The 115,343-nt window shown below is 66.6% G+C and carries 99 protein-coding genes and 2 tRNA genes (2 of these 101 cut by a window edge); 58 read left to right on the top strand and 43 right to left on the bottom strand.

All coding sequences use genetic code 11. From position 1 onward, the window contains the following. The 11 genes from IEX33_RS11750 to IEX33_RS11700 all read left to right on the top strand — a co-directional run. Nucleotides 1–77 carry the end of an adenosine deaminase gene (locus IEX33_RS11750; RefSeq protein ID WP_188730387.1) on the top strand. 1,054 nt of this gene lie to the left of the window's left edge, so only the last 77 of its 1,131 coding nucleotides appear in the window; the start codon falls outside the window, past its left edge; the stop codon is at nucleotides 75–77. Continuing rightward, entirely contained in the window at nucleotides 70–795 is a 726-nt protein-coding gene (locus tag IEX33_RS11745) for a MazG nucleotide pyrophosphohydrolase domain-containing protein (protein WP_377089604.1), read from the top strand. Before IEX33_RS11750 ends, IEX33_RS11745 begins: the two co-directional genes overlap by 8 nt. Nucleotides 796–928: 133 nt before the next feature. Then, the gene (gene eno / locus IEX33_RS11740; protein WP_104185398.1) at nucleotides 929–2,209 is read left to right on the top strand and encodes a phosphopyruvate hydratase; all 1,281 of its coding nucleotides are present in this window, start codon (nucleotides 929–931) and stop codon (nucleotides 2,207–2,209) included. Between the two features lie 140 nt (nucleotides 2,210–2,349). Then, a complete protein-coding gene (locus tag IEX33_RS11735) occupies nucleotides 2,350–3,036 on the top strand; it encodes an FtsB family cell division protein (protein WP_188730386.1) in 687 nt (228 codons plus the stop codon). A 28-nt stretch (nucleotides 3,037–3,064) separates the two neighbouring features. Beyond that, nucleotides 3,065–3,736 (top strand): DUF501 domain-containing protein, encoded by a 672-nt coding sequence (locus IEX33_RS11730; protein WP_188730384.1) that lies wholly within the window; start codon nucleotides 3,065–3,067, stop codon nucleotides 3,734–3,736. Continuing rightward, the gene (locus IEX33_RS11725; RefSeq protein WP_188730382.1) at nucleotides 3,733–4,680 is read left to right on the top strand and encodes a Ppx/GppA phosphatase family protein; all 948 of its coding nucleotides are present in this window, start codon (nucleotides 3,733–3,735) and stop codon (nucleotides 4,678–4,680) included. The genes IEX33_RS11730 and IEX33_RS11725 overlap by 4 nt, the downstream gene beginning before the upstream one ends. A 4-nt stretch (nucleotides 4,681–4,684) precedes the next feature. Next, complete coding sequence (locus IEX33_RS11720; RefSeq protein WP_188730380.1) at nucleotides 4,685–6,082, top strand: S8 family serine peptidase; 1,398 nt, start codon at nucleotides 4,685–4,687, stop codon at nucleotides 6,080–6,082. Between the two features lie 59 nt (nucleotides 6,083–6,141). After that, nucleotides 6,142–7,623: an NAD(P)/FAD-dependent oxidoreductase gene (locus IEX33_RS11715; protein ID WP_188730379.1), complete on the top strand. Its 1,482-nt coding sequence runs from the start codon at nucleotides 6,142–6,144 to the stop codon at nucleotides 7,621–7,623. Between the two features lie 156 nt (nucleotides 7,624–7,779). Next, nucleotides 7,780–8,724, top strand: a complete 945-nt coding sequence (locus IEX33_RS11710; protein ID WP_188730376.1) for an N-acetyltransferase — start codon at nucleotides 7,780–7,782, stop codon at nucleotides 8,722–8,724. A gap of 20 nt (nucleotides 8,725–8,744) precedes the next feature. Next, a tRNA-Leu gene (locus tag IEX33_RS11705) sits at nucleotides 8,745–8,818 on the top strand. Nucleotides 8,819–9,027: 209 nt separating this feature from the next. Next, nucleotides 9,028–10,383 (top strand): ABC transporter substrate-binding protein, encoded by a 1,356-nt coding sequence (locus IEX33_RS11700; RefSeq protein ID WP_188730375.1) that lies wholly within the window; start codon nucleotides 9,028–9,030, stop codon nucleotides 10,381–10,383. Nucleotides 10,384–10,453: 70 nt separating this feature from the next. On the opposite strand, the gene IEX33_RS11695 is transcribed toward IEX33_RS11700, so the two are convergent. The 4 genes from IEX33_RS11695 to IEX33_RS11680 are packed head-to-tail and all read right to left on the bottom strand — an operon-like array spanning nucleotide 10,454 to nucleotide 14,585. Next, entirely contained in the window at nucleotides 10,454–11,227 is a 774-nt protein-coding gene (locus IEX33_RS11695; RefSeq protein WP_188730373.1) for an ABC transporter ATP-binding protein, read from the bottom strand. Then, a complete protein-coding gene (locus IEX33_RS11690) occupies nucleotides 11,224–12,315 on the bottom strand; it encodes an ABC transporter ATP-binding protein (RefSeq protein ID WP_188730371.1) in 1,092 nt (363 codons plus the stop codon). The genes IEX33_RS11695 and IEX33_RS11690 overlap by 4 nt, the downstream gene beginning before the upstream one ends. After that, nucleotides 12,312–13,280: a branched-chain amino acid ABC transporter permease gene (locus IEX33_RS11685; protein ID WP_188730369.1), complete on the bottom strand. Its 969-nt coding sequence runs from the start codon at nucleotides 13,278–13,280 to the stop codon at nucleotides 12,312–12,314. Before IEX33_RS11685 ends, IEX33_RS11690 begins: the two co-directional genes overlap by 4 nt. A gap of 9 nt (nucleotides 13,281–13,289) precedes the next feature. Then, nucleotides 13,290–14,585 carry a branched-chain amino acid ABC transporter permease gene (locus IEX33_RS11680; protein ID WP_238340449.1) on the bottom strand — a complete coding sequence of 432 codons (1,296 nt, stop codon included), beginning with the start codon at nucleotides 14,583–14,585 and terminating at the stop codon, nucleotides 13,290–13,292. 347 nt (nucleotides 14,586–14,932) lie between these two features. Between IEX33_RS11680 and IEX33_RS11675 the strand changes: the two genes are divergently transcribed. Continuing rightward, nucleotides 14,933–15,832 (top strand): Bax inhibitor-1/YccA family protein, encoded by a 900-nt coding sequence (locus IEX33_RS11675; RefSeq protein WP_188730367.1) that lies wholly within the window; start codon nucleotides 14,933–14,935, stop codon nucleotides 15,830–15,832. 97 nt (nucleotides 15,833–15,929) lie between these two features. Here the strand turns inward: IEX33_RS11675 and galK are convergent, their stop codons facing one another. Next, the gene (galK, locus tag IEX33_RS11670; protein ID WP_188730365.1) at nucleotides 15,930–17,117 is read right to left on the bottom strand and encodes a galactokinase; all 1,188 of its coding nucleotides are present in this window, start codon (nucleotides 17,115–17,117) and stop codon (nucleotides 15,930–15,932) included. Then, complete coding sequence (gene galT / locus IEX33_RS11665) at nucleotides 17,114–18,271, bottom strand: galactose-1-phosphate uridylyltransferase (protein WP_188730363.1); 1,158 nt, start codon at nucleotides 18,269–18,271, stop codon at nucleotides 17,114–17,116. Before galT ends, galK begins: the two co-directional genes overlap by 4 nt. 100 nt (nucleotides 18,272–18,371) lie before the next feature. Between galT and IEX33_RS11660 the strand changes: the two genes are divergently transcribed. The 5 genes from IEX33_RS11660 (at nucleotide 18,372) to IEX33_RS11640 (ending at nucleotide 24,003) form a co-directional block, all read left to right on the top strand. Further along, a complete protein-coding gene (locus IEX33_RS11660; protein WP_188730360.1) occupies nucleotides 18,372–19,325 on the top strand; it encodes an aldose 1-epimerase family protein in 954 nt (317 codons plus the stop codon). A gap of 39 nt (nucleotides 19,326–19,364) precedes the next feature. Then, nucleotides 19,365–20,699, top strand: coding sequence for an AI-2E family transporter (locus IEX33_RS11655; RefSeq protein WP_188730358.1), 1,335 nt, complete (start codon nucleotides 19,365–19,367; stop codon nucleotides 20,697–20,699). Between the two features lie 3 nt (nucleotides 20,700–20,702). After that, on the top strand, nucleotides 20,703–21,941 hold the full coding sequence (gene ilvA / locus IEX33_RS11650) for a threonine ammonia-lyase (protein ID WP_104185384.1): 1,239 nt from the start codon (nucleotides 20,703–20,705) through the stop codon (nucleotides 21,939–21,941). A gap of 8 nt (nucleotides 21,942–21,949) precedes the next feature. Further along, the gene (locus tag IEX33_RS11645) at nucleotides 21,950–22,570 is read left to right on the top strand and encodes a rhomboid family intramembrane serine protease (protein WP_188730356.1); all 621 of its coding nucleotides are present in this window, start codon (nucleotides 21,950–21,952) and stop codon (nucleotides 22,568–22,570) included. 311 nt (nucleotides 22,571–22,881) lie between these two features. Continuing rightward, nucleotides 22,882–24,003, top strand: coding sequence for an IS110 family RNA-guided transposase (locus IEX33_RS11640; protein ID WP_188730354.1), 1,122 nt, complete (start codon nucleotides 22,882–22,884; stop codon nucleotides 24,001–24,003). A 20-nt stretch (nucleotides 24,004–24,023) separates the two neighbouring features. Here IEX33_RS11640 and IEX33_RS11635 read toward each other — a convergent pair whose 3' ends face one another. The 3 genes from IEX33_RS11635 to IEX33_RS11625 all read right to left on the bottom strand — a co-directional run bounded on the left by IEX33_RS11635 (nucleotide 24,024) and on the right by IEX33_RS11625 (nucleotide 26,140). Beyond that, nucleotides 24,024–24,506: a suppressor of fused domain protein gene (locus IEX33_RS11635; protein WP_188730352.1), complete on the bottom strand. Its 483-nt coding sequence runs from the start codon at nucleotides 24,504–24,506 to the stop codon at nucleotides 24,024–24,026. Nucleotides 24,507–25,010: 504 nt separating this feature from the next. Next, nucleotides 25,011–25,505 carry a transcription elongation factor GreA gene (gene greA / locus IEX33_RS11630; RefSeq protein ID WP_174175518.1) on the bottom strand — a complete coding sequence of 165 codons (495 nt, stop codon included), beginning with the start codon at nucleotides 25,503–25,505 and terminating at the stop codon, nucleotides 25,011–25,013. A 182-nt stretch (nucleotides 25,506–25,687) separates the two neighbouring features. Continuing rightward, nucleotides 25,688–26,140, bottom strand: coding sequence for a DUF4307 domain-containing protein (locus IEX33_RS11625; RefSeq protein ID WP_188730350.1), 453 nt, complete (start codon nucleotides 26,138–26,140; stop codon nucleotides 25,688–25,690). Between the two features lie 118 nt (nucleotides 26,141–26,258). On the opposite strand from IEX33_RS11625, the gene mca reads away from it, so the two are divergent. Further along, a complete protein-coding gene (gene mca / locus IEX33_RS11620) occupies nucleotides 26,259–27,164 on the top strand; it encodes a mycothiol conjugate amidase Mca (protein WP_188730348.1) in 906 nt (301 codons plus the stop codon). A 100-nt stretch (nucleotides 27,165–27,264) separates the two neighbouring features. Next, nucleotides 27,265–27,615 carry a hypothetical protein gene (locus IEX33_RS11615; protein WP_188730346.1) on the top strand — a complete coding sequence of 117 codons (351 nt, stop codon included), beginning with the start codon at nucleotides 27,265–27,267 and terminating at the stop codon, nucleotides 27,613–27,615. Between the two features lie 64 nt (nucleotides 27,616–27,679). Here the strand turns inward: IEX33_RS11615 and trhA are convergent, their stop codons facing one another. Continuing rightward, nucleotides 27,680–28,342, bottom strand: coding sequence for a PAQR family membrane homeostasis protein TrhA (trhA, locus tag IEX33_RS11610; protein ID WP_188730879.1), 663 nt, complete (start codon nucleotides 28,340–28,342; stop codon nucleotides 27,680–27,682). 234 nt (nucleotides 28,343–28,576) lie between these two features. Between trhA and IEX33_RS11605 the strand changes: the two genes are divergently transcribed. Both IEX33_RS11605 and IEX33_RS11600 read left to right on the top strand, forming a co-directional pair. Beyond that, nucleotides 28,577–29,338, top strand: coding sequence for an isoprenyl transferase (locus tag IEX33_RS11605; RefSeq protein WP_229675373.1), 762 nt, complete (start codon nucleotides 28,577–28,579; stop codon nucleotides 29,336–29,338). A gap of 239 nt (nucleotides 29,339–29,577) precedes the next feature. Further along, entirely contained in the window at nucleotides 29,578–30,996 is a 1,419-nt protein-coding gene (locus IEX33_RS11600) for a PhoH family protein (RefSeq protein ID WP_188730342.1), read from the top strand. 97 nt (nucleotides 30,997–31,093) lie between these two features. Here the strand turns inward: IEX33_RS11600 and IEX33_RS11595 are convergent, their stop codons facing one another. Both IEX33_RS11595 and IEX33_RS11590 read right to left on the bottom strand, forming a co-directional pair. Next, entirely contained in the window at nucleotides 31,094–31,741 is a 648-nt protein-coding gene (locus IEX33_RS11595; protein ID WP_188730340.1) for a GNAT family N-acetyltransferase, read from the bottom strand. Between the two features lie 43 nt (nucleotides 31,742–31,784). Next, entirely contained in the window at nucleotides 31,785–32,579 is a 795-nt protein-coding gene (locus IEX33_RS11590; protein WP_188730339.1) for a hypothetical protein, read from the bottom strand. A gap of 58 nt (nucleotides 32,580–32,637) precedes the next feature. On the opposite strand from IEX33_RS11590, the gene IEX33_RS11585 reads away from it, so the two are divergent. Then, on the top strand, nucleotides 32,638–33,186 hold the full coding sequence (locus IEX33_RS11585; protein WP_188730337.1) for a prepilin peptidase: 549 nt from the start codon (nucleotides 32,638–32,640) through the stop codon (nucleotides 33,184–33,186). A gap of 67 nt (nucleotides 33,187–33,253) precedes the next feature. Continuing rightward, the gene (locus tag IEX33_RS11580) at nucleotides 33,254–33,724 is read left to right on the top strand and encodes an NUDIX hydrolase (RefSeq protein ID WP_188730335.1); all 471 of its coding nucleotides are present in this window, start codon (nucleotides 33,254–33,256) and stop codon (nucleotides 33,722–33,724) included. A 121-nt stretch (nucleotides 33,725–33,845) separates the two neighbouring features. Here the strand turns inward: IEX33_RS11580 and IEX33_RS11575 are convergent, their stop codons facing one another. From IEX33_RS11575 to IEX33_RS11555, 5 genes are all read right to left on the bottom strand, one after another. Beyond that, complete coding sequence (locus tag IEX33_RS11575) at nucleotides 33,846–35,549, bottom strand: MDR family MFS transporter (RefSeq protein ID WP_188730333.1); 1,704 nt, start codon at nucleotides 35,547–35,549, stop codon at nucleotides 33,846–33,848. Beyond that, on the bottom strand, nucleotides 35,546–36,211 hold the full coding sequence (locus IEX33_RS11570; protein WP_188730332.1) for a TetR/AcrR family transcriptional regulator: 666 nt from the start codon (nucleotides 36,209–36,211) through the stop codon (nucleotides 35,546–35,548). Before IEX33_RS11570 ends, IEX33_RS11575 begins: the two co-directional genes overlap by 4 nt. Nucleotides 36,212–36,360: 149 nt before the next feature. Beyond that, nucleotides 36,361–37,788: a class II fumarate hydratase gene (locus IEX33_RS11565; protein WP_104185371.1), complete on the bottom strand. Its 1,428-nt coding sequence runs from the start codon at nucleotides 37,786–37,788 to the stop codon at nucleotides 36,361–36,363. Nucleotides 37,789–37,875: 87 nt separating this feature from the next. Further along, on the bottom strand, nucleotides 37,876–38,490 hold the full coding sequence (locus IEX33_RS11560) for a carbonic anhydrase (RefSeq protein WP_104185370.1): 615 nt from the start codon (nucleotides 38,488–38,490) through the stop codon (nucleotides 37,876–37,878). Nucleotides 38,491–38,499: 9 nt separating this feature from the next. Continuing rightward, the gene (locus IEX33_RS11555; protein WP_377089631.1) at nucleotides 38,500–39,180 is read right to left on the bottom strand and encodes a DUF4245 domain-containing protein; all 681 of its coding nucleotides are present in this window, start codon (nucleotides 39,178–39,180) and stop codon (nucleotides 38,500–38,502) included. A 224-nt stretch (nucleotides 39,181–39,404) separates the two neighbouring features. Between IEX33_RS11555 and glpX the strand changes: the two genes are divergently transcribed. Beyond that, nucleotides 39,405–40,427: a class II fructose-bisphosphatase gene (glpX, locus tag IEX33_RS11550; RefSeq protein ID WP_181038053.1), complete on the top strand. Its 1,023-nt coding sequence runs from the start codon at nucleotides 39,405–39,407 to the stop codon at nucleotides 40,425–40,427. A gap of 90 nt (nucleotides 40,428–40,517) precedes the next feature. Beyond that, nucleotides 40,518–41,573: a lipid II:glycine glycyltransferase FemX gene (locus IEX33_RS11545; protein ID WP_188730330.1), complete on the top strand. Its 1,056-nt coding sequence runs from the start codon at nucleotides 40,518–40,520 to the stop codon at nucleotides 41,571–41,573. Between the two features lie 96 nt (nucleotides 41,574–41,669). Here the strand turns inward: IEX33_RS11545 and manA are convergent, their stop codons facing one another. From manA to IEX33_RS11525, 4 genes are read right to left on the bottom strand one after another with little or no spacing between them, the layout of a single operon-like run. Further along, nucleotides 41,670–42,920 (bottom strand): mannose-6-phosphate isomerase, class I, encoded by a 1,251-nt coding sequence (gene manA, locus IEX33_RS11540; protein WP_188730327.1) that lies wholly within the window; start codon nucleotides 42,918–42,920, stop codon nucleotides 41,670–41,672. 41 nt (nucleotides 42,921–42,961) lie between these two features. Further along, on the bottom strand, nucleotides 42,962–44,614 hold the full coding sequence (locus IEX33_RS11535; protein WP_188730325.1) for an LCP family protein: 1,653 nt from the start codon (nucleotides 44,612–44,614) through the stop codon (nucleotides 42,962–42,964). Between the two features lie 9 nt (nucleotides 44,615–44,623). Further along, nucleotides 44,624–45,208 (bottom strand): 5-(carboxyamino)imidazole ribonucleotide mutase, encoded by a 585-nt coding sequence (purE, locus tag IEX33_RS11530; RefSeq protein ID WP_188730323.1) that lies wholly within the window; start codon nucleotides 45,206–45,208, stop codon nucleotides 44,624–44,626. Continuing rightward, nucleotides 45,205–46,401 carry a 5-(carboxyamino)imidazole ribonucleotide synthase gene (locus IEX33_RS11525; protein ID WP_188730321.1) on the bottom strand — a complete coding sequence of 399 codons (1,197 nt, stop codon included), beginning with the start codon at nucleotides 46,399–46,401 and terminating at the stop codon, nucleotides 45,205–45,207. The genes purE and IEX33_RS11525 overlap by 4 nt, the downstream gene beginning before the upstream one ends. A 173-nt stretch (nucleotides 46,402–46,574) precedes the next feature. Here IEX33_RS11525 and IEX33_RS11520 point away from each other — a divergent pair, with 173 nt between their 5' ends. After that, nucleotides 46,575–47,144: a GtrA family protein gene (locus tag IEX33_RS11520; protein ID WP_104185362.1), complete on the top strand. Its 570-nt coding sequence runs from the start codon at nucleotides 46,575–46,577 to the stop codon at nucleotides 47,142–47,144. 43 nt (nucleotides 47,145–47,187) lie between these two features. On the opposite strand, the gene IEX33_RS11515 is transcribed toward IEX33_RS11520, so the two are convergent. Next, complete coding sequence (locus tag IEX33_RS11515; protein ID WP_188730319.1) at nucleotides 47,188–47,886, bottom strand: TIGR03089 family protein; 699 nt, start codon at nucleotides 47,884–47,886, stop codon at nucleotides 47,188–47,190. Between the two features lie 417 nt (nucleotides 47,887–48,303). Between IEX33_RS11515 and IEX33_RS11510 the strand changes: the two genes are divergently transcribed. The 3 genes from IEX33_RS11510 to IEX33_RS11500 are packed head-to-tail and all read left to right on the top strand — an operon-like array spanning nucleotide 48,304 to nucleotide 53,931. Further along, nucleotides 48,304–48,837: a WhiB family transcriptional regulator gene (locus IEX33_RS11510; RefSeq protein WP_188730316.1), complete on the top strand. Its 534-nt coding sequence runs from the start codon at nucleotides 48,304–48,306 to the stop codon at nucleotides 48,835–48,837. A 29-nt stretch (nucleotides 48,838–48,866) separates the two neighbouring features. Continuing rightward, nucleotides 48,867–52,244, top strand: coding sequence for a glycosyltransferase family 2 protein (locus IEX33_RS11505; RefSeq protein WP_188730314.1), 3,378 nt, complete (start codon nucleotides 48,867–48,869; stop codon nucleotides 52,242–52,244). Next, nucleotides 52,237–53,931, top strand: a complete 1,695-nt coding sequence (locus tag IEX33_RS11500; RefSeq protein WP_188730312.1) for a DUF5719 family protein — start codon at nucleotides 52,237–52,239, stop codon at nucleotides 53,929–53,931. Before IEX33_RS11505 ends, IEX33_RS11500 begins: the two co-directional genes overlap by 8 nt. 43 nt (nucleotides 53,932–53,974) lie before the next feature. On the opposite strand, the gene IEX33_RS11495 is transcribed toward IEX33_RS11500, so the two are convergent. Beyond that, nucleotides 53,975–54,487: a metallopeptidase family protein gene (locus IEX33_RS11495; RefSeq protein ID WP_188730310.1), complete on the bottom strand. Its 513-nt coding sequence runs from the start codon at nucleotides 54,485–54,487 to the stop codon at nucleotides 53,975–53,977. Between the two features lie 118 nt (nucleotides 54,488–54,605). Between IEX33_RS11495 and IEX33_RS11490 the strand changes: the two genes are divergently transcribed. From IEX33_RS11490 to IEX33_RS11475, 4 genes are all read left to right on the top strand, one after another. Next, complete coding sequence (locus IEX33_RS11490; protein ID WP_188730308.1) at nucleotides 54,606–54,995, top strand: DUF3499 domain-containing protein; 390 nt, start codon at nucleotides 54,606–54,608, stop codon at nucleotides 54,993–54,995. 76 nt (nucleotides 54,996–55,071) lie between these two features. Next, nucleotides 55,072–55,308: a hypothetical protein gene (locus IEX33_RS11485; protein WP_188730305.1), complete on the top strand. Its 237-nt coding sequence runs from the start codon at nucleotides 55,072–55,074 to the stop codon at nucleotides 55,306–55,308. Nucleotides 55,309–55,409: 101 nt separating this feature from the next. Further along, a complete protein-coding gene (ahcY, locus tag IEX33_RS11480; protein ID WP_104185354.1) occupies nucleotides 55,410–56,888 on the top strand; it encodes an adenosylhomocysteinase in 1,479 nt (492 codons plus the stop codon). A 63-nt stretch (nucleotides 56,889–56,951) separates the two neighbouring features. Then, nucleotides 56,952–58,190 (top strand): L,D-transpeptidase, encoded by a 1,239-nt coding sequence (locus tag IEX33_RS11475; protein WP_188730303.1) that lies wholly within the window; start codon nucleotides 56,952–56,954, stop codon nucleotides 58,188–58,190. A 2-nt stretch (nucleotides 58,191–58,192) separates the two neighbouring features. Here IEX33_RS11475 and IEX33_RS11470 read toward each other — a convergent pair whose 3' ends face one another. Then, a complete protein-coding gene (locus IEX33_RS11470; RefSeq protein ID WP_188730301.1) occupies nucleotides 58,193–58,993 on the bottom strand; it encodes an RDD family protein in 801 nt (266 codons plus the stop codon). A 72-nt stretch (nucleotides 58,994–59,065) separates the two neighbouring features. On the opposite strand from IEX33_RS11470, the gene IEX33_RS11465 reads away from it, so the two are divergent. Next, on the top strand, nucleotides 59,066–60,058 hold the full coding sequence (locus tag IEX33_RS11465) for a stage II sporulation protein M (protein WP_188730299.1): 993 nt from the start codon (nucleotides 59,066–59,068) through the stop codon (nucleotides 60,056–60,058). Between the two features lie 124 nt (nucleotides 60,059–60,182). Next, on the top strand, nucleotides 60,183–61,385 hold the full coding sequence (locus IEX33_RS11460; protein WP_188730298.1) for a TIGR01906 family membrane protein: 1,203 nt from the start codon (nucleotides 60,183–60,185) through the stop codon (nucleotides 61,383–61,385). Nucleotides 61,386–61,423: 38 nt separating this feature from the next. Here IEX33_RS11460 and IEX33_RS11455 read toward each other — a convergent pair whose 3' ends face one another. Continuing rightward, entirely contained in the window at nucleotides 61,424–63,253 is a 1,830-nt protein-coding gene (locus IEX33_RS11455; protein ID WP_188730296.1) for an AMP-dependent synthetase/ligase, read from the bottom strand. A 66-nt stretch (nucleotides 63,254–63,319) separates the two neighbouring features. Next, nucleotides 63,320–65,038, bottom strand: coding sequence for a dolichyl-phosphate-mannose--protein mannosyltransferase (locus IEX33_RS11450; protein ID WP_188730293.1), 1,719 nt, complete (start codon nucleotides 65,036–65,038; stop codon nucleotides 63,320–63,322). 54 nt (nucleotides 65,039–65,092) lie between these two features. Between IEX33_RS11450 and rsmI the strand changes: the two genes are divergently transcribed. Both rsmI and IEX33_RS11440 read left to right on the top strand, forming a co-directional pair. After that, nucleotides 65,093–65,968, top strand: coding sequence for a 16S rRNA (cytidine(1402)-2'-O)-methyltransferase (gene rsmI / locus IEX33_RS11445; RefSeq protein ID WP_104185347.1), 876 nt, complete (start codon nucleotides 65,093–65,095; stop codon nucleotides 65,966–65,968). Nucleotides 65,969–66,152: 184 nt separating this feature from the next. Next, a complete protein-coding gene (locus IEX33_RS11440; RefSeq protein ID WP_188730291.1) occupies nucleotides 66,153–67,652 on the top strand; it encodes an NAD-dependent succinate-semialdehyde dehydrogenase in 1,500 nt (499 codons plus the stop codon). Between the two features lie 25 nt (nucleotides 67,653–67,677). Here the strand turns inward: IEX33_RS11440 and IEX33_RS11435 are convergent, their stop codons facing one another. Genes IEX33_RS11435 through IEX33_RS11425 form a run of 3 tightly spaced genes read right to left on the bottom strand, consistent with a single transcriptional unit; the run spans nucleotide 67,678 to nucleotide 72,778 of the window. After that, nucleotides 67,678–70,200 carry a transglutaminase TgpA family protein gene (locus tag IEX33_RS11435; protein ID WP_188730289.1) on the bottom strand — a complete coding sequence of 841 codons (2,523 nt, stop codon included), beginning with the start codon at nucleotides 70,198–70,200 and terminating at the stop codon, nucleotides 67,678–67,680. Further along, entirely contained in the window at nucleotides 70,197–71,642 is a 1,446-nt protein-coding gene (locus IEX33_RS11430; RefSeq protein ID WP_188730286.1) for a DUF58 domain-containing protein, read from the bottom strand. The genes IEX33_RS11435 and IEX33_RS11430 overlap by 4 nt, the downstream gene beginning before the upstream one ends. An 8-nt stretch (nucleotides 71,643–71,650) precedes the next feature. Next, nucleotides 71,651–72,778 carry an AAA family ATPase gene (locus IEX33_RS11425; RefSeq protein WP_188730284.1) on the bottom strand — a complete coding sequence of 376 codons (1,128 nt, stop codon included), beginning with the start codon at nucleotides 72,776–72,778 and terminating at the stop codon, nucleotides 71,651–71,653. Between the two features lie 164 nt (nucleotides 72,779–72,942). Between IEX33_RS11425 and IEX33_RS11420 the strand changes: the two genes are divergently transcribed. From IEX33_RS11420 to IEX33_RS11400, 5 genes are all read left to right on the top strand, one after another. Beyond that, nucleotides 72,943–73,848: a TatD family hydrolase gene (locus IEX33_RS11420; protein ID WP_188730283.1), complete on the top strand. Its 906-nt coding sequence runs from the start codon at nucleotides 72,943–72,945 to the stop codon at nucleotides 73,846–73,848. Between the two features lie 280 nt (nucleotides 73,849–74,128). Then, the gene (locus tag IEX33_RS11415; RefSeq protein ID WP_188730281.1) at nucleotides 74,129–75,316 is read left to right on the top strand and encodes a resuscitation-promoting factor; all 1,188 of its coding nucleotides are present in this window, start codon (nucleotides 74,129–74,131) and stop codon (nucleotides 75,314–75,316) included. 138 nt (nucleotides 75,317–75,454) lie between these two features. Continuing rightward, nucleotides 75,455–76,324 carry a 16S rRNA (adenine(1518)-N(6)/adenine(1519)-N(6))-dimethyltransferase RsmA gene (gene rsmA, locus IEX33_RS11410; protein ID WP_188730279.1) on the top strand — a complete coding sequence of 290 codons (870 nt, stop codon included), beginning with the start codon at nucleotides 75,455–75,457 and terminating at the stop codon, nucleotides 76,322–76,324. Beyond that, nucleotides 76,321–77,283 (top strand): 4-(cytidine 5'-diphospho)-2-C-methyl-D-erythritol kinase, encoded by a 963-nt coding sequence (locus tag IEX33_RS11405; protein WP_188730277.1) that lies wholly within the window; start codon nucleotides 76,321–76,323, stop codon nucleotides 77,281–77,283. The genes rsmA and IEX33_RS11405 overlap by 4 nt, the downstream gene beginning before the upstream one ends. 40 nt (nucleotides 77,284–77,323) lie before the next feature. Next, nucleotides 77,324–79,153, top strand: coding sequence for an ABC-F family ATP-binding cassette domain-containing protein (locus IEX33_RS11400; protein WP_188730275.1), 1,830 nt, complete (start codon nucleotides 77,324–77,326; stop codon nucleotides 79,151–79,153). Between the two features lie 526 nt (nucleotides 79,154–79,679). On the opposite strand, the gene IEX33_RS11395 is transcribed toward IEX33_RS11400, so the two are convergent. Further along, nucleotides 79,680–80,306, bottom strand: coding sequence for a TetR/AcrR family transcriptional regulator (locus IEX33_RS11395; protein WP_188730273.1), 627 nt, complete (start codon nucleotides 80,304–80,306; stop codon nucleotides 79,680–79,682). A gap of 166 nt (nucleotides 80,307–80,472) precedes the next feature. Between IEX33_RS11395 and IEX33_RS11390 the strand changes: the two genes are divergently transcribed. From IEX33_RS11390 to sufU, 9 genes are all read left to right on the top strand, one after another. Beyond that, nucleotides 80,473–80,544, top strand: a tRNA-Gln gene (locus tag IEX33_RS11390). A 100-nt stretch (nucleotides 80,545–80,644) separates the two neighbouring features. After that, nucleotides 80,645–82,129, top strand: a complete 1,485-nt coding sequence (glmU, locus tag IEX33_RS11385; RefSeq protein ID WP_188730272.1) for a bifunctional UDP-N-acetylglucosamine diphosphorylase/glucosamine-1-phosphate N-acetyltransferase GlmU — start codon at nucleotides 80,645–80,647, stop codon at nucleotides 82,127–82,129. Further along, the gene (locus IEX33_RS11380; protein WP_104185336.1) at nucleotides 82,126–83,106 is read left to right on the top strand and encodes a ribose-phosphate diphosphokinase; all 981 of its coding nucleotides are present in this window, start codon (nucleotides 82,126–82,128) and stop codon (nucleotides 83,104–83,106) included. Before glmU ends, IEX33_RS11380 begins: the two co-directional genes overlap by 4 nt. 244 nt (nucleotides 83,107–83,350) lie before the next feature. Beyond that, the gene (locus tag IEX33_RS11375; RefSeq protein ID WP_188730270.1) at nucleotides 83,351–83,959 is read left to right on the top strand and encodes a 50S ribosomal protein L25/general stress protein Ctc; all 609 of its coding nucleotides are present in this window, start codon (nucleotides 83,351–83,353) and stop codon (nucleotides 83,957–83,959) included. Between the two features lie 112 nt (nucleotides 83,960–84,071). Then, nucleotides 84,072–84,662: an aminoacyl-tRNA hydrolase gene (gene pth / locus IEX33_RS11370; RefSeq protein ID WP_188730268.1), complete on the top strand. Its 591-nt coding sequence runs from the start codon at nucleotides 84,072–84,074 to the stop codon at nucleotides 84,660–84,662. A gap of 123 nt (nucleotides 84,663–84,785) precedes the next feature. Continuing rightward, nucleotides 84,786–87,521, top strand: coding sequence for a LuxR C-terminal-related transcriptional regulator (locus tag IEX33_RS11365; RefSeq protein ID WP_188730265.1), 2,736 nt, complete (start codon nucleotides 84,786–84,788; stop codon nucleotides 87,519–87,521). A 1-nt stretch (nucleotide 87,522) separates the two neighbouring features. Further along, a complete protein-coding gene (locus IEX33_RS11360) occupies nucleotides 87,523–90,168 on the top strand; it encodes a helix-turn-helix transcriptional regulator (RefSeq protein ID WP_229675346.1) in 2,646 nt (881 codons plus the stop codon). 471 nt (nucleotides 90,169–90,639) lie between these two features. Further along, a complete protein-coding gene (locus IEX33_RS11355) occupies nucleotides 90,640–91,965 on the top strand; it encodes an aminotransferase class V-fold PLP-dependent enzyme (RefSeq protein ID WP_188730263.1) in 1,326 nt (441 codons plus the stop codon). Nucleotides 91,966–91,988: 23 nt separating this feature from the next. Further along, entirely contained in the window at nucleotides 91,989–92,438 is a 450-nt protein-coding gene (sufU, locus tag IEX33_RS11350) for a Fe-S cluster assembly sulfur transfer protein SufU (RefSeq protein WP_104185331.1), read from the top strand. Between the two features lie 116 nt (nucleotides 92,439–92,554). Here the strand turns inward: sufU and IEX33_RS11345 are convergent, their stop codons facing one another. The 3 genes from IEX33_RS11345 to IEX33_RS11335 are packed head-to-tail and all read right to left on the bottom strand — an operon-like array spanning nucleotide 92,555 to nucleotide 94,829. Continuing rightward, nucleotides 92,555–92,776 (bottom strand): SCO4848 family membrane protein, encoded by a 222-nt coding sequence (locus tag IEX33_RS11345; RefSeq protein ID WP_188730261.1) that lies wholly within the window; start codon nucleotides 92,774–92,776, stop codon nucleotides 92,555–92,557. A gap of 3 nt (nucleotides 92,777–92,779) precedes the next feature. After that, nucleotides 92,780–93,277, bottom strand: coding sequence for a DUF2505 domain-containing protein (locus IEX33_RS11340; RefSeq protein WP_188730259.1), 498 nt, complete (start codon nucleotides 93,275–93,277; stop codon nucleotides 92,780–92,782). 43 nt (nucleotides 93,278–93,320) lie between these two features. Continuing rightward, nucleotides 93,321–94,829, bottom strand: a complete 1,509-nt coding sequence (locus tag IEX33_RS11335) for an SDR family oxidoreductase (protein ID WP_188730257.1) — start codon at nucleotides 94,827–94,829, stop codon at nucleotides 93,321–93,323. A gap of 269 nt (nucleotides 94,830–95,098) precedes the next feature. Here IEX33_RS11335 and mfd point away from each other — a divergent pair, with 269 nt between their 5' ends. Both mfd and IEX33_RS11325 read left to right on the top strand, forming a co-directional pair. Then, nucleotides 95,099–98,779: a transcription-repair coupling factor gene (gene mfd / locus IEX33_RS11330; protein WP_188730255.1), complete on the top strand. Its 3,681-nt coding sequence runs from the start codon at nucleotides 95,099–95,101 to the stop codon at nucleotides 98,777–98,779. Between the two features lie 4 nt (nucleotides 98,780–98,783). Next, entirely contained in the window at nucleotides 98,784–99,599 is an 816-nt protein-coding gene (locus IEX33_RS11325; RefSeq protein WP_188730253.1) for a metal-dependent hydrolase, read from the top strand. Between the two features lie 127 nt (nucleotides 99,600–99,726). Here IEX33_RS11325 and IEX33_RS11320 read toward each other — a convergent pair whose 3' ends face one another. The 6 genes from IEX33_RS11320 to nirB all read right to left on the bottom strand — a co-directional run bounded on the left by IEX33_RS11320 (nucleotide 99,727) and on the right by nirB (nucleotide 106,818). Beyond that, entirely contained in the window at nucleotides 99,727–99,990 is a 264-nt protein-coding gene (locus IEX33_RS11320) for a hypothetical protein (RefSeq protein WP_188730251.1), read from the bottom strand. Between the two features lie 50 nt (nucleotides 99,991–100,040). Continuing rightward, a complete protein-coding gene (gene deoC / locus IEX33_RS11315) occupies nucleotides 100,041–100,766 on the bottom strand; it encodes a deoxyribose-phosphate aldolase (protein ID WP_188730249.1) in 726 nt (241 codons plus the stop codon). A gap of 112 nt (nucleotides 100,767–100,878) precedes the next feature. Beyond that, nucleotides 100,879–101,748 (bottom strand): FAD-dependent oxidoreductase, encoded by an 870-nt coding sequence (locus IEX33_RS11310; protein ID WP_188730247.1) that lies wholly within the window; start codon nucleotides 101,746–101,748, stop codon nucleotides 100,879–100,881. A 227-nt stretch (nucleotides 101,749–101,975) separates the two neighbouring features. Further along, complete coding sequence (locus IEX33_RS11305) at nucleotides 101,976–103,136, bottom strand: uroporphyrinogen-III synthase (protein WP_104185324.1); 1,161 nt, start codon at nucleotides 103,134–103,136, stop codon at nucleotides 101,976–101,978. Between the two features lie 14 nt (nucleotides 103,137–103,150). After that, nucleotides 103,151–104,185, bottom strand: a complete 1,035-nt coding sequence (gene cobA, locus IEX33_RS11300) for a uroporphyrinogen-III C-methyltransferase (RefSeq protein WP_188730245.1) — start codon at nucleotides 104,183–104,185, stop codon at nucleotides 103,151–103,153. 2 nt (nucleotides 104,186–104,187) lie between these two features. After that, nucleotides 104,188–106,818, bottom strand: a complete 2,631-nt coding sequence (gene nirB, locus IEX33_RS11295) for a nitrite reductase large subunit NirB (protein WP_188730242.1) — start codon at nucleotides 106,816–106,818, stop codon at nucleotides 104,188–104,190. A 270-nt stretch (nucleotides 106,819–107,088) separates the two neighbouring features. On the opposite strand from nirB, the gene nirD reads away from it, so the two are divergent. Continuing rightward, a complete protein-coding gene (gene nirD / locus IEX33_RS11290; RefSeq protein WP_188730241.1) occupies nucleotides 107,089–107,475 on the top strand; it encodes a nitrite reductase small subunit NirD in 387 nt (128 codons plus the stop codon). 3 nt (nucleotides 107,476–107,478) lie between these two features. Here the strand turns inward: nirD and IEX33_RS11285 are convergent, their stop codons facing one another. Beyond that, nucleotides 107,479–109,239 carry a phospho-sugar mutase gene (locus tag IEX33_RS11285; RefSeq protein ID WP_188730239.1) on the bottom strand — a complete coding sequence of 587 codons (1,761 nt, stop codon included), beginning with the start codon at nucleotides 109,237–109,239 and terminating at the stop codon, nucleotides 107,479–107,481. Between the two features lie 93 nt (nucleotides 109,240–109,332). Beyond that, nucleotides 109,333–110,151: a purine-nucleoside phosphorylase gene (locus IEX33_RS11280; protein ID WP_188730237.1), complete on the bottom strand. Its 819-nt coding sequence runs from the start codon at nucleotides 110,149–110,151 to the stop codon at nucleotides 109,333–109,335. A 106-nt stretch (nucleotides 110,152–110,257) separates the two neighbouring features. Between IEX33_RS11280 and IEX33_RS11275 the strand changes: the two genes are divergently transcribed. The 4 genes from IEX33_RS11275 (at nucleotide 110,258) to IEX33_RS11260 (ending at nucleotide 113,234) form a co-directional block, all read left to right on the top strand. Continuing rightward, the gene (locus IEX33_RS11275; protein WP_174175643.1) at nucleotides 110,258–111,673 is read left to right on the top strand and encodes an NAD(P)H-quinone dehydrogenase; all 1,416 of its coding nucleotides are present in this window, start codon (nucleotides 110,258–110,260) and stop codon (nucleotides 111,671–111,673) included. 152 nt (nucleotides 111,674–111,825) lie between these two features. Next, nucleotides 111,826–112,011, top strand: coding sequence for a PspC domain-containing protein (locus IEX33_RS11270; protein ID WP_104185318.1), 186 nt, complete (start codon nucleotides 111,826–111,828; stop codon nucleotides 112,009–112,011). 63 nt (nucleotides 112,012–112,074) lie between these two features. Then, nucleotides 112,075–112,626, top strand: a complete 552-nt coding sequence (locus IEX33_RS11265; RefSeq protein ID WP_188730236.1) for a flavodoxin domain-containing protein — start codon at nucleotides 112,075–112,077, stop codon at nucleotides 112,624–112,626. Further along, nucleotides 112,623–113,234 (top strand): hypothetical protein, encoded by a 612-nt coding sequence (locus tag IEX33_RS11260; RefSeq protein ID WP_188730233.1) that lies wholly within the window; start codon nucleotides 112,623–112,625, stop codon nucleotides 113,232–113,234. The genes IEX33_RS11265 and IEX33_RS11260 overlap by 4 nt, the downstream gene beginning before the upstream one ends. Here IEX33_RS11260 and IEX33_RS11255 read toward each other — a convergent pair whose 3' ends face one another. Together IEX33_RS11255 and IEX33_RS11250 are read right to left on the bottom strand one after the other, a co-directional pair. Then, nucleotides 113,235–114,794 carry an FAD-dependent oxidoreductase gene (locus IEX33_RS11255; protein ID WP_188730232.1) on the bottom strand — a complete coding sequence of 520 codons (1,560 nt, stop codon included), beginning with the start codon at nucleotides 114,792–114,794 and terminating at the stop codon, nucleotides 113,235–113,237. Next, nucleotides 114,791–115,343, bottom strand: the 3' portion of a protein-coding gene (locus tag IEX33_RS11250; RefSeq protein ID WP_188730230.1) for a molybdopterin oxidoreductase family protein. 1,667 nt of this gene lie beyond the right edge of the window; only the last 553 of its 2,220 coding nucleotides appear in the window; the start codon falls outside the window, past its right edge — the gene reads right to left on this strand; the stop codon is at nucleotides 114,791–114,793. The genes IEX33_RS11255 and IEX33_RS11250 overlap by 4 nt, the downstream gene beginning before the upstream one ends.

Below are 115,343 nucleotides of genomic sequence, written 5' to 3'. Positions count from 1 at the left end.
AGGCATCCTTCCTGCCGCTTGAGGAAAAGGAAGCCCTGGTGGAGTACATCAACGACGCTTACGCCAACCTTGGCTAGCCAGCCGGACGCGGGCAGCATCCCGGCAGGGGAGGTGCAGGAGCTTCTCTATGTGATTGCTGCCCTGCGGGAGCACTGCCCCTGGATGGGGGCGCTCACCCACGCATCCCTGGTGGAGTACCTGCTCGAAGAGGCCTTTGAAGTGGCCGAAACGATCGAGGCCGCCGCGCCCGCCGAAGAGCAGGACGCGGCCGGGCCGGTAAATGTCCAGGGAATCGACGACGCCGAGCTGCTGGGTGAGCTGGGCGACGTCCTGCTGCAGGTGGTGCTGCACGCCCGGCTCGCCGAGGAACGCGGCGCTTTCACGTTCGACGACGTCGCACGCGGCCTGAGTGCCAAAATGGTCCGCCGGAACCCCCATGTCTTCCATCCGGACGGCTCACTGCAGGACACCTTCCCCGCAACCGTCCAGGAGATTGTGCAGAAGTGGGACGCCGTGAAGCGGGCCGAGCGGCCTGAACGGCGGGACCCGTTCGCAGGGATTCCCCAGGCGCTCCCGGCGCTCGCCCGGGCACAAAAATCCATCGACCGGGCAGCACGGGCCGGAGTTGCCTTGCCGCCTGCGGTTCCCGTCCCCGGCACGGAAGAAGAGCTCGGGGAGCTGCTGCTCGCCGTCGTGCATTCCGCCCGGACCAGCGGATTCGATGCGGAGCGTGCCCTGCGCGGCGCCGTCCGGCGCTACCAGCAGCGCGTCCCCCAGCCGCACCACCAGGGATAGCCGCGCCATCATGACGTCCGGGCGCTGGATAGGTTTCCGTAACCCGGACCACTCTCGACTACGCTGGTCTCTGACGAGTACGTCGAGTCTTTCTGTTAGATCCCCCCGTTAATCGCCCATAAGGAGCAAATTCATGGCGCTTATCGATGCCATCCACGCCCGCGAGATCCTCGATTCCCGTGGCAACCCGACCGTAGAAGTTGAGGTCCTGCTCTCCGACGGCCAGATCGGCCGCGCAGCAGTTCCCTCCGGTGCCTCCACCGGCGAGCACGAGGCCGTTGAACTGCGCGACGGCGACAAGGGCCGTTACCTCGGCAAGGGTGTGCAGAAGGCCGTTGACGCGATCATCGACCAGATCGCCCCGGCCCTGACCGGCTTCGACGCCACCGACCAGCGCAGCATCGACCAGGCCATGCTGGACCTGGACGGCACCCCGAACAAGGGCAAGCTGGGCGCCAACGCCATCCTGGGCGTGTCCCTGGCCGTTGCCAACGCAGCCGCCGCGTCCGCCGACCTGCCGCTGTACAAGTACCTCGGCGGCCCGAACGCCCACGTGCTGCCCGTCCCGCTGATGAACATCCTCAACGGTGGCAGCCACGCCGATTCCGACGTCGACATCCAGGAATTCATGGTTGTCCCGCTGGGTGCCGAGACCTTCTCCGAGGGCCTCCGCTGGGGCGTTGAGGTCTACCACGCCCTCAAGTCCGTCCTCAAGGAAAAGGGCCTCGCCACCGGCCTGGGCGATGAAGGCGGCTTCGCGCCGAACCTGCCGTCCAACCGTGCGGCACTGGACCTCATCCAGGAAGCCATCAAGAACGCCGGCTACACCCCGGGCAAGGACATTGCCCTGGCATTGGACGTTGCCTCCTCCGAGTTCTTCACCGACGGTGCGTACCAGTTCGAAGGCAAGTCCCTGACCTCGGCCGAGATGAGCGCCTACTACGCCGAGCTCGTGGCCGACTACCCGCTGGTGTCCATCGAGGACCCACTGGACGAGAACGACTGGGACGGCTGGAAGACCCTCACCGATTCCATCGGCGACAAGGTCCAGCTCGTTGGCGACGACCTGTTCGTCACCAACCCCTCCATCCTGCAGCGCGGCATCGATACCAAGACCGCCAACTCGCTGCTGGTCAAGGTCAACCAGATCGGCTCGTTGACCGAGACGCTGGACGCCGTCAGCCTGGCCCAGCGTGCCGGCTACACCACCATCACCTCGCACCGCTCCGGCGAAACCGAGGACACCACCATCGCCGACATCTCGGTGGCCACCAACGCCGGCCAGATCAAGACCGGCGCTCCGGCCCGCTCCGAGCGCGTCGCCAAGTACAACCAGCTGCTGCGCATCGAAGAGGAACTCGACGACGCCGCACGCTACGCCGGCCGCGCTGCCTTCCCGCGTTTCAAGGGCTAGTAGCCGCGTAAAACAATCAGCGGTGGCTATGGTTGAAAGACCATAGCCACCGTTGCTGTTTGAGCAGCACGTGTCATAGCAGTACGTGTTCCAGCCCCGATAGTGGCGGCCCCAGGCAGGCTGCGCGTTTCAGGAGTATCATGGCTACCCGCCGTCCCAAAGTCCCCAAGGTTGCCCCAGCCCGTTCCGCACAGGAAGCTTCCGGCGACGCGGACGTCATCCGCGCAGACTTCGGCCCGGGCAAGGACATCAGTTCCGGCGGGACACCACGGGAATCCGCCGGTGCGCGGTCCGCCGCATCACCGGCAGGACGCCGGGAGCCGCACGGCCGCAAGGACGCCGGGCAGGCAACCCGCCGCAAGGGGAGCAGCGCCACCTCGGGCACGGCACAACGTGCCGGCACCGGAGCCGCAGACGAAACAGCAGAAGACCAGCAGCCCGTTCCGGCCAAGGCGTTCTCCGGACGGATGCTCGCACTGGCCGTGGTGATGGTTGCCATCACCATCATGCTCGCGCCCACAGTCAAGATCTTTTTCGACAAAAAGGCTGAGATCGACGCGCTGAACGCCGACATCGCCGCCCGCCAGGCCGAGGGCGACGCCCTCCGGCAGCAGGTCTCGCGCTGGCAGGACCCCAACTACGTGAAACAGCAGGCACGCGACCGCATTAACATGGTTATGCCGGGAGAAACCGGCTACTGGGTTTTCGGCAGCGACCTGCCGGCCGGAGAAACCAGCAGCCAGCCCGGTGCAGCAGCACAAGACCCCGCCGATCTGCCGTGGGTGGATTCCCTGTGGGAGTCCATCACGCGCGCGGCTACAGACTGAACCGCAACAGGAAGGACGGCCCGCCACAGTGGAACACAACACGGCAGCCGCCCGGGACGAATCCCGCCAGCCATCAGCACACGACCTTGAAGTACTGAGCCGCCAGCTGGGACGGCCGGTCCGTGACGTGGTGGAGATTCCTGCACGCTGCATCTGCGGCAATCCGCTGGTGGCCGCCACCGCTCCGCGCCTCAGCAACGGAACACCGTTCCCCACCACGTTCTACCTGACGCATCCGGTCATCACCTCAGCGGTCTCGCGGCTCGAAGCCGCGGGCGTCATGAACGAGATGAATGACCAGCTGGCCGCCGACGACGACTTGTCTGCTGCCTACCGCTCGGCCCACGACGCCTACCTGGAAGCCCGCAACGCCATCGGCGAACGCTCGGGGATCGGGCCCGTCCCGGAGATCGACGGCATCTCTGCCGGAGGCATGCCCACCCGCGTCAAATGCCTGCATGTCCTGGTGGGCCATTCGCTGGCCGCCGGCCCGGGGGTCAACCCCCTGGGGGACGAAAGCCTGGACCGGATCAAGGAATGGTGGACCGCTGACAGGTGCTACTGCGAGGGAGCCTGGGACACCTCCGGTGAAGCCCCCTCGCGGGACCTCAGCCGCCATGGACCCCAGGGCCTGCCGGACATCGTCGGCCGGCCCGCTCCCATCCGGAAATCCGCAGCCACGGCGGAGGCCCCGGAATGACGCGCGTTGCAGCCATCGACTGCGGCACCAACTCCATCCGCCTCCTGATCGCAGACATCGAACGCAGCAACGGGACCACCGCACTCCATGACGTGGTGCGTGAGATGCGCGTGGTCCGGCTGGGCCAGGGAGTGGACGCCACAGGGGAACTCGCGCCGGAGGCCCTGGAGCGCACCTTCGCCGCCACCGCGGATTATGTGCGGCTGATCCGGGACCATGGGGCAACTAAGGTCCGCTTCGTGGCAACCTCCGCCAGCCGGGATGCACGGAACAGGCACGTTTTCGTGGACGGAATCCGGAACCTGCTGGGCGTGGAACCGGAGGTGATTTCCGGCGACGAGGAAGCAGCCCTGTCCTTTGCCGGCGCCAGCAGCGTCCTCCCCATCCTGGATGGCCAGGAAGTGCTGGTGGTGGACCTGGGCGGCGGCAGCACCGAATTCGTGCTGGGCACGGCCAGCGGGGTCACGGCCGCAAAGTCCGTGGACATCGGATGCGTCCGCCTTACCGAACGGCACCTCCGGGACGATCCGCCCACTGCCCAGCAGATAGCAGCCGCGGAAGCCGACGTCGACGCAGCCATCACCCGCGCCGGCCAGGACGTTCCGCTGGAACGCGCCACCGCCGTCGTCGGTGTTGCCGGCTCCATCACCACCATTACCGCGCATGCGCTCGGACTGGCCGAATACTCGCCCGACGCGATTCACGGCGCCGAACTGCCCCTGGACACTGTCCGTGCCGCCTCGACGGGCCTCTTGGAAATGCCCCGGTCCCGGCGGGCCGCCCTGCCCTACATGCACCCCGGACGGGTGGACGTCATCGGCGCCGGCGGGCTCGTGTGGCGGCGCATCCTTGAACACATGGGTGAGCTCACCGGCGGCCGCATCACCACCGCCACCGCCAGCGAGCACGACATTCTCGACGGCATCGCCCTGAGCATCGGCTGACCGGATGTACCCCGCTCTTCTCCGGACGGCCCGCCTGCCCCGCGCCGCAGCCTCAGCCCTCCTGGCACTGGTCCTTGCGGCGTCCTGCCTGGGCTTCGGCCTCTACTCCGCGCCCGCCGCGCAGGCGGACGAGTGGCGGGACAAACAGTACTGGCTTGCCGAGTCCGGCATCACCAAGGCCTGGGAGGTCTCCAAGGGAGCGGGCGTCAAGGTGGCCGTCATCGACAGCGGTGTGGACGCGGAGCACCCGGACCTGTTGGGCGCAGTGGCCGGGGGCTATGACGCGTCCGGTGCGGGCCGGCCGGACGGACAACAGGGCGTGGGCATCAAGCCGGAACACGGCACCCTCGTGGCCACCATGCTGGCAGGACGCGGCCACCAGCCGGCCAGCCCCAGCCCGAGTCCCAGCGCCAGCCCCACAACTGCCCCCTCCAATCCGGCGCCCGACGGCATCGTGGGTGTTGCCCCGGAAGCCCAGATCCTCTCCGTCTCCACCTGGCTGGGTTCAGCCAATCCCTCGGGCAAGAGCGACCAGGACCAGATCCCCGAAGCCGTCCGCTGGGCTGTGGACAACGGCGCCAGGGTCATCAACATTTCATTGGGCAGCACCACTCCGCAGTGGCCGCAAAGCTGGGACGCGGCGTTCCTCTACGCGGAGCAGAAGGATGTGGTCATCGTTGCCGCTGCCGGAAACCGGGTGGGCGGCAATATCCAGGTGGGGGCTCCGGCCACCATCCCAGGGGTCCTCACCGTTGCAGGGCTGGACCGGCAAGGTGCAGCAAGCGTTGACGCGTCCTCGCAAGGCATCAGCATCGGCGTGGCCGCTCCGGCAGAAAACCTGCTGGGCGGCCTTCCGGGCGGCGGCTACGCCGAATGGGCCGGAACTTCCGGCAGCGCTCCGATCGTTTCCGGCGTGGCTGCGCTCATCCGCTCCAAGTGGCCGTCCATGAGCGCGGAACAGGTGATCAACCGCATCGTTTCCACCGCCAAGGATGCCGGTGCCCCCGGCAAGGACCCGCTGTACGGCTTTGGCGTGCTGAACGCCGAAGCAGCCCTGAAGGACACGGTCCCGGAGGCTGCCGGCAACCCGCTGGGCTCCATCGCGGAATGGATCCGGGTACACCGCAGGGGAAACCTCGCCACTCCCGCCCCGCTCCCCACCACGGACGTACCCAGCGCCGTCCCCACGCTGCCCGAAGCAACGGTGCCCGCAGCGGAGCCGCCGTCCCAGCGCGACAGCGCCATTGGCGCCTCCGTCGTCATCGGCTTTGGTGTGCTGTTCGTCGCCATTGTCGGGGCAGCAGCGGTCCAGCTGCGGCGGGCCGCCAGGAACCCTGCACTCCCCGGGGAGGACGCTGAGACCGGTGCCACGGAGACGGTGGAAACCGGCCCTAAAACGTAGCGTGCGGGCCTCCCAGCCAGTTAGTGAAGATTTTCACAAACTGTTGTATCCTTAAACCCATGGCAACCACCCCAGAGCTCCAGGACCGTCCCAGGGTACTCGTCGTCGGCGGCGGGTACGTCGGCCTGTACGTAGCACTCAAACTGCAGAAGAAGATCGCGAATGCCGGTGGCATCGTCACCCTCGTGGATCCACTGCCCTACATGACGTACCAGCCCTTCCTCCCCGAGGTAGCAGGCGGCAACATCGAGGCCCGCCACGCCGTGGTATCCCACCGCCAGCACCTCAAGCAGACCGAACTGATCCAGGGCCGCGTCACCTCGATCGACCACGCCAACCGGACGGCCGTCGTGGCGCCCGCTGACGGCGGCGCTCACTTTGAGGTTCCCTACTTCGACGTCGTGATGGCCGCAGGTGCCATCACCCGCACCTTCCCCATCAAGGGACTCGCGGACAAGGGCATCGGCCTGAAGACCATCGAGGAAGCCGTTGCGCTGCGCAACAAGGTCCTCGAGCGCATCGAGGTCGCCTCCACCATGACCGATCCTGCCGCCCGTGCACGTGCCCTCACCTTCGTGGTGGTGGGCGGCGGCTTCGCCGGCATCGAGTGCATCACCGAAATGGAAGACCTCGCCCGGGCCGCCGTCCGGAACAACCCGCGCATCAAGCAGGAGGAAGTCCGCTTCGTCCTGGTGGAGGCCATGGGCCGGATCATGCCGGAAGTTACCGCAAAGCAGGCGGAATGGGTTGTGGAGCACCTCCGCAGCCGCGGCATTGAGGTCCTCCTCAACACGTCCCTGGACAACGCCGAGGGCAGCCTGAAGCTCATCAACCTTCCGGACAAGACCCCCGCGCAGGAGTTCGAAACGGACACCCTCGTGTGGACCGCCGGCGTGCAGGCCAACCCCATGGTCCGCTCCACCGACTTCCCGCTGGAGCCGCGTGGCCGCGTCCGCGTCCTGCCGGACCTCCGGGTTGCCGGCGACGAAGGCATCATCGACAACGCCTGGGCAGCCGGCGACGTCGCCGCGGTGCCCGACCTGACCGGGAAGGGCCTCCCGGACGGCACCTGCGTCCCCAACGCCCAGCACGCGCTGCGCCAGGCCAAGCGCCTCGCCAAGAACCTGTGGGCCTCCCGCTGGGACAAGCCGCTGAAGGACTACAAGCACAAGAACCTGGGTGCTGTGGCCGGCTTCGGCCAGTGGAAGGGCGTTGCCAACATCAACCTGGTGGGCAGCATCGGACTCAAGGGTGCACTCGCCTGGCTGGCACACCGCGGCTACCACGGCATGGCGATGCCTACCTTCGAGCGCAAGTTCCGCGTGATCTTCAACTGGATCATCAGCTTCTTCACCGGCCGCGACACCACACAGCTGATGGACCTGGACAACCCCCGCGGTGCTTTCGTAGCAGCAGCCACCCCGGCCCCCAAGCCGGCTGCCGCTCCGGCGCCGGCCCCGGTGGGCAGCGGTTCCGGTTCCTCTGCGATGTCCCCGGCCACTGCTGAGGCCAAGGAAACGGTCTCGGCGAAGGCCAAGTAAAGGGCTGTACCGCCCCTGCGCTGCAATATACGACGGCGGCTGTCCCCTCTGCGGGGCGGCCGCCGTTTGCGTTCCCAGGCGTGTGCATCTTCAGCAGGGTGGCTTCCTGTTGCGGCGCTCCGGCCGAGGCCGACCGGCGCCTTCTAGACTGGCACCATGACTGGCGAAAAGAACCTCGAGGTGCTGCTGGCCGCGATGCATCCGGTGCAGCGCGGCGGCGAGTACGTCTATGCCATGTGGCCTGACGGAAGGCCGCTGGTGCCGGGCGTCGAGGCGGCGGTCCGCGAAGCCGAAGGCCTGACGGTGGTGCTGCCCCGGGCGGTGGCTGACAGGGAAGGCCTTGCCTATGACTTCGTGGGCGCCTGGATCACCCTGGAGGTCCACTCCGCACTGGAGGCGGTGGGCCTGACGGCCGGCGTCAGCAAGGCGCTTGCCGAGGCCAGGATCAGCTGCAACGTGCTCGCCGGATTCCACCACGACCATCTGCTGGTTCCCGTCGCTGACGCGCCCCGGGCACTGGAGGTCCTGGCCGGGCTGTCGGCAGACAGCAGGCAGCTGCCGCGGCCCGAGTTGCTGGTTCGCAGCGAGGCGCCGGAGGACCGCAAGGCCATCCTGGCCGTGACGGCCGGCGCCTTCGCGGTCTCCCCGGCCACCGGCCTGAAGGTGGAGGGCGAACCTGTGGAGGTGAGAGTGCTCCGCGGTCTCTTCGGGTCCAAGGACTACCTGCCCGAATTCAGCGTGGTGGCTGTCCTGGACGGCGAAGTGGTGGGCCACGTCATCAGTACCCGCGGCTGGGTGGGCGGCCATGGACTGCTGGGGCTGGGTCCCCTGGGCGTCACGCCCAGGCACCAGCGGCACGGTATCGGGTCAGCGCTGATGAAGGAGACCATTCAGCGGGCAAACGCGGCGGGGGAGAGCGGCATTGCCCTCCTGGGCAGCCCCGGCTACTACTCGCGTTTTGGTTTTGTGCCTGCCACTTCGCTGGGGGTACTTCCACCTGACGATGCCTGGGGCGACTACTTCCAACTGCTGCCCCTGGCCCTCTGGCCCGGCGGCGTCCACGGCACATTCCGGTATGCCGAACCCTTCGCACTCGCCTGACGGGATACCATTGACCGGGCGCCCCAGTAGCCCAATTGGCAGAGGCAGCGGACTTAAAATCCGCGTGTTGTGGGTTCGAGTCCCACCTGGGGTACTAAGCATCGTGAACAAGGCCAGGATCGGAAGCCGTCCGCACAGCGGGCGGCTTCTTCCATTTAATTCCACATATGCAACTACTGTTATAAGGATGTGACCTCAGTCACTTATCTTCGGCTCCGATTTGCATTAGCTTGAAGCTAAATCAGGAACACCTGATTTTTCGCGTCAAAGGCCGTTCGCACCTTTAGATCGAGGAGCTCGTAAATGACTTTATTCCCCCAGGCGGGAACCCGTGTTGCCAAGCTGACAGCGCTTGGCATCGGCGTCGCCTTTATGGCAACGGCTTGCGGCGGTTCGTCCACACCCACGGCAACCGAATCCTCTGCCACCGCAGAAGCGGCAGGAATTGCTTGCCCAGCAACCGAGGGCAGTGGAGGCGCTGCCGCCAGCCAGCCTGCGGAGACCCCCTCGGTGCCGCCGTCAACCGGCTCGACTGAAACGCCGCTGCGGATTGGTTCGCTCCTTCCCACCACCGGTTCCCTGGCATTCCTCGGCCCGCCCGAAATCGCCGGCGTCAACCTTGGCATCGACGAAGTCAACAAGGCGGGCGGCGTCCTGGGCAAGCCGGTCGAAGTGATCCACCGCGACTCCGGTGACACGAAGACGGACATTGCCACCCAGTCCACGTCCGCGTTGCTGGGCCAGGGGGTCAGTGCCATCATCGGTGCGGCGTCCTCAGGCGTTTCCAAGACGGTCATCAACCAGATCACCGGCGCCGGCGTCATCCAGTTCTCACCCGCCAACACGTCCCCGGACTTCACCACCTGGGACGACAATGGCCTGTACTGGCGTACAGCACCCTCCGATGTCCTGCAGGGCAAGGTGCTCGGCAACTACATGGCCACCTGCGGCGCGCAGACCGTGGGCATGATCGTCCTGAATGACGCGTACGGTACCGGCCTTGCGTCCAACATCAAGTCGGCCTTTGAGGCGGCCGGCGGCCAGGTTGTGGCGGAGGAACTTTTCAACGAGGGCGACAGCCAGTTCAGCAGCCAGGTGGACAAGGTCATTGCTGCCCAGCCGGATGCCATTGCGCTGATCACCTTTGACCAGGCGAAGAGCATCGTTCCGCTGATGACCGGCAAGGGGGTAAAGCCCACCCAAATGTTCCTGGTGGACGGCAACACCTCCGATTACAGCAAGGACTTCCAGCCGGGCACCCTGAAGGGCGCACGCGGCACGATCCCGGGCACGTTTGCGCAGGACGAGTTCAAGAAGAAGCTGCTGGCCATCGACCCGGCACTCAAGGACTACAGCTACGCCGGCGAGTCCTACGACGCCGTGAACCTCATCGCGCTGGCCGCAGAGGCGGCACAGAGCACCAAGGGCGTGGACATCGCGGCCAAGCTCAAGGAAGTCTCTGAGGGCGGCGAGAAGTGCACGTCCTACGCTGCCTGCGTCACGTTGATCAGGGAAGGCAAGGATGCGGACTACGACGGCCAGTCCGGCCCCGTGACCTTCTCCGACGCCGGTGACCCGACCGAGGCCTACATTGGCATCTACGAGTACCAGGATGACAACAAGTACACCGCAGTGAAGGAAGAGTTCGGCCAGCTGTAACCGCCGTACCTGAACCACAAGGGAAGCCCCCGTCCAGCCGGACGGGGGCTTCCTTGTGTTTGCCCTGGCTTTACTCGGCGGTGTCGGCCAGGGTGCCCAGGTAGAGCTGGATGACCTTGGGGTCCTTCATCAGTTCACGCCCCGTGCCGGTGTACGCGTCCCGTCCCTGGTCCAGGACGTAGGCGCGGTCACAGATCTGCAGGCAGCGGCGGGCGTTCTGCTCCACCATGATGACGGAGACGCCCGCACGGTTGATTTCGTGGACGCGCAGGAAGGTCTCATCCTGCTTGACGGGGGAGAGGCCGGCGGACGGCTCGTCGAGGAGCAGTACGGCAGGGTCCATCATCAGCGCCCGGCCCATGGCCACCATCTGGCGTTCGCCGCCGGAGAGCGAGCCGGCGCGCTGCGCGCGCCGCTTGCCCAGTTCCGGGAACAGGCCGGCCACGAAATCGAACCGTTCGGCGAAGTCCTTGGGCCGCTGGAACATGCCCATCTGCAGGTTTTCCTCGATGGTCAGCGTGGCGAAGACGTTGTTCGTTTGCGGGACGAAACCCACTCCCCGGGACACCAGCTTGTTCGCTTTCAGTCCGGTGATGTCCTGGCCGCGGACCACCACCGTCCCGGAATGGACTTTGACCAAACCGAACATGGCCTTCAGGAGGGTCGACTTACCGGCACCGTTGGGGCCGATGATGCCGATCAGCTCGCCCTTGCGGGCTTCGATGCTGCAGCCATTGAGGATGTTCACTCCCGGCAGGTAGCCCGCCACGAGGTCGGTGACCTTGACCACCGAGCCATCGTCGGTGACTGGCTGTGCGGCCGGTGCCGCGCTGGTGCTGCTCATTGCCTGTCCTTGTCTGTGGTGCCTGTGTCCGTGCTTCCGTGGCGGCCATGCGGGCTCTCGCCCTGGTGCCGGCCGCCGCTCCGGCGTTCCGGTTCCGCTTCTCCCGCCACAACGTCCAGCGAGATGATTCCGGCGTTCTCGGTTCCCACAATCGATTCCTCGTCCGCCACGAGTTCGGCCGCGAGCTCCTTCAGGCCCTCGGAATCTCCCAGGTCGACGTCGTGGTGGGCGCCGAGGTAGGCGTCGATGACCGCAGGGTTCTTCATGACCTCGCCCGGCGGGCCTTCCGCCACCACCTTGCCTTCAGCCATGACCACCACCCAGTCGGCAATATGCCGGACCATGTGCATGTCGTGCTCGACGAACAGCACCGTCATGCCCTCGGCCTTAAGGTTTTTGATGTGGTCAAGGAGGGACTGGGTCAACGCGGGGTTGACGCCTGCCATGGGTTCGTCCAGCATGACCAGTTTGGGCCGGACCATCAGGGACCGGGCCATCTCCAGGAGCTTGCGCTGGCCCCCTGAGAGGGACGCCGCATAGTCGTCCTTTTTGGCGTCAAGCTTGAACTTTTCCAGCAGGACGTTGGCCTCGTCGGTGATCTGTTTTTCCCGGCCGCCCCACATGCCCTTGAAGAGCGCTTTGGACAGCCGCTCGCCGGGCTGGTTTGATGCGCCGAGGCGCATGTTTTCCATGACGGTCAGCTTGCCCATGACCTTGGTGAGCTGGAAGGTGCGCACCATTCCCATCCGCGCCACCTTGTAGGGGGACACGCCTGCGAGGCTCTTGCCTTCGAACTGCCACTTGCCCGTGTTCGGTGTGTCAAAACCGGTCAGCAGGTTGAAGAGGGTGGTCTTCCCTGCGCCGTTGGGGCCGATCAGTGCCGTGATTTTGTGCCGGGGGATCTCGAGGTACTCCACGTCCACGGCGTTGATGCCGCCGAAGCTGCGCGTCACGTTCTCCGCCACGACGATAGGGTCGCGCTTCTTGCAGCCGGGTACTGCTTCGCCCGCTGCTATGGGCCGGGTGTCGGTCATGTAGTCCACGCCAACCTCGCCTGGGGTTGCGGGTACTTCGCTGTGCATGCTCATGCGAACGCCAGCTCCTTCTTGTTTCCAAAGACGCCCTGGGGCCTGAAGATCATCAGCAGCATCAGGGCGACGCCAACCAGGATGTAGCGCAGCTGCCCGGCCTGAACCGTATTCAGCCACGTGATGGCTCCTGACTCGATCAGGCCGTACAGGATGCCCTGGGTCAGGGACAGGACAACCCAGAAGATCATGGCGCCGATGACCGGACCAAGCACGGTGCCCAGGCCGCCGAGCAGGAGGCAGGTATACAGGAAGAACGTCAGCTCCGTACCGTAGTTGGCCGGCTGCACCGCTCCACGCGGAAGCGTGAAGATCATGCCGGCGAGTGCTCCGAGAACGCCGCCGATAATGAGGGCCTGCATCTTGTAGGCGTAAACGTTCTTTCCCAGGGACCGGACGGCGTTCTCATCCTCGCGGATGCCTTTGAGGACACGCCCCCACGGGCTGCGCATCAGCAGCCATACCAGGGTGCAGCAGAGGGCGACCAGCGCCCAGCCCACCACGCGGATGAAGAAATCGCGGTTGTTCATGCCGAAGTAGGAGCCTTCAGGGAAGGGGTTCATGCTGTAGAACCCGCCCTCGAAGGCTGCCAGGCCGTTTGCCGATCCCGTCACGGACGTGAGCTGGTTGGTGGTCACGATGTAGCGGACAATTTCCGCTGCGGCGATGGTCACGATGGCCAGGTAGTCCGCGCGGAGCCGCAGGGTGGGTATACCCAGCAGCAGGGCGAAGACGGCAGAGGCAAGGATGGCGATCAGGAGCCCTACGAAGAAGGGGACACCAAAGGTGAGGGTGGAGATGGCGAAGCCGTAGGCCCCCACCGCCATGAAGCCGGCCTGCCCGAAGTTCAGCAGGCCGGAGTAGCCGAAGTGCACGGCCAGGCCAAGCGCGGCCAAGGCGTACGCCGCCGTGGTCGGGCTGAAAATTTCACTGGCAGCGCTGGAAAGAATGAATCCAAAGTCCACGGCTGTCTCCTAACCCACGCGCTCGCGCCGGCCCAGGATTCCCTGGGGCCGAAACAGAAGGACAACGATCATGATGAAGAGGGCGCCCACGTACTTCAGGTCCGCGGCGAGGCCGAACACGGTGGTCAGCTCCACGAAGATGCCCACGATGATGGAACCGATCAGGGCGCCGAAGACTGTGCCAAGGCCGCCCAGGGTAACGCCGGCGAAGATGAGCAGCAGGATGGCGGAGCCCATGTCGAACGTTACGCCGGGACGGTAGTAGGCCCACAGGATGCCGCCGAGGGAGGCCAGCATGCCGCCCGTGATCCACACAATCCGGATGACGGAGTCAACGTCGATGCCCGAGGCCGCCGCAAGGGCCGGGTTGTCGGCTACCGCGCGGGTGGCCTTGCCCAGCCTGGTCTTCAGCAGCACGATGCCGATCAGGGCGATCACCACGGCGCTGATGCCCAGGGACCAGAGGTTGTTCGGTGAGATGGAGACAGGTCCCAGCTGGATTTCGGGGCTCTGCGCGTACGGCAGCTGCTGTGTGGCGCCCCCGAAATAGAACTGGATGACGTAGCGGACTGCCAGTGCCAGGCCGATGCTGACGATCATCATGGGGACGAGCCCGGTGCCGCGGCGGCGCAGCGGCCGCCACAGCCCTCTGTCCTGGGCGTACCCGAAGAGGCCGCCGCCGAGCAGTGCCAGCAGGATGGCGAGCCAGAAGGGAAGGCCCAGGGCGTTGAAGGCAAACACCAGGACCGCGCCCAGCGTCACCATCTCGCCATGGGCGAAATTGGTGAGCCCGGTGGTGCCGAAGATCAGGGACAGCCCTACCGAGGCCAACGCCAGGAGGAGGCCGAAGCTCAGTCCTGCGACGAGCCGGTTCAGCAGGTTTTGCCCGAAGTCCTGCTGCTGCACCACGATGCCTTCGCCGAACGCGAAGATGACCGAGAGGTTCGAGGTCTGGCTGAAGGTGACGTCGCGGGGGTTTTCCTGGCCCTCAGCCAGGGCGATTCCCTCAGGCAGGGTGGACTCGTCCAACTCCACGGTGTAGGTGCCTTGTTCGGGCACCCCGATGTTCCAGGCTCCGTTCGCGGAGGACGTGGCCGTGCCGGTGAAGTCATCCTTCGTGGCAGTGATGGTCACGCCCGCCAAGGGTGCGCGGCTGTCATCACGAAGGAATCCGCTGATGTTGTTTTGGAAGGTCTGGTTCGACGGGGATGGTGTCGGAGACGGGGAAGTGGCCTGGGAAGCCGGTGCTGCCACGAGGAGGATTGCCAGGATGGAAGCGCTGATGGCTCCCAGTAATCTCAGCAACCCTCGCCGTGCGCCGGCCGGCGGGCCTTGGGGTGTACTTCTCAATTGGTAAACCTCCACTTGGGGGCGGTCTCGGCTGCGCCATTGCAGCCGTTGCGAACGGATGCAGGGGTAGGATGGTGCCATCAGGCCGGCCCCGCCACATATGTGAGTTCCGTCACCCTGCTTGGCTTATGCTACAGCGCGGAAGTACCGGTAAATGCCGAGGTCCAGGCGCCGATGGTAGCGATCGGATAACAACTCCAGGCTCCTGTTTCCACCGGGGAACTATTGCGGGTGCAATTACGTGAGAATTGGTAGCGTAAACCTTAAGGTTCACAACACATCCCATATGGAGGAATCCCGCAATGGCACTTGGCGGCAACCCGATCTTCAACGGAAAGAGCTTCCGTGGAGCCACCCAGGCACCGCCTGTTCCGCAGGCTCCCTACGGACACCAGCCCTACGGCCAGCAGCCGTATGGCCAGGCACCTTACGGTCAGGCCCCGTACGGCCAGCAGGCTTACGGTCAGCCCCAGAACATGACTGACGAGCAGCTGCGGCAGATGTACAACCAGCCCGCTGCAGGTCCCGCTGACACAGGCCGGATGACCTACGACGACGTCATCGTCAAGACTGCCGCCTGCCTCGGCGTGCTGCTCGTTGGTGCCGGCGTGACAATGTTTGTCGGCCTGGGGCTCGCCTCCATGCTGATGATCGTCGGTGCGCTGGGCGGCTTTGTGCTGGCGCTCGTGAACACGTTCAAGAAGCAGCCGTCGCCGGCGCTGATTCTTGCCTACGCAGGCCTCGAGGGCCTCTTCCTCGGTGGCCTCACCCGCGTTCTGGACACCATGTACCCGGGCGTAGGGCTTCAGGCCGTGATTGGCACGCTGTCCGTCTTCACCGTGACGCTGCTCCTGTTCAAGAGCGGCAAGGTACGCGCCACCCCCAAGGCCATGAAGTTCTTCATGATCGCTTTGGTCGGCTATGCGCTCTTCTCCGTCGTGAACCTTGTCATGATGCTGACCGGCCTGACCTCGGAACCCTTCGGGCTGCGCAGCGGCATCATCGGTGTTGTCATCGGCATCCTTGCAATCGGCCTGGCCGCATTCTCCCTGGTTATGGACTTCACCAGCATTGAGGCGGGCGTCCAGAGCGGCGCCCCGCAGCGCTTCTCCTGGACGGCAGCCTTTGGCCTGACGGTGACGCTGGTATGGCTCTACGTGGAAATCATCCGCCTGCTGGCCATCCTGCGCGGGGACGAATAACCCCCACGCCGGCTCCCGCCGTCGGACCTTTTTAACAACTAAGGGCCCCACCTCGCGGTGGGGCCCTTAGTTGTTAAGGCCGCAACTCAGGAGCGTGCTACGCGATCCGGCGGGCTCCGGCCGCCGGGGACACCGTGAAGATGTCCGGCGCCTTGTAGCCGGCCTCTGCGAATGCCTTGACGACGGCGTCACGCACCGCCTGTTCCTGCCCCACCGACGTCAGCGCGATGGCTGCACCGCCAAAACCGCCGCCGGTCATGCGGGCCCCGATGGCGCCGCTGCCACGGGCAGTGCCGACCGCCAGGTCCAGTTCGGGGCAGGAGATCTCGAAGTCGTCGCGCATGGAAGCGTGGCTGGCGTCCAGCAGGGCGCCAATGGCGGCCGGTCCCTCGCTTGCCAGGAGCTCCACGGTCTGGAGCACGCGGTCGTTCTCGGTCACCACGTGCCGGACGCGCCGGAAGGTGACTTCATCCAGGAGGCCGCTGGCTTCCTCCAGGTCACCCACCTGTACGTCCCGAAGCGCCTTGACTCCAAGCACCTCGGCGCCCAGTTCGCAGGATGCCCGCCGGGACGCGTAGCCGCCGTCGGCATGTGAATGCGAGACCTTGGTGTCAATCACCAGCATCACCAGATCCGCAGGCTGGGTCTCAAACGGAACAAGGCGGGCGTTCTGGTCCCGGCAGTCCAGGAAGACAGCGTGGCCTTCAGAGCCCCGGAGCGACGCGGACTGGTCCATGATGCCTGTGGGGGCACCGACAAACTCGTTCTCCGCCCGCTGCGTGGCCAGCACCATTTCCTCCGCGTCGAGGCCGGCGCCCGTCAGTTCGTTCAGCGCAGAGATGACCGCACACTCAATGGCATGCGATGACGAAAGCCCGGCTCCGAGGGGAACGTTTGAATCGAGCAGGAGGTCCACGCCCGGAACCTCGATGCCGCGCTGCTTCAGCGCCCACATCACGCCGAGGGGGTACTTGGTCCAGCCCTTGGCGGAGCCCGGCCGCAGGGAGTCAAGTGTTGTGCCAACGACGCCCTGATCCCCGTAGGTGGAGAGCAGCCGGACAGCGGAATCCGGGCGGACCCGGACGGCAACCCGGGCGGTCCGGTCAATGGCGAAAGGCAGGACGAAACCCTCGTTGTAGTCCGTGTGCTCGCCAATGAGGTTCACCCGTCCCGGCGCCTGCCAGATACCGTCCGGGGCGCCGCCGAACTCCTTCGCGAACCGGGCGGCAAGGTCCTCAGTCCCTGCCGGCGCACGGGTGGCCAGGGGGTCGGGTGCGGCGTTCAAGCGTGGGCTCCTTCGGGTGTGGCCGCCAGGGCGGCGGGGTGTGCGGCGGGGGACGGAAGGGTGACTTCCCGGAGGCGCTCCGCCACACTCTCCGGGGTTGTGTCGTTGATGAAAGCGCCCATGGCTGCCTCCGATCCTGCCAGGTACTTGAGTTTATCGGCAGCCCGCCGCGGGGACGTCAGCTGGAGATGAAGGTATCCGGAGGGCCGCAGGACCGGGTCCAGGGGGGCCTGGTGCCAGGCCGAGATATAGGGCGTGGGCGTGGGGTAAAGGGCGTCAACCCGCTGGAGAAGGTTGAGGTAGACGGACGCGAGCTCATCCTTCTCCTCGCCGCTCAGCGCCGCCAGGTCCGGGACCTGGCGGTGCGGCACCAGGTGGATTTCCAGCGGCCAGCGGGCAGCAAAGGGAACGTAGGCGCTGAAGTTTGCGCCCTCCAGGACCATCCTGCTGCCGTCTTCCCTTTCAGAGCGCAACAAGGACCCGGTGAGTGTATCCCGGCCCTCGTGGGCGTCATGGAACTTGCGGGCCGCGGCCCCCAGGACTCCCGCGCGGGGCGTGACGTAGGGGTAGGCGTAAATTTGCCCGTGGGGGTGGTGGAGCGTGACGCCGATGTCGGCACCGCGGTTCTCGAACGGAAAGACCTGCTTGATTCCGGGGAGGGCACTCAAAGCCTCCGTGCGGTGCGCCCACGCCTCGATGACGGTGCGAGCACGGGCTTCCCCCAGTTCACTGAAGGAACCGGTGTGGGACGGGGTGAACGCCACTACCTCGCAGCGGCCGTACGCGGGTCCCTTCGTTCCCCATGCTGTTTCCTCCGGAATCGGGCCCAACGCCGGCCCCAGCGACGGGAACCGGTTCTCGAACACCACCACGTCATAGTCCGACGCAGGAATCTCGGAAGTATTGCCTGCGGTGGTGGGGCATATCGGGCACTGGTCCGCCGGGGGAAGGTGCGTGCGGGTTTGGCGGTGCGCGGCCACGGCCACCCACTCGTCGGTCAGCGCGTCGTAGCGGACCTCGCCGGGTTCACCCCTCGGGGGAAGGCCCCGCTGGTCCGTGGTGAGTTCGGCGATGCGCGACTTGGGCGCTGCAGCATCGTCGAAATAGATCAGCTCCCTGCCGTCGGAGAGTCTGGTGCTCGTGATACCTGTCATGAAAAAAGTGTGGCACAGTCGATCAAAAAAGAATAGTTAACAACAAAAAGTCACAAAGCGGTGCTGCGTGTGAGGACCGCCCCGGGGTACGGTATTGCTCATGACTTCACGTTCACCCCAGGAACCCGGGCCGGCCATGCAGGGCTATGCCACCGGCAGGCAGTATGAACTCCGCCGCGGCGACGCCTCGGCCGTGGTTACGGAGCTGGCCGCCGGCCTCCGTTCCTTCAGCAGGGGAGGAACCCTCCTGACGGAGACCTACGGCGACGACGAGATTGCCCCCGGTGCCGCCGGCATCACGCTGGCGCCCTGGGCCAACCGCGTGGAGGACGGAATCTGGTTCCTGGACGGCAAGAAACAGCAGCTGGACATCACCGAGGTTGCCCGGAATAACGCCAGCCACGGCCTGCTCCGCAATTCCGCCTACGCGCTGGTGGATGAGTCGGAGCACTCCGTGACGCTGGAGGCCACCATCTTCCCGCAGCACGGTTATCCCTTCCTGGCCCGGCACCAGGTGCAGTACGGGATCGACGGCGGCCTCGGGCTGGTGGTCCGCCAGACCCTGCTGAACGACGCCAGGGAGCCCGCACCATTCGTCCTGGGCGCCCATCCCTACTTGAGGCTGGGCGATGTTCCCATCGAAGAGCTGGTCCTGACGGTAGCGGCCGAGACACGCCTGGTGGCCGATGACCGCCTGATTCCGCGCAGCTCCGCCCCGGTGCAGGGGGATTCGGACTTCAGGACAGGGCTGAACATCGCTGCGCTGGACGTGGACGTCGCGTTGACGGACCTGCGGTACGAGGAAGGCAAGGCCCGCCACACACTGTCGGCCCCGGATGGCAGGCGGGTAAGCCTGTGGCAGGATGAAGCTTGCCGCTACGTCCACGTCTTTGTCAGCACCCAGTATCCGGGCCGCAGCCGGGCCGTGGCCGTTGAGCCCATGACCGGCCCGGCCAACGCCTTCAACTCCGGTGACGGCCTGCGCTGGCTAAGCCCTGGCGGTTCCTTCACCATCGAGTGGGGCATCGACTACACCCCGGGCGACGGCGGGTAGCGGTTTCCGAATCAGCTTCCGCTGGGGAAGTATTGGGCTATGACGCCAGCAGAGGATGCCGTTACCTCCACCAGCCTTAACGCAGGCCCGCAACGGCCTGACTCCAGCCAGCCTGTCCGGGTCCTCGCGGACCGTGAACTGGACCGGGACATACCCTACGGCGTACGCATCGCAGCCTCCTGGGCCTGGCGCGTGGGGCTGATCCTCCTCGTGGGAGGCGCGCTCGTCTGGCTGCTGAGCCGGATCAGCTTCCTCATCATCCCCGTCATGGTGGCTGCGCTCCTCGCCGGGCTCCTCAGCCCGGTGGTGCGGTGGCTTAAGCAGTACAGGCTGCCTGCCGGAGCGGCCGTCGCCGTCACCGTTGTGGCCTTCATCGGCCTGATCGGCGGGTCGCTTGCCCTGGTGGGACGGCAGCTGGTTTCAGGCTTCGGCGAACTGTGGTCGGAGGCGCTGGCAGGGGTCAAGCAGATCCAGGACTGGCTGTCCGACGGGCCGCTGCACCTGACCGCCGCCCAGATGGACCAGTACCTGCAGGAAGCAACCACCGCGCTGCAGGACAACACCAGCAGCATCGTCAGCGGGGCGCTGTCCTTTGGCAGCACGGCCGGGCACTTTGCGGCCGGGCTCATCCTGGCGCTGTTTATCCTGATCTTCTTCCTGCTGGAAGGGGACCGGATCTGGACGTTTCTTGTCCGGCTGCTTCCCAGGAAAGCCAGGGCGGCAGCGTTCGGCGCCGGGCGCAAGGGCTGGACATCCATGGTCAGCTACGCGCGCATCCAGATGTTTGTGGCCTTTGTGGACGCGGTGGGAATCGGCGCGGGCGCCGCCATTATCGGGGTACCCCTGGCGCTGCCGCTGAGCGTGCTCGTCTTCATTGGTTCGTTCATCCCCATCGTCGGCGCCCTGGTGACGGGTGCTATCGCCGTCCTGCTGGCACTGGTGGCGAACGGCCCCATCAACGCCCTGATCATGCTGGGCATCGTGCTCCTCGTCCAGCAGCTGGAGAGCCACATCCTGCAGCCGCTGATCATGGGCAAGGCCGTGGCCCTGCACCCGGTGGCGGTGATCCTATCGGTGGCGGCAGGATCCTACCTCGCAGGCATCCCCGGCGCCCTGTTCTCGGTGCCCATCCTCGCCGTCGCAAATTCCTCCATTCGCTACATCGCCGCCAGAACGTGGGAACATGAACAAGTGCCGGCTTTAGCCGGAGGACCCACGACGGCGGGCGCCGGACCGGACAACACCTTCCGGGACGTCCGGCCGCCAGCGGCACTCAAACGCGGCAAGGGCGCCGCCGCCGGCACCACAGCAGAACTGCCTGATGCCCCTCCCACTGCGGAACCGGGCGCAGGGGCCGAATCCAGAGGAGAATAGTCCGTGAACATCCTTGAAACCCTTCCCGTCACGCTGGACGATGTCCTGGAGGCGCAGAAGCTGCTCGACGGGATTATTGCGCGTACACCGGTGGAATCGTCCCGCGCCCTCGGGAAGATGGCCGGCGGGGATGTCTACTTCAAGTGCGAAAACCTCCAGCGGGCCGGATCGTTCAAGGTGCGCGGCGCCTACGTCCGCATGGCAAAGCTTTCCCCCGAGGAGAAAAAGCGCGGCGTGGTGGCAGCCTCCGCAGGCAACCACGCCCAGGGCGTCGCCGTGGCCGCCAAGAGCCTCGGCATCAAAGCCCGCATCTACATGCCGCTGGGCGTTGCGCTGCCCAAGCTGGCCGCCACCCGCAGCCACGGTGCGGAGGTCATCCTGCATGGCCACAACGTTGACGAGGCGCTCGCCGAAGCCCAGCGGTACAGCAACGAGACGGGAACCGTCTTTGTGCACCCTTTCGACAACGTGGACGTCGTGGCAGGCCAGGGAACCCTGGGGCTTGAGATCCTTGAACAGGTACCCACTGTGGACACCATCCTCATGGGCGTGGGAGGCGGCGGGCTCCTGGCGGGGGTCGCCGTCGCCATCAAGGCCCGGGCCAAAGAACTGGGGCGGGAGATCCGCATCATCGGGGTCCAGGCGGAGAACGCTGCTGCCTACCCGCCCTCGCTGGCCGCTGACGCGCTGGTGCCCCTGAAGAAGGTGTCCACCATGGCGGACGGCATCGCCGTCGGCCGTCCCGGGCAGCTCCCCTTCAGCATCATCCGGGAACTCGTGGATGACGTCGTGACAGTCAGCGAAGACTCGCTGGCACGTGCCCTGATCTTCCTGCTGGAGCGGGCCAAGATGGTGGTGGAACCGGCCGGTGCCGTTGGCGTGGCGGCGCTGATGGACGGCAAGATCGAAAACCCGGGAACCACCGTGGTGGTCCTCTCAGGCGGCAACATCGACCCCATGCTGATGCTCAAGGTCATCCAGCGGGGCCTTTCCGCTGCCGGGCGCTACATGACCGTCCGCATGATGCTCGATGACCGGCCCGGTTCACTGGCCACCATCGCCAGGATCATCGCCGAGAACGATGCCAACGTCACCGGCCTGGACCATACCCGGGTGGGCGGCTCCATCAGCATGGGCGACGTGTCCATCACCGTGAACCTGGAAACCAAAGGCCACCAGCACGGCGAACAGGTCCTCAGCGCCCTGCGCGCCGAAGGCTTCCAGCCCATCGTGGTGCACTAGGAAAAGCCATGTCCGGACTGACGGGAAACGGAAACCTAGGGCAGCGCAGGACCGTGGCCGCGCGGGCCAAGGGAGGCCTGCTGGTGCTGGGGACCTTTGTGGTTCTCCTCTTTGTTATCGAGCTGTTCAACATGGTGATGTTGCGCTCGCTCAATGCGACGTTCGGGCTCCGGCCCAGGAGCGCTGACGGGCTGCTGGACATCTTCACTTTCCCGCTCCTGCACGCGAACCTGAACCATCTGCTGTCCAACAGCCTGCCGCTGATCATCTTCGGGTTCCTGGTGTTCCTTTCGGGCCTCAGGGTGTTCCTGACCGCCCTGGCGTTCAGCTGGCTGGGGTCCGGCCTCACGGTCTGGCTGATTGGCGACGGCGGCGTCACTGTGGGTGCCTCGGGACTGGTTTTCGGGCTGTTTTCGTTCCTGCTGGTCCGCGGGTTCATCAATCGGAGCTGGCGCCAGATCCTCCTGGCGGTTGTCCTCTTCATGGGCTACGGGAGCATCCTGCTGGGCGTCCTGCCTATCGCAGCCGGCTACATTTCCTGGCAGGCCCATCTGGGCGGCGCAGCCGGTGGGGTGGTGGCGGCCCTGCTGCTGCGGCGCCGCAGCCGCGCCCCCGGTGCGGCGCTGTAGGTATCTGGCCCTTAACGGCTGTAAGGATTACCAAGGCTGGTCTGGGACTAGCTGGCAGAGTAGGTCCTGGCCGTTCCGCGCCCCGTCGTGACTCATTAACGAGCTGGCCCCTTGGGTGCCTTCCGTTTGACCTGTCCGGCGAGGAGCGGGCGGCCGGGTCCTGCCCGGCCCACCCGGTAACTTGATTAGAAGGTTGTCCGCCCGTGTGGGCGTGGCTCATTACAGTGCTGTTCCGAGGTGACCTCTTCCCGGGCTGGTTCCGGCCGAACGCGGCCTGACCACATTTGTAGAAGAGGAAGGTGCCAAGCTCTATGCCGGTCGTCGCGCATTCATATCCATATGTCATAGGTGTCGATACGCACGCGAAGAACCACGTATACGCCGTTGTTTCCACGGCAACGGGCGAACTGCTTGAGACCAGGGACTTTCCCACAACAAGCGCCGGCATCAGCCGGGCTATCGCGTGGGTGGCTCGTCGCACCGACGGGGACCTCGCCGCGTTGTGGGTGGTTGAGGGTGCCGGCTCTTATGGTGCCATTCTGGCCGGCGCCGTAGGAGCTGCCGGCTATGAGGTTGTGGAAGCGCCGCGGATGGATGCGCGTGGGCGTCGTGGATTGGGCAAGTCAGATCCCTTGGACGCTCATCGAATTGCAGCGGCCGTGCTGCCGTTGGAGGAACAGCAGCTGCGCAGACCAAGACTGAATGAAGGCGTTAGAGCAGCTTTGCGGGTACTCGTCGCAGCCAGGCAGTCCATGGCCACTGACCGCACCCGATCAGTAAACGCGCTGACGGCACTGCTCCGATCCTTTGACCTTGGGATGGATGCCCGTAAGGCCATAGTGAGCACTCAAATTGACGAGATTTCCCGGTGGCGTTTCCGTGAAGAGCCTCTGGCGCTTTCCACTGCACGATCTGAAGCGGTTCGGCTGGCACGTCGCATCAACGAGCTTGATGCCGACATCAAATCCAACAGCCGCCAGATGACCGATCTCATCGAGATTAGTGAAGCGGCCCCGCTGCTGCGGGAAAACGGTATCGGTCCCGTAACAGCAGCAGTCTGCCTTGCGGCATGGTCTCACCATGGTCGTCTTCGTTCAGAGGCGGCTTTTGCCTCCTTGGCGGGCGTCAACCCGATACCGGCATCATCTGGCAACACGGTCAGACACAGGCTCAACCGGGGTGGTGACAGAAGCTTGAACAGAGTCCTGCACATGGTAGCGATGAGCAGAATGGCCTTCGACCCAGAAACGATTACATACGTCGGGAAGCGCCAATCCGAAGGACGAACAAAAAAGGAAATTCGTCGGTGCGTAAAGCGCTATCTCGCACGACGGATCTATAGAACACTCAACGCGTCAAACCTGCTTGCTGGCCAAAGAGCGACACCTGTAAAAGGGTCAAGCGCTCCCGAGTGCAACTCTGAAGTAGCGTAAGCGTAGCTGTAGCCGTCCTCTCAGGGGTGCTCGGAAACAAGCGCGTGCGGCACGGGCCGTGTATGGACCCAGACTTCCGTTCCTTCCGAGTTCCAAAGCTCCAGCAACGCGTCTACTCCGTTCGCTCGGGAGTACTCAACTTCTTCGGGGAAAACCGGGGCAATATCGAGGTACTTGATATGGCATCCGTTGCTAAGGGCCAGATCTGGCAAAACTTGGTCCGAGCGGTCAAAAAAGATCCAGCCGGTGAATGTTCGTCCAGGGATCACGGCCGCTTGCGCGTCGAGGATTTCGCAGTCTCGGAAGATGGTCCCGGAGTCTCTGGCATTGCTCGCCAAAGCCGCCATTGCATCACGCAACTCGTCCGACTTTTGGTCTACACCCGAGTAGAGTTCCACTCCATGGGAAACGGATCCCCTGAGCGCTGCCAGCGACATCCCGTAGGTCGCATAGAAGTGGACGCCCATCCGGTTTGAAGAGGCATTCCACTCGTGAAGGGACACGGGAGGAGGCCACGTCTCCCGATTGCCCCAACGGATAGGGTCTGGCCCTACATGCGCTCGATAGTGCGCGTCCAGCTCTTCCCCTAAAGACACCTTCCGCCCTCCAATTCTCTGTCTCATACGGACTTACCACAGGTTATCGGAGCGAAAGACTTGGCTCGGCCAAGCGGAAGCCAACACCAGGCTTACAAGCATGAGACGAGCGTGTGAGCCCTGAGAATGGCGCCAAAACACACGATCCTCATAACCGAACTGAGGCAAGATAACTGGGCGTGTGGCGCATCGGGGCCAACTACGTCGAAGACATCGCCGATGCATACCGGCGGGTAGCTGAGCGCATGCAATCGATGAGTGAAAGGGGAAGGGAACCGGGCGCCAAGTAGGCAGCGCACTACCTCAAACCTGCTCGCTGGCCAAGCTTGACAACTATAGAAGGGTCAAACGCTGGCCGCCCCTTTCCGGGGCGGCCAGCGTTATATGTGTGCCACTGCGGGCTGGAAGCAATCAGGCGGCGTACGGCTTGGCGGAGAGGATCTCCACCTTGATGTCCTTGCCGTTGGGTGCCGCGTAGCTGAGGGTGTCGCCTTCCTTGTGGCCAAGGATGGCCGCACCCAGCGGCGACTTCTCGCTGAAGACGTCCAGGTCCGAGTCGCCGGCAATTTCACGGGAACCGAGCAGGAAGGTCTCTTCGTCGCCGGCGATCCTGGCCACGACGATCATGCCGGGCTCCACGATTCCGTCGTCTGCAGGAGCCTCGCCCACGTGGGCGTCGCGGAGCAGTGCAGTGAGCTGGCGGATGCGGGCCTCAATCTTGCCCTGCTCCTCCTTGGCTGCGTGGTAGCCACCGTTCTCCTTGAGGTCGCCCTCCTGCCGGGCTGCTTCAATCTTCTGGACGATCTCTGCCCGGCCAGCGCCGGAAAGGTGGTCCAGCTCTGCCTTCAGGCGGTCAAAAGCTTCCTGGGTGAGCCAGGCTGCAGCTGCGCTGTTGGTGGTAGACACGGACTTCTCCTCTGGTGGTCCTACATGCAAAAGACCCCGCCACGGTGGCCACTTGTGGAACAGTAACCAGCTCAGCGGGGTAAAGGTATTGCTCCATTGTAGTCAATCCCTTGGACATAACCCAACAGGGAAGCGGCGCACGTCACAGGCCCAGGCCTGTTTCCGGGCCCGCGCTTCAGGTGCTACGTGCCTGCCGCCCAGCAGCTGTCCACCACGCCGGACACCGGCAGTGATTCGGTGCGCACGGTTACGCGCTGGGCAACCGTGCGGCCGCCGTCGGCTGTTTCCGTGGCCTCGGCGGGAGGAATGTCCACAACCTTCCATCCCACCACCGCAAACTTCGAGTCCAGTGCCTTGACCGCGCACTTGACGGCGGTTCCCGGCTCGCGGGTGACCTGGAAGTCCACCTCCGCCAGCGTGGCGTCCGTGGTGCTGTAGCCAATGTCTTTGAACGTCACGTCGGACAAGGACTGGGACGTGGAAACCCACGCCAGGAATCCGATTCCTGCGGCCAGCGCCGCCCCGCCAATAACGCGTTTGGCTGTTGGCGTAAGCGTGCGCTTTTTAGCCCCATATCGATTGGCTAGGCTAGTGTCTGCGGGCGCGGGTTGGGCCGGCTGGTCCGGGGAAGTCACCTCACCAGTTTAGTGCCCTTTCCGGAGGCGGCCTGTCAGCAGCCCCGCCAGGCATCCGCCCGTTCAAGCCATCCGATCAGCAGCCACAGGCAGCAGAAGAATAAGGAGCCGTCCTTCGATGACAGCGTCCAGCACCACCCCGGCGCCGCTACGGCTGCTCGCAGTCCATGCCCATCCGGATGACGAGTCCAGCAAGGGCGCTGCGACGATGGCCAAGTATGCAGCCGCCGGCGTCGACGTCCTGGTGGCCACGTGCACCGACGGCTCCAGGGGGGACATCCAGAACCCGGCCGTTGAGGGGGAGCCGCACCCCAAAAGGGATATGGCCGGCGCCAGGCGCCTGGAGATGGAACGGGCGGCGGCCATCCTCGGCGTCAGCCAGCGGTGGCTGGGTTTCGTGGATTCCGGGCTGCCTGAAGGTGATCCGCTTCCTCCCCTTCCTGCGGGTTCGTTCGCCACCCTGCCCCTGCAACGCGCTGCGGCGCCCCTGGTGCGGCTGGTCCGGTCCTTCAAGCCGCACGTCATCCTCAGTTATGACGAAAACGGCGGCTACCCCCATCCGGACCACATCATGGCGCACCGCGTTGCCGTGGAAGCCTTCGAGTCCGCCGGTGACGGGTCGCGCTACCCGGACGCCGGGGAGCCGTGGGAACCCAGCAAGCTCTACTACGACAGGGCCTTCAGCCCGGAGCGCTTCCGGGCCCTCCATTTCGCCCTGGAGGAAGCCGGGCTCCAGTCCCCGTACGCCGAGCGGCTCGCTGCATGGCTCGAAGCGGACGCCGAGGGCCACACGCCGCCGCCCGCCACGCATCCCACCACCACGCAGGTGGACTGCGGCGACTTTTTCGAAGTGCGCGACGACGCGCTCCGGGCCCACCGCACCCAAGTGGATCCCCTGGGGTTCTTTTTTGCCGTGTCCCCGGAGATGCAGCGGCGGGCCTGGCCGTGGGAAGACTACTCACTCATCCGCTCCCGGGTTCCCTCCGAACTCCCGGAGCGGGATCTGTTCGCAGGGCTAAGATAGAAGCAGCCGGCAATTTCTATGTCGCGTAGAAGTTAGGGTCTGGCGCTTTCGCCGTCCCGTCCGCGACCCCTGCCATCCGCTCCACAGAAGGTATATAACCGTGCATCACCTGCTCCTCAGTTTGGCCACCACCCCGACGCCCCTGCCGACGCCAACGCTGCGTGAGGGGATTTCCGAGGACCAGGTGACACCCGGCCTGCTGGGCTTCATTATGACGGCGTTCTTCGTGGTTGCCACTGCGCTGCTGATCGTGGATATGGTGCGGCGCATCCGGCGCGTGCGTTACCGGGCGCAGGTGGAGGAGGACCGCATGGCTGCCGCTGCCGCGGCGGACGTTGAGGCAGCGGAGGCTGCTGATGCGGGGGCGCCCGGCCAGCAGGCCCGCGGTGGCGTCGTGCAGGGAACGGCCGACGGCGGGACGGACCCCGCGCAGGGCGACCAGCGGCACTGACACATTGACGACGTCGGACTTGCGCGGCTGCGCCGGCTGAGGACGTCCGGGGCGTGCGGCCCCGTCAGCTGAGGACGGCCGTGGCGATCGCCACGAAATGCGCAGCGAAAGCCACCACGGTCAGGGCATGGAACAGTTCGTGGAACCCAAAGTGGTGGTAGCTGAAATTCGGTTTCTTGAGGGCGTAGAAGACTGCCCCGGTGATGTACAGGATGCCGCCCACGCAGATCAGGACAGCTGCCAGGACGCTTGCCTGGAAGAACTGCGGTAGGTAAAACAGCGCGCCGCAGCCCAGGGCGATGTAGATGGGTACGTAGAGCCAGCGGGGGGCGTCCGTCCACAGCAGCCGGAACAGGACACCGAGGATGGCCCCGGACCAGATGACCCACAGCAGCAGGACTGCCTGGGGCCTTTCCAGGAGGGTCCAGGCAAGTGGGGTGTAGCTGCCGGCGATCACCAGCATGATGTTGGTGTGGTCCAGCCGTTTGAGGACGATCTTGACCCCGGGTGACCAGTTGCCCCGGTGGTAGACGGCACTGACTCCGAAAAGCAGGACGCCCGTGGCCGCGTAAATGGCGGACGTGATTTTGCGGTCCGCCGTCGGCGCAAGGGCCACCAGGATGATCCCTGCCGCCAGGGCAAGGGGGGCTGTGACGGTGTGGATCCAGCCGCGCCACTTCGGCTTGATCATCAGGAGTTCGGCCAGCCGGACCGCGGCCTCGTCCATGGCCTTGTTGCCGGCGCCGTTTTCGGTGCCGGGACCGTCCTTCGGCTGCGGCGTCCGGGGGGCCTCCGGGGTGTCGCTGTTCATGGTCCCAGAATAACTTACGGATCGGTAAGTTACCGAAGGGTAGGTTTCTGGCGACCGCTGGTCCTGGCAGGTGGAGCGGGCCCTGGGCGCTTCGGACGGTAGCCTAGGATGTGCAAGTACGTACAGCGAGGAAGTCAGGTGAGTGGACGCGTGGAGTTGCCCGGGTTCCTCTATGGCTTCTATGAGCGCAGGCTGCTGAAGGACCTGGCCCGCGACCGCATTCCCCGCCACATCGGCGTGATGGTGGACGGCAACCGCCGCTGGGCCAAGCAGTTCAACGCCCCCACCAGCCAGGGCCACCAGGCCGGCGCCGACAAAATCCACGAGTTCCTTGGCTGGTGCCAGGAGCTGGGGGTCAAAGTGGTCACCCTGTACATGCTCTCCACGGACAACATGAACAGGTCCAGCGAGGAACTGGACCTGCTGATGGGCATCATCGCCAACACCCTGGACCGGCTGGACGAGGACGCCAACATCTCCGTCCACGCGATGGGTGCTCCGGAACTACTTCCGGACTACCTTGCCGAGCGCCTCAACAAGCTGACGGCGCGCACCCCCGTCCTGGAGAAGATCCATGTCAACGTGGCGGTGGGATACGGCGGCCGCCGGGAAATCGTGGACGCGGTGCGCGAGCTCCTCCATGACGCCGTGGCCAGGAACAAGGACATCGGCAAGCTTGCGGACGAGCTCTGCGTGGATGACATCTCCCGCTTCCTCTACACCCGCGGCCAGCCGGACCCGGACCTGGTGATCCGGACGTCGGGGGAGCAGCGCCTCTCCGGGTTCCTGATGTGGCAAAGCGCCTACAGCGAGTTCTACTTCTGCGAGGCACTGTGGCCCGCGTTCCGGAAAGTGGACTTCCTGCGGGCCCTCCGCGACTACGCGGGAAGGCAGCGCCGCTTCGGCTCCTGACAACTCCGGTTCATCACAAGTTCACACCACTGCAACACGAATCGCCGCCTAATGGTTGCGGAAACTACCTGGGGTGGATTTACGTTATATCCATCAGCTGGCAAAACCGCCGGCTGATCGGGGAGGCCAGTACATGGAGCGAATCATCGCACCGGTTGTATGGGAGGCCGGACCCGGCCTCCCGGCCGAGCCGCCTCACCACTAACAATTCCGGGCTGGTGCCCGGGGCTGGAGTCGATGTGGCTACTTCTGAACAACTGCCCGAGGTCGTTTTTGACCAGGGAGGGAAAGCTACCTCTCGCGCCACGCGAGCCACCTCACAAACCGGTTCAGCAGCGGATGCTGCGGCCGGTTTTGCTGTCTCCGGAAGGGAAGCCGCCATTAACACCTTTGTCATCGACACCTCCGTCCTGCTGTCAGACCCCCGCGCCCTGCTGCGCTTTGCGGAGCACGAGGTCATCGTGCCGATCGTGGTGATCACCGAACTGGAGTCCAAACGGCACGACCCCGAGCTGGGCTACTTCGCACGGAAAGCGCTGCGGCTCCTCGACGACCTCAGGGTCAAACACGGCGGACTGAACCAGCCCATTCCCATCGGGGACGACGGCGGCTCCCTCATGGTGGAGCTGAACCACATCTCCTCGGAGGTGCTGCCGCTGGGCTTCCGGAGCGGGGACAACGACAGCCGCATCCTCGCCGTCGCCAAGAACCTCGCCAACGAGGGCAGGAACGTCACGGTGGTATCCAAGGACCTGCCCATGCGGGTCAAGGCCTCGGCCATGGGGCTCACCGCCGACGAATACCGCAACGAACTGGTCAAGGACTCCGGCTGGACCGGTGTGGCCGAGGTCGAAGCCAACGAGCAGGAGATCTCAACCCTCTACGGCCACGAGCCGGTGTTTATCCCGGCGGCAGCGGAAATGCCGGTCAACACCGGCCTGGTCCTGCTGTCCAACCGGGGGTCTGCCCTGGGCCGGGTGGGCCCGGACAAGCAGGTCCGCCTGGTCAAGGGCGACCGTGACGTGTTCGGCCTGCACGGGCGCTCCGCCGAGCAGCGGCTGGCCATCGACATGCTGATGGATCCCGCCGTCGGCATCGTGTCCATCGGCGGCCGGGCCGGCACCGGCAAGTCGGCCCTGGCGCTGTGCGCCGGCCTGGAAGCCGTCCTGGAACGGCGCGAGCACCGCAAGGTGATCGTGTTCCGGCCCCTCTACGCCGTGGGCGGCCAGGAACTCGGCTACCTTCCCGGCTCCGAGTCCGAAAAAATGAACCCCTGGGCGCAGGCCGTGTTCGACACGCTCGGTGCCCTGGTCAGCCAGGAAGTGGTGGAGGAGGTCATGGACCGCGGCATGCTCGAGGTCATGCCCCTCACCCACATCCGCGGACGGTCGCTCCACGATGCCTTCGTGATCGTTGACGAGGCCCAATCGCTCGAGAAGAACGTCCTGCTGACCGTCATGAGCAGGATCGGCCAAAACTCGAAGATCGTCCTCACCCACGACGTCGCCCAGCGCGACAACCTCCGCGTCGGCCGCCACGACGGGATAGCCGCCGTCGTCGAAACCCTGAAAGGACACCCGCTCTTCGGCCACATCACCCTGACCCGTTCCGAAAGGTCTCCGATCGCAGCGCTGGTCACCGAGCTGCTCGAAGGCTAAGCGGGGGTGCCCGGGTGCCCCTTCCTCTGCGTGCTGGCTCCTCCGTCGCCTTTGACGCACGCTGCCGGAAGGCGCACCCGGGCACGAAGTCCCGGCACTAGCTGATGTTCAGGAAGTTCGCTGCAGCCTCGTGGCCCCCTACCTTGAGGGTCCAGTCAGGGCGTTTGAAGGAGTCCGGCGTGAGGCGGACGTGCTGGACCGTTTCCACCTTGGTGCCCCAGGCTTTTCGGGTGGTTCCGTTCAGCTCGTAGCCGAGGGAGCGGGAGACGCCCAGGGAGGCCGCGTTCCAGTCCGCGGCTTCGGACTCGGCGACTTCTGCACCCAGCCAGTCGAATGCGTAAAGCGCGACGGCGGCGCGCATCTCCCTGCCAAGGCCGCGGCCCTGCGCGGACTGCTTGAGCCAGGATCCGGTGGAGACGGTTTTCAACAGCGCAAAGTTCTTCGCGCCCAGGTCCTGGCAGCCGATGAACTCCTCCTCGTGCCAGATGCCCAGGAGCAGTGTCCAGGACTCGGGGGTGCATTCGGCGCGGAGACGCCACTGCCACTGGGCCATCCGCGGCCCCATTTCCTTCAGGGGAGCCTCTGCCCATGCCGTGCTGAAGGGGTTCCGGCCGGGTTCATGGATTCCGCTGCGGGCGGCGTCGACAGCTGCCGGGATGTCCTGTTCGGTGACGGGCCGGAGCTTCAGCCGGGGAGTGGTCAGTTTCAGGTCGTACAACGGCCAGATGGAGCTCATGCTAATCATCCGCGAAGCCTAGCCGATGGGCCCCGATTGTGGCCTGTCACAGTCAGGCGGGAACGTCCCAGCTGATGTGGCGGCGGACGTCGGTGAGGTTCATGGATTCGGCCAGGAAAAGGTCGTCCAGCATGTATTCGTCCACGGCAATAATCCGCAGCCAGTGGCCGTACCGGTCCGTTTCAGGTTCCAGTGAGCGGCTGGACACACAGACGCCGGTCCCCAGGTCCACCCTGATCATGGAGCGGCCCGGCATGCACAGGGGAGCGGCGGGATCCGCGGGATGGTAGGCGGCGGTCGGGGCCACCACCGCCTCAAGCGCCGGCCGGCCCTCATGCTCAACACGGCGGACATCCTGGACCTCCACCGGGTTGCTGCCGGGGAACTCGAGGGGCACGGGCGCGTTGCCGGAAAGCTCCACCGGATCCAGCGCCGCGGAGAAGCGTCCGTTGCCGAAGCCGGGCTCCCCGTAGGCCGCCTCGGGCCGCCGCCGCACCAGGCCGAGGTCGTCATAAACGGGCGTCACCAGGTGGGGCGGCAGGAGCCAGGATTTCCGCGTGGAGCTGATGTAGAGCCCGTCCCTGGAGTCGTTGATCCCCGTGGTGCTGTGGAGGACCAGTCCTTCAGGGCTTTCCAGGCGGAGGGCTCCGGGGCGCCGCAGCCAGGCGCGGACCAGGGGAGCTGCAGGGCTGGGAGCTTCCGCGAACGGTTCGTTCCAGTACTCGAAGCGCAGCGACTGCCATTTCCAGGGGGAGGACCGGCACAGGTTCCGGAACATCGCTGCAAGGTCCGTGGGGGCAGCTCCACTGTCCGGATCCGGCCGGTGCCGGAAGTCCCACGTCGCCATATCCACAGTTTACGCGCGGGCCGTGCGTGGGCGGGTGGAAATCCAGTAGCATCCGAGGGTGATCCATCGACTGGGCGAACTATGGCAGCACACTCCGCCGGCCTTCTGGCTGCTGCTTGCCGCGTGCGCCTATTTCACGGTGATGGCCGTCCGGCTCACGGTGATCGACGTCCGGCACCACCTGCTGCCGAACAGGATCGTTTTTCCGTCGTATGCCGTGGCCGGCGTCCTGCTCCTTGCGGCGGCGGCCTTGGCCGGGGCGGGCTCCGGCCAAGGGCCCGCCGGTCCACTCGCAGGCCTTGCGTCCCAGCCGGTGCTCCGGGTCGTGGCCGGGGCGGCCATCCTGTGGCTCTTCTACTTCCTCCTGCGGCTGGTGTACCCGCCGGGTATGGGCTTCGGGGACGTGAAACTCGCCGGAGTCCTGGGAATGTACCTCGGCTACCTCGGGTGGGGGCATCTGTTTGCAGGCACGTTCCTGGCCTTCCTTTTGGGCGGTCTCTGGTCCGTCGCACTCCTGGCGGCCCGCAAGGGAACGCTTAAATCGTCCATCCCCTTCGGCCCGTTCATGCTCGCCGGAACCGCCGCAGCGATGCTGCTGCCGGCCTGACTTTCAGCGGCCGGGATCGGGGAGTTCAGGCAGCCGACGTGGAGAAACAGTTCGATAGGCTGGCTCAATGCCTGCGCCTGACTATGTCCTGAAGCTCCGCAAGAAAATCGGCAACGATCCGCTGTGGGTCCCGGGGGTGCGGGGCGTGGTGGTGGATGCCGCGGGCCGCGTGCTGCTGGCCCAACGGGCAGATAACAGGCAGTGGGCCCTGGTGAGCGGCATGCTTGAGCCGGGCGAACAGCCGGCCCGCGGGCTGGTGCGGGAAATCTTTGAGGAAACGGCGGTGGTGGCCGAACCGGAGCGCGTGGTGTCTGTGGGGGCCGTGGGGCCCTTCACCTACCCCAACGGCGATGTGTGCGAGTTCCTGGACGTCGTGTTCCTCTGCCGCTACGTCTCCGGGACTGCCCGGGTGAATGATGACGAGTCGGTGGCCGTCGGCTGGTTTGGAATCGATGAACTGCCCGAACTCATGGCCGGACACCTCACCAGCATCCACCGTGCCCTTGCATCCGCCGAAGCCGCGCACTTCGAACCCTGATCGAACCATCGCGGCCTCATCATAAGGAAGCACAACAGGGGCGCCGCAACCCCAAGATTGCGGCGCCCCTGCCCACGTGCCCGGCAGCCCTGCAGAGTGATTGCCGGCAGGACGACGGCGGTCAGTTGCGCTGGGAGACCAGCTCGCCGTCGTCGTCCTTGACGCTCTCCACAGCCCCGGCATCCGGTGCCCTGTCCGCACCTGCTGTTGCTGGTGCCGGCCCGGGAAGCCCCGCGGCGAGCCGCTCGGCTTCCTCGCCGCCCACGGCCTCGCCGCGGGCCACCATGCCCGCAGTGTCCGAGAGCGGGATCTGCTTCAGCGTGATGGCCAGGACCAGGGCCGCCGCAATAAAGGGGATCAGGTACCAGAACACCGGGGCAAGGGACTCGGCGTAGGTGTTGACGATGGCGCCGCGCAGCTGCTCCGGAAGCTGGCTCAGGGCCTGCGGATCCAGCGTGCTGGTGGACTGGGCCGCCTGGTCTGCCGACGCGCCGGCGCCGGTAAAGGCACTGGTGAGGGACTCCGAGAGCCGGTTGGTGAAGATCGCGCCGAAGACGGCCACACCCATGGCGGCGCCCACTTCGCGGAAGTAGTTGTTGGTGCTGGTCGCGGTGCCGATCTGGTCGGCCGGGACAGAGTTCTGCACCACCAGGACCACAACCTGCATGATCAGGCCCAGGCCGGAGCCGAAGATGAACAGCTGGACGCAAATGACCCAGATGGGGGTGCTGGCGGCGAGGGTGGTCATCCAGAGCATGGCGGCCATGGTGAGCGCCGCGCCGAGGATCGGGAACATCTTGTACTTGCCGGTCTTGGAGATCCGGATGCCGGAGTAGATGGATGTGCCCATCAGGCCGGCCATCATGGGCAGCATCAGCAGGCCGGATTCAGCCGCGGAGGTGCCCGAGGACATCTGCAGGAAGGTGGGCACGAACGCAATCGCGGAGAACATGCCCAGCCCAAGGGTGAAGCCGATGGCCGTAGCGTTGACGAAGATGCGGTTGCGGAACAGGCTCAGGGGAATGATGGGATCTTCGGCCCGGCGTTCCACCATGATAAAGGCGGCCGCGGATAGGACCATGCCTGCACCGAAGGCCCATGTGAGGGGGGAGTCCCAGCCTTCGTCCTTCTTTCCGCCGAAGTCCGTGAAGAAGATGAGGCACGTGGTGGCGGCGGACAGCAGGACGACGCCCAGGATGTCGATCCGCTTGTCTGCCTTCTTGTTCGGCAGCGTCAGGGTGAACCACGCAACGGCGAACGCTGCGATGCCGATGGGGATGTTGATGTAGAAGGCCCATTCCCAGGTCAGGTGGTCCACAAAGAAGCCGCCAAGCAGGGGGCCGGCCACGGCGGAGAGGCCGAAGACGGCGCCCAGCGGGCCCATGTATTTGCCGCGGTCCTTTGCCGGCACAATGTCGGCGATGATGGCCTGCGAGAGGATCATGAGGCCGCCGCCGCCCAGGCCCTGGATGGCACGGAAGATGACGAAGCCCCAGAAGTCGGTGGCCAGGGCGCAGCCCACAGAGGCCAGGGTGAAGAGGGCGATGGCTGTCAGGAACAGGTTGCGCCGGCCCAGCACGTCACCGAATTTGCCGTAGATGGGCATCACGATGGTGGTGGCCAGCAGGTATGCGGTGGTGATCCAGGCCTGGTGTTCCACGCCGCCCAGCTTGCCCACGATGGTGGGCATGGCGGTGGAGACGATGGTCTGGTCCAGGCTGGAGAGCAGCATGCCGGCAATGAGGGCGGAGAAGATGATCCAGATGCGTTTCTGCGTCAGCAGCAGCGGGCCGGCTGCTGCCTTGGCACTGGCGGCGGTGCTCATGAGTGTCCTTCTGCGGGTACCGGGAGTTCGAATGGCTGTGAAAAGAGCTCGCTGGCGGCAGAGATGTTCTCCATCAGCAGCTCGGCGTACGGGCGGGTGTTGCCTTCGGAGAAGTAGGCCATGCTGCTTTTCCGGGCGATGGTCCCCAGCAGGACCACAGCCATCTGGACCACGGGGTGGTCCGGGGCCACGCCTTCGCGAAGTGCGACATCCCGGGCGAACTGGGCTTCCCGCTGCTCGGTTACTCCGATGATCCGGAGGATCAGCTGCGGCTCCTTCTTAATGACGCCGATCAGCTGGCGGGTTTCCTCTTCCGAGGCGGCCATGTGCTCGGACAGTTTCAGGGAAAGCCGGACGAGGTCCTGGAACAGCGTGGGGGAGATTTCGCCGGCGGGCGATGCGTGCCCGCCCGCGATGAATTCCTCCAGGACACCTGCGGGAATGTCATCGTCGATGTGGCCGAGGACGGCATCTTCCTTGGTGGGGAAGTAGTTGAAGAACGTCCGGCGGGAAATGTCGGCCTGCTCGCAGACCTCCTCCACGGTGTAGCCGTTGAGGCCGCGTTCGGCGGTCAGCTTCCGGGCGATCGAGGTGATTGCGGAGCGCGTTGCTGCCCGTTTGCGCTCGCGGAGGCCGCCCGCTATTGCTGCACTTTCATTCACAAAGTACAGTTTTGCACTCCATGCCACTTAGTGCAAGTTTCTGGAACTCCTCAGCACGACGTCGGCCGCCCGCCTTCGCTGGGAAGGTGGGCGGCCGCCGTCGTGCTTTGGCAGGGGCCTTTCGCCGGTGGACCGGCGGTGAAAGGAGACTAAGCCTTGTGCGCCGGAGCCGTCATGGTGGTGACATCCAGTGCCTTGTCCAGGTCCGCTTCGGAGACCTGGCCCTCGCCGTCACCGACGAAGCCCAGCTTCTCGGTGGCCTGGCGGACGGTCAGGCCCTCCGCGACGGCGGTCTTGGCGATCTTGGCCGCGTTCTCGTAGCCGATGTACTTGTTCAGCGGAGTCACGATCGACGGGGATGCCTCGGCCAGGAAGCGGGCACGCTCCACGTTCGCGGTGATGCCGTCGATCATCTTGTCTGCCATGACCCGGCTGGTGTTGGCGAGCAGGCGGATGGATTCCAGCAGGTTGGACGCCATAACCGGGATGCCGACGTTCAGCTCGAACGCGCCATTGGTGCCGGACCAGGCGATGGCGGTGTCGTTGCCGATGACCTGGGCTGCCACCATGATGGAGGCTTCGCAGATGACCGGGTTGACCTTGCCGGGCATGATGGATGAGCCGGGCTGCAGGTCCGGGATGGCGATCTCGCCAAGGCCCGTGTTGGGGCCGGACCCCATCCAGCGGAGGTCGTTGTTGATCTTCATGAAGGAGATGGCGATGTTGCGCAGCTGGCTGGACGCCTCGATCAGGCCGTCGCGGTTGGCCTGCGCCTCGAAGTGGTCGCGTGCCTCGGTCAGCGGCAGGCCCGTGTCCGTGGCCAGCAGTTCGATGACGCGCTCCGGGAACCCGGCCGGGGTGTTGATGCCGGTGCCCACCGCCGTGCCGCCAAGGGGAACTTCGGCCACGCGGGGGAGCGAGGCGTTAATGCGCTCGATGCCGTAGCGGACCTGGGCCGCGTAGCCGCCGAACTCCTGGCCCAGGGTCACCGGCGTGGCATCCATCAGGTGGGTGCGGCCGGACTTGACCACGTCCTTGAATTCAACAGCCTTGCGCTCCAGCGATTCGGCCAGGTAGCCGAGTGCGGGAATGAGGTCGTTGATCAGGGCGGAGGTTGCAGCAACGTGCACCGACGTGGGGAAAACGTCGTTGGAGGACTGCGAGGCGTTGACGTGGTCGTTCGGGTGGACAACCTTGTCGCTGCCGGCCGCCTTGAGGGCACGGGTGGCCAGCTCGGCGATCACCTCGTTGGTGTTCATGTTGGAGGACGTGCCGGAGCCGGTCTGGAAGACGTCGATGGGGAAGTCGCCGTCGTACTTGCCCGTTGCGACCTGGTCCGCGGCCTCTGCAATGGCTTTGGCCAGCTCGCCGTCGAGCACACCCAGTTCAGCGTTGGCCTGGGCGGCAGCCTTCTTGACCCGGGCCAGCGCTTCAATGTGCGCAGGCTCCAGGGTTTTGCCGGAAATCGGGAAGTTCTCCACTGCCCGCTGCGTCTGCGCGCGGTACAGTGCGTTCACGGGGACGCGGACTTCGCCCATCGTGTCATGTTCAATGCGGAACTCTTCAGTGGAAGTCATGGGGCTAGCTTAGGACGCCCGGGCGCCGCACCGAAAACCGTGAACTGCTTGCTACACGCTGTCAGCGGAGCCGTTCCGGAACGCCCCTTAGAGCTCGCCGATTCCGGAAACAAGGTTCGCGCGGCCCTCAGCCAGGCTGTACGAAAGGCCGATCACGGCGGCCTTGCCTGACCCGATTGCGTCGGAAATCACACGGGAGCTGTCCACGAGCCGTTCCGAGGTCTGCTTGACATGCTCCACCACCATGTCGTTGACGTCGGTCTGCTCGTTGCGCAGCGATGTCAGGACGGACGGCGTGATCCGTTCCACGAGGTCCCGGATGAAGCCTGCCGGCATCTGCCCGGTTTCCACGGCCGACTTCGTGGCGCTCACGGCACCGCAGCTGTCGTGTCCCAGGATCACGATCAGCGGCACGCCCAGCACGCCGATGCTGTATTCGAGGGACCCCAGGACGGCGTCGTCGATCACCTGGCCTGCGGTCCTGACGACGAAGACGTCGCCCAGGCCGACGTCGAAAATGATTTCAGCAGCGAGCCGGGAATCGGAGCAGCCGAAGATCACGGCGAACGGGTGCTGGTTCTCCACCAAAGAGGACCGGCGCGACGCATCCTGGTTGGGGTGCGAGGTCTCACCGTTGACAAAACGTTCATTGCCTTCGCGCAGCCGGCGCCAGGCGAGTGCGGGAGTCAGGTAGGTAGTCACGCGCCTACCTTACGGCGCTGCGGCGGGGGAGGGTGAAACTGTGACAGCCGGGTTGCTTTCCAGGGACGTGACGACGGCGGCCGCCAGTGCGGCGAACTCGTCCAGTTGGGCCTCCCCGGACAAGACGACGGTGGTCCCGCGGTAGTCCAGCACCAGGGACTTCTCACCCTTGCCGGTGTCCCGAAGTTCCCATTCCTGCCCGCCGGCGCTCCGGGAGCCGGTGACGGGTGCGTTGCGCGTCTGCTGCAGCAGCCAGGTGGGGTTCGCGTTCCTGGTCTGGACCAGCCCGATGAAGGACTCCTTAGGCGTCAGGTATCCCACTTCCCAGGTGGGGACGCCGTTGCCGGTTCCGGCTTCCCACCGGGCGTAGTTGGGACGGAAGCTGTCGCCGGTGTCCGGCGCGACGGGTGTGAATCCTGCCACATCCGTGGCATTCCGCGAGACGGCTGCCACGTCGATGTTCGGACGGTAGCCATCGCTCTTGGGCAGCGGATTCATGAGGATGATGGGCAGGAACGCGGCAATGCTCACCACCAGGGCGATGATCATCCCGATGACCGAGGCGTTGGCGCGTTTTGCGGCAGCAGCCGGAATGACAGGCTTTACCGGCGCATTTCCTGCCGCGGCGCCGGGTCCGCCGTTGCCCTCGGATCCGGCCGGCTCGGGGCTGGGACTGGTCTTTTCCTGCATGTCATTCACCCCTCTATAGTCGCCCATTCCGGCAGCCGACTTCCATTTGGGCGCATCAGGCCCCTGGCCGCCGTCGCCGGTACATTGCGCGGGCGCGTCATCCGCCACCCCGTTGAGCGGCTCGCGACTATGATCGGTAGCAGAGGAATCACCGCGCTGCTGCACCGGCGGGGCGGGTTTTATGATCGCCACTCGAAGAAGAGGTTCACGTGTCACCAGCGTCCATGACCCAGAAGTACTCCACGATCTCCCCGTCGCTTGCCGTAGGCATTGACGAGCCGGACCGCAACCTTGCCCTCGAGCTTGTCCGCGTGACTGAAGCCGCAGCCATCGCCGGCGGCCACTGGGTGGGCTTCGGCGACAAGAACAAGGCCGACGGCGCAGCGGTCGACGCCATGCGCTCCTTCCTCCAGACCGTCCACTTCAACGGCGTTGTGGTCATCGGTGAGGGCGAGAAGGACGAGGCCCCCATGCTCTTCAACGGAGAGCGCGTCGGTGACGGCACCGGCCCAGAGTGCGACGTTGCCGTGGACCCCATCGACGGAACCCGCCTGACTGCCTTGGGCATCAATAACGCCCTGGCCGTCCTCGCGGTGGCCGAGCGCGGCTCCATGTTCGATCCTTCCGCCGTGTTCTACATGGAGAAGCTCGTCACCGGCCCCGAAGCCGCGGACATGGTGGACCTCCGCCTCCCGGTCAAGCAGAACCTGCACCTCATCGCCAAGGCGAAGGGCGTCAAGGTCAACCAGCTCAACGTCATGATCCTCGACCGCGACCGCCACAAGCCGCTGGTGGAGGAAATCCGTGAAGCTGGTGCGCGCACCAAGTTCATCATGGATGGCGACGTCGCCGGTGCCATCGCCGCCGCGCGGACCGGCACAGGCGTTGACGCGCTGATGGGCATCGGCGGCACGCCGGAAGGCATCGTTACAGCCTGCGCCATCAAGTCCCTGGGCGGTGTCATCCAGGGCCGCCTCTGGCCCACCAGCGACGAAGAGAAGCAGAAGGCCATCGACGCCGGCCACGACCTGGAGCGGGTCCTCTCCACCAACGACCTCGTCTCCAGCGACAACTGCTACTTCGCCGCCACGGGCATCACCGACGGCGACCTGCTGAAGGGCGTCCGCTACTCCAAGGACAAGGTCCTGACCCAATCCATCGTGATGCGTTCCAAGTCCGGCACCATCCGCTTCGTTGACGGCGAGCACCGCGCTGACAAGTGGGAGGGCTACGCCCGCAAGAGCTGACGCCCGGCGCGCTAATTCGCCAGGCCCCCGGAGTGCGCAGCGCACTTCCGGGGGCCTGGCGTTTTAAGCGCTTGGTATAGGGTTGAAGCCATGATTCCTGCTGTTGTGCCCTGTACTGACCGCGCCCTCTGGGACGACCACGTTGACCGGTTCCAGGGACATCCGCAACAGTTGTGGGGCTGGGGCGAAACCAAGGCCATGCATGGCTGGACCGTTGACCGCGTGCTCATCAACGACGCCGGCAACACCATCGGTTGCGCCCAGCTGCTGGTCCGCCGCCTTCCGCTTCCCTTCCGGGCCCTGGTCTACATTCCGCGGGGGCCCATGTGCGCCCCGGAGAACGCGCAGGCGGTCCTGAACCGGCTCGCCGAGCATGCGGCAGTCCGGCACGGTGGCGTTGCCCTGAGCATCGAACCCGACTGGGACCAGGACTCTGTTTTCGCAGGAGCCGTGGCAGCCGCAGGATTCCGTCCGTCCGCCAACACGGTGCTGATCCCGCGCACGCTGATCCTTGACCTCACCAGGTCCGACGACGAGCTCATGGCGGACATGTCCAAGTCCACGCGTGCGAACATCCGCAAGGCGATGCGCAGCGACGTGGAGTTCCGCAAGGTGAAGAACGACGCCGAACTTGAACAGGTGCTCGCGATCTACCACGAGACCGCTGAACGCGCCGGGTTCGGGATCCACGAGGACCAGTACTACCGGGACATTTTCCGGAACATGGGGGATGGCTCACCCATCATTGGGGCGTTCGACGGCGAACAGCTGCTGGCGTTCGTCTGGCTCGCCAGGAGCGGCTCCACTGCCTTTGAGCTCTACGGCGGCGTGTCCGCGGAGGGACAGAAACAGCGCGTCAACTACGGCGTGAAGTGGGCGGCCCTGCAGGCTATGCGGGAGGACGGCTGCCGCCGGTACGACTTCAACGGACTCCTCAACGACGGCATCTCCGACTTCAAGAAGCAGTTCGCCAAGCACGAAAACATGCTCATGGGAACCTGGGAGAAGCCGCTTTCGCCGCTGTACCCCGCCTACGCCCAGGCCATGCCCCTGGCGCGTCGGGGACTCCAGACGGGACGGCGCGTCCTGAAGGCCGCTGCCGGCCGGGTGCGCCCCCTGCTCCAGCGGCTGCGCCCCGGCAGCTAGCTTCACCCCAGCTGCGCTCAGCAAAGGGCGACAGCGGCACCCCGCCCGGGTGCCGCCGTCGCCCTTTGCCGTTGATGCCTGGAGCGCCGCCGGCTGCTAGAGGCCGGTGGTCACGGCAAAGGCAAGCGCCTTCTCCGTGCTGCCGGCCACGGGGTGGACGTTGACCGGAGCCTCGGCGGCCGCCAGGAAGGCGCTGCCGCCCCTCGACAGCTGCAGGTCGCCCTTGGGCGAGTCCAGGTAGATATCTCCTGCCACCACGATGACAACGGCTGCCCCGGACTGCGCCAGCGGGACCGGGGCCGCGCCCGGCGCGAGCTCGATCCGCTGGAGCTGGAACTCCTCGAACGGCGGGCGGAACACTTCCTGGTCCAGGGCCGTCCGCTCGGCGGCCAGCATGGGCACCGCAACAGGCTGGAAATCAACGGTGCGGAGCAGTTCGGGTACGTCCACGAACTTCGGCGTGAGGCCGCCGCGCAGGACGTTGTCCGAGGACGCCATGACTTCCACGCCGAGGCCGTGCAGGTACGCATGGACGTTTCCGGCCGGCAGGTACACAGCTTCGCCCGGCGCCAGTGACACCCGGTTCAACAGCAGGGAGATCAGGACACCGGGATCCCCTGGATACTTCTCGTTGAGGCTGATGACGGTTTTCAGCTCGGCCTCATGCGGGGCCAGGGCGGCTTCGGACAGGAGTGCAGCCACCACCAGCGCCGTATCCTCAGCGACGGACCGGCCTCCGGTGATGAGGCGCTCGAAGGCCTTCCGGAGAGCCTGTCCCTCATCGCTGGCGCCGAGGTCCTCCTGCAGCTCTCCGACAAGGGCAGGGACGCCGGCTTCGCTGGAGCCGCAGGCTGCCGCGACGTGCGCCAGGATCTCCCGGGTTTCCGCCACCGGACGGAATCCGCACAGCGCCTCAAACGGGGTCAGGGCGAGGATCATCTCGGGTTTGTGGTTGTCGTCCCGGTAATTGCGGTTGGGGGCGCCCGCCGGCACCCCTTCCGCGTTCTCGCGGGCAAATCCGGCGCGCGCCTGCTCCAGGCTGGGGTGGACCTGCAGGGACAGGGGCTGGGCTGCGGCGAGGATCTTGGCCAGGAAAGGCAGCCGGGGGCCAAAACGGGCCACGGAGTCCGCGCCAAGGTAATGGTCGGGATCGCTGGAGATGAGGGCATCCAGCGCGGTCCCCGCCGGCCCGTCCCCGGGGACGCGGGCGGTGGATGGCGAATCGGGGTGCGCGCCGATCCACAGTTCGGCTTCCGGGCGGCCGGACTCGGGCCGGCCCAGGAGGGCCGCGATGGCCGTCGTCGAACCCCAGGCATAATCGCGCAGGACGTTCTCAATCTCGTACAAAACCGGTTCCGTTCCCTAGGTCTGCTGGATGAAGTGTGCGGCTACAGCGGAGCGCACTGGCCGTTGGTTGCCACGAGCCCGGCGATGGCCTGTTCGTTGCCCTCGAGCTTGAGCTGGGTCAGCATCTCTTCCGTGATCAGCTCGCCGTCGGGCGTGGTGGTCACCGGAGTGAAGTCCGACGGCGCGGGTGACTGCTGTGCCCGAACGGAGCCGGCAAGGGGGAAGATGCCGGCAGGCCTGGCTGCCGCGGCCTGGACGTGCCCCGGTGCGGCGCCCGCTTCCACTATGGCGTCGTCCTGCACGCCAGCCGCCTGGGGCGAGGACGCGGAAGCCAGCAGCTGGTCCACGCGGTTGTGGATTTCGTCGAAGTCCGGAACCGTGGAGAACGAGGCATCAAAGTCAGGCGGGCCGATGGTCAGCCGTTTGATGTCCTGGCCCTTGGCCTTCATGGCAAGGTCCACAAAGCTCCCCAGCTGCGAGGAGGAGATGTTGGAGTCCACTACCTTGGTTCCAGCGTCGGCGATGTCCTCGAACTTGGCCAGCAGGGTGGCGGGGTCCAGTTGCTTGAGCATGGCCTGCTGCACGCACTGCTGGCGCTGGATGCGCGAGTAGTCGTCCACATACTCCCGTGACCTTCCGTACCAAAGTGCCTGGTTGCCGTCGAGGGTTTGTTCACCGGCCGGGATCCAGCCCAGCGGCATGCCGTGGGTCTGTGTGAAGTCGTCAAAGTAACCGCTCATGGGAACCCACCCGCCGGCTTTGATCCTGATGCCGCCCATCGCGTCGATGAGCCTGGAGAAACCGTCCATGTCCACCAGGACGTAGGCCTGCACCGTGAGCCCAAGCGTCCCGGATACGGCTTCCAGGGTGGCCTGCGCGCCGGGGTCGGCCACTCCGGGGTACAGGTCGGCGTACTCGTTCGTCACCTCGGTGTTGATGGCATTGATCAGGCACTCGTCCCCGCAGTCGTAGCCGTCCGGGTAGATGGCCCGCATGGGGGAGTCCTCGCTGAACTGGGCGTTCTGGAGGTTCCGGGGCACGGAGATGATGGCCGTCTGCCCCGACTTGGCATCCACGCTGAGGACGGAAAGGCTGTCCGGGCGCCTCCCGGTGCGGTCCTCGCCGGCGTCCCCACCCATCATCAGGAAGTTGTAGCGGCCTTCAACGGGATCGATCGTGGGGCCGGAGGAGAAGATGCTCCCGATCGCATTACGCCCCACATTGAGCAGGTAGGCAGCATAGCCAAGGGATCCGCTGCCCAGGACCATGGCCAGCACCAGTGCTATCCCCACTGCGGGCCGTGCCCGGGGTGCCAGCAGTGTGGGGCGGATGAGCCGGAGGGTGTTGAGGAAGAGCAGTGCCCAGGCAGCTGCCAGGGCTGCCAGCAGGATGACGATCACCAGGGAAGTGGAGGGATGGGTGATGATGTTGATCAGCAGGGTCCGGTTGAAGAGCAGCAGGAGCACCGCGGCGGCCAGGGTTGCCCAGACGCCGAGGGTGACGCGCAGCGCGGCACGGCCGAGTTTGCGGCTGCCGGCCACGACCTGGGCGCTGCCCGGAACCAGGAGGGTCAAAAGGATGAGGACGAAAGCCCGTTTCGTGCGCACAGGAGAGGAAGCACTGGCTGGGTAACGGACCGGGTCGGTCATGGAGGTGCCGGGGGCGGCTGCCTGTCGCATTTTGCTGCTGGACATACGCGCCGCCTAGCGGCCGCTCCGCAGGGCGCCGTTGCCGTCTGCGAAGACCTCGCTGACTTTCTGGCGCAGGTTGGCACCCTTGCGGGTGGCGACTGCGTTGAGGTCTGCTGCGAAATCAAGGAGGTCCGCGCGGAGCGACGCTGCGAGCTCGTCCGTGCCCGCAGCGAGCATCCGCACGGCTAGAAGCCCGGCGTTGCGGGCTCCTGCGATGGACACGGTGGCCACCGGGACGCCGGCAGGCATCTGGACGATCGACAGCAGGGAATCCATTCCGTCCAGGGTCTTGAGCGGAACGGGAACCCCGATCACCGGGAGCGGGGTGACGCTGGCCAGCATTCCCGGCAGGTGGGCTGCGCCGCCGGCCCCGGCGATGATGACCCTCAGGCCGCGTTCATGGGCTGTCTGCCCGTAACGGATCATTTCGGTGGGCATCCTGTGGGCTGACACGACGTCGGCCTCGAAGGGAATGCCGAACTCCGCCAGCGCGTCAGCCGCAGCCTCCATAACGGGCCAGTCGGAGTCGGATCCCATGACGAGCCCCACCAGCGGGGCGGCCTCCGAAGCTGTGGAGGGGGTGGTTGGGGCGCTCATGGCTTCTCCTCGAAAGTGCTTGGCAGTTCTTCTGCCGGTGCCCGGCCGTCGCGGATGATGCTTGCCACCATCGTGGCACGGCGGCGGACGGAATCAACGTCCGCCGTGGATGAACCCACCAGGTTTACGTGGCCGATCTTGCGGCCCGGGCGGACGGACTTGCCGTAGCAGTGCACCTTTGCGGCGGGTTCACTGGCAAGCGCCATCGGGAAGGCAGAAAACAGGTCCTGGTTGTCGCCGCCCAGGAAGTTTTTCATTACCACCACGGGGCCAAGCACATCGGTGGCGCCCAGGGGAAGGTTCAGTACCGCCCGCAGGTGCTGCTCGAACTGGCTTGTCACCGAGCCGTCCTGCGTCCAATGCCCTGTGTTGTGGGGGCGCATGGCGAGTTCGTTGATCAGGAACCCTGCCCCGACGCCGGGGGTCTCAAAGAGTTCAACGGCCAGCACGCCCGTGACGCCAAGTTCACCAGCAATCCGCAGGGCAGCGTCCTCCGCGGCAGCAGCGACCTCCACCGGGATGTCCAGGGCGGGAGCTATCACTTCATCACACACACCATCCACCTGGATGGTGTGTACCACCGGCCAGGCGCGGGCTTCGCCGTCGGGTGTCCTCGCAACGAGTGCTGAAAGCTCCCGCGTGAATTCCACTTTGGCCTCAGCGAGGAGGGGGCTCATGGCGTCAAACCATTCAGAGGTTTCGGCAGCTTCTTCTGCAGAGGCGACGATCCTGACACCCTTGCCGTCGTACCCGCCGCGCGGCATCTTCAGCACAACGGGCCAGCCTGTTTCATCGCCGAAACTGACCAGTGCCGCCACGTCCGGCACGGAGGCCCAGGCCGGGTTGGGAAGCTCCAGCCGGTCGATGGCGGCGCGCATGACCAGTTTGTCCTGGGCGTTCACGAGTGCATCAGGCCCGGGCTGGACGTTAACGCCGGCGTCCTGCAGCGCGCGTAGGTGGTCTGTGGGGACGTGTTCGTGGTCAAAAGTCATAACGTCCAGGCCTTGGGCAAAGTCCAACAGCGTCTGCAGGTCCTTGTAATCGCCCACCGGCGAGGAGGACACTGCCGAGACGGCAGAGACGTCGTCCCCTTCGGCGAGGACACGGAGTTCGAAGCCGAGGGCAGTTGCTGCAGGGGCCATCATTCGGGCAAGCTGGCCGCCGCCAACTACGCCTATTACTGGAAAAGTCACATGGGCCAGCCTACCGAAGACCGTCCGGTATCCCGCGCTCCGGTCCGGCGGGCCGGGAGTCTTTCAGCGGCTGGGGTACCCCTTTCCGCCGGTTGGGAAGGCTGACTCACAGGTTTGGGGGCTAAAATGGCCTCCGGCCCAATGGCCCACAGTTCACACAGCCATGGAGGGCCATGTTCACCACACTTGCAGACCGTATCCGGGGGCTCGCCTCGCTTTTTTGGCGCGAAGTGGCCAAGTTCGGAGCCGTGGGCGGTGTGGCCTTCGTGATCGACAACGGTCTCACGTACTACCTGATGCACGGTCCGATGACCGACAGCGAGGCCAAGGCGCGGTTCGTTGGCGCTTCCGTAGCCACGGTCTTCTCCTGGATCGCCAACCGCCTCTGGACCTTCCGGCACCGCCGGCAGGCCAACGTGCTCCGCGAATTCCTGATGTTCGTCCTCATCAACGGGATAGGCATCGGGATCTCCACGGGCTTCACAGCCCTTGCGAAATACGGGATGGGCATCACGGACAAGAACATGTTGTTCCTGGCCGGAGTGGCGGGCATTCTTGTGGCTACCGTGGTCCGCTTCTTCGCCTACCGGTTCCTGGTCTTCAACCAGGAACTGGACCAGGAACCGGAGTTCTCCCACGACCACGAGCTCATCGAGCTTCACCACCGCCACAAGGAGCACGGCTCCGGGGTGGAGCGCGAAGCGGAGCCCGAGCCTTCGACCGACGGGCGCGCCAAGCCGTAGCTGGAGAACGTGGGGCGCCGGCGGGCGTAAGGCCCCGGCTTTCCTAGCTGCCGTGGATGCGCTCCGCTGTGAGCAGCTTGTCCGTCAGCTCCACCTTTGGATGCGTCATGACCACCGATCCACCGTGCTGCCAGGCGCCCAGGGCATTGGACAGCGCGCCTTCCAATCCGTTCCCGGCAGGAACATGAAGGCGTACGCCTTCATCATGGCGGGCGGCGAAGCTGCTGAGCAGGTCCTGATGGGAGTGCGTCCGACCGTCCCCCGCCACGAGGGCGCACCCTGCGGGATCAGGCTCGGCATGCGCCATGAAGACGTCCCCGTGGGAGCGGACTTCGGCGGCGTAGTCCAGGCAGCCGGCGGCAAGCGCACCCGGCCACCGCATCGCCAGCGCAGGCAAGGCCACGGCGATGACGGCGTCGTACTTTCCTTCCACTGCCTCGGGATCAGCCGTGGCCAGGTAGTCCGCAGTGCCCCCGTCAAGAACCGTCTGCAGCCCCACCTGCCAGGCGGCCAGCGCCCAGACCATCGACTTCCAGTGCGCGGGTAAATCCATGCGCAGGCGCATGCCGGGGGTGGCATCCAATTCGTCCTGGAGCAGGTTGCTCGTCTTGGCAACCCAGTTGTCCAGCACCCTGCCGGAGAGCTCCACCCGCTCATCGTCAGGGCCGTACCACGTAAGGCGGGGAGCCGTTGAATTGCCCGAACGGAGCGTTGACATGAGTTCAGATAGCGGGGTGCCCATGCCACCATCCTGCCACCGGGAGGATGGCCAGTCACGGTGGACGTGGGACCGGCTGACGTGGGACACGCTTGGCAGATGAACCGGACCCCCACAAGGTGGAGTGACATTAATCACAGGGGATGCTCAGCCTGCTTGCTATTTTGCGTTTTTGCCGGTAATTTTCCCGCCGTTGGTGGCGAAGTGGGCCGCCGCCCGGAAGTATTCGGAGTTCCTCGCCAGCCGCGCCGTGCCGTCGTTATCAATTCCCGGGCGTGGCGTACGCCGCGTTCGCCATCCGGAGTGATTATTATCCGGCGGCAGCTTGACTCGCCCAAGTTACACACGTGTAATTAGATACCTAAAGGCAACTGCGTAAATGCCGGCACACAACCGAGTGCCGCGTATCCAGGCAGTAGCTGCAAATCAGGAGGGTCGCCGATGGGGCAAGCAGAGCGTATCCAGGAAGATGCCGTCGTGGCCGGTCAGGCAACGGCAAAGTACCGCGCCCGGGGGGTGCCAAGCGATTGGTACGTGGACCCCGCCGATCCTGATGCTGCCGATCGGTACAACAGGAATGCGGGCGGCGTCCTGGAGGACCAGGCCACTGCATTCCTCGCCGCCCATGAGGCGCTGCTTGACGGTGGCCCGGAGTCAGAGGATGACCTCGACCCGCCCATGGAACTTGCAGCCGGTGGCGCAAGTCAGCCGGTGTGGATCGGGCTGCCCTTCCAGCCGGATTTCGACGACGAAGGTGAGCTCGGCTGGCAAACAGACGCCTTGTGCGCCCAGACTGACCCCGAGGCATTCTTCCCTGAAAAGGGCGGCTCCACGCGGGATGCCAAAAAAGTCTGCGGAGCCTGCAATGTGCGCTCGCAGTGCCTTGAATACGCGCTGGCAAACGACGAACGGTTCGGCATCTGGGGAGGCCTTTCCGAGCGTGAGCGCCGGCGGCTTAGGAAGCGAGCAATCTAATTCACCAGGATGTTCACGTCACTGCCGTTGTGGTCGCCCACAACGGCAGTGCCTATCTGCCCAGGACACTTGCAGCCCTGGCGGGCCAGACCCGGCCCGCGGACTATGCAATCGGCGTCGACGCCGGATCACGGGATGACTCCAGGGTCCTCCTGCAGCGGGCCCTGGGCGAAGCCAATGTGATCAGCCAGCAGCGCGGCAAAGGCGGCATGGGGGCGGCCGTTTCCGCCGTGCTCGCCGAACTGGCTCCATGGCGGGGGAGTGCCGCGCCGGACAAACCGGAGTGGATCTGGCTGCTTCACGATGATGCAGCACCTGCTCCGCAAGCACTGGCCGAACTGCTCAGCGCTGTTGAACGGGCGCCCTCGGTCACGGTCGCAGGGTGCAAGCAGCTGGACTGGCACGCGGAACGCAAGCTCATCGACGTCGGCCTGTCCACCAGCCGATGGGCCGAGCGGCTCACCCTGATCGACGCCGATGAACTCGACCAGGGGCAGTACGACGGCCGCAGCGATACCTTCGCCGTCAACTCCGCGGGCATGCTTGTCCGCCGTGACATTTGGGAGCACTTGGGCGGTTTCGACCCTGCCTTGCCCGGCAGCGGCGACGACGTCGACTTCTGCTGGCGCAACCGGCTGGCCGGGCACCGCGTCGTCGTGGTGCCCGCGGCCCGCGTGTTCCATGTTGCGCACCGGCCTCAGGCACTGGGCAACGCGGCGGCGGCCCGGAAAGCCCAGGTCCACCTGCGCCTGAAGCATTCACCACCATGGATGGTGCCGGTCCATGGGGCCGGGGCACTCCTGGGCAGCCTCTTCAAACTCGTGCTGAGCATCCTGATCAAGGATCCTGGGCACGGCCTGTCACAGGTGGTTGCCACCTGCGGGGCCCTCGGAAGGCCGCGCGCAGTGGCGAGGGCCCGCCGCAGTGCCCGCCGGACCCGCCGCATCCGCCGTTCCGTGATCCGCAAGCTCCAAACCCCCAGGCGCGAAGTCTGGAGCCACCGGCGGTCCCTGATGGAGGCGCTCGGCTCGGACACTTCCCCGACGGACGAGCTTGAACAGGATCCGTTGGCGCACCAGCCCACTGGCGATGCCTCGGACGACTTTGCTGCCTTGGCCACCACAAAGCGCGGATGGGTGGGCAACGGCGCCCTGGCTGTGGTCATCGTTTCGTCCGTGGCCTCGCTCCTGGGCCTGACCGGGCTCTTCCGTGCCGACGCCGTTTCCGGCGGTGCGCTCATTCCTGTCGCCGCCAGCCTCGGCGACATTTGGCACCACGCTTCCAGCTGGTGGATCACCCTGGGGGCAGGGCTGCCCGGGCTGGGAGACCCCTTCGGCTACGTCCTGTGGATCCTCGGGATCCTGGGCGGAGGCGATGCCAACCCCGCCATGGCCTGGCTGCTCCTGCTCGCCACGCCGCTGTCCGGGCTCACGGCATGGTTCGCCGCTGGCGGGCTGACTGTCCGCCGCCGGCTCCGGCTGGCGGCCGCCCTCCTCTGGGCTGCGGCACCTGCACTCCAGGTCGCGCTCAACCAGGGCAGGGCAGGGGCGCTGGTTGCCCACATCATGCTTCCCCTGGTGGTCCTGGCGCTGCTGCGGGCCACCGGCTCCGCAGTTGGCCATGGCCGCTTCACGCTGCCTTCCCCCGCCGAAGGCCGTCCCGGCGAGAGGCCCCCCGTCAGGCCCGGTATCAACGGCACGCCATCCTGGACCGCCGCGGCCGCGGCCGGCCTTGCACTGGCAGTCGTTGTTGCATCGGCACCTTCACTCCTGCTTCCGGCTACCGTGGTGGTCGTGCTCTGCGGCTTCCTGCCCGGACGCCGCGGCCGGACGGTCTGGTGGGCCCTGCTGCCCACCGCGGCCTTATTCATCCCTTTCGGACTCTCCGTCCTGGACAGACCCCGGGCCTTACTGGCCGATCCCGGCCTGCCGCTCGCCTTTGACGCAGCGCCGCTGTGGCAGCAGGTGCTGGGCCAGCCGCTGCGGTTTGACCCGCAGGGCGGCCTCGCCGGGCTTCCGTCCTTTGCCGGCGGCACAGTACCGTGGGCGCTGGTGCTGGCACTCCTGGTCGCCGCCCCGGTGCTGGCGCTGGCCGTCGCCGGACTGGTGGTACCCGGGCACCGTGCCGCGATGGCGAGGGGTTTTTGGGTGGCAGGGATCCTTGCCCTGGGAGGCAGCTGGCTGGCAGGCCACGTGGCCACTGCCGTCAACGCCCAGAACCTGGTCACTCCGTTCACTGGGCCGGCAGTGTCTGCTGCGGCTTTCGCACTCTTGGCGGCAGGCATCCTCGGAGCGGAGCGTCTGCTGTCCATGGCGCACCGGGGAGGGGCCAGCGGCAGCGCCAAGCGCCGGGCCGCCCTTCGGTCCGCCACCGCCGTCGGCATGGTCATCCTGCTCGCGGGGCCCCTGGCCGGAATGGCTGCATGGTCAGCCCAGAACCTGCTGCGCCCTGCCACGGCGTCCGCTGCCGGCACGGGGACGGCCTCCCCGGGCGCCGAAGCCCCAGGCAGCCAAACCCCCGAAGCCGCCGGCCTGCTCGGAACCCCCCGGTTGGTGGAGGCCACCAACCCGCGCACCCTGCCTGCCACCGCCATTGACCGCGGAACCGGGCCTGAGCAATCACGCACTCTGCTGATCAGCACACGGGACAACGGGACGTTCGACGCATCACTGATGCGCGGCGCCGGAACCACCCTGGACAGCCTCTCCACGATTGCTTCCGCGCGGAACATCATCGGAAGCCCGGGTGCCGAGACCATTCGTGACGACGACGATGTCACCGCGGCCGTGCGCCGTGTGGTGGCAACGGTCGTCGCAGGCCAGGGCGTCGACCCGCGGAACGACCTCGAACAGCTGGGCGTAGGGTTTGTTGTCCTGCGCTCCGCTGACACGGCTGCCCAGCTGACGGCCAGCCGGGTGGACGCGGTACCGGGCCTTGTTGCCGTGGGCCAAACCGATGTGGGCTGGCTTTGGCGGATCACCCCGCTGAACCAGCCGGCCCTGCAGGCCGCAGACGTTGCACACCGGGTACGTATCGTCGATGGAAGCGGTGCTGCCATCGGCCTGGTTCCCTCCGGCTACAGCGACGTGGACGCCCCGGTTCCGGCCGGTCCTGAAGGCCGCCTCGTGGTGCTTGCCGAACGAGCCGATGCCGGCTGGACCGCCTGGCTTGACGGCCGGAAATTGACTGCGACCACGTCAGGCTGGTCGCAGGCCTTCACGCTTCCCGCAACAGGTGGCCAGCTCACCGTCCGCTATGAAAACCCCTGGGCCCTGTGGACGGCCATTGCACAGATCGCGGTGATCGGCCTGACGGTCCTGCTCGCCATACCAATGCCGGCCAGGAGGCCACGGACCGGCATCTCCCGGGACGAGGGCTCCCTGCGTAAGGAACACCAGAATGCATGAGCACACGACGCCGCCGGCGTCGCCGGAGGCCCAGTCCTCCGGCGACGCCGGCAAGCCGCTGGAGGACGCAAGCACAGCGCACCCGGAAACCACGGCGGATACGGGTCAGCGGCCCGTACCGCGGGGACGCAAAACGGCGTTCGTGGGGCTGGCGTCCGCGGCTATGATCCTCGCCGGCGCGGGGGCGGTAGTGGCGGGGGGATCGCTGCTGCCGTCCCCGGAATCGAGCCGTGTGGTAGCTGCCGCAGCGGCAGCCGTCCCCGCCGGGGCGAGTGTGGGCGTTTGTCCGGGACCGGCCCGGCTGCTGGAGGGCACAGAAGCAGGCACCGACCCCCAGTTCAGTCCGGTATCAGCCACCGCGGCCAGCGCAGTGACGGGCGCGGTGCTCGGTGCGGCAGGGGTCCTGCCGGCCAGCCGCCTGTCCCAGCTGGACGGGACAACCGCCGTGGACATCTCCGAAGGGCCAAGCCAGGGTGCTTCCGCCGGGGCGCCGCAGGAACTCCTGGCGGGCGCAGTGGTGTCCCGACCCGTGGAGCAGGTGAGCGTGCTGAGCGCCGACGCACTGGCGAACCAAAAAGCCTCAGCTGCAGCGGTGATGAAGTTCACCGCCACCGATGGCGACCTTCAGGGCACTGCGGCCTCGAACTGCCACCAGCCCTCGAATGACCAGTGGATAGCGGGGGCAAGCACCACCGTGGGCCGGGCATCAGTGCTGGTGTTGACCAACGCCTCCACCACCCCCGCCACGGTGAGCCTGGAACTTTTCGGCGCAAAGGGCCAGATCCAGGCACCCGGCAGCAGGGGCCTGCTGGTTGCGCCAGGCAGCTCGCGGGCCGTGGTCCTTGCCGGCCTGGCCCCGGGCGAGGCGCAGCTGAGCGTCCGTGTCCGAAGTGCCGGAGGCCCCGTGGCTGCCGTCATCCAGCAGAGTGTCCTGAGGGGCCTCACCCCCGGAGGAGTCGACTTCATTGCCCCGGGAGCGGCTCCGGCCGTGCGGCAGGTCATGACGGGTGTGGACATCCAGGACCCTGCAGGACTGGCCCAACTGACCGGAAAGCCAGGATACGAGGACGCAGGACCGGCGCTCCATCTGACAGTTCCAGGCCCTTCGGATGCAGTGGTGGAAGTCCGGATGTACGGGCGTGACGGACAGGAGGCCCTGCCTTCGGGCGGGGTCATCACCGCAAAGGCCGGCGCCGTCACCGAGGTCTCCCTCGCAGGTGTCCCGGCCGGGCAGTACACGGTGGCTGCTTCCTCGGACGTTTCGTTTGTCGCCGCTTCCCGTGTCACCCGCGGGCTCCAGGAAGACCAGGCCTCGGACGTTGCCTGGGCGGCCGCCGGAGTGCGGCTTGGCAGCCAGCACGTCGTTCCGGTTCCCCAGGGCGGGATCCGCAGCCTGGTGTTCGGTGCCCTGGACGCCAGGGCAACCATCACGTACTCCGCCATCACGTCCGACGGAAAAGTAAGGGCACCGGCCACCGCCGATATTGCCGGCGGGACGACGTCCTCCATCGCAGTGCCGGAAAAGGATGGCGACGCCGACGTGGTGGGATACGTGGTGTCAGCGTCAGGGGACGCCGCCTATGGCTCCGTGCTGGTCCAGCAGGACGGAAGGAACGATATCTCCACGCTGGCGTTCCTGGCGGCGGCGGCCGGCCAGGAAACAGTGCCCGTCACCCTTAGCTACTAACGGCCCCAGCCGCTGAACCAACTTCCGGCCGCTGCAGGCCGGATCAGTACCGGCGGCGGTAGACGGGGTCCAGGGTTTCCGGAGCCACTCCGAGCATCTCGGCCGTGTGCTCCACCACAACGTCATGGACCAGGTCCTGGAGCTCTTCGGGGCCGGGGCAGCCGTGTTCCACCACGCGCCGGTACACCGTGATCATGGGCCCTTCGCCGTCCGCGGCGGGAGTGTAGGACCCCATGGGCGCCGACGCGGAGTTGGCGGCCAGCTGTTCGAGGTCGGGCGGGATCTCATCGACGCCGAACCGGACGCCGTCGAGCGTCTTGCCCCAGATGTCGTGCAGCCGCTGCGCGGAATCCAGCACCATGTCATCAAACCGGTCCGAGCGCGTCCGGTATCCGGGGTGTGTGGGGAGCATGACCTCCCCGCGGAGCCCGCGTCCGTGGCGGTTCCGGCGGCGCATCATGAAGCTTTTGCCGGAGGAGCCGGTGCCCGGATTCCCGGGGGCATCCGGACCAGCCAACCGGACCGTGAAACCTGATTTCTGGTTCGATGACTGCATACATCGACTCTAAACCCGGGGGAACATTTATGCGATATATTCTCCCCGCGGCAGGGACGCGTCGGGTCGGGCGGGCAATGCACGGTTTTGGCGCGGACACCGAGTAGTCTGTGATGTCGTGGGAGCTATCCGTCAGTGTTCAAGATCTGCCTGCCGCCAGTCAGCGGTGGCTACCCTGACGTACGTCTACGCAGACTCCACCGCCGTCCTTGGCCCCCTGGCCACTTTCGCGGAGCCGCATTGCTACGACCTGTGCGAGCAGCACGCTGACTCGCTGACCGTTCCCCGTGGCTGGGAAGTCCTCCGGCTTGCCATGCCGTCAACGCCCCAGCAGCCCGGCCCCGACGACCTCCTGGCCCTTGCCAATGCGGTGCGGGATGCCGCGGCCCTCCCGGCCCAGGGACAGCAGCCGCCGGCGCAGCGCGCGCCCCATTCCGCGCTGGAAGCACCGGCCGGCGCCGAAGGCACCCGCAGGGGGCACCTGCGCATCCTGCGTGAACCCTCCTGACATCCTCTGGCGGTAGGCTGGTAGCTGCACACCAGTCCGCTACCGGCGCGAGCGCGCCCGCCAGGGAGCACCAAGAATGCCACATATCAGTCCTGAGCTGCTGTCCGTCCTCCGCTGTCCCGTCACGGGTTCGGCCCTGGTACAGGAAGGCGAGGAACTGGTGGCGGCCGCCGCCGGGGAATCCGGAGTGAAGCCGCGCTACGTCATCGAGGACGGCATACCGCTCCTTCTGCCGCCCGAGCTGCTGGCAGCAGCCACCGCGGCAGGATCGGACCAGCACGATTCAGCCCCCGGAACGGGCCAAGCCACGTAGTAGCGAACGGGCCGGCCGGAACGCAGGCGCCACGGCCGCCGTCGAACTTTACACAGCAACACCGGAACCAACAGCACTCCGGACAGGACGAAGGATTACCCATGACTTTTGATTACAAGGTTGCCGATATCACCCTGGCGGAAGCCGGCCGGCACCAGATCCGCCTTGCCGAGCACGAGATGCCGGGCCTGATGTCGCTCCGCGCCGAATTCGGCCCCACCCAGCCGCTCAAGGGCGCCCGGATCGCCGGATCCCTGCACATGACCGTGCAGACCGCCGTGCTGATCGAGACGCTCACCGCTCTCGGCGCCGAGGTCCGCTGGGCCTCCTGCAACATCTTCTCCACCCAGGACGAGGCTGCCGCGGCCGTGGTGGTCGGAAACGGAACCGTCGAGGACCCCCAGGGTGTGCCCGTGTTCGCCTGGAAGGGCGAGACGCTGGAGGAGTACTGGTGGACCGCCGAGCAGATCCTCACCTGGCCGGGCGCGGACAGCAACCCTGACCTCGGCCCGAACATGATCCTCGACGACGGCGGAGACGCCACCATGCTGGTCCACAAGGGAGCCGAATTCGAGGCCCTTGGTGCCGTCCCGGCCGCAGCCGACGACGAGTCTGAGGAAGGCCGCGTTTTCCTCGAGGTGCTGCGCGCCTCGCTGCAGGCGGACCCGCAGAAGTGGACCCGGATAGGCTCCCGCCTGCTGGGCGTCACGGAGGAAACCACCACCGGCGTGCACCGCCTCTACCAGCTCGCGGAGCAGGGCAAGCTGCTGTTCCCGGCCATCAACGTCAACGACTCCGTCACCAAGAGCAAATTCGACAACAAGTACGGTATCCGGCACTCCCTGCCGGACGGCATCAACCGCGCCACAGATGTCCTGATGGGCGGCAAGATTGCCGTCGTCTGCGGCTACGGCGACGTCGGCAAGGGCGCGGCGGAGGCTTTCCGCGGCCAGGGTTCCCGCGTCATCGTCACCGAAATCGATCCCATCTGCGCACTCCAGGCAGCCATGGACGGGTACCAGGTCGCCAAACTGGAATCCGTCCTCAGCGAGGGCCACATCTTCATCACCACCACCGGCAACAAGGACGTCATCCTGGCCGAGCACATGGCCGCGATGCGCGACAAGGCGATCGTGGGCAACATCGGCCACTTCGACAACGAGATCGACATGGCCGGACTGGCACGTATCCCCGGCATCCGGAAGGTGGAAATCAAGCCGCAGGTGCACGAGTGGGTGCTGGACGAGGGAACGGACCGGGAACGGTCCATCATCGTCCTCTCCGAAGGGCGCCTGCTGAACCTCGGCAACGCTACCGGCCACCCTTCGTTCGTGATGAGCAACTCCTTCGCCAACCAGACGATTGCGCAGATTGAGCTCTTCACCAAGAGCAGCCAGCCGGAAGGGGAGCGCGAGTACGGGAACCAGGTCTACGTGCTGCCGAAGATCCTTGACGAGAAGGTCGCCCGGCTGCACCTGGACGCGCTTGGCGTGGAACTGACCGAGCTGTCGAAGGAGCAGGCAGCGTACCTGGATCTCGACGTCGCAGGTCCCTACAAGCCCGAGCACTATCGTTACTAAGAAGTAAAGCGCCCGGGTGCCCAGAGCGCCCGGGCCGTTACTTTCTGCGCCTAGGATCAAAATATGGAGCCCGAAGTCCCGTCCCGCCGTCCCGGTCGAATGAAAAAGATCCTTGTGGTGGCAGCCGTCTGCCTCCTCGCTGCCGTCGGCGGGGTCTTCGCCGCCGTCGCGCCGGACATCGCCCGCAGCACCATTGAGTCCGAGGCCAGCTCCTCCGTGAGGACAACGCCGGGCATCGCAGCTCCAGTGGTGGCTCCGGTCACGTTCGACGCTGCGCCGGCCAACGGGGCGAAGCAGGTCAACCCGGCGGCTCCGGTGTCCCTGAAGGTCAGCAACGGAACCATCGAACGCGTCACCCTCACCAGCACCGGCGGCGAGACCGTGGAGGGCGCCATCGACTCCCAGGGAACCGGGTGGACCGCCGCGGGCCCCCTGAAATTTAACACGGACTACAGCTACACATACGTGGTCAAGGACGGTGCGGGGCGGGAGACCAGTACAACGCAGTCTTTCAGCACCGTCTCCAGCTCCCATGAGGCGGACGCCGCCATCTACCCCCTCGACGGCATGAAGGTGGGTGTCGGCCAGCCGCTGCAGGTCATCTTCAGCGAGCCCGTGGTCAACCGTGAGGCCGTGGAGAAGGCCATCACCATTACCAGCAGTGCCGGCCAAACAGGCGCCTTCCACTGGCACAGCGACACCATGGTCCGGTACCGCCCCGAGAACTTCTGGGCTGCCAACTCCACCATCGCCATGGACATGAAACTGTTTGGCGTTGACCTCGGCAATGGGCAGATCGCCAACTTCAACAAGAAGGTGAACATCTCCATCGGCGACAAGAAGGTGGCGGTGGCAGACTCCGCCGCGCACACCTTTACGCTGAGCGTCAATGACCAGGTGATCAAGACCCTGCCCGTCAGCATGGGGGACCAGCGCTTCCCGTCCGCACGCGGCTACGGGGTGCTGATGGAAAAGAAGCGCTACGACCACTTCCGGGCCTCAAGCATCGGGCTCAAGCCGGACGATCCTGCCTACTACGGGGACGTGGACGTGGAGTACACCATCCGCCTCACCCTCAGCGGCGCCTACATCCACCAGGCCCTGGAGTCTGCCTATCCGTTCATCGGCAACGCGAATGTTTCGCATGGCTGCATTGGGTTCGCTCCCGACGGCGCCGCCTGGGTCTTCGACAACATGGGCACCGGCGACGTGGTACAGATCGTGAACACCGAGGGGGACTACGCCGCCCATGATGACGGGTTCGGCGACTGGAACATCCCGTGGAGCGAGTACGACAACTAACGTCAGCTGCCGAAGGGCAGCCGCTGCAGCCGCTCGCCGATCTCCGTGTTGCGCCGGCGTGCCTGCGTCAGCCTTGCCAGCTCCCTGCTCCGGCGTTCAGCGACGACGGCGGCAAGGTAGTCGTCCGGGCTGGTCCCCGGGGGCGGCGGCGGGGCCACATGCGCGGACAGTTCCGTGGCGATGGCCCCGGCCATCCCGGCCCGGGACAGGGGCGCCATCCTCCCCGCCTGCCGGATGAACTGGGAGGCCCTCCGTACCGTCGCATCGGGAATCCTTCCAATGTCGGCAGCCGCGGCCCACGCCCGGAGCCGCTGCGGCACAAACACCGGAACCGGTTGCTCCACCGGCACGCGGGTGCGGACGGCATAGGTTCCGGCCATCAGGTCACCCAGCCGCCGCGACCTGTCATTGAAAAGCGCAACCGTCAGCGCCACGCCGCCGAAGGTCAGGTAGATCTCCAGGAACCCGGTCAGTCCGCGGATGACGGCGTGCCGGAAGCGGATGGCACCACCGTCGTCCCTGACCACCCGGAGGCCGGTGGCGAGCTTCCCCAGGGAGCGGCCGCGGCTCAGCGTTTCAACGGCCACGGGAACGATGACCAGGCAAAAGACCACGCTGGCCAGGGTCAGGGCACGTGCGGCAGCCTCATCGAGGTCCTCGCCGGCAGCGGCAAGTCCGATCAGGATCGCCACGAGCAGGACGATATTGAAGGCCACATCCAGGAGCAGCCCAAGCGCACGGGCGGCAAAGGACGCCGGCCTCAACTCCAGGACCACGGCCTCGCCGGTGATGATCGAACTCACTGTTCTTCCCCGTTCCACCGCCCTCCCGGTGCGGTCGCTCAAAGTCTAGTGTGGTGGCGCTAGGCTGGTCGCGTGGATATGGACGCGTTTTCCGCAGCCAACGCGGACAAGTGGGCACGGCTGCACGAGCTCGCCTCCAAGGGCAGGCTCAACGGGCGCGAGGCCGATGAGCTGCTGGCGCTGTACCAGTCCACGTCCTCCCACCTCTCCCTGATCAGGTCCATCGCACCCGAAAGCGGACTGTCCGCCTCGCTCTCCGCCACGCTGGCGCAGGCCAGGACCCGCTTCACCGGGGCCAGGTCCAACGTGCCGGCGGACCTGGCGCGCTTTTTCGTGGTGGCCCTTCCGGCCGCGTTGTACCGGTTGACCTGGCTCACGCTGGCCTGTGGTGCGGTATTCATCCTCATTGGCGCGGCGTACGCGCTGTGGATCGGCACGTCGCCCGAGGCGCTGCGGGCAGTGGCCACCGAGGCGGCGGCCAGGCAGTACGTTGAGGAAGACTTCATCAACTACTACTCTGAAAACCCGGCCGCGTCCTTTGCCGGTGCTGTCTGGACCAACAACGCCTGGATCAGCGCGCAGGCCGTAGCGCTGGGTATTACGGGTTTCTGGGTGCCGATGATCCTGTTCAGCAACGCCCAGGGGGTTGGCGTTGCGGCCGGGATTTTCGCCGCCGCCGGCAAGAGCGACGTCTTCTTCAGCTACATCCTGCCGCACGGCCTGATGGAACTCACCGCCGTGTTCATTGCCTGCGCGGCCGGCCTGCGGATCTTCTGGGCCATGGTGTCACCGGGCCCGCGGACCAGGGGACGGGCTGTTGCCGAGGAAGGCAGGTCCCTGATTACTGTGGCCCTTGGACTGGTCCTTGTGCTGTTTGCCTCCGGTCTGGTTGAAGGGTTCGTCACCCCCAGCCCGCTGCCGGTGTGGGCCAAGATCGGGATCGGAGCCGCCGTCCTGGCCGCGTACTGGTTCTATGTGCTGAGGTGGGGCAGGCCCGCCTACCTCGCGGGAGAACGTGGGGACCTGCGGCGCGAGGACGCGGGCTACACGGGAATCGCTGCCTGAATCGTTGTAATTCCGCCGGGGTGGTTCCTCGTCCAGCCCACGGCCCGGAAGGTAGGCTCGACACCAGATAAGCGCGCCAGCTGAGCCCGGCCCGGCGCGGAAAAACGACGGAAGTGACGCTGCTGTGAAAGACGAAACACCGGCCCGCGCCAAGAGCGCCGGGCCGCAGCCGGAACACCACCTGGACACGTCCGGGGACTCCGACGAGCCCGCTTTTTCCTGGCTGGCCCCCGCAGGGAAGGGCTCCGGTTCAGCAGCGGGGTCCTCCTCCTCACCCGTTGCCCCTTCACCCGCTGACAGCCCGGCCGCTGCATCTTCCACCGCTGGTGGCGCCTCCACCCTGGACGGCGGCTCCGCAGGCCATGCCGCTGGTGCTTCTTCCGCTGCTGCCCGGGGCTCAGCCGTTGCGGGCGGCGCAGAACCCGCCCCCGCCAGCCGGAAGGGATCCATCCAGCCGGAGAGCAGGGCGGACCGGAAAGCCGCTGAAGCCGCCGCTGAGGCCCCCGGGGAGGACAGCTCTCCGGTCTTCAAGGAACCGCTCCCTACCTCCGCGCTGCAGGTCCGCCCGCCGGAGGAAGAGGTGGAACGCCGCAATGCCCAGCGGGAGAGTGCCGCCAACGCCAAGCCTGTGGCGCCCCGGGTGATGCAGGTCCTGCTCGCCGTCTTCTTCCCGCTGGTCCTGCTGATCCTGGCTGTCCGGGCGGTGACCAGCCCGTTGTTCCTGTGGGTGGAGTACAACCGGCCCGGGTTCCCCGGCGACGGATACGGCTTCAGCACGGAGGACCGGATGACGTACGGCTCCTACGCCGTGGATTACCTGAGCAACTGGTCCGGCCCCCGCTACCTCGGGGACCTGGTGCACCGCAGCGGCGACAAGCTGTTCAAGGACGGCGAGGTGAGCCACATGGCGGACGTCAAACTGGTGATCCTGTCCACGTTCGGCGCCGGCGTCCTGCTGGTTCTGTTCAGCGTTGTGGCCATCCTTTACCTCCGCAAGCGAAGCACGGGCGGAGTCCGGAGGGGCCTGTTCGCGGGCTCCATCATCACCCTGGTCATCATCCTGGGCCTGGGCACCCTGGCCGTGCTGGGCTGGCAGCAGTTCTTTACCGAGTTCCACCGCATCTTCTTCGCCGACGGGTCCTGGACCTTCAGCCTGGACGACACCCTGATCCGGTTGTTCCCCGGCCAGTTCTGGATTGATGCCGGCATGGTCATAGCGGGACTGGTGCTGCTGGCCTCACTTGTGACCCTGGTCCTCACCTGGCCCACCCGCCGGCGGCGCGGCCTGGCCAAGGATGGGGCGGCACCGGCGGCGGTTCAGGACTAAGCCCCGGAACGTGGCGGGCGAGGCCGGGGGACTGCGCCTTAGGCGTACAGTCTGGCGATCTCATCGGCGTAGTCACGCACGACGGCGGCCCGCTTCAGTTTGAGGGACGGCGTCAGGTGTCCTGACTCCACGGTGAACTGGACGTTGAGGAGCGAGAAGCTGCGGATGGACTCTGCCTTGGACACGAGCAGGTTGGCGTGGTCCACTGCCTCCTGGACTGCCGCACGGATTTCCGGATCGCTGACCGCGTCACCCGCTGCAAGGGCGGGCAGGCCCCGTTCGGACCGCCAGTTGTCCACGCCCTCCGGGTCCAGGGTCACCAGGGCCGAGACGAAGGGTTTGCCGTCGCCCACCACCACGGCGTGGCCCACCAGTTGGTGGGCTCGGAGCTTCTCCTCGAGCGGGCCCGGAGCCACGTTCTTGCCGCCTGCCGTGACCAGCAGGTCCTTCTTGCGGCCGGTGACGGTGAGGAACCCCTGCGCATCGAGTTCCCCGAGGTCGCCGGTGCGGAAAAACCCGTCAACGAAGGCCTCAGCGTTCGCGGCCCGGTTGTTGTGGTACCCCTTGAAGACGCCAATTCCCTTGACCAGGATCTCGCCATCTCCCGCCACCCGGATGGTGGTGCCCGGGACCGGGATGCCCACTGAGCCCACGCGCGTCCTGGCCGGTGTGTTGGCCGTGCACGGTGCCGTGGTTTCGGTCAGTCCGTAGCCCTCCAGCACGGGGATCCCGGCGCCGCGGAAAAAGTGGGCGTCATCAAGGGACAGGGGACTGGCCCCGGATACGGTGTACCCCACCTGCCCGCCCAGGGCCTGCCGAAGCCGGGGATACAGCAGCCAGTCGAAGAGTGCGTGCCGTACACGGCAGAGCAGCCCGGGCCCGTCGCCTTGGCCGCGGTTGCGCAGGTCTTCTTCCCGTGAATACTCCATGGCGGTCACTGATGCAGCTTTGAAAAGCCGGGCCTTGCCCGCCAGCGCTGCCTTGTGGGCGGCGGTGGCCCGGACTTTCTCGAAGATCCGCGGCACCACCAGCAGGAACGTGGGCCGGAACGAGCCCAGGTCCTCAAGGAGTTGCGCCGCTCTCGGTGTGTGTCCCAGGGTGGCCCCCGCAGTGAGGCAGACAACCTGCACGGCGCGGGCCAGGACGTGTGCCAGCGGAAGGAACATCAGGGTGCGCGCCTGATCCTGCAGCAGCAGCTCCGGAAGGAACGCCACGATGTTCTTTGCCACCAGGGCGAAGTTCCCGTGGGTAATCTCGCAGCCCTTGGGATTGCCTGTGGTGCCTGAGGTGTAAACGAGGGAGGCAACATCGTCCAGCCCGGCCTGGCTGCGGTGACGCTCAAGCTCCGCGTCCGTGACCCCGGTGCCGGCAGCGGCGAGGCTGGCAAGGTCCGGCGCGTCGCCGTCGTAATCCATCCTCACCACGTTGACGAGCCGGTCCCGAAGGACGTCGGAGCCTGCCAGGACCCCGGTGACCAGGGCGACAAGGCCGCGGTCCCCGGCAAGGACGCGGCGCACCCCCGCGTCCTGGATGATCCACTCCACCTGCCGGGCGGAGGATGTTTCGTAGATGGGAACCGTTACACCGCCGGCGAACCAGACGGCGAAATCGACCAGGGTCCACTCATAGGAAGTGGGGGACATGACCGCAACCTTGTCGCCGGGCTCGATGCCGCCGGCAATCAGGCCCTTGGCCAGGGCGCTGACGTCCTGCAGGAACTTGGCGGCCGTGACATCCACCCAGCCGTTCGGGCCCTTCCGCCGGTACAGGGCATGGGCAGGGTTGGCGGCATGCTGCTCCAGGAGCAGGTCGGTCACGTTGCTGGCGGCGTCAAGCTCAACCAGCAGTTCGGTGCTTGCTTCTCTCACAGCAGGTCTCCGTTCCGCTGCCACGCCGCGGCAGCGGCTCAGTTGGGGGTCTGATGCCATCCTGCCCTAGATCCAGGACGGCATCCACATCCTGACTTTCCAGGCGTCGTAGGGAATGGTTTCCGCGGTCCAGACAGGATAAAAGAACGCCGACAGCAGGATCACCGCAGCGATAAACAGGGCCACAAGGTACAGCCCTGACCGGCGGCGCCACGGCGGGTCGGAGGCCCTGCCCAGGACGAGGCCCAGGCAGTACACGAGCGCCAGGATCAGGAAAGGCTCGAAGGACACCGCGTAGAAGTAGAACATGGTCCGTTCGGGGTACAGGAACCACGGCAGGTAGCCGGCGCCCACGCCGGCCAGTATGGCGCCGGCACGCCAGTCCCGCCGCCCGGCCCACCAGAACAGCAGGACCACCAGGGAAATGACGGCGCCCCACCAGACCAGCGGGTTTCCCACGGACAGGATGGCCGAGGTGCATTTCTCCACCGCGCACCCCGGGCTGCCCTGCGGCGGCGTTTCGTAAAAGAACGACGTCGGCCTGCCGAGTACCAGCCAGCTCCAGGCGCTTGCCTCGTACGGGTGGTCCGATCCAAGGCCCTGGTGGAAGGTGTAGGCCTCCCGGTGGTAGTGGGCCAGCGAGCGGACAGCGTCCGGAAGCCAGTTCCATTCGGCAGAGGGGTTGCTTTCCGCCCACCGGCGGAAGTAGGCATTATCGGACCGGAACCAGCCTGTCCACGATGCCGCGTACACCAGCCCCGCCACCGGCACCATACTGAGGAACGCCGGAATCCCGTCCTTGATGATGCCGCCACTGATCCAGCCGCGGATGCCGGCAACCCGCCGGGCGTTGAGGTCCCACAAGACAGTGAGGAGTCCGAACCCGGCAAGGAAGAACAGGCCAGACCATTTGGTCCCGACGGCGAGCCCCAGGCAGAGTCCCGCCGCCACGCGCCACCAGCGGATCCCCAGCCACGGACCGGACAGCAGCTGGACCGCCGTCGGACGCCCTCCGTTGTCTGCGGCGGCCCGCGCCAGCCGGAGCGCCAGCCGCCGCCGGCCGCTGTCCCGGTCCAACAGGAGGGCCCCGAAGGCGGCCAGGACCCAGAACATCAGGAAGATGTCCAGCAGCGACGTCCGGGACATCACCAGGTGGTGGCCGTCCACCGCAAGGAGGAGCCCGGCGGCCCCCGCCAGGGGAAGCGACCGGAAGAGCTTCAGGGCAATCAGGGACAGGAGCAGGATGGACAGTGTGCCGGTCAGTGCTGCCGCGAAGCGCCAGCCAAAAGGGTTCTCCGGGCCGAAGATCCCCATGCCGGCGGCGATCATCCATTTGCCCACGGGCGGATGGACCACGTACTCGGGGGAGTCCAGCAGCACCCCCGGGTTTCCGGCGTTGAACGCGTCATTGGCTTTGTCCGGCCAGCCGCGCTCGTAGCCGCTGACCAGGTAGGAGTATGCGTCCTTGACGTAGTACGTTTCGTCGAAGACCAGCTTCGGTGGGGCCTCAAGCCGGACAAACCTGAGGATTCCGCCGGTAAGTGCGGTCAGGACGGGGACCAGCAGAAACCACAGCCTCAGCGACGGCGGGTAGTCGCGCCATCCGCGGGCGCTGCCCAGGAGCCGTACCAGCAGGGATTCGACCGTGAAGGCGTCGGCAGGGCGGCTGACCCAGGGCCGGCTGGGGGAACTGCCCGAACTGCCTGCTGTCCTCCCGGTTTCAGCTCCGGATGCCGCGGGGGCGGCCTGTCCGGTCCCGCCCGGCCGCGTCGAGGTCTGCGTCACCAGCCCATGCTACCGTTTGCGGCCGGCGGTCCCCGGCAGCAGTAGGCTGGTGGCGTGGACCCTAACCCCAGCACCCTTCCTGATTCCGGCCCGGCACCTGCGGGGCGCATCGTGCTCGCGGCCACCCCGATCGGGAACACCGGTGACGCTTCCGCGCGGCTGGTGGAACTGCTGGGAACCGCGGACATCGTGGCAGCCGAGGACACCCGCCGCCTCCACCGGCTGGTCCAGAGCCTGGGCGTCACCGTGGCCGGGCGGGTCATCAGCTACCACGAGCACAACGAGGCTACCAAGACGGCCGAGCTGCTGGCACAGGTGCAGGCAGGAAGCACCCTGGTCATGGTTACCGACGCCGGGATGCCCTCGGTTTCGGACCCGGGCTTCCGCCTGGTTGAAGGGGCGGTCGCGGCCGGCCTCACAGTGACGGCCGTCCCGGGGCCGTCAGCGGTACTCACCGCCCTGGCGTTGTCCGGCCTGCCCACGGACCGCTTCTGCTTTGAAGGGTTCCTTCCGCGGAAGGCCGGTGAGCGGGCGTCGCGCCTGGCCGAGCTTGCGGGGGAGCGCAGGACCATGGTGTTCTTCGAGGCACCGCACCGGCTGGAGGTAATGCTCCGGGCGCTGCGCGACCGGTTCGGACCGGACCGTCCGGTGGCCGTCTGCCGTGAATTGACCAAAACCTATGAAGAGGTCATCCGCGGCACCCTCAGTGAACTTCTGGTGTGGGCGGAAAGCACGGAGATCAGGGGCGAGATCGCTGTTGTCCTCGGCGGGGCGCCGGAAAAGGCGCCCGGGACGCCGGAGGACCATGTAGCAGCCGTGAACGAACTCGTGGCCCAGGGCATCCGGCTCAAGGAAGCGGTGGCAGCGGTGGCCGAGGACGTCCGGGTGAGCAAGCGGGAACTGTACTCCGCCGTCCTTGCGGCCCGCTGACGGTCCCGCACACGATGCCTGGGCTGCTGTGCAGCTGCACAGCAGCGCCGTGATGCGGCAGTGCGCAACGGCGTAGACCAGCCCGAAGCCGCCGCAGTAGTCTGGCAGTAATTCAGCCTGTATGGGCCCGGTCACTCCGGCCGCCGCCAAGGGCTGCACCAACCCTACTGACGAGGGAGTCATCGTGACTGTCACTGCACAGCCGGCCGTTTCCGCAGACCGCGAAAGCGCCCTTCTGGCCTCTGTCCCCACTGGCCTGCTCATCAACGGTGAATGGCGGGACGCCATCTCCGGGAAGACCTTCGACGTCGAGGATCCTGCCACCGGGAAGGTGCTGTTGAGCCTTGCCGATGCCGGCGCCGAGGACGGTAAGGCAGCCCTGGACGCTGCCGCCGCGGCGCAGGAGTCGTGGGCAAAGGTGCCGCCGCGCGAACGGGGCGAAATCCTGCGCCGCGCGTTCGAGCTGGTGACCGAGCGCGCTGAGGACTTCGCGCTGCTGATGACCATGGAAATGGGAAAGCCGCTGGCCGAGGCCCGCGGTGAGGTCACGTACGGTGCCGAGTTCCTGCGCTGGTTCTCCGAGGAGGCCGTCCGCGCGTTTGGCCGCTACTCGGTCTCCCCGGATGGCAAGTCCCGGCTCCTGGTGACGAAGAAGCCGGTGGGCCCGTGCCTGCTGATCACGCCATGGAACTTCCCCCTGGCCATGGCCACCCGCAAGATCGCCCCGGCCGTCGCTGCAGGCTGCACCATGGTCCTGAAGTCCGCGAACCTTACCCCGCTGACCTCCCAGCTGTTCGCCGCCGTCATGATGGAAGCCGGCCTCCCCGCCGGAGTCCTGAACGTCATCCCCACCTCCACCGCAGGCGCCACCACCGGCCCGCTGATCAAGGATTCCCGGCTCCGCAAGCTCTCCTTCACCGGGTCTACCGAGGTGGGCCGCCGCCTGCTCTCCGACGCGTCCGAAACTGTCCTGCGCACCTCCATGGAACTCGGCGGCAACGCCCCGTTCCTGGTCTTCGAGGACGCCGACCTCGACGCCGCCGTCGCCGGGGCCATGCTCGCCAAGCTCCGCAACATGGGCGAGGCCTGCACGGCCGCGAACCGCTTCATCGTGCACGAATCCGTCGCGGCCGAGTTCGCGGAGAAGTTCGCCGCGAAGATGAAGGACATGACCACTGCCCGCGGCACCGAGCCGGAGTCCAAGGTGGGCCCGCTGATTGACGCGAAGAGCCGGGACAAGGTCCACGAACTGGTCTCCGACGCCGTTGCCTCCGGCGCCACGGCCGTCCTGGGCGGCGGGCCGGTGGAAGGTCCGGGCTACTTCTACCAGCCCACCATCCTTTCCGGCGTCACCGAAGGCACCCGCATCCTGTCCGAGGAGATCTTCGGACCGGTGGCGCCCATCATCACCTTCAGCTCCGAGGATGACGCGGTGCGGCTGGCCAACAACACCGAATACGGACTCGTGGCCTACGTCTTCACCAAGGACCTGAACCGCGGCATCCGGATGGGCGAACGCCTCGAAACGGGCATGCTCGGCCTGAATGCCGGCGTCATCTCCAACGCCGCAGCACCCTTCGGCGGCGTCAAGCAGTCCGGCCTGGGACGCGAGGGCGGCCTCGAAGGCATCGAGGAATACCTCTACACCCAGTACATCGGCATCGCAGACCCCTACGCCGGGTAACGCCCGGATCAGGCAAAGCGGCCGGTCAGCCGCCGCTTTGCCGCCGAACGCCGTCGCGCACTCCCTGCCTGGAAGGACCAGGACGGGAGCGTGCGGCGGCTTTTGCCGTCCTGCGCAGGAATCGCCCCGCGGCCAGGAACGGTGCGGCCAGCAGCCGGCCCAGCCGTCCCATGACGGACGGCGGGATCCAAGCCGCCTGAAGCCGCCGCGCCAGCCTCGCATTGGCCTGCAGGGACGATTCCACCGCCGCAACCTGCGCTGCCACGGCGCTGCCGGTGCCGCGGGCTGGACCGGGCTGTCCGCCGTCAACCGCCGCCTCCGGGACGGCGCCGGACGGGCGGCCATAGCTGTGGCGTTCGAAGCCTGCCGTGAGCGCGGCAACAGCCTGGTGCGCCGCCCGGTCCAGGCCATCGGGATCCCCCAGCAGCGCGCCGCGCAGCCGCGCTGAATAAGCGCGGGGCGTTTCGCTGGAACCGGGGGGAAGGCCATAGTCGGTGCCGAGGTCCAGCAGTTCACGCCAGCCCAGGGGTACCGCATTTCCGGGATCCTGGGGCCTCAGCCGCCTGGCCCTGATGCCCGTCCTGATGAGCCGGGGCGCGGCCACCAGCAGTGCCATCCCCAGGACGCCGGCTGCGCCAAGCAGCCACGGCAGGAGCTGCACTCCCGAACCGGCGTTTCCGCCGCCGCCGGGGGCGGGCAGCGCAGTGGCGCTCGGCGCGGGGGTGGGAGCCGGGGTGGCGTCGGGAAGCAGGTCATCATTGTTGTCCAGCACGTCAGGGGCGGCGGCGGTGGACGATTCCGTGGCATAGTCGGGAACCACGCCACGGGAGGGCGTGGGCTCGAAAGGCACCCAGCCCAGGCCTTGGAAGTAGAGCTCCGGCCAGGCGTGGGCATCGCGTGCGTCCACCTCATATTCCGGCAGCGCTCCCTGGCCTGCCACCGAAACTGTGGCTCCGGTGAGCCTGCCGGGTGCGTAACCCACCGCGATGCGGCTGGGGATGCCTTCCAGCCTCGCCATCACAGCCATCGCGGACGCGTAGTGGATGCAGTAGCCGCTCTTTTGTTCCAGGAAGTCGGCCAGGACCGACAGCCCGTTGCCGTCGTAGCCACCCTGCACCGGAGACTGCAGGGAATAGGTGAACTCCGCCGAACGGAGGTACTTCTGGATGGCCATCGCCTTCGCGTAGGGGGTGCCTGTCCCCGCCACGGTATCGGCGGTGCTGCGGACGATGTCCGGAACGTTACCGGGAATCCTGGTGAAGTCGTCCGGGATCCCCTGGACGGCGGCTGAGGACTGGGCCAGGAGCCCTGCCGTCAGCCGGGGGGCGGTGGACGTCACCAGGTACTCCTGCCGCCGGGACGTGGTGGTGTCCGAACCTTTGATGCTCAGGGTGGCCGGGTCCCAGGTCCACCGCCCGCTGAGTCCCCGTACCGATTCCGGGGCATAAGGGGCAGGGAGATAGGGGCTGGTGAAACTGCCGGCGTCGATGGCTGTGACCAGCCGCTGCTGCTCGTCCGCCAGGACCGTATAGCCGGGATCGATGCGCTCGCCCAGGGGCAGCCGTGAGGCGTCACGGTCGTCCGGGCCCCAGGAGTCACCGTCGAAATTGTCCACCGTGACGGAGCGCAGGTACAGCGGGGTGGAGGCACTCGTGGCGTAGGTGATCCGGCCGCTGCCGTCAGGTGTCCGCAGGCTGTTGCCCAGCGTGATCATGGGGTTGAGTCCAGTGGAGGTGCCCCAGGGGTTGAGCCGGGAACCCTGCGGAAACGTTCCCTGGTCAAAGCCGGGAATTGCCATGGGCACCACCAGCGTGGCGGCCAGTGCGACAGATCCCGTGAGCACGGCGCGCTTCATCTGGCCAGGGCTCCTGGCGGAATCAGTCTGGAACCGGGCGCTGGGGGCGAAATACTGGCTGCACGCGAGGATCGCCAGGTACCCCGCCACCGTGAAAGCGAATCCCCAGAAGCCCACGCTCTGCGGCTTGATCATTGCCGGGACCACCAGGATGGCCAGCAGCCCCACCCCGGAAGCAGCGGGTATGCCGAGCGGCAGCGCAAGGGCGTCCACCAGGATCACCGCCAGGCCCAGGACAGCGCAAATGACCATGACAATGCCCACATTGGGCGCCACGGGCGCAGTCTCGGAAAGGACAGTTTCGCTGGCCCTCCGGATCAGGCGGTCCAGCTCCACCAAGGTTCCGCCGGTAGGGATGAAGCCGGCCACGCTGGAGCCGCGGAAGAAGGTCAGGGTCAGGACGGCGCCCAGGGAGATGAATCCGCCGGCCGTCACCAGCAGGGGCTGGGCGCGCACGGACCGCAGGGCAGCCAGCGTGAGGCTGACCACCAGGACGGTGGTCAGGACGGGCCAGTACCAGCCCCAGCCGCGGAGCACCCCGTTCAGCGAAAGCGCGGCACCGGAGACAGCTAGGGCGATGGCGGCGGCCATCACCCAGGGATAGGGGCCCACCCGTTGCCGGGCGGCGGTCTTCTCCTGCCGGCGTCCGGACTGCCTGCTGGCTCCCGGACTGCGTGTTGGTGCCGCTGTCACAGCGCAGCCCCGGTTCCGCGGCGGACCTCCGCTGAGGGAGCGGGCACTGCCACGTCCTGGTCGAACTGGCTCCAGGCCGATGCCACGGGGACGGCTGGCGCAACGGCCACCGCACGCCAGCCTCCCTGCCGCAGCACTTCCAGGACCTCGGCTGACTCGCCGGGCTTTTCCGTCACGATGACGGCGAAGGCATTGGTGGCGTAGCCCGCGGCAGGGGCGAGGGCCAGGGCCTCCAACCGCGAGAGTGTCCCGAGGACTGCGATCACCGGTCCCCTCATGCGGTGTGCGGAAAGCTTGTCCATGAGCAGGTCATCAAACGCCTCAGGGCCAGCGTCGAGGGCAGTGCGGTCGTTGGATGCACCGACCCGGCCCGCCCATTGCTGGAGGGCATTGTCACGGTGTGGATGGTGGGGCCCGGTCAGCTGTATGGCGGCAAGGCTTTCTGCGATGGACTGGAGTCCGGCTGCGCCGCTGTATTCCTCCACCTCAGGTTCCGGAGCCGACGGCGATTGCAGGAAAGCGGGACTGCCCCCCGTGTCGAGCAGGCGCAGCGCATAGTTCCGTTCAGCCAGGTGTGCACTGATGGACATAACTGCCACGACCGACCATTCGAAGGTTCCGCTGGTGGCCATGGGGTGCCCGTCCGGGCCTGCCTGCCCCGCCGGCCCGCCGCCGGAACCTCCGGAAAACGCACCGTACCTGTGGTCCATGATGACCGTGGCCTCCGGTGTGGTGACGGATTCCTCCTGGCGCACCATGAGGTCGCCGTGGCGTGCGGTGGCAGCCCAGTGCACCCGCCGCATCGGGTCGCCGTGGCGGTACTCGCGGGTCATCACGTCGTCGTCGCTGGGGTTGGCGCGGATCCTGGTTGCCGTCACGCCATCGTTGCCGCGCGCGCCGGCCAGTCCAGTGAGGGGAAGGACGACGGCGGCGGGCGTCACGGTGAGGATGTCGCCGTCGTCTATTGCCTGCCGGTGCAGTGACAGGCCAAACGGATCCGTGAATTCGGCTGTCACCGGGCCGATGAGGAACTGGCCGCGCTGGGCCGAACGGAGATGGTATTCATACCGGCTGGTGCCCCCGGCGGCTGACCGTGAAGGGAACCGGAAAGCCGGCGATTCGCCGAACCGGGCAGGCAGCCGCTCCTCCATGGTGGCGCTTCCGCTGCCGCTGCCCGTCCGTGCCACCGCGAGCCGCACGCTTGTGGGTGCGGACGTTTCCACGGGAGACGGAGTGAACTCCCGGTACACCTGGAAGCGGGGCTTGACCAGCCGGATCCCGGCGAGGGAAACCAGGGGGAGGACGATCAGCAGTACCGCCAGCGTCAGCAGGTCCCTGCGGCCCATAACGTGTGCGGCGCCCACTGCGACCCCGCCGGCGGCGATCATGCCCCAGCCGCGTTGAGTGAAGAGGTGCCGCGGTAGCCTGTCCGGCAGCGCCATGGGTTTTCCTACTTGTTCCTGCTCAGGCCGGTGACCGGGGCCGCCGTCCTGCCGGCAGGTGCCGCATTCCGGGTGCCGGTGCCGGCAGTCTCCGAAGTGACAGGCAGGCGGGACAGGATGCCCCTCAGGACGCTGTGCGGGGTTTCCCCGGACCCTGCAGCCTTGCGGTCCAGGATGATCCGGTGCGCCAGGACGGCTTCGGCAACGTGGACGACGTCGTCCGGCAGAACGAAGTCCCGGGCGTCCAGGGCAGCGGTGGCTTTCGCTGCCCGCAGCAGCTGCAGCAGGGACCGGGGGCTGGCGCCGAGCCGCAGCAGCGGACTTTCCCTGGTGGCCCTGCCCAGCGATACCGTGTACTCCTTGACGGCCTTGGACACGTAGACCTGTTGCACGGTGGTGATCATGGCGGCCACCTCCGCCGAAGTGACCACCGCGGAGACCTTGGTCAGTGGCGAGGTGGCCTGGTGCGTTTCGAGCATCTCAATTTCGGCGTCCTTGTCCGGGTAACCCATGGAGATCCGGGCCATGAACCGGTCCCGTTGCGCCTCGGGCAACGGATAGGTCCCTTCCATTTCGATGGGGTTCTGGGTGGCCACCACCATGAACGGCTCGTCGAGCCGGTACGAGGTGCCGTCAACCGTGACCTGGTGCTCTTCCATGCATTCGAGCAGCGCCGACTGGGTCTTGGCGGAGGCCCGGTTGATTTCGTCGCCAATAACAATGTTGGCAAAGACCGCGCCGGGCCGGAACTCGAAGAGCCGGGAGGACTGGTTGTAGATGGACACACCCGTCACGTCTGACGGCAGCAGGTCGGGGGTGAACTGGATCCGGTTGACGGTGCAGTCGATGGTGCGGGCAAGGGTCTTCGCGAGGAGTGTTTTCCCGACTCCGGGCACGTCTTCGAGCAGCAAGTGCCCCTGGGCCAGCAGGACGGTCAGCGCCAGCTTGGCGGCGTCGGATTTCCCATCGATGACGGTATTGACAGACGAGAGGATGCGCTGCGTTGCCGCGTGGAAACCTTCCGCGTCCATGGCGGCGGGGCGGTGCCCGTTCAGGTGGCTGACGGGATCAGCGAGCCCCGCCAGAGTGCGGTTCGCAGCGCTCACATCGTTGGCAGTGCGTCGGTGGGATTCCATCGGCAACCTTTCAGCCCGGGGTTTCACCTGGACGGGACAACAAGCCTGCCGTCGCCCGGCGGTGGGCGTTCGCATGTGTTCGTACCAGACTACTAACACAACTGCCGCAGCTGACAGAGAGTTCCGACAAAATTGGGGAAGGGTTCCGCAGCTAGGCTGGATGGATGTGCACTTCGCTTCCTCCTGCCGCTTACCAGGACCCTGCTGCCGATGACGCGCAGGAGCCGCGCAGTTCCCGGCAGAAAGCCTTCCCGCCCGCTCCCGAGCCCCTGCCGGTGCCGGTCATGGACAACCACACGCACCTTGACTTCCCGGATGGCAAGGCTCCCGTTGGAATATCGGCAGCGTTGAATGCGGCCGCCGCCGTGGGCGTCCAGGGTGCGGTGCAGGTGGGCTGCGACCTTGAGTCGTCACGGTTTACCGTCCAGGCCGTGGACCTGGACCGGCGGCTGTTGGGGGCCGTGGCGTTGCATCCCAATGACGCCCCCCGCTACGCCGCCCGCGGCCAGCTGGAGGAGGCGCTGGCAGAAATTGAACAGCTGGCCGCCCACCCGCGGATCCGGGCCATCGGCGAGACCGGCCTGGACTTCTTCCGCACCGAAGGAGAAGGCCTGGCGCACCAGCGGCACTCCTTCCGCCGCCACATCGACATCGCCAAACGCCTGGACCTGACGCTCCAGATCCACGACCGGGACGCGCATGACGACGTTGTCCAGGTGCTCCGGGAAGAAGGGGCACCGGAACGCGTGGTCTTCCACTGTTTCTCCGGTGATGAGGACCTGGCAAGAACCTGCAACGAGGAGGGGTGGTGGATGTCCTTTGCCGGAACCCTGACCTTCCGCAACGCCGCCAACCTGCGTGCTGCGCTCGCGGTGGCTGACCCCGAGCTCATCCTGGTGGAAACCGATGCGCCGTTCCTTACGCCGCACCCGCATCGGGGCCGGCCAAATGCCAGCTACATGGTCCCTTACACGGTCCGGGCGATGGCCGAATTGACAGGAACTGACCTGGCTGGTCTGTGCGCCGGAATCGCGGCCAATACCGTGAAGGCATACGGAAGCTGGGACTGAAAGTCCGATGTCCGGGCGTTACATAATGAATACCCGGTATGCACATTTCTTGGCGGCTTTATAACGCTACGGTTACAGTGGACATTTATTAGCCGGGGTCGGGGAAGGCCAACGGGTAATTTCACTTCTTTCTGCAGCAGGATTGCTGGGCTCTGTCCCGGCTTGCCCGTTGCGCGGAGTGTGGCGGCGCAACGGTGCCCGGACTGCCTTTGCTGGCGGTGCCGGGCCTTTTATTGCGCGATTTCCCCGTGCCCGGAAGGACCTAAAGTTACGGGCAAACGTGAGCAAGTTCTTCACATCGGACGGCAAGTTCAGCTTCGTCAAGGTTGGTGCCCAGCTTCTGGTGCTGTGCGCGCTCGTGGTGGGCCTCGTAGCCTTTGTGGGCAATAACAAAACCATCACGCTCAACGTCGATGGGAAGGTCTCGTCCGTGCAGACGTTCGGCGGAACCGTGGGGCAGGTGGTCAAGAGCGCCAACCTGGAGCTGAACCCTGCTGACCGCGTGTCGCCGTCGGTTGATGCCTCGGTCCAGAACGGCACCGTGATCAACGTCAACAAGGCGAAGGAAGTCAAGGTCAGCCTCGACGGCTCCGAGAAGACGGTCAACACCACGGCCCAGGACGTCGCCGGCCTGGTCACTGAACTCGGCGTCGCCAGCGCTTCGTCGGTTTCCGCCCCCAAGGACGCCCAGCTGTCCATCGCCGGGTCCTACGTCTCCATCTCCACCCCCAAGACCGTCAGCCTCGTTGCGGACGGCAAGGTGGACACCGCCACCACCACGGCATCGACCGTGGGCAAGGTCCTCGAAGACGCCGGCCTGGTCCTGGGTGCCAACGACCGCTCCTCGCAGCCGGTCAACGCCCATGTGGTCAACAACATGGTGATCAAGGTGTCGCGCGTTGACACCGGCCAGACCGCAGTCTCCACCGAGGACGTTCCGTTCGAGACCGTCACGAGCGAGAGCGGCGAGCTGCTCAAGGGGGAGAAGGAAGTTACCCAGAAGGGCGCCGCAGGCAAGCTCGAGAAAACCTACAAGCTCGTGCTGGTGGACGGCCGCGAAGCCTCGCGCACCCTGGTATCGGAAACAGTAGCCGTCCAGCCCGTGCCGGAGAAGGTCACCGTTGGCACCAAGCCGAAGCCTGTTGCCCAGGCGGCCCCCGCGGCAAAGGCCGCTACCCCTGCAGGTGCGGGTGCCAACACCGGTGCCGCTGCTCCGGCCATGATGAACGAAGCCATGTGGGACAAGATCGCCCAGTGCGAGTCCACCGGAAACTGGAGCATCAACTCCGGTAACGGCTACTATGGCGGCCTTCAGTTCGACATCCGGACCTGGATCGGCGCCGGCGGCGGGGCCTACGCCCCCAACGCCAGCCTTGCCACCAAGGCCCAGCAGATCGACATTGCCAACCGCGTGTACGCGCAGCGCGGCCTTCAGCCGTGGGGCTGCGGCTGGGCTGCCACCAGCTAACCCCCACGATTGCGTGCCCGTCAGGGCGCTGCGGCCGGGCACGGACCTCCGTGCCCGGCCGCAGCCGTTTATTCAGGCTGTTTATGGCGCCTGTTTCTCCCTGCGGGGCGGATGTGCCGCGCGGGATAGGATACCTAGGTGACTGAACCAATCCCCGCGCCCGCACCGCTCTTTGGTGCATCCGACATACGCCGGCTCGCGGAGGAGATCGGAATTCGCCCCACCAAGACCCTCGGCCAGAACTTTGTGATTGACGGAAACACCATCCGCAGGATCGTGGCCGCCGCAGACGTTGGACCTGACGAGACGGTGTTGGAGGTGGGCCCGGGGCTGGGATCCCTGACCCTCGGACTGCTCGATGCCGCAGCGTCCGTGGTGGCAGTGGAAATCGACCCCGTGCTGGCCGCCAAGCTCCCGGCGACGGTCAAGGAGTGGCGGCCGTCTTCTGCTGCACGTTTCCATCTGGTGCACGCCGATGCCATGAAGGTCACGGAGCTCCCCGTGCAGCCCACCGCGCTGGTGGCCAACCTGCCCTACAACGTCGCGGTCCCGGTGGTGCTCCACCTGCTGCAGCATTTCCCCAGCCTTCAGCACGGGCTGGTGATGGTCCAGGACGAGGTGGCTGACCGGCTCGCCGCCGGCCCCGGATCCAAGACCTACGGTGTGCCGTCCGTCAAAGCCGCCTGGTACAGCCAGATGCGCAAAGCCGGCGTCATTGGGATGAACGTCTTCTGGCCTGCGCCGAAAATCCATTCCGGGCTGGTGGCGTTTACGCGCCGCGAGCCCCCCGCCACCACTGCAACCCGGGAACAGGTCTTCGCGGTGGTGGACGCCGCCTTCGCCCAGCGCCGCAAAACCCTGAGGGCTGCCCTTGCCGGGTGGGCAGGCGGGGCACCGGAAGCCGAGCGCTGCCTGGTTGCTGCGGGCGTCGACCCCACTGCCAGGGGTGAGGTCATAGATATCCGGGCCTTTGCCAGAATCGCAGAAGCCAAGCAGGCGTTGGCATGAACGCCCTGCCAGGCCGGTTCGCCGCCAGGACAGTCCGCGTCAAAGCACCCGGCAAAGTCAATGTCTCCCTCGAGGTAGGACCGCTCCGCCCCGACGGCTACCACTCCGTCGCGAGCGTGTACCTCGCCGTGTCCCTCTATGAGGAAGTCGCGGCCACAAGCACCGAGGCGCCCGGGATCACCGTCAGCCTGAGCCGGGCGAGCACCGTTGACCTTGATGCCGCCGACATCCCCCTGGACGGGAACAACCTGGCCTACAAGGCCGCAGCCATCATGGCGGACGTTTCCGAACGCCCTACCGGGGTCCACCTGGAGATCACCAAGCGGGTGCCCGTGGCCGGCGGCATGGGCGGCGGATCGGCTGATGCTGCCGCAACCCTCCTGGCGTGCGACGCACTGTGGAACAGCGGCCTGTCCCGGGAAGAACTCGCGCACCTTGCCGCGGAACTGGGCGCCGACGTCCCGTTTTCCCTCCTGGGCGGCACGGCGGTAGGGCTGGGGGTGGGCGACGAACTTTCCCCGGCACTGGCGAAGGCACAGACCCACTGGGTCCTCGTCACGGCAGATTACGGCCTTCCCACTCCTGAGGTTTACAGGACCCTGGACCGCATCAGGGAAGCCGGCGGCATCCAGGCGGCCGAACCCACCGGGGTTGATCCCAAGATCCTCACCGCCCTCCGCGGCGGAGACGCCGAAGCATTGGGCCGGGTCCTGGTCAATGACCTCCAGCGGGCATCCATTGAACTGGCGCCCGCCCTGCGCGATACGCTGGGTATCGGGGAATCGCACGGAGCCATCGCGGGGATCGTCTCGGGATCGGGGCCCACCGTGGCCCTCCTGGCCGACGACTCGGTGGCGGCGGAAGGCCTGGCCACCGACCTGCGGCATTACGGCCTGACAGCCCTCGCTGTCCACGGTCCGGTGCCGGGCGCGCGCATCATCTCCGACACCCACCTCTAAGTCTTACAGTCCCTCCCTCAGCAGCAGAAAGCAGTTCCTTGTGGCACACCTTCTTGGCGGCGAGAACCTGACGGTCTCCTACGCGACCCGCACCGTCCTGGACGGCATCACCCTGGGACTCGAGGAGGGTGACAGGATCGGCATGGTAGGCCGCAACGGTGACGGCAAGTCCACGTTGATGCGCCTGCTGGCCCTGCGCGCCACCCCTGATTCCGGCCGCGTCACCAAGCGGGGCGACGTCAACGTGGGTTACCTGGACCAAAGCGACGTGCTCGACGGCGACCTGACGGTAGGTGCGGCGATCGTGGGGGACCAGGCGGACTACGAATGGGCCCGCAATCCCCAGATCCGCGAAGTCATGGGCGGGCTGGTCTCCGACGTCGACTGGCACGCAAACGTCCACGCGCTCTCCGGCGGGCAGAAGCGTCGGGTGGCCCTGGCCAAGCTCCTGATCGAGGACCACGACGTCATCATGCTTGATGAGCCGACCAACCACCTCGACGTCGAGGGTGTGGCGTGGCTGTCCCGGCACCTGAAGACCCGGTGGCGCGCGAACCAGGGTGCATTCCTGGTGGTCACCCACGACCGGTGGTTCCTCGACGAAGTCTGCAACAAGACCTGGGAAGTCCACGACGGCATCGTCGACCCCTTCGAAGGCGGCTACGCGGCCTACGTGCTGGCGCGCGCCGAGCGTGACCGCTCCGCATCGGTCATGGAAGGCAAGCGGCAGCAGCTGGTCAAGAAGGAACTGGCCTGGCTCCGCCGCGGCGCTCCCGCCCGGACGGCAAAGCCGAAGTTCCGCATTGAGGCCGCCAACGCCCTCATCGCCGACGTGCCCGCCCCGCGTGACTCGATGGCCCTCAGCAAGATGGCCACCGCACGCCAGGGCAAGGATGTGCTGGACCTGGAAAACGTCTCCCTCGACTTCCAGGGCGCCGAGGACGGGCGGAAGCTCTTCGACAACATCACCCTGCGGCTGGCCCCCGGCGAACGCCTGGGACTGGTGGGCGTCAACGGCGCAGGCAAAACCACCCTGCTGAAACTCCTCAACGGACAGATCACCCCCGACGCCGGGAAGGTCAAGCGGGGCAAGACCGTGGTCACCGCGGTCCTCAGCCAGGAGGTCAAGGAGCTCGACGACGTCGCAGACCTTCGCGTGATCGAGGTCATCGAGCGTGAAAAGCGTTCCTTCAATGTTGGCGGCAAGGAATTCAGCGCCGGCCAGCTGGTGGAACAGCTTGGCTTCACCAATGAGAAGCAGTGGACCCCGGTCAAGGACCTCTCCGGAGGGGAGCGGCGCCGGCTGCAGCTCCTGCGGCTGCTGGTGGGGGAGCCCAACGTCCTGATGCTGGACGAACCCACCAACGACCTTGATACGGACACCCTCGCTGCCGTGGAGGACGTGCTGGACGGCTGGCCGGGAACCCTGGTGGTTGTCAGCCACGACCGGTACCTCCTGGAGCGCGTCACCGACCACCAGATGGCGCTCCTCGGAGACGGAAAGCTCCGCGGCCTGCCCGGCGGCGTTGACCAGTACCTCGAGCTGCGCGAATCCGCCCTGGCAGGGTCCACTGTGACCGGCGGCGGCAACCCCGTCACCAGCGCCGGGTCCGCGCCGGCAGCCGCTGCTCCCGCCGGTGCCTCGGAGGCCGAAAAGCGCGACGCCCGCAAAGCCAAGAACCGCATCGAGCGCCAGCTTGGCAAGCTCGAACAGCAGGAAAAGAAAGTCCACGACCAGATGGTCAAGAGCACCGAACAGTCGGACTTCGACGCCCTGGCCGAACAGAACAAGAAACTCAAGGACCTCGCAGGAGAACGCGAAGCCCTCGAACTCGAATGGCTTGAGGCTTTGGAAGTCCTCGGCGAATAGCCCGTTCAATCCGCGGGGCTGTGCTGGGTTGGGTGCCGGAGCCAGCCCTTCGGCGTCCGCCCGGCTTGGGTGCCGGAGCCGGCCCTTCGACGTCGCTTAGACACGCCGCGTAGAGGACGTTCCGGTCGCGGGCGACCTCCACGCCCTGACGCGTCGCGATGCGCTCCTTTTCGAAGGACCGGCTCCAACGAGCGGATGTCCCCTTCCCGAAGGATCACCTCCCAACGAACGTCACCTCACGCCGAGGAGCGGCAGGCAACTCGCGCGGAACCTTCGGCAGGTGGTTGTGCCCGCGTGTGCGTGGAGACGTGCCGAACGGAACGCTAGGCACTAGCGGTGCGGGGGGCCTTCGCGCAGGAGCGCATCGCGGGCCATCGGGCCCATGAGGTCGCTCAGCGACCGGTGGGCCATTTTGGCCCGTGTCTAAGCGACGGCGAAGGTCTCCTGCGCCGCGAACCTGGCCACGGCCGCCGGCAAAGGGCTCCTGCGCCGCGAAGGTAACCGCACCGCGTAGGTGACAACAATTTCACCCCTCGGACATGAGTTCCGGGTCCCTTTTGAGGCCGGTCAGGCCGTTCCAGGCGAGGTTGACCAGGTGCGCGGCGACGGTGTGCTTGTCCGGCTGGCGGCTGTCCTGCCACCATTGGCCGGTCATTGCCACCATTCCCACGAGCATCTGGGCGTACATGGCGCCGTCCTCGCCACTGAGGCCGCGGCGGGAGAATTCGTCGGAGAGGATGTGCTCAACGCGGGCGGTGACGTGGGAGAGCAGCGTGGAGAAGGCCCCCTCAGGCTGCGACGGCGGTGCGTCCCGCATCAGGATCCGGAACCCTTCCGTGCGGTCCTCGATGTAGGTCAGCAGTGCGAGGGCGGCCCGTTCCACCAGGACCCTCGGTTTTGCCTCCTCGGTCAGCGCGGCGTTGATGGCGTCGAGGAGGAGCCGGAACTCGTGGTCCACCACCTGGGTGTACAGGCCTTCCTTGGAACCGAAGTGCTCGTAGATCACCGGCTTGGACACCCCGGCGCACGCCGCGATTTCCTCGATGGTGGTCCCGTCAAGGCCCTTGGCGGCGAAAAGTCCGCGTCCGACGTCGATCAGCTGGCTCCGCCGCTGCAGGCCGGTCATGCGTGTCCGCGGAGGGTTGTTGCTCACATTTCCATCATGCACCACCGGTCACGGGCAGGCCTGCAGCGCGACGGCGGGCGGACCGCGGGACGCGAAACCGGAGGGTTAGGCCGGCGGGACCGTCCCGTGTCGCGCAGCGCCTCTAACCCGTGGCAAAATAACTACTTGTGCCCGGCCGCGCGCCACGGCACGGTCCGCTCTGGTGTAATGGCAGCACCCCGGCCTTTGGAGCCGTGGAGTATAGGTTCGAATCCTATGGGCGGAACTGCTGCGCGTGGAGCGTTCAGTAGGATGACATTCGGTGCCGCCCGCACGTCGGCCGGCCACCGTCAGCGCCAGCGTAACCAAGCAAGGAGAGCCCGTACGTGATCCCCGAGAACACCGGCCCGGCCGCAGTAATCGTCCTGGCGGCAGGCGCCGGTACCCGGATGAAGTCGCGTACCCCCAAGATTTTGCATGAGATCGGCGGCAGGTCCATGGTGGGCCATGCCCTGCTGGCGGCCCGCAGCGTCAACCCCCGCCAGTTGGCCATCGTGGTCCGCCATGAACGCGACCTGGTGGCACGCCACCTCGCGGACGTGGATCCGGCGGCCGTGATCGTGGACCAGGACGACATCCCGGGCACCGGCCGTGCCGTGGAAGTGGCCCTCCAGGCCCTCGACGCCGACCAGCACCTGACGGGCACCGTGGTGGTGACCTACGGTGACGTGCCGCTGCTCTCCGGTGAACTGCTTGCGGAACTCGTGGCCACCCACGAGCGCGAGGCCAACGCGGTGACCGTGCTGACCGCCGTCCTGGACGACGCCACCGGCTACGGCAGGATCCTCCGCGGGGAGGATGGAACGGTCACCGGCATCCGGGAGCACAAGGACTCCTCCGAGGCAGAGCGGCTCATCCGGGAGGTCAATTCCGGCATTTACGCCTTCGACGCAGCAGTCCTCCGTGACGCCCTGGCCCACGTGACCACCGATAATTCACAGGGCGAGAAGTACCTGACAGACGTCCTGGGCCTGGCCCGCGAGTCGGGCGGCCGGGTGGCCGCCGTCGTCACTGCTGACCGCTGGCAGGTGGAAGGCGCCAACGACCGCGTCCAGCTCTCCGCCCTGGGCGCCGAGCTGAACCGCCGCACCGTGGAGGCCTGGATGCGTGCCGGCGTCACGGTCGTCGACCCCGCCACCACCTGGATCGACTCATCGGTGACCCTGGACGAGGATGTCCGCATCCTTCCCAACACGCAGCTTCACGGCACCACCACCGTGGCGAGGGACGCCGTCGTCGGACCTGATACCACCCTGACGGACGTCACCATCGGCGAGGGCGCCACGGTGACCCGCGCCCATGGTTCCGGGGCCGTCATCGGCGCCCGGGCCGCCGTCGGGCCCTTCACCTACCTTCGCCCCGGCACGGTGCTGGGTGAGGCCGGCAAGATCGGCGCCTTCTACGAAACCAAGAATGTGACCATCGGCCGCGGCTCCAAGCTGTCCCACCTCGGGTACGCCGGAGACGCCGAAATCGGCGAGGACACCAACATCGGCTGCGGCAACATCACGGCGAATTACGACGGCGAGAAGAAGCACCGCACGGTCATCGGCTCGGGCGTCCGCACGGGTTCCAACACAGTCTTCGTTGCCCCGGTCACCGTGGGGGACGGCGCCTACAGCGGTGCCGGCGCGGTGATCCGCAAGGACGTGCCCGCGGGAGCGCTCGTGCTGACCGTTGCAGCGCAGCGCAACACCGAGGGGTGGGTGGCGGCGAACCGCCCCGGAACCCGCTCCGCTGAACTGGCCCAGGCAGCCACCAAAGATTCCTCAAGTACCCCGGCATCTACAGAAGAGGGCAACCAACCATGAGCGAAATTACGGCGCGCGGCGAAAAGAAGCTGGTGCTCGCCACCGGGCGGGCCCACCCCGAGCTGGCCCGGGAAATCGCCAAGGAACTGGGTACCGAGCTGCTGCCGGTGGACGCATACGACTTCGCCAACGGCGAGATCTACGTCCGCGCCGGCGAGAGCGTCCGCGGCACCGATGCCTTCGTCATCCAGGCCCACCCGGCACCGCTGAACAACTGGCTGATGGAACAGCTGATCATGATCGATTCGCTGAAGCGCGCCTCCGCCAAGCGCATCACGGTGGTCTCGCCGTTCTATCCCTACGCCCGCCAGGACAAGAAGGGACGCGGCCGCGAACCCATCTCCGCCCGGCTGGTTGCGGACCTGTACAAGACGGCAGGCGCGGACCGCATCATGAGCGTGGACCTGCACACCTCGCAGATCCAGGGCTTCTTCGACGGCCCGGTGGACCACCTCATGGCCATCCCGCTCCTCGCCGACTACATCCGCACCCGGGTGGACGCCGAGAACGTCACCGTTGTCTCCCCGGACACCGGACGCGTCCGGGTGGCGGAGCAGTGGGCAGAGCGGCTGGGCGGCGCACCGCTCGCGTTCGTGCACAAGATGCGCGACCTCACCGTGCCCAACCAGGCTGTTTCCAAGACGGTGGTGGGCCAGATCGAGGGCCGCACCTGCGTCCTGATCGACGACATGATTGACACCGGCGGAACCATTTCCGGTGCCGTCCAGGTGCTGAAGAACGCCGGGGCAAAGGACGTCATCATCGCGGCCACCCACGCGGTCTTCTCCGATCCCGCCGCCAAGCGCCTCTCGGAGTCCGGCGCCCGCGAGGTAGTGGTCACCAACACCCTTCCGCTCACCGGATCCCAGCGGTTCCCCCAGCTGACCGTGCTCTCCATCGCGCCGTTGATCGCCCGGGCCGTTCGTGAGGTTTTCGACGACGGCTCGGTCACCAGCCTCTTCGACGGCAACGCCTAAGGCAGGCCCGCTGCGGCGCCGGTCCCGTTTTCAGTAAACGCGACCGGCGCTGGTAGGCTTGTCAGCGATACCTTGGCGAGGGAGAGCGCCGGTCACTGTTCACGCGGTCACCGGAGTGCAGGTCTCCGTTATCGACTGGGTCTGAATCTCCCTTCAAGATGGGCACGGCTCCGGCCGCCTGGCGTTGAAGGTCGCGACAGACCTCCGCCCTTGCTGAACACCGTTTAGTTTCAAGGAGATTTCCATGTCTGAGCAGAAGCTCGCAGCAGAAGTACGCACCGAATTCGGCAAGGGCTACGCCCGCCGCGCGCGGATGGCCAACCTCATCCCCGCCGTCATCTACGGCCACGGCGCAGACCCCATCCACATCACCCTGCCGGCGAAGGCCACCACCCTGGCCGTCCGCACCGCCAACGCCCTGCTGTCCCTGGACATCAACGGTGAAGGCCACCTGGCCCTGGTGAAGGACGTCCAGCGCGATCCCATCAAGCAGATCATCGAGCACATCGACCTCCTGACCGTCCGCCAGGGCGAGAAGGTCACGGTTGACGTTGCCGTCCACGTTTCCGGCGAAACCGCACCCGGCACCGTGCACAACCTCGAGCTCACCGTCGTGTCCCTCGAGGCCGAGGCCACCCACCTGCCGGAGTCCGTTGAGGTCAGCATCGAAGGCCGCGCAGCCGGCGAGCACATCCACGCTTCCGACCTGGTGCTGCCGAAGGGCTCCGTCCTGCTCACCGACGCCGAGGCGCTCGTGGTGAACATCTCGGAAGCTATCGAGATCGCCGAAGAAGAAGCCGGCGAGGGCACCGAAGAGGCTACTGCAGCCTCCGAGGAAGCAGCAGCCGAGTAATCAGCCGCATTCCCCGCCTGTGGCCGGATCCCTGCGGGGGTCCGGCCACTGGCATGTCTAGTGCCTTTCACCGGCGCCGGGCGCGGCAAACCCCCCACCCTAGGATTGATTCATGACTGATACCTGGCTCATTATTGGCCTCGGAAACCCGGGAGCTCAGTACCAAGGCAACAGGCACAATGTCGGCCAGATGGTGCTCGACGAACTCGCCGGCCGGATGGGTGCCGGTTTCAAGAGCCACAAGGCCCGCGCCCAGGTGCTCGAAGGACGCCTGGGCATTGGCGGACCACGCGTGGTGCTGGCAAAACCGATGAGCTACATGAATGTTTCCGGCGGCCCTGCTGCCGCGCTGGCGAACTTCTACGGCATCGCCCCTGACCATGTGGTGGCAGTCCATGACGAAATCGACATCCCGTTTAATACGGTAAAGCTCAAGATCGGCGGGGGAGAGGGCGGCCACAACGGGCTGCGGGACATCTCCAAGGCCTTGGCCACCAAGGACTACCTCCGCGTCAGGGTAGGGGTGGGACGGCCGCCCGGGCGCATGGAAACGGCCGACTATGTCCTGCGCGACTTCGGTACTGCCGAGCTCAAGGAACTCCCCTTCCTGCTGGACGAAGCAGCGGACGCAGTGGAGATCCTGGTCCGTGATGGCCTGACCGCGGCGCAGCAGAAGTTCCACCCCGCGAAGTCCGAACGCTAGCAACATGAAAACTTAAAGGCCCTTTGCCCTGTCTCGTTGTCTGTGCACCGGGGTAGTCTTCTTCCTATGCGGGGGAGCAATGGGGCTACATCCCGCTATCGCGGGGATGTAGGGGAAAAGTTCATGTCAATCGAGCCACTCAGCTGGGGACGTGGGTCAACACCCCACGACGTTGGGCTGAACAGGGATGCCTCCGGCAAGCGGGAGGGCCAGCTGTGGTCTGCCCCTGCCCGGGGCGCAAACCTCGAATCGGTCCGCACGGCCCTCACCAGCGCCGATTCCCTCGGCGTGGTGATCACCGGGGGACGCGGCGTGGGGAAGTCCTCGCTGGCCCGGGCAGCGGTCATGGACCTGGGCCCGGACGTGTGGTCGCTGCAACTCCGCAGCGGTCCGGCCGGTTCCACCACGCCGTACGGCTGCCTTTCCTTCCTCCTCGCACGGCTTCCGCAGGCCTACATGGGCTCTCCCACGGCAATACTGCGCGGCATCACCTCCCTGATCCGCAGCGATGCGGCCGGCCGCCCCTGCGTGATCACCCTGGACACCTGCGGAAGCATTGACGAGATGAGCGCGGGGGTACTGCTGAACGTACTCCTGACCGGCACGGCGAAAATCATTGCCGTGGCGCCCAAGATCAGTGACCTGCCGGCGGACTTCCATTGGCTGCTGACGGACCGGCGCCTCGCTGAAGTCCGGCTCAGCAACCTCAACGAGCTGCAGACCCGCCAGGTCCTGTTGTCCCTCCTGGGCCACCGGGTGTCGGCATCCCTGGTGGGCACCTACCACCACATGGTGGGCGGCAACCCGCTGTTGCTGAAGGCGCTCGTCACCGAACAGCAGCTGTCCGGGAACCTCGTCCTGTCCGACTCCGTCTGGACGCTGCGGGACAAAGTGGTGCTCGATGGCGCGGCCAGCCTCGACGACATCGTCCGCTCCCGCTGGTCCAGGGAGACGCCCGAAACCCGGGAAGTCATCGAGATGCTGTCCTGCGCGCGCCGGGTGGAACTCTCAAGGCTTACTGCCATCTACAGCGCCGAAGTGGTGGCGGACATGGAAGACGGCGGGTTGCTGGAGATCGACGCCTCAGACCACCGCTGGGTGTCGTTGCGCGAAAAGTACATTGGGGATGTGGTTCGCACCTGGCTGAGCATAGCCCGGCGCAGGGAGCTGCGGAGCGTGCTCCTGGGCGGCACGGAACCCGATCCTGGCGGGATGACGGTTGAGGAACTGATGGCTTTCGCCGCCTGGACCCACGAGTGCGAGGCGGACCTGAGTCCCGCCCTTGCACTCGCGGCTGCCGACGCTGCCGTCCAGCTGTTCGACCCACGATTCGCCCTGACCTACGCGGAGATGCTTCGCCGGACGGACAGGGAATGGGTGGCCGGCCAGCGCCAGAAAGCCGCCGCCTACCTCCAGCTGGACATGCCCGTCCAGGCCATGGCCGCACTTGATGACATCTCGCAGCCTGAGCTTGACGGCCTCGATGTTGAGGAGTACTCCCACGTCATAGCCGCCAAGTCACACGTCATGATGTGGCTTCCGGAAGCAGCTGCCAAGGTGCCGGACCTGCTTGCGAAAGCCCGGCAGCGCCTTGAGCAGGCGCCGGGCCGCACGGCGTGGCCCGAGCCTGCTGCTGCGGCGGCCAACCGCGTGGCGCTGAGCGAGTTCGAATACCGGGCCTTCGTGGGCGACTACGCCGCCATCATCCCGGCCCTTGAAAAAGCCTCGGATCCGGCTGTGAATCCGGATACCGGGCACCGTATGAATGCAGCCATCCTGCTGATGACCGCGCTGGCCATGACAGGGCGGGAAATGGATGCGCTCAGCGTCATGCGGCAGCTGGGAGGCCAGATCAGTGACGCCTCCCATATCGTCGGCCTGCGCGAACGGTACACCAAGGAGGCCTATCTGGTGCTGCTGACCGCGGGGCAGTGGCGGCGGTGCATCGACCTCCTGGGTCCGCAGGCCACGGACGAACCGCACAGCCTTCCCTTCCGGAGCGCCGCGACGGAGCTTGCGGCCGGCATCGCCTATGTCTATTCGGGCCGTGGCGCCGCTGCCTTGGACCCCCTGATCTCCGCGGCAGCACAGCTGGAGCTCCAACCCGTCCAGGCGGCACTCCGCTGCGCGTACGCAGCCATTGCACTTGCCCATGCCCAGACCGGCAATGCCGCGCAGGCACGCAAATACCTGGGCAAGCTTCAGAGGACGTCCGGAAACTCCAGCTTCATTGCCGGGAGCATGGCGGAATTCTGCGCCCTCGTGGCGGGCCGCTGGCTGGGCGATCCCGACGCCGTTGCCGGGCTCAAGCAGTCCGCCCGCAGGGACATGGAGGCAGGGCGCTTCACCCTGGCCGGGATCAACCTTCTCGCGGCCACCGTGAACGGCAGCGACGCGGACTTCCGCCTGCTGGAGGAGATTGCGGGCCACCGCCAGGGTCCGCTGGCAGAGATCTCCCGGCTGATCGCCGTCGGCACCAGGACCAAGGACGCCAAGACCCTCCTCGCGGGCGGCGAGCTTGCCGCCACCCTGGAGCTGGATGCCGTGGAGGCACGGTGCATGGCCCTTGCCGTGGATTTCGCACGCCAGGACGGCGACTCGCTCACGGCACGGACAGCCCAGGCCCGGCTCGATATCCTGGCTGCCACCGTGGCCAACCTTCCCATCGTGCCCAGCAGCGGAAGCCCGCTGCTGACCAGCCGGGAACGCCAGATTGCCCGGCTGGCAGGACGCGGCGCTTCGAACCGTGACATCGCCCTGGAGATGGGCGTCTCAGTCCGCACCGTGGAAGGCCACCTCTACCAGGTCTTCACCAAACTCGGCGTTACTTCCAGGGGTGATCTGACTGGACTCGTCTAACGTGCACAAGCCCAACACCGCGCAGCGTTTCCTCACGGGGCGGAAAGAGCCGCTGGACCGGATCTGCAACATTGTCCGGAACCGCGCCAGCCAGGCTGTTTTTATTATGGCTGGCCCCGGCATTGGAAAATCCTCCCTCACTGAGGCCATTTCCGAGCGTCTTACCGGGGAAATGAATGTGCTGCAGATGCATGGCAGTACCGCCCTCGCTGCGGTCCCTTTCGGTGTTCTGACTCCATTCACCGGTGACCTGACCGCCGAGGATTCGGTCTCTCCTGTCGCCGTCCTGCGGTCTATGTGGAGCTATTTCGAGGAAGTGAAAGCAGGCAACGGGGCGCCCGTCCTGCTCATCGTTGATGATGCGCACTACCTGGACGAGGATTCCGCCGGCGTGGTGGCGGAGCTGATTTCAGCAGGTTGGGCAACGGTGGTGGCGGCGGCGAGGCCGCGGCCAGGCCTGCCACAGCCGCTGGACCAGCTCTGGTACGACGGCCTGGCCGAACGCGTGGACCTGCGCCCGCTGAACCGGGAACAGATCGAGGAAGTCCTTGCCCACGTCCTGGACGGCACCGTCCCTGACGCCACCGTGGACGCCGTCTGGAGCGCCTCCGGAGGCAACCCACGCGTCCTGGATGCCCTGCTGCATGACGCCGCGGAGTCCGGGGTACTGGCCAAACGGAACGGAATCTGGGTCCTGCTGGGCTCCTTGCCAACGGACGGGGTGCGCCTCACGGCCGTGGTCACCAAGGATCACCTCCGGCGGCGGGCGGAGGAACAGGAAGCCCTGAAATTCATCGCACTAGCCGGACCCGTGGGCCGGAAAGTGATCGAAGACATTTGCGGGGCGGCAGTTGTCCGCTCCTTGCTGGACCAGCAGATGGTCGTCGAAAACTCCGGCGTCCCCTCAGAACTCACCATCTGGAACGGGCTGTTCGCAAAGGCCATCAGGAACACCATTTCCGTGTCCCGAAGCCTGCAGCTTCTGGAGAAAATCCGGGAGCACCAGGACCCTTCAAGCCTCCGCGGGGAAGGCCGGCTGCGGTTTGTGGAATGGTCCCTTGAATGCGGCCTGCGGGTGTCCGACGCCGACATGCTGGACGCCGCACGCGAGGCACTGGCCCGCTTCCGGAACCACAGCGCCCGGTCCATCGCTGCCAAGGTGCAGGACCCTGGGCTTGTCCACCTTGCGCACGCCGTGCAGGCGCGCGCCCTGTATAACGAGGGCACCTACGCAGAAGCTGCCGCACTGCTTGACGGCAGCTGGCTGCAGCTGGCCGAAGACCCCCACGGCACCTCGGTCCTGCTGCTGTGGACCTCAGCCCACCAGGCGACTGGCCGCCCTTTGGCTGACCTGGCGGAGGAGGTGCGGGAGCGCCACCAAGTGTTGCCGGAGGCTACACGGACGGGGCAGGAAGAGCTGTTGCAGCTGCTCCAGTCCGGTGCGGACGTCAATGTGCAGGCGCTGTGCAGCCGTGTGGCGGATATCAGGAACCGCAGCTCCACGGGAAACGCCGGCGAGCCTTTGAAAGCCATCGGCGAGGCGCTGCTGGCGCACGCCCTTGCCTCGGCCGGACGGGCCTCGGAAGGTCTCGACTCCGCGCTCCTTGCCGCGTCCGAGCTGCCGACGTTGGAAGACGACCTGTTCTTCTACTCCGAGTTCGTCCTGGGGCGGCTGGTCATCGACTACCTTGCCATGGGCGAGTGGGAATCCGCCGAGCGGGAACTCGAAAACTATGCGGCAGGACATGCCGCCGGAACCGGGACGTTCAACGGCAGCCTGCAGGTGCTGCGCGGCTATTCAATGCTGCGGCAAGGCCGGATGGAACGGGCCTACCAGTTGCTGCTGCCCGCGGTGGAAGCCCTCAGGCTCAGCGATCCACTGCAGCTGTTCCGCTTCGGTTCGGCCCTCGGCTTCTACGTCGCCGCACGGCTCGGCGACACTGCCCAGGCAAAACGGCTGGAGCAGGACTGCAAAGACGCGGTGGCAGGAGGCCCCGCCCATGAATTCTTGGCAGACGCCTACGGTGCCGCCGCCTCAGAGTACCTGGCCCGCGACGGCAAGGGCCTCGCGGCGCTGCACACCCTGGTGACCACCACGGAGGCCTCGTCACGGGCCGGCACTTTGCTGGAGCTCCTGTCGCTGTGCTGGGACCTGGGCGATGCCTCGGTGATCCCCATGGTGCATAACGCGGCCCGCGCCGTGGAAGGCCGCTGGGCAGCTGCACTGCTGAAGCTTGCCGCCGACTGGGAGGCCGCTGACGGGGATACCCTGATGGAAACTGCCGCGGCGCTGGAGGACTCCGGCTTCGTCAACCTTGCCCGTGAGGCCTATGCCCGCGCCAGCACGGTGCTGGACCAGACAGGGGAGCGGCGGCGGTCCAGGCAGGCGGTCGCCCAGCGCGAGAAGTGTGATCACGAACTCGGCGAGCGGTTCCGGGAAGGCCGGTTCATTGCGGCGGCACCCGCGGTCCATCTCACCCGCCGTGAACAGGACATCGTTGAGCTCGCCGTACAGGGCCTCACGGACCGCGAGATCGCCCAGCGCCTGATGGTCTCCGTCAGGACAGTGGAGGGGCACCTGTACCGCACCTACGTGAAGCTGGGCGTACGCAGCCGGGACGAGCTGGACTCGGCACTTCCCAAGTAGCCGGCACCCGGACATCGACGCCTCCAGGCTGCTCCAGTGGACGCAGCCCGATGTCCTCCTGCCCTTTCCGTATTTGCTTGTGGCGCCCGCCCACGGTTTGAAGCATGCCTACCGGGTATCAGGCCCCGGTCCCGGTAGTACCCGGTCATGGAATTCGAGTACTGCCTACTCGTGTACGTCCGGGCCCCGCAGGCTTTACTTAAGGAGGTGAAGGAAGCGGCCGGTACACAGGCCGCAAACCCAGCCTGAGAAGTTCAAGGTCTCGCAAGCTTCCGGTCATGGTGACCGGGCCAGACGGGGCCGGCGACGTCAGAGTCTTCTGAGACCGAGACTCTCCCCCCAGCCGTCGCCGGCCCTCCAATCCGCGGGGCTGAAGCCCGGAGCGGACGTGGCGGCTGCCCTTCCGGGCGGCCGCCACAGCCGTGCTGTGGGACAATTGAGTGTCATGGTTGGCATCTCAAGGAGTACGTCTTGGCCGTAGTATCAACGCCGCCCACGCTGGAGCGCGCCCTGCCGGTCATGGATAACGCCGAGGTCCTCCGCATCCGCAATGACTTTCCGGTCCTGAACCAGCTGGTCAATGGCCAGCCGCTGGTCTACCTCGATTCCGGGGCCACCTCCCAGAACCCCCTGAGCGTCATTGAAGCCGAGCAGGAATTCTATGAACAGCGCAATGCTGCGGTGCACCGTGGCGCTCACCATCTCGCCGTGGAGGCCACCGAGGTGTTCGAGGATGCCCGGCAGACCATCGCTGACTTCATCGGCGCTGACTACGCGGAAACCATCTGGACCTCGAACGCCACCGAGGGCCTGAACCTGATCAGCTATGCCTTGTCCAATGCAGGCTTGTGGGCTGCCCAGGGCCGGGGTGACGCAGGGCTCAAAGAGCTTGCCCTGAACCCGGGCGATGAAATTGTGGTGACGGAAATGGAGCACCACGCCAACCTGATCCCCTGGCAGGAACTGGCGTTCCGCACCGGCGCCACCCTGCGCTACATCCCGATCGACGACGCCGGATCACTCCGCATGGACCTGGCCGATGGCATCATCGGTGGCCGGACCCGGGTGCTGGCGTTCACCCATGCTTCAAATGTCCTGGGGACCATCAACCCCGTCGCGGAGCTTGTCGGGCTGGCCCGGAAAGCCGGCGCGCTGGTGGTCCTGGACGCGTGCCAGTCAGCCCCGCACCTGCCCCTGGACGTCAAGGGACTCGATGTGGACTTTGCTGTCTTCTCCGGCCATAAGATGCTTGCCCCCACAGGAATCGGGGTGCTGTACGGGAAGCAGGAACTGCTGGACATCCTGCCGCCCTTCCTCACCGGCGGCTCCATGATCACCACCGTCACCATGGAACGGGCTGAATACCTTCCCGCCCCCCAGCGCTTCGAGGCCGGTACCCAGAGGATTTCCCAGGCCGTGGCGCTCGCCGCAGCGGCGAACTACCTGACGGAAACAGGCCTGGACCGGATCCACCAGTGGGAAGCCGGGCTCGGCCAACGCATGGTTGCCGGACTGGAGTCCATCCCGGGGATCCGGGTCCTGGGTCCGGCCGCCGGAGAAGAACGGATCGGTCTTGCCGCCTTCGATGTCGAGGGTGTCCATGCCCATGACGTGGGGCAGTTCCTTGACTCGAAGGGAATTGCCGTGCGCGTTGGCCACCACTGCGCCCAGCCCCTGCATCGCCGGCTGGGATTGACGGCCACCACCAGGGCTAGCGCCTACCTGTACAACACAACGCACGACGTCGACCAGTTCCTGGATGCCGTCGCCGGCGTGCGGGCCTATTTCCGCGCCTAGCAGGGAAGACCAAAGGTAACACCATGAGCCTTGACCAGCTGTACCAGCAGATCATCCTGGACCATTCCAAGGCCAGGCACGGCAGCGGCCTTGCAGGAACAGCGGCGCCTGAGGGCGCGAACACCGGCCAGTCGCACCAGCTCAACCCGGTGTGCGGGGACGAAGTCACCCTGAGGGTCGCCGTCGAGGACGGAAAAGTGGCCCAGGTTTCGTGGGACGGGGCGGGCTGCTCCATCTCCATGGCGTCCGCATCCGTGCTCAGTGAACTGGCCGAGGGCATGACGGTGGCGGAGCTGCACCAGGCCATCGACAGCTTCCGCGAAGTCCTGCGCTCACGCGGAAAGGTCTCCGCGGATCCTGACCTGCTGGGGGACGCTGCGGCGTTCGAAGGCGTTGCCCGCTATGCGGCCCGGGTCAAGTGCGCCATGATTTCCTGGGTTGCCGCGGAGGACGCACTCAACCAGGCCGCCTGAGCCCGGAGTCCCCCCTCGGGGTTCCCTGGAACAACAAAAGGCCCTCCTCCCGACGGGACGAGGGCCTTCCATCATGCACTTCATGAGTGCAGGGCGGTTACTGCCGGCAGGCCCGTTCAGCCGGCCATCGCCATGATGCCGATGACGGCAGTGGCGGCGCCCAACACCATGGAGATGCTGACCAGCACCACATGGACGGTAAGGAACTTGGTGGCTTTCCCGGCGGAGTTCCGGGCACGCGGATCCTTCATGACCCGGCGCAGGAACTGCGGCCAGACCACCAGGGACCAGACTCCCGCAATGATGAGGACCAGTGAGGCGAAAACGGGCAGTTCCACGGGTTAGTGGCTTTCCAGCCAGGCCTGCGCCTGCTTGGCCTGGAGGTTCAGGGCCTTGGCCACCATCGGCTCCGCAGCGTCGGCGATCTTCCCCCCAAGGAACGGCACCGAGGACTTTACTGCGCCTTCAAGCTCAACACGGGTGCCGCCGTCGGCAGCCACGAGCCGCTGCACGGCGGTGACGTCAACGGGTGCGCCGGCAATCTTCAGCGAGATGTTGCTCTGGCGGGAGCCGTCCGCAGCTGGGGCGTCCCAGTTTTCCACCTGGGTGACCTTGAGGTGCTCACCCACGAACTTCCGGGCAAACTCGGGGAGGCGGGTGGTGGGCAGGGTCCGCACGGAAGTGGCGCTGAAGGCTCCGGCAACGTCTCCGTCCACGGTGAACGACTCCAGTGAGCCGCCCACGAGCTGGCTGACGTGGCGCTGGAAATCTTCGTTCACCAGGACAGCTGCCACGTTGTCGACGGAGTGCGGAAGGGTGGTGGTTGCGCTCAGGGCCATGTGTCCTCCTGGGACGTGCGGAACGGTTTTAACTCCACACATCCTACGGGCTTTGCTCTGCGTGCTCCGCATCCGCGATCTTTTGGGCGGCGGTGGTGATGTTCCGTGCCATGGCCGGGAAGATCAGGCTGTGGAAGGGAAGCACGGCCAGCCAGTACAGCCTTCCGCTGAGCCCTTTGGGGAAGAAGATGGCACGCTGGCGGTAGCGGCTCCCGGCTCCGTCAGGCTCCACGGAGAGCTCCAGCCAGGCACGCCCCGGAGCCCGCATCTCGGCCCGCAGCCGCAGCAGCTTCCCGCGGTCGATCCGTTCCACACGCCACCAGTCAACAACTTCCCCGGTGGCCAGGGTGTGGGGATGCCGCCGCCCGCGCAAGAGCCCGGCGCCCCCGGTCAGCTTGTCCAGCCAGCCGCGCACCTGCCATGCCAAGGGGAGGGAGTACCAGCCGTTCCGTCCGCCGATGCCTTCGATCACTGTCCACACGTGGGCAGGGTCTACGTCGCCGTGGAAGGTCCGCTCGTCGATGAAGACCTTGTGCCCGGCCCACTCGGGGTCGCTGGGCAGGGGATCGGAAGCAGCCCCGGCATTGGCCCACGTTGTTTGCACCTGGCCGTCGCGTTCCTTGCCGAGGGCCAGGGCGACGGCGGTGCGGTAGGTGGTCAGTCCTCCCTCGGGCTGCGGGATGTACTGGTCGATGTCGTGCTCGTCGGACACGGCATCGTGCTGGAGCGACTGGACCAGCGGTACGGCCATGGATAACGGGATGGGGGTGGTCAGGGCAACCCACATGCCGGCAAGCTTGGGCGCCGGGACGGGCAGCGCCAGCACCACCCGGTAGGGGAGCCCGGCTTCGGCCGCGTATTCCTTCATCATCCCGGCATAGGTGAGGACCTGCCGGCAGCCGATGTCGAACGTGCGGTTGATCGGCCCCTCAAGGGACGCCGCCGAGACAAGGTAGTACAGGACGTCCCGCACCGCGATGGCTTCGATCCGGTTGCGGACCCAGCTGGGTGCCGGCATCAGCGGCAGCGTCTCGGAGAGGTGGCGGATCATTTCGAAGGACGCCGAGCCTGAGCCGATCACCACACCGGCCTGGAACACGATGGCGTCCACCGGGCTGTCAAGGAAGACTTTCCCCACCGCTTCGCGGGAGCGCATGTGGGTGGACAGTTCGACCCCCGTGGGGTGCAGCCCGCCGAGGTAGACAATCCTGCCGACTCCCGCGGCCGCAGCGGCCTCCGCAGCCGTCCGCGCCATGGACTGCTCCTTGGCTTCAAACCCTGACCCGGCCGCCATGGAATGCACCAGGTAGTAGAAGACGTCGACGCCGTCCAGCGCCTTCCGGAGCGCCCCGCCGTCGTCAAGGCTGCTTTCCACGACCTCCACCTGGTCCCGCCACGGCACTCCGGCAATTTTGTCCGGGGAGCGCACCAGGACCTTCACCGTGTGGCCGGCCTCCAGGAGCTTGGGCACAAGCCGGCCCCCGATGTAGCCGGTGGCTCCCGTTACCAGGACAGTCCTGGAGGTACGCGGGGTGCTGCTGGTTTCAGTCATGGTGGCTCCTTATCGTCCACAGGCCATTCGGAGCGGCCCGCGGTCTGGACGGCTGCTTTCGTAGACTGCTGCCGGCATCAACTGCCGGACTCGGCCGTCCCTGCCCAGCCTAGTCCCGCGCCAGGGCGCCAGCCCTGTGCCAGCGCGCTGGTCCTGTACCAGCACGCATTGTCGGAGCTGCGCGGTAGGCTGGGTTTACCCGGGATTCGCAGCGAATTTCGGGTTTTCGCGTTGCCTGCTTTTTCCGTAACACCACAGGAGCTTCTGCCATGAGCCTTCCCGGCCCGTCCACTCACGGTCCGTCCCTGGACGGACTCCGCCGCGCACTCGCCGCGGACCAGACCTTCGCGCGCGTCCGCGCCGAGGCTGCCCGCGGGTTCGCGGTCCGCGGCCAGGATTACCAGATCAGCGCACCCGCCGGGCTGCGGGCTGTGCTTCTGGCCGAAATGGCGGACGGCATAGCCGCCGGCGCAGGGCACGACGACGGCGGGTCCGGTGTGGTCCTGGCCGTCACCGCTACAGGGCGGGAGGCCGAGGACCTGACGGCGGCGCTGCGGGCCTACCTGCCGGCGGACTGCGTGGCCGAGTTTCCCAGCTGGGAGACCCTGCCCCACGAGCGCCTCTCGCCCCGTTCGGACACCGTCGGCCGGCGGCTCTCCGTGCTTCGCCGCCTGGCGCATCCGGAAACGTCGGCGGCGGGCCCGCTCCGGATTGTGGTGGCTCCCGTCCGCGCCGTGGTCCAGCCGGTGGTTGCGGGCCTTGGCGAGCTGGTCCCGGTCACCTTGAAGGTGGGCCAGGAACGGCCCTTCACCGAGGTGGTGCGGAGCCTCTCCGACGCCGCCTACGCCCGGGTGGACATGGTGACGCACCGCGGTGAATTTGCTGTCCGCGGCGGGATCATCGACGTCTTTCCGCCCACCGAAGACCACCCCATCCGCGTGGAATTCTTTGGCGACGAAGTGGACCAGATGCGCTGGTTCGCCGTGGCAGACCAGCGCTCGCTGTCCTCGCCCGGACTGCACCACCCCACCGAGCTGCACGCCCCGCCCTGCCGCGAAATCCTTATCACCCCGTCCGTGATGTCCCGGGCAGCCACCCTCAAGGCGCAGCTCCCGGCAGCGGCAGACATGCTTGAGAAGATCGCCGGCGGAATCGCCGTGGAGGGCATGGAATCCCTGGCACCCGTGCTGGTAGACGCCATGGTCCCGTTCGTGGAACAGCTGCCCGCAGGCTCCATCTCGGTGGTCATCGAACCCGAGAAAGTCCGCACCCGTGCCCACGACCTCGCCGCTACCAATGAGGAATTCCTCGAGGCCGCCTGGTCCACGGCGTCCGACGGCGGGACGGCACCTTTGGACCTGAGCTCCCAAGCCAGTGCCGCACTGCACTCCGCGAGCTTCCGGTCCCTGGCAGAAACGCGCAGCTCCGCCCTGGACCACGGGGTCTCATGGTGGTCCATCACGTCGCTGGCGCAGGACGAGGAACTGCTCCCGGATATTGACGTCCTGAACCTGCATGCCCGGGAACCGCGGGGCTACCAGGGCGATGTGGCCGAGATGATGGAATTCATCGGTTCCCACGTCCGGGCCCAGTGGCGGATCGTCGTCGCCACTGAAGGCCCCGGACCTGCCCAGCGCCTGGCAGAGCTGTTCCATGAGAACGACATCCCCTGCGCCAGGGTGGACAGCCTGGACCACGAGCCCCAGGCGGGCATCATCGAGGTGACCACTGCCGCCGTCGGACGCGGTTTTGTCCTGGACGGGCTCAAACTGGGCCTGCTCACCGAAGCCGACCTGTTGGGCCGTACCTCCGCCGGATCCACCAAGGACATGCGCCGCATGCCCTCCAAACGCCGCAATGCCGTGGACCCGCTGCAGCTCGTGGCGGGCGACCACGTGGTCCATGAGCAGCACGGCATCGGCAAGTTCGTGGAACTGATCCAACGCAAGATCACCGTCGGCGGCTCGAAAGATACAGTCGGGGTGCGCGAGTACCTGGTGCTGGAGTACGCCCCGTCCAAGCGCGGCGCGCCGGGGGACAGGCTGTTCGTTCCCACGGACCAGCTGGACCAAGTGACCCGCTACGTGGGCGGCGACACCCCCGTCCTGAGCAAGATGGGCGGCGCGGACTGGGCCAGCACCAAGTCCAAGGCGCGCAAGGCCGTCAAGGAGATCGCCGGGGAGCTCATCCGGCTGTACTCTGCCCGGATGGCGTCCCGCGGGCACGCGTTCGGCCCGGACACCCCCTGGCAGCGGGAACTCGAGGAAGCCTTCCCCTACGTGGAGACGCCGGACCAGCTGACCACCATCAACGAGGTCAAGGCGGACATGGAGCGTGAGATCCCCATGGACCGGCTGGTCTCCGGTGACGTGGGCTACGGCAAGACGGAGATCGCCGTGCGGGCCGCGTTCAAGGCAGTCCAGGACGGCAAGCAGGTGGCCGTGCTGGTGCCCACCACGTTGCTGGCCCAGCAGCACTACGAAACATTCACCGAACGGTTCTCCGGCTTCCCCCTGCGCGTGAAGCCGCTGTCCCGTTTCCAGGCGTCCAAGGAGGCCAAGGAAACGGCGGAGGGCGTCAAGAACGGCACCGTGGACGTGGTGATCGGCACGCACCGGCTCCTGTCGAAGGATTTCGAGTTCAAGGACCTTGGCCTGGTGATCGTGGACGAGGAACAGCGGTTCGGCGTGGAGCACAAGGAAGCGCTCAAGAAGATGCGCACCAACGTGGACGTGCTCGCCATGAGCGCAACCCCCATCCCGCGCACGCTGGAGATGTCCCTCACCGGCATCCGGGAAACCTCCACCCTGGCCACGCCGCCGGAGGAACGGCACCCGGTCCTGACATACGTGGGCCCCTACACAGACAAGCAGACCTCCGCCGCCATCCGCCGCGAGCTGATGCGCGAAGGCCAGGTGTTCTTCGTCCACAACCGGGTGTCCACCATAGAACGGACGGCCGCCAAGATCCGCGAGCTGGTGCCCGAGGCCCGGGTTGAGGTGGCGCACGGCAAGATGTCCGAAAGTCGCCTGGAACAGATCATCGTGGACTTCTGGGAGAAGCGCTTTGACGTCCTGGTGTGCACCACCATCATCGAAACGGGGCTGGACATCTCCAACGCCAACACCTTGATCGTGGACGGTGCGGACAAGTACGGACTATCCCAGCTGCACCAGCTCCGCGGCCGCGTGGGCCGCGGCCGGGAACGCGCCTACGCCTACTTCCTCTACCCGTCGGAGAAGCCGCTGGGCGAGGTGGCCCTGGAGCGGCTCAAGGCCGTGGCCACGCACAACGAGCTCGGCGCGGGAATGCAGCTGGCCATGAAGGACCTGGAGATCCGTGGTGCCGGCAACCTGCTGGGCGGTGAGCAGTCCGGCCACATCCAAGGTGTCGGATTCGATCTGTACATCCGCCTTGTGGGCGAGGCCGTGGCGGACTACCGCGGCGAGGCCGAGGAAAAGGCGGCAGAGATGAAGATCGAACTGCCGGTGAACGCCCACCTTCCGCACGACTACGTGCCGGGGGAGCGGCTGCGCCTGGAGGCGTACCGCAAGCTCGCGGCTGCGCTCACCAACGAGGCCATCGACGAGGTCCTGGCGGAACTGGTGGACCGGTACGGAGAGCCGCCGCTTCCGGCCCAGAACCTTGTGTCCGTGGCCCGCTTCCGCGTGGGCGCCCGTGAGGCCGGCCTGTCCGATGTGGCCCTGCAGGGCAACTTCATCAAGTTCTCGCCGGCCACCCTTCCGGAATCCAAGGTCATGCGGCTGAACCGGATGTATCCGGGGTCCCAGTCCAAGCCGGCGCTGGATGCCGTGCTGGTTCCCAAGCCGAAGACGGCAAGGATCGGCGGGCGTGACCTGCAGGATGCGGAGATCCTGGAATGGGCCAACGGGGTCATCCGCAACATCTTCTCCGACGCCCCGCTCGCCGCCCCGGCAGTCAGCGGATAGCCGCATGATGGGAGGACACCACGCCGCGTCGGGAGCCGCGGCGTGGGTGGCTATTGCCTCGACAGGCCCCTACACGCTGGGCTGGTACCCGCTGGATGCCACCGGGATCCTGATCGGCGGAATGGCGACGGCGGGAACAGCCCTGGTGTGCGACTGGGACCACCGGCACAGCACAGTAGCGAATTCCCTGCCGCCGCTGTCCAACGTGATTGCCGTCGGGATTGAAAATGCCAGCGGCGGGCACCGCCAGGGGACGCACTCCGTCCTTGGGGCGGCTTTCTTTGTCCTGCTGGCCACGCTGGCGGGGCAGGTCCAGTTGCAGACGGACTGGGGCCTGCTGTCCGTGGGCGCCGGGCTGCTGTGCATGTTCATGATCAACATTGCGGCCAAGGCCTTGAAGCTGTTCCCGAAGGCGGGGTTCATCAGCAACTGGATCTTCGCGCTGACCATGGCGGGGCTGGTCACCTGGTTCGCGCCGGACCAGTGGACCTGGCTTCCGGTATCCATGCTGACGGGCGTTGTGGTCCATATCGTGGGGGACCTGGTCACCACCGGCGGTGTTCCTTTGTTGTGGCCCCTGGTGGTCAGGCCGCCCAAACCCCTGCGCCGGGTGCCGCTGCTGCGCCAGGTGTGGCGGCCCAACGGTGCGCTGTCCCTCCCGCTGCTGGGACGGGCCGGATCAAAACGCGAGTGGCTTGTCCTGATCCCGGTGAGCGCCTACGCCATGGTGGGCCTGAGCGCGGCCGCCTGGTCCTTGGCCAACGCCCACTGGGGCCGCGCGGCCGATGCCGCGGTGGCGTGGGGGCGCATCTGGTTCTGAAGCTGAAACACAAAGAACCCTTGGACCGTTCAAGTCCAAGGGTTCTTTGCGTTTCATTATCCCAACTAGGTAGCACTAAGTGTCGTTTTGGCGCTTCATAACGACACTTGGCGCTACGTGGTTGGGCTTAGTGTTCGCCGGCGGAGTCCGAGCGTCCCAGGATGCTCTGCGGAATCCAGAAGGCCAGGGCAAACAGCCCAAGGCACACTGCCATGGGCCAGGGGTTGTCCAGCGTCAGGAAGGAGAGGGAGTACACGGATCCCAGGAACAGCGCGATCATGACCACAAAAAGGAGGATGCTCGTGCCGAGCTTGTTCTCGTTCTGCGGGGTCTGGATGGTCCCTTCCTGGGCAGATGAGCCCTGGCTGGACGCCGTGATCTTGCTGGACATAGTTCCTCCTCGGCCCCGCGGGGCTCAATCTGTGGCGGCTTCCGGTGCCGTCAGTACGACGATGAACCCTGTTCACCCTTGACAATGGCAATTCCGGAGCTGGCACCAATACGTGTTGCACCTGCTGCAATCATAGCCTGCGCATCAGCAAGGGACCGTACCCCGCCGGAGGCCTTGACGCCCAGGCCGGGCCCCACCGTGGCGCGCATCAGGGCGATGTCCTCCGCTGTTGCACCCCCGCCGTTGAACCCGGTGGAGGTCTTCACGAAGTCCGCTCCGGCCTCCACGGCTGCCTCGCAGGCCGTGACCTTCTGGCTGTCGGTGAGCAGCGCGGTTTCGATAATGACCTTCAGGATCGCACCGCTGGCGTGCACTGCCTCAGCCACGGAGGAGATGTCCTCGATGAGCGCGCCCTTGTCCCCGGCCCGGGCAGCGGCGATGTTGATGACCATGTCCACTTCATCGGCCCCGTCCAGCACCGCGCCGCGGGCTTCGAAGGTCTTGACGTCGGTGGGTGTGGCACCCAGGGGGAACCCCACCACCGAACACGTGAGGACGCCGGTGCCCCTCAGCGCGGTCTTGACGGTCTTGACCCAGATGGGGTTGACGCAGACGGACTTGAAACCGTATTCCGCCGCTTCCGCGCACACCTGGAGGACGTCGGTTTCCCCAGCCTCAGGCTTCAGCAGCGTGTGGTCGATGTAGGACGCTATGCTGCCGGAACCTGCGGCGCCGGTGGCTGTGGTCTGAACGGAAGGGGTGGCTTCGTTGCTCATGATGGTCCTCTCCAGGGGCCTGTGGGCCGGGCGTTGTAACGCCCATGACTCGTTTCGGAACCATCTTGCCACAGCCCGGATCTGCGCCTGCCTGAGGACGGGCGGCCCCCGGTCAGGCCGCGGCCTGCAGCGGGACGGCGCCCGAGTCAGCCGAGGCCGCGGTCAGCAGCTGGGTGGCGCAGGCGCCCGCAGCGGAAGCCGCTGCAACCAGCAGGCCCAGCCGGACGCCGTCGAACGCTGCGGCATCACCGAGGGCCCAGATGCCGGGGACCGACGTCCGGAAGTCCTGGGTGATGACAATCCCTCCGCTGGGGGCGGTCCGCAGGCCGGCGGAGGCGGCCAGTCCGTCCCGTGAGACCCGCTCCTCCGCCAGGACCACCAGGTCCCCGTTCATGCTGCTGCCGTCCTCGAAGATCACCGCGGACGCAGCCAGGCCGGACGCGGACGTACCGGGAACGACGGCGGCCGGGCGGGCCGTGGTGCGGATCGGGCGGACCCCCTGGGCGCGGAGCACGGCCTCAGCCTGGCCGGCCGCCGTGCCGTTGCCCACCAAGATGCCCAGGGGGCGGCGGCCCAGCTCCCTGGCTACCTCGCTGACGGCCTCCCCGATCCGGGCGGCATCGTCAATGGTGGAGTAGCTCAGGCACGCGTCCGCCCCTTCCACCGGGCTGGCCACGGGTGCCGATCCGGTGGCGATGACCAGTTGGTCGTAGGCGAATTCCATGCCGTCCGCGGTGGCCACGGTGCGGTTGACGGCGTCGATGTGGCTTGCCGGCTGGCCGAACCGGACCGAGACCTGCGGCAGCAGCGCCAGCTCCAGCAGTTCCTCCGGGGTGTCGTCCCGGTTGCTCAGCACGGTGATGGTGCCGGTGAAACGGGCCCGGTCCAGCTGGCTGACAAGCGCCTGGGCGGCAGGACCGGCCCCCGCGATGACTATGCGGGTGGCGGCGGAGGTGGATGGGGAGGGTGCCGGAGCGGACATGTGCTGGCCCTTTCGCTGGCGGCCGGAAACGGCCGGAACTTCGTGATGGAACCCAGCGTAGGCCCGTGCCTTTTCCGGCGTGTTTCCCGGCAGTTGCTGTTTAAAGGCCCGGTGTTCGCCAGTGTTTACCGGCCGGTAACAGAACCCGTGACCTGCCTCTCATCCGCCAGCTGGCCGACACATTTGCCTTGTGCTGCTGCCCGTCGGTGCTGTCCGTCCCGGGATTCCTAGACGCGGATACGGTAGCCGCGCTTCACCACAGTTTCCACCAGGCGGCCGTCAGGCAGCGAAGAGCGGAGACGGCTGACGGTCATGTCCAGGGCGTGGACGGAACCGCGGAGTTCCAGCAGGTCGGACAGCGATTCCCGGGACAGGACCGCGCCGCCGGCACCGAGCAGGGCGCGCAGGAGCAGCAGCGGTGCGGGGGCGAGCTCCACCGGCTGCCCGTTGATGCGCAGGCTGCGGCCGCGCAGCTCGATGTTGCCGGACCGGGTATCCAGCCGGCGCACGTGGTTGAGCGCGAGGTGCTCGCACACCAGCCGGATCAGCGCACCCATCCGGAACCGTTCCGGGATCAGCGGTGTCACTCCGGCATCCAGCAGGGGCTGCGCCGTGACCGGGCCCACCACCGCCGTGGTGACGTTGGTCTTCAGGCTCTCGATCAGCTGCTTGTAGACGCCCATTTCGTGGGCGGTGCTCCACATGGCATCCACCGCGGGTGCGCTGGTGAAGGTGAGGACGTCCAGGTTCCCGCTGCAGGCAGCCTCGATGAGCCGGGGGAGCCGGTCCTCGCCGTCGGGCTTCACCCAGCGGTACGGCGTGACTGTCAGGACGGTGGCGCCGGACATGCGCAGGCGTTCCAGCTGCCGCACGTCGGTGTAGCCGTGCAGCTGCACGGCAACGGTCTTGCCGCGCACGCCCTCGGCCAGCAGCATGTCCACCAGTGTTGCGGTGGTTTCGTCGCTGCTGATTCCGACGTCGGCGAGGCCGGCGGCGCGCACCGCACCGCGGGCCTTGGGTCCGCGGACGAACATCCGGCAGGCGCCCAGGGTTTCAAGCAGCTGCTCGCCAATACCGAAGGAATCCGCGGCCTCGCACCAGCGCCGCATCCCGTAGGCGGTGGTGGCGATGCAGAGGTCCGGCCGCGCCGCGATGATGGCACGGGTGTCCTCGATGAGCCGCATGTCCTCCTGCACGGGTGCGATTTTCAGGGCGGGGGCGTGCAGCACTTCCGCTCCGCGGCGTTCCAGCGCCTCGATCAGGTCCTGGGACCGCCGGTGCGAGGTGACACCGATGCGGAAACCCTCCAGTGGAGCCTCTGCGGCGTCGGGTGCTTCTTCAGGCGTTCGTTCGACCTGCGGTGGTTCGGCCGGTGCAAGTGCAGTCATGGGGGTCAATCCTTTCACGAACCCAGCAGCGAGGCCGCCAGCCTGTCCAGGTCGGCTGCGGCCTCGGCATGCCCGCGGTTGGCCTCAGCCACGCGAACCACCTCACCGATGACCAGCACGGCGGGGTTGCTGCACCCGGCGGCGGCGGAGGCGATGGTGCCCAGGTCCGCGATGGTGGTGCGCTGGCCGGGGCGGTAGCCGCGCTCCACCACGGCCATGGGCATGTCAGCCCGCATTCCGGCCCGGCGGAGTCCGGCAGCGAGCTGGTGGAGGGTTCCGATGCCCATCAGCACCACGATGGTCCCGCCGAGGCCGGCAAGGTGCTGGTGCTCCTTCTCGGTCAGCGGGGCGTGCCCGGACACCACGGTGAACATGTGGCTGACTTCGCGGTGGGTAACGGGGATGCCGGCGGCAGCCGGGACGGAAATAGCGCTGGTGACGCCGGAGATGACGCGGACCTTGACGCCGGCGGCCACGCAGGCGGCAACTTCCTCTCCGCCGCGGCCGAAGACATACGGGTCCCCGCCCTTGAGGCGGACCACGTTGTTGCCGGCCAGGGCGCTTTCCACCATGAGCTTCTCAATGTCGCCCTGGCTTACCTTGTGGTGGCCGGGCTTCTTGCCCACGTCCACGAGTTTGGCCGAGGTGAGAGAGGGGAGTTCCTGGTACGGGGCGAGCCGGTCGTAGAACACCACGTCGGCGTCGCGGAGGGCCTTGACGGCGGCGACGGTGAGGAGCTCGGTGGTGCCGGGGCCGCCGCCCACCAGGGTGACGTGGCCCGGGGTGCCGGCAGCCGGCTCCACAGCGACCGGAATGCCCGTGTCCCGGCACCGGCCAAGGAGGGAGTCCCAGCCGGGCTGTCCGTCCTCCACAGCTGCCACCAGGAAGGGGCGTTCGGGAAGCGGGCCGTCGTCCGCCGCGCCCTGCGGAGTGCTGAGGCGGTAGACGACGGCGCCGGCGGCTTCGTAGCGGCGGACCGCCTGGCGGGCAGCGTGGTCCGAGCCCGTCACCAGTACTTCACGACCGGTGAGATCAATGCTGAGCTGCATGCCTATACCTCGTTCTCGTTATTTGACCGGACCGGGATGGAAGCGCCGATGAGGACTTTCCCTTTTTCCTCCGCCGTTGCCGGGCGCATCTGGCCGCGCTCGTCCGGGACGAAGGTGATGGAGTCGTCCTTCTGGTCGGGTGCGTTGACGAAGGAGCGGAAGCGGCGCAGCCGCTCGGGGTCCTTCAGGGTGTCAGCCCATTCGTCGATGTAGGTGTCCACGTGCTTGGCCATGGCGGCCTCGAGGTCAGCGGCGATGCCCAGGGTGTCCTTGACCACCACGTCCTCAACGTGCTTGATGCCGCCGTCGAGCTCTTCCTGCCACCGTGCGGTGCGCTGCAGCCGGTCGGCGGTGCGGATGTAGTACATGAAGTAGCGGTCGATGTACTTGATCAGCGTTTCGTCGTCGAGGTCCTTGGCGAGCAGCTGGGCGTGGGCGGGTGTTGCGCCGCCGTTGCCGCCGACGTACAGGTTCCAGCCGTCCGCGGTGGCAATGACGCCCACGTCCTTGCCGCGGGCCTCGGCGCATTCCCGGGCGCAGCCGGAGACGCCCATCTTGAGCTTGTGCGGGCTCCGCAGGCCGCGGTAGCGCAGTTCCAGCTGGATGGCCATGGCCACCGAGTCCTGGACGCCGAAGCGGCACCAGGTGGAGCCGACGCAGGACTTCACGGTACGAAGGCTCTTGCCGTAGGCCTGGCCGGATTCGAAGCCGGCGTCCACCAGCTCCTTCCAGATTTCCGGCAGCTGCTCCAGGCGGGCACCGAACATGTCGATCCGCTGGCCGCCGGTGATCTTGGTGTACAGGTTGTACTTTTCGGCGACGGCGGCGATCACGCCGAGCTTCTTCGGGGTGATTTCGCCGCCGGCGATGCGGGGGACAACGGAGTAGGTGCCGTCCTTCTGCATGTTGGCCAGGGCGCGGTCGTTGGTGTCCTGCAGGGTGCCGCGGCCGGCGTCCAGCACGTAGGCGCTGTTCTGGCTGGCCAGGATGTTGGCGATGGTGGGCTTGCAGATGTCGCAGCCTGCGCCGGTGCCGTACTTGGCCATGATCTCTTCGAAGGAGGTGACTTCCAGGACGCGGATGGCGTCGAAGAGTTCCTGGCGGGACAGTTCGATGTGCTCGCAGAGGGCCTTGGAGACTTCGACGCCGGACTTGGTGAGTTCGGTTTCCAGCAGCTTCTTGAGCATCGGCACGCAGGAACCGCACTGGGTGCCGGCGCGGGTGCAGCCCTTCAGCTCACCCAGTTCCTGGACGGGGGCGTTGCCCTCGCAGGCGCCGCAGCCGTTGATGGCGTCGCGGATACTGCCGGCGGTGACGTTGTTGCAGGAGCAGAGGGTGGCGTCGTCCGGAAGTTCCGTTTCGGGGGCTTCGCCGCCGCCTGCCGCGGTGAGGAACGCGCCGGGTTCGGCGGGAAGTTCGCGGCCGAGGAGCGGGCGGAGGCTCATGTACGGTGAGGCGTCGCCCACGAAGATGCCGCCCAGCAGGGTCTTGGCATCGTCTGTGGTGACGATCTTCTGGTACACGCCGCGGGCGGGGTCGGCGTACACGATTTCGAGGGCGTGTTCGGTTTTGGCGAACGCGTCGCCGAAACTGGCCACGTCCACGCCGGAGAGCTTGAGCTTGGTGGCGGTGTCGAAGCCGGGGAACGTGGCGTCGCCGCCGTGCAGCCGGTCGGCCACAATCTCCGCCATGGTGTTGGCGGGGGCAACCAGGCCCAGGCACATGCCGCCGAAGTTGGCTACCTCGCCGATGGCCCAGATGCCGGGCACTTCGGTTTCGCAGTAGTCGTTGATGACCACGCCGCCGCGGGGACCCAGGCTGAATACCTGTTCCTCGCCCTCGGCGGCGCGGAAGAGTTCGTCACGGGGCCGGACGCCGATGGCCACAATGACCATGTCTGCTTCGATGATGCGGCCGTCCGCCATGAGGACGCCGGTGACCTGGCCGTCGTCGTCGGACAGGACTTCCGACGGGAAGACGCCGCCGTGGACTTCGAAGCCCTTCGCCTTGATGAGCCGTCCCATGGCCTGGCCGGCGCCTTCGTCCAGCTGCGTGGCCATCAGCCACTGCGATCCGTCGATGACGATCGGGTTGGCGCCCAGCTGCTCCGTGCCGGCGGCGGATTCGAGGCCAAGGAGGCCGCCGCCGATGGTGACTGCGTTGACCTTGCGGCCCAGCTTCTCTTTCAGCCCGGCGATGGCCTCGTTGATGGCCCATACGTCTTCGAGGGTGCGGTAGACGTGCGTGTGTTCGGCGCCCGGGATGGGCAGGCGTGCGGCGTTCGAGCCGGTGGCCACCACCAGCTCGTCGTATTCGAAGGTGTTGCCGGCAGCCGTCTCCACGGTCTTGGCTTCGGCGTTGATCTTGATGACCCGCTCGCCGGTCTTGAGCTCCAGGGACGGGTGGTCCCACATAGCTGCAGTTCCCAGCGTAAGGTCCACGTCCTTGTCCGTGAGGGCCTTGGAGAGGGCAACGCGGTCGTAGGGCAGGTGGGCTTCCTCAGTGAGGACCGTGACATGCCAGCCATCGAGGCCACGGGCATGCATTGCGTCCGCAAAACGGTGGGCCGCGGGGCCGCCGCCGGCGACGACGATGCGGCGCGGAGTCTCTGTGCTTGAAGTCTGTTCGGTCACTGATGGCCTTTCGCATGGGCCGCAGTGGAACTGCAGCCTTCTCTGTCGAGCTGTCCATCCAGACTAGGGAGACGCAGTTTCGCTTCAGTTTCCCAATTGTTTCGTCAACTTAACTTCTGCATCACGAACGCATTTCCGGCCGTGTGAGGTGTCTTTTACGCGCCGGACACATTCACTGCACGCCTCTGAAACACCCGGAGCCTAGCGTGGTTCACGGCTGCAAAGGCGGCCCACTGATAAGGATTACCCGCGCAGGGAGAGGAGCCGGACATGACGGCAACACTGGAACTTGGGGCACTCGAAGCCGACCTTGACGAGGCGGTATCCGGGATCACGGGCGGCTGGCACAGCGTGTGCCCGGTGGAGGACCTGGAGATCGCCTGGGGCGAGGCAGCCCTGGTTGCGGGACGCCAGATTGCCCTCTTCCGCACCGGCGCCACCGAGGTTTTCGCGGTAGCGCACGAGGACCCTGCCACGGGAGCACACGTCATGGCGCGCGGGATCCTGGGCTCACGCGGGGAGCGCCCCACCATCGCCTCGCCGCTGCACAAAGAGGTCTACGACCTTGAAACCGGTGAATGCTTCAGCACGCCCGGCCTGGCCATCGCCACCTTCCGCACCCGCATCAGCGACGGCATGGTCGAGGTTGAGCTGTAGCGGCTAGAGCCCCAGCGCTTCGCTGACGTCGCGGAGCACGTCGTCCAGCGCCGCCCGTACCGACTGCCGGGCGGCCGGCAGTTCCGCGGCGGAACCCACGTGCTGGATTACTTCGAGGTAGCACTTGAGCTTGGGCTCGGTGCCGCTCGGACGGATGATCACGCGCGTCAGGTCCCTGGTGACGTACAGCAGCCCGTCCGTGGGCGGCAGCTGGTCGCTGCCCTGGGCCAGGTCCGTGTACACCTCAACAGCGGATGATCCGAACGTTTCCGGCGGGGAGACCCTGAGCCGGTTCATCATCGCGTCCAGGAGCCCCAGGTCCGCAACCCTGATGCTGAGCTGGTCGCTGGCGTGCAGGCCGTGCTGCAGGTAGAGCTCGTCCAGGGTGTCAAAGACGGTCTTGCCGTCAGCCTTGGCGGCCGCGGCGAGTTCCGCGATCAGCAGGGCAGCCGAGATCCCGTCCTTGTCCCGCACCAGATCCGGCGCAACACAGTAGCCCAGGGCTTCCTCGTAGCCGTACACCAGCCCGGGAACCCGGGAAATCCACTTGAACCCGGTCAGCGTTTCCTGGTGGGCATAGCCGGCTGCTGTGGCGATGCGGGCCAGCAGCCGGGAGGACACGATCGAGTTCGCGAACACTCCCTGGGCACCTTCTTCCGCGCCGCCGTCGTCCTTTGCCTTGCCCGCGGCGATCCGGGCGGCAACGTGCGCTCCCAGGAGCGCCCCCACCTCGTCCCCGCGGAGCATCCGCCAGGCGCCGGTGTCAGGGTCTTTTGCCGCAACGGCCGCCCTGTCGGCGTCGGGATCGTTGGCAATCACTATGTCTGCCCCCAGCCGTTCGGCGGACTCCAGTGCCAGGTCGAGGGCGCCGGGTTCTTCCGGGTTGGGAAAGCTGACGGTGGGAAAATCCGGGTCCGGCTCGGCCTGCTCCGCCACCAAGGTGATGTCCTTGAAACCTGCGGCGTTCAACACCGCCAGCGCGGTCCCGCCGCCCACGCCGTGCAGGGGAGTCAGGACGATGCTGAGGTCACGGGCAGGGAACTCGGCGGGCATGGCCAGCGCGGCCGTGGAGCGTTCGTAGTCGGCTGCAAGGGACCCGTCCAGGACAGTCCAGCCGGAGGGGGCAAGGGCGATCGAGTCCAGCGGTCCCACCGCGTTGATGCGGGCGGCGATGGCGGCGTCGTATGGGGCGACGATCTGTGCGCCGTTGCCGTTCTCCGGAACGGCATGGCGGCCCAGGTACACCTTGTACCCGTTGTCCTGCGGCGGGTTGTGGCTGGCGGTCACCATGACCCCGCCGTCGCACTCCAGCGCCCTGACGGCGAAGGCCAGCAGGGGAGTGGGCAGCGCCGCAGGCATCAGGAACGTCTCTATCCCGGCTGCCGTGAAAATTGCTGCGGTTTCCTCGGCAAAGATGTCCGAGTTGTGCCGGGCGTCGTAGCCGACGACGGCGCGAGGCCGGGTTCCCGGCGATGACTCGCCCACCGCCGAGAGCAGGAAGTCCGCCAGGCCTGCGGCGGCCCGGCGCACCACCACCCGGTTCATCCGGTTCGGGCCCGGACCCAGGGCCGCCCGGAGCCCTGCCGTGCCGAACTGCAGCGTCCCGCGGAAGCTGTCCTCGAGTTCCTGGCGGGCTGCCGGAATGCCGTTCTCCACCTGCCGGATGAGCTCGAGGAGGGAGGTCGACGTCACCGGATCCGGGTCTTGGGCAGCCCACGCGCGGGCATCATTGAGCAGGCGGATTTCGGCATCGGAAGACGTCATGGGCCTAACGCTATCGTCATTGGCCCGCCAGTTCTTCCAACCCCGGCCACGAAATGCCTGTGGCAGGGGCGCCGCGCGTGACCGCGCCGCTGGTCAGAGCCGGCCGATGATCTCTGCCAGCAGCTTCGAAATCCGCGGTCCGGCAGCCTGCCCGGACTCGATGACCTCCTTGTGGCTCAACGGCTGGGGGCTGATGCCGGCGGCAAGGTTGGTGACCAGCGAGATGCCGAACACCTCCATTCCCGCGTGCCGCCCCGCGATGGCCTCCAGCGCCGTCGACATGCCCACCAGGTCGGCCCCGATGCGCTTGGCGTACTGCACCTCGGCGGGTGTCTCGTAGTGGGGGCCGGGGAACTGGGCGTAGATGCCCTCTTCCAGGGTGGCGTCGACCTCGCGGGCCAGGCCGCGGATCCGGGCCGAATAGAGATCCGTCAGGTCCACGAACGTGGCGCCCTCCAGCGGCGAGGCGGCGGTGAGGTTGATGTGGTCGCTGATCAGCACCGGGGTGCCCGGGGTCCAGTTTTCCTGCAGCCCGCCGCAGCCGTTGGTCAGCACCAGGGTTTTGCAGCCGGCGGCTGCCGCGGTGCGGATGCCGTGCACCACCGCGCGCACGCCCTTGCCTTCGTAGTAGTGCGTCCTTGCACCCAGCACCAGTGCCCGCTTGCCGCCCGTGGTCAGGACCGAGCGGATGGTGCCCACGTGCCCTTCCACCGCCGGGGCGTGGAAACCGGGGACCTCGTCGGCGGACAGGGTGGCGGTGGTATCTCCGATCAGGTCGGCTGCCTCGCCCCAGCCGGAGCCAAGAACCAGGGCGACGTCGTGGCTGTCCACGCCGGTTTCCTCGGCGATGTAGTCGGCTGCGGCACGCGCGGCGGCAAAGGGATCGGTGTTCAGGAAGTCAGTTGTACTCACTGGTACAAGCTATCCTGCCGTCCGTCACGCCGCCCAGCCTGGGCCGGTTTTCGTGAGAGACCGTTTTCTTTGGCCGTGCGGGGGAGTTGCAGGAGAATGATTGTTTGTGACTACGCATCCAGATTTCAGTTCCCCCCGGATCGCAATCCTGGGAGGTGGTCCGGGCGGGTACGAAGCCGCCATGGTGGCCGCCTCGCTGGGGGCGCAGGTCACCATCATCGAGCGCGCAGGACTGGGCGGATCGGCCGTGCTGACCGACGTCGTCCCCTCCAAGACCCTGATCGCCACCGCGGACCTGATGACCCGCGTGGGGGAGGCAGGCGAGCTGGGAGTGAAGTTCGACGTCGACGGGGGCGACTTTGTGCCCGTGATGCGCGCCGACCTCAAGCACATCAACGACCGTTTGCTGAACCTGGCCCGCAGCCAGTCCAAGGACATCCATGACGGCCTGGAGAACCTGGGCGTGCGGATCATCACCGGGTCCGGCCGGCTGCTGGATGACCGGACCATTGAAGTCCTCACCGCTGACGGCACCGAAACCGTCGAGGCGGACACCATCCTGCTCGCCGTGGGCGCCCATCCGCGCGAGCTTCCCACGGCGCGCCCGGACGGCGAACGGATCCTCAACTGGACGCAGATCTATGACCTCGACGAGCTGCCCGAGGAACTGATTGTGGTGGGTTCCGGTGTCACCGGGGCAGAATTCGCCTCCGCCTACAACGGACTGGGATCCAAGGTCACCCTGATTTCCAGCCGTGACAGGGTGCTTCCCGGATCCGATGTGGACGCGGCAGTAGTACTGGAGGAAGTCTTCGAACGCCGCGGCGTCCGGGTCCTGTCCCGCTCCCGCGCCGAGACCGTGGAGCGGACGGACGACGGCGTGGTGGTCACCCTCAGCGACGGTTCCAAGGTGACCGGCAGCCACTGCCTGCTGTGCCTGGGCTCCATCCCCAACACCGCAGGGATCGGCCTGGAAGAGGCCGGCGTGGCGGTCAGCGAAAGCGGCCACATCAAGGTGGACGGCGTGTCACGCACCTCGGCTCCCAACATCTATGCCGCCGGTGACTGCACCGGCGTGCTGCCGCTGGCTTCCGTGGCGGCCATGCAGGGCCGCATCGCGGTGGCGCACTTCATGGGCGACACCGTCACCCCGCTCAAACTGCACCAGGTGGCCTCGAACATCTTCACGTCACCGGAAATCGCGAACGTAGGCGTCTCGGAAGCTGAGATCGATTCGGGCAAATACCAGGGCGACATCATCAAGCTCTCCCTGCGCAGCAACGCCCGCGCCAAGATGCGGAACCACCGCGACGGCTTCGTGAAGATCTTTGCCCGGAAGGGCTCCGGAACCGTGATCGGCGGGGTGGTCGTGGGGCCCAACGCCTCGGAGCTGATCTTCCCCATCTCCATCGCGGTGAAGCAAAAGCTGCACGTGGACGACGTCGCCAGCACCTTCACCGTCTACCCGTCCCTCAGCGGCTCCATTTCGGAGGCGGCCCGCCGCCTTCACGTCCACCTGTAGGGACGCGTAGGAATCCACCGGATTCCAGGGGCTCGTGAGTCTGGACCACTCCGTGCCGCGTGCATAGACTCCTCAAAGGAACGGCCGGGAATTCCATCAACGGATTTTCCCGGCCGTCCCTGCACTAGCCATCGGAAGGGTAGGCGGAAGAAATGTCAACAGCACTCGTGAGGCCGCGCAGCGGCAAAATCATTGGCGGGGTGTGCGCAGCCCTGGCAGCCCGTTTCGGGCTTCCAAAATTCCTGGTCCGGTTGGGCTTCGTGATCTTTGGCCTGGTGGGGGTCGGCGAACTGGCCTACATCGTGCTCTGGATCCTCATTCCCAAGGCCCCGGCCTGAGTATGCGCGTACCGGGGACGTTGTGCCCTACTGCTCCACCGCGCCCTGCAGGCACAGTGGAGCATGGCTTCTATTTACATTGCCTACGGCAGCGTTGAAGGGCAGACGGCCCACATAGCGGAGTACATCGCCGATGTGATCCGGGCGCACGGGCACCACGCTGAAACCGCGGACCTCAAACAGGCTCCGGACGGCATTCCGGACGGGCAGGACGCCGTCATCGTGGCGGCGTCGGTGCATATTGGCAAGCACGAGGGCTACGTTGCGGACTTTGTCCGCAAGAACCGCAGCGAACTTGGTCGTTTGCCGTCCGCCCTGGTCTCTGTCAGCCTTGCCGCCCAAGGGGATGAAGCCAGTGCGGAGGGCTACGTGGAAAAGTTCGAGGAGGAGACCGGCTGGCACCCCCGCCATGTAGCGATGTTCTCCGGTGCGCTGATGTACACCCACTACAACTTCCTGAAACGCCAGATGATGAAGAAGATCGCCAAGGACAGGGGCTCCCAGGACCTGGACACGTCCCGCGACTACATCTACACCGAGTGGGACGGCGTGAAGCGCTTCGCCGAGGACTTCCTGGCCGGGGTCCCGGGATCTCCTCCTGGCGTCAACAAGTGAGAACCCCGGCAGCCGTACCCGTCCTGTTCCTTGCGGCGTCCGCTCTTCTTGGCGGGTGTTCGCAGCCCGGGAAGCAAAACACTCCGGAGCCTGCACCCCGCCCCTCCACCGGTGGGACCAGCCCTGCCTGCGACCTCATCACTCCTGAAATTGCCGCGAAAGTCGTACCCGGGATCATGCCTGCAGGCCAGAACAGCAGTGACAGGCCGCCCGGAAGCAAGGCCTACCTCTGCACGTATTCGAGCAAGTCCATGGACGGAGGCATCACGGCCCTGTCGGTGGCACTCACCTCGCCCGCCTCGTCGCAGGACATCTCCACAGCGAAGTCGGCGCCCGACTGCTCACCCGTCACCGGAATCGGTGACTTCGCCTGCCTGCAGTGGACCGGCTACTTCCGGGGCGAGGCCGGGGGCGCCTCCGCGAACGTTGTCCTCACAGCTGTCCGGGGCGACGAGACGCTCGAAATGCCGTACGTCACCTCCGCGCCCATGAACGGCGCTCCCGCTCCCGACGGCGATGCGATGGCCCGTGCGCTCGCACAGGCAGCAGTGGACGCCGGCTGGGGCAACGGCACCCCGCTCGGCGTTCCCGTGGCCCCCGCTTCCTAGTCAGGCGGCCTGGACCGCCCGGAAGTGTTTTTCGATAAGCCCCTTGATGTCCTCATGGCAGCCGCCGCAGCCGGTTCCGGCACGCGTTGCCTTGGACACCTCGGGCACCGTGGAGCAGCCCTCCTCAACGGCGCCCTGGATGGCGGCTCCACTGACCCCGGCGCACCGGCAGACGGTGCCCGCGGGATCGGCGGCACCCGTGCCCGGCAGCTGGTCCGGCCCGTCGAGGCGCAGCAGCAGGGACCGGTCAGCCGGAAGTTCCGCGCCGCGTTCGAACAGCCCCACCAGCTCGGCCGCCGTGCGGGGCATGCCCACCGCCACCAGGCCCTCCAGGACGCCGCCGCGGGTGGTCATTTTGACGTAGCGGCCGTGTTCCGGGTCCGCCCACTGGGAAACCTGGAGGCGCGGGCGCCCGTTCACCGCGCCGGCAGCAAGGGCGTCCTCGTCCCAGGGTTCTGCGGAATTGTCGCCGGCCACGGCCATGTTCATGCCGCGCGCCTTCAGGACGATCACGCCCGGCTGCTCCGCCGGGAGCGCCGGCAGCAGGGCGGCGTCCTCCCCGCCGTCCGCCAGCAGGGTCAGGTACCCGGCCAGCCACTCGGCCTGCCGCCAGCCCGGCCCCACCAGGCCGGAGGGCCCCTTGGCGTTGCGGCAGGGTGCGCAGTCCGGATCCGGGCAGCGCACCTCGGCGCAGTCACCGATGGCAAAGATGTGCGGCTCGTGGTGCGCGCGGAGTTTGTGGTCCACCAGGATGCCCGCGGACGTGGAGAGCCCGCAGCCCTCGGCGAGCTCAGTGCGGGGGCGGACACCGCAGGAGAGCACCAGGAGGTCGCCGTCGATCGCGGACCCGTCGTCGAGCAGCAGCGCCGAGAAGCCGCCGTCGGGCGCGTTGTGCTCCACGCCCGTGGAGCGCGCGTTGCCGGCCATGCGCACGCCGCAGCGGCGCAGGCTCGCCGCCAGTACGGAGCCGCCGCCGCGGTCGATGTTGCGTCCCAGCGGATGCGGGCCGTTGTGGACCACCGTGACGGTGGCTCCTTCTTCCGCTGCGGCCAGGGCGGTCTCCAGGCCCAGGACGCCGCCGCCCAGGACCACCACCCGCTTGCCGCCGGTCACGGCCCGCCGCAGCGCCTCGGCGTCGCGGATGTCGCGAAGGGCGGTGACGCCGGCGGGGAGGACAGGGTGGGTGGGGTCGGGGTTGATGCCGGTCAGGTTGGGAATGACCGGGCGCGACCCCGTGGCAAAGACCAGGCGGTCGTAGTGGACGGCACCGCCGTCGGACAGGAGGACCTGCTGCCGGGCCCGGTCCACACGCTTCACCCGGACGCCCAGGCGGATGTCGGCGCCCTGGGCGGTCAGCTCCGCGGCGTCTGAGAGGGCCAGGGCCTCGGCGGTGGTCCTGCCCACGCCGAGATCGGCCACGAGCACGCGGTTGTAGGCGGCTTCAGCTTCCTCGCCCACCACTGTCAGGCCCACCTTGCCGCTGCGGACGGCAGGCAGGAGTTCGTCAACCAGCCGGGCCGCCACCGGGCCGAATCCCACAATGACAATCTGCTCGCTCATGAGGCCTCCGTCGTTTGCAGCACGTTGGTGGAAAGGGGCGCGGCTACGGGCCGGACCCATACGGTGTTGAATTTGAATTCCGGCATCCCGGAGATGGGGTCTGTGGCCGCCTCCGTGAGGCGGTTCGCACTCTCGAGTTCGGGGAAGTGGAACGGCAGGAAGATGGTTTCGGGACGGATGGCGGTGCTGAGCTGGGCCCGGCACTGCACCTCGCCGCGCTCATTGGCCACGGACACGAGCGCCCCCTCGGTGATGCCCATCGACGCCGCAGCCGCCGGATGGATCTGCACTTTCGCTTCCGGCTGCGCCGCCAGCAGCTCCGACACCCGCCGGGTCTGCGCGCCGGACTGGTAGTGCTCCAGGAGGCGGCCGGTGATGAGGGTCATGGTTTTCGCGGCGGTGCCATCTCCTGCAGGTGGTCCGGCAGGAGTACGACGGCGGCGCGGCGTCACCGGGGTCATCACGGCTTTGCCGTCCGGGTGCGCGAACCGGTCCTGGAACAGCCGCGGTGTTCCCTGGCTGCCGGCGGGGTAGGGCCAGTATGCGGCT

The organism is Pseudarthrobacter scleromae, from assembly GCF_014644515.1.
Classification (GTDB): Bacteria; Actinomycetota; Actinomycetes; order Actinomycetales; family Micrococcaceae; genus Arthrobacter; species Arthrobacter scleromae.
The sequence above is the reverse complement of the archived record's forward strand: the minus strand, read 5'-3'. Positions and strand labels throughout refer to the sequence as shown.

Excerpts from the sequence above, each read along its gene's own strand:
- eno (WP_104185398.1), top strand. The coding sequence starts at position 929 with ATGGCGCTTATCGATGCCATCCACGCCCGCGAGATCCTCGATTCCCGT.
- IEX33_RS11735 (WP_188730386.1), top strand. The coding sequence starts at position 2,350 with ATGGCTACCCGCCGTCCCAAAGTCCCCAAGGTTGCCCCAGCCCGTTCC.
- IEX33_RS11725 (WP_188730382.1), top strand. The coding sequence starts at position 3,733 with ATGACGCGCGTTGCAGCCATCGACTGCGGCACCAACTCCATCCGCCTC.
- IEX33_RS11720 (WP_188730380.1), top strand. The coding sequence starts at position 4,685 with ATGTACCCCGCTCTTCTCCGGACGGCCCGCCTGCCCCGCGCCGCAGCC.
- IEX33_RS11715 (WP_188730379.1), top strand. The coding sequence starts at position 6,142 with ATGGCAACCACCCCAGAGCTCCAGGACCGTCCCAGGGTACTCGTCGTC.
- IEX33_RS11710 (WP_188730376.1), top strand. The coding sequence starts at position 7,780 with ATGACTGGCGAAAAGAACCTCGAGGTGCTGCTGGCCGCGATGCATCCG.
- IEX33_RS11700 (WP_188730375.1), top strand. The coding sequence starts at position 9,028 with ATGACTTTATTCCCCCAGGCGGGAACCCGTGTTGCCAAGCTGACAGCG.
- IEX33_RS11695 (WP_188730373.1), bottom strand. The coding sequence starts at position 11,227 with ATGAGCAGCACCAGCGCGGCACCGGCCGCACAGCCAGTCACCGACGAT.
- IEX33_RS11690 (WP_188730371.1), bottom strand. The coding sequence starts at position 12,315 with ATGAGCATGCACAGCGAAGTACCCGCAACCCCAGGCGAGGTTGGCGTG.
- IEX33_RS11675 (WP_188730367.1), top strand. The coding sequence starts at position 14,933 with ATGGCACTTGGCGGCAACCCGATCTTCAACGGAAAGAGCTTCCGTGGA.
- galT (WP_188730363.1), bottom strand. The coding sequence starts at position 18,271 with ATGACAGGTATCACGAGCACCAGACTCTCCGACGGCAGGGAGCTGATC.
- IEX33_RS11660 (WP_188730360.1), top strand. The coding sequence starts at position 18,372 with ATGACTTCACGTTCACCCCAGGAACCCGGGCCGGCCATGCAGGGCTAT.
- IEX33_RS11655 (WP_188730358.1), top strand. The coding sequence starts at position 19,365 with ATGACGCCAGCAGAGGATGCCGTTACCTCCACCAGCCTTAACGCAGGC.
- IEX33_RS11645 (WP_188730356.1), top strand. The coding sequence starts at position 21,950 with ATGTCCGGACTGACGGGAAACGGAAACCTAGGGCAGCGCAGGACCGTG.
- IEX33_RS11640 (WP_188730354.1), top strand. The coding sequence starts at position 22,882 with ATGCCGGTCGTCGCGCATTCATATCCATATGTCATAGGTGTCGATACG.
- mca (WP_188730348.1), top strand. The coding sequence starts at position 26,259 with ATGACAGCGTCCAGCACCACCCCGGCGCCGCTACGGCTGCTCGCAGTC.
- trhA (WP_188730879.1), bottom strand. The coding sequence starts at position 28,342 with ATGGACGAGGCCGCGGTCCGGCTGGCCGAACTCCTGATGATCAAGCCG.
- IEX33_RS11595 (WP_188730340.1), bottom strand. The coding sequence starts at position 31,741 with ATGATTAGCATGAGCTCCATCTGGCCGTTGTACGACCTGAAACTGACC.
- IEX33_RS11590 (WP_188730339.1), bottom strand. The coding sequence starts at position 32,579 with ATGGCGACGTGGGACTTCCGGCACCGGCCGGATCCGGACAGTGGAGCT.
- IEX33_RS11580 (WP_188730335.1), top strand. The coding sequence starts at position 33,254 with ATGCCTGCGCCTGACTATGTCCTGAAGCTCCGCAAGAAAATCGGCAAC.
- IEX33_RS11575 (WP_188730333.1), bottom strand. The coding sequence starts at position 35,549 with ATGAGCACCGCCGCCAGTGCCAAGGCAGCAGCCGGCCCGCTGCTGCTG.
- IEX33_RS11565 (WP_104185371.1), bottom strand. The coding sequence starts at position 37,788 with ATGACTTCCACTGAAGAGTTCCGCATTGAACATGACACGATGGGCGAA.
- IEX33_RS11555 (WP_377089631.1), bottom strand. The coding sequence starts at position 39,180 with ATGCAGGAAAAGACCAGTCCCAGCCCCGAGCCGGCCGGATCCGAGGGC.
- glpX (WP_181038053.1), top strand. The coding sequence starts at position 39,405 with ATGACCCAGAAGTACTCCACGATCTCCCCGTCGCTTGCCGTAGGCATT.
- IEX33_RS11545 (WP_188730330.1), top strand. The coding sequence starts at position 40,518 with ATGATTCCTGCTGTTGTGCCCTGTACTGACCGCGCCCTCTGGGACGAC.
- IEX33_RS11535 (WP_188730325.1), bottom strand. The coding sequence starts at position 44,614 with ATGTCCAGCAGCAAAATGCGACAGGCAGCCGCCCCCGGCACCTCCATG.
- purE (WP_188730323.1), bottom strand. The coding sequence starts at position 45,208 with ATGAGCGCCCCAACCACCCCCTCCACAGCTTCGGAGGCCGCCCCGCTG.
- IEX33_RS11520 (WP_104185362.1), top strand. The coding sequence starts at position 46,575 with ATGTTCACCACACTTGCAGACCGTATCCGGGGGCTCGCCTCGCTTTTT.
- IEX33_RS11515 (WP_188730319.1), bottom strand. The coding sequence starts at position 47,886 with ATGGGCACCCCGCTATCTGAACTCATGTCAACGCTCCGTTCGGGCAAT.
- IEX33_RS11510 (WP_188730316.1), top strand. The coding sequence starts at position 48,304 with ATGGGGCAAGCAGAGCGTATCCAGGAAGATGCCGTCGTGGCCGGTCAG.
- IEX33_RS11500 (WP_188730312.1), top strand. The coding sequence starts at position 52,237 with ATGCATGAGCACACGACGCCGCCGGCGTCGCCGGAGGCCCAGTCCTCC.
- IEX33_RS11495 (WP_188730310.1), bottom strand. The coding sequence starts at position 54,487 with ATGCAGTCATCGAACCAGAAATCAGGTTTCACGGTCCGGTTGGCTGGT.
- IEX33_RS11485 (WP_188730305.1), top strand. The coding sequence starts at position 55,072 with ATGCCACATATCAGTCCTGAGCTGCTGTCCGTCCTCCGCTGTCCCGTC.
- ahcY (WP_104185354.1), top strand. The coding sequence starts at position 55,410 with ATGACTTTTGATTACAAGGTTGCCGATATCACCCTGGCGGAAGCCGGC.
- IEX33_RS11475 (WP_188730303.1), top strand. The coding sequence starts at position 56,952 with ATGGAGCCCGAAGTCCCGTCCCGCCGTCCCGGTCGAATGAAAAAGATC.
- IEX33_RS11430 (WP_188730286.1), bottom strand. The coding sequence starts at position 71,642 with ATGGCGCTGCCGGACAGGCTACCGCGGCACCTCTTCACTCAACGCGGC.
- IEX33_RS11425 (WP_188730284.1), bottom strand. The coding sequence starts at position 72,778 with ATGGAATCCCACCGACGCACTGCCAACGATGTGAGCGCTGCGAACCGC.
- IEX33_RS11420 (WP_188730283.1), top strand. The coding sequence starts at position 72,943 with ATGTGCACTTCGCTTCCTCCTGCCGCTTACCAGGACCCTGCTGCCGAT.
- IEX33_RS11405 (WP_188730277.1), top strand. The coding sequence starts at position 76,321 with ATGAACGCCCTGCCAGGCCGGTTCGCCGCCAGGACAGTCCGCGTCAAA.
- IEX33_RS11380 (WP_104185336.1), top strand. The coding sequence starts at position 82,126 with ATGAGCGAAATTACGGCGCGCGGCGAAAAGAAGCTGGTGCTCGCCACC.
- IEX33_RS11375 (WP_188730270.1), top strand. The coding sequence starts at position 83,351 with ATGTCTGAGCAGAAGCTCGCAGCAGAAGTACGCACCGAATTCGGCAAG.
- pth (WP_188730268.1), top strand. The coding sequence starts at position 84,072 with ATGACTGATACCTGGCTCATTATTGGCCTCGGAAACCCGGGAGCTCAG.
- IEX33_RS11365 (WP_188730265.1), top strand. The coding sequence starts at position 84,786 with ATGTCAATCGAGCCACTCAGCTGGGGACGTGGGTCAACACCCCACGAC.
- sufU (WP_104185331.1), top strand. The coding sequence starts at position 91,989 with ATGAGCCTTGACCAGCTGTACCAGCAGATCATCCTGGACCATTCCAAG.
- IEX33_RS11340 (WP_188730259.1), bottom strand. The coding sequence starts at position 93,277 with ATGGCCCTGAGCGCAACCACCACCCTTCCGCACTCCGTCGACAACGTG.
- IEX33_RS11335 (WP_188730257.1), bottom strand. The coding sequence starts at position 94,829 with ATGACTGAAACCAGCAGCACCCCGCGTACCTCCAGGACTGTCCTGGTA.
- mfd (WP_188730255.1), top strand. The coding sequence starts at position 95,099 with ATGAGCCTTCCCGGCCCGTCCACTCACGGTCCGTCCCTGGACGGACTC.
- IEX33_RS11325 (WP_188730253.1), top strand. The coding sequence starts at position 98,784 with ATGATGGGAGGACACCACGCCGCGTCGGGAGCCGCGGCGTGGGTGGCT.
- IEX33_RS11320 (WP_188730251.1), bottom strand. The coding sequence starts at position 99,990 with ATGTCCAGCAAGATCACGGCGTCCAGCCAGGGCTCATCTGCCCAGGAA.
- deoC (WP_188730249.1), bottom strand. The coding sequence starts at position 100,766 with ATGAGCAACGAAGCCACCCCTTCCGTTCAGACCACAGCCACCGGCGCC.
- IEX33_RS11310 (WP_188730247.1), bottom strand. The coding sequence starts at position 101,748 with ATGTCCGCTCCGGCACCCTCCCCATCCACCTCCGCCGCCACCCGCATA.
- IEX33_RS11305 (WP_104185324.1), bottom strand. The coding sequence starts at position 103,136 with ATGACTGCACTTGCACCGGCCGAACCACCGCAGGTCGAACGAACGCCT.
- cobA (WP_188730245.1), bottom strand. The coding sequence starts at position 104,185 with ATGCAGCTCAGCATTGATCTCACCGGTCGTGAAGTACTGGTGACGGGC.
- nirD (WP_188730241.1), top strand. The coding sequence starts at position 107,089 with ATGACGGCAACACTGGAACTTGGGGCACTCGAAGCCGACCTTGACGAG.
- IEX33_RS11285 (WP_188730239.1), bottom strand. The coding sequence starts at position 109,239 with ATGACGTCTTCCGATGCCGAAATCCGCCTGCTCAATGATGCCCGCGCG.
- IEX33_RS11270 (WP_104185318.1), top strand. The coding sequence starts at position 111,826 with ATGTCAACAGCACTCGTGAGGCCGCGCAGCGGCAAAATCATTGGCGGG.
- IEX33_RS11265 (WP_188730236.1), top strand. The coding sequence starts at position 112,075 with ATGGCTTCTATTTACATTGCCTACGGCAGCGTTGAAGGGCAGACGGCC.
- IEX33_RS11255 (WP_188730232.1), bottom strand. The coding sequence starts at position 114,794 with ATGAGCGAGCAGATTGTCATTGTGGGATTCGGCCCGGTGGCGGCCCGG.